Consider the following 89,712-nt stretch of genomic DNA (forward strand, 5'->3'; position numbering starts at 1 on the left):
CGCCGCCCTGGCTGTTGTCCAGCTGGCCGACGTCGAGCTTCAGGTCGCCCAGGCTGCTGATCACGCCCAGCGCGCTGTTGTTCAAGCTGGCCCTCATATGCCAACATGCCTTGATCACCGAAGTAACCTTTAGACAGTTCATGCATATGCAGAGCAGTCGTGTGGTAAGTCGGCAGAGTGATCAAGTGATGGAATACGCCAGCTTCACGTGATGCGTCAGCTTGGAATGTACGGATACGTTCGTCAGCTTCTTTTGCCAAGTCAGTGTTGTCGTAATCAACGCTCATCAACTTCGCACGGTCGTATGCAGATACGTCTTTACCAGCAGCAACCATCGCGTCGTATGCTTGTTGACGGAAGTTCAGAGTCCAGTTGAATGATGGGCTGTTGTTGTAAACCAGCTTAGCATTTGGAACAACTTCTTTAACGCGGTTAACCATTTCAGCGATTTCAGCGACGTTTGGTGTTGCAGTTTCGATCCAGAGCAGGTCAGCACCGTTTTGCAAGCTGGTGATACAGTCAAGTACAACACGATCGATTTGAGTGTTAGCACGGAACTGGAACAAGCCACTTGCCAAACGCTTTGGACGATGCAACTTGCCATCACGCTTGATCAATACTTCGTCGTCTTGCGCTTCAGAGATGTCGATCTCTACAGTGTCAAGATAGCTGATATATTGAGAAGCCAAATCACCTTTTACTTTAGAAACAGGGATTTTTTGTGTTAAGTCAGCACCTTCAGAGTCGGTACGTGCAACGATAACACCGTCGTCTACGCCGAGTTCTAAGAATGCATAACGTACTGCGTTGATTTTTGCCAAGAAGTCTTCATGTGGTACAGTGACTTTACCAGCTTGGTGACCACATTGCTTAGCATCAGAAACTTGGTTTTCGATTTGGATACATGCAGCACCCGCTTCGATCATTTTCTTGGTCAACAAGTAAGTCGCTTCTTCGTTACCAAAACCAGCATCGATATCGGCAATGATAGGAACGATATGCGTTTCAAAGTTTTCGATTTTGTCTTCGATTGCTTTGGTGTCTTGACCCGCTTCTTGAGCTTTTTTCAATTGACGGAACAAGTCGTTCAGTTCTTTAGCATCAGCTTGACGCAAGAAGGTATACAGTTCTTCGATCAATGCTGGGACAGAAGTTTTTTCGTGCATTGATTGGTCTGGCAATGGGCCGAACTCTGAACGCAGTGCAGCAACCATCCAACCTGACAGATACAAGTATTTTTTGCTTGTGGTGCCGAAGTATTTTTTGTTGGCGATCATTTTTTGTTGACCAACAAAACCGTGCCAGCAGCCCAATGACTGGGTGTATTTGCTGTTGTCGGCATCGTATTCAGCCATGTCTTTACGCATGATGGCAGCGGTATACTTAGCAATGTCTAAACCGGTTTTGAAACGGTTTTGAATTTGCATGCGTGCTGCATCTTCTGGGCTGATTGCGTTCCAAGTATCACCGAATTTCGCTTTAATTGCACGAACGGCATCAATAGCAGTACTGTACGTAGTCATGACATTTTCCTGTCTTGAATGAGGGAAAATTAAAGCAAGGCTTAATAAAAAATAGATATTAAGTGAGCTTTAACAATGCGCAGAGTCTACTTTTTATGGCATAATTTAGCTAATTTATCAATTTAATCTTCGGTATTTATTTCATGAATCTTGAGCGTGTTGACCTTAATCTTCTCATCTATCTTGATGTTTTATTGAGAGAAAAAAACGTCACACGTGCGGCCGAGCAGTTGGGGGTGACGCAACCCGCGATGAGTAATATTTTACGTCGCCTGAGAACACTGTTCAATGATCCTCTACTGATCCGCTCATCCGAAGGCATGACGCCGACTGAGCGTGCGCTAGAGTTGCAACCCCTGATTCGTGAAGCGCTCGCTGATTTGTCTCAGATTTTGGAGCCGCGGACAGAGTTTCGCCCTTACACCAGTGCGCGTGTATTCCGAATTATGACTAGTGATTATGCAGAAGCGACACTGGTGCCACGGTTGGTGAAGGCGATGCGCTCTGAGGCGCCGAATGTTGTACTCGACTTTTTAACGCCTTCGGATGTTTCTTATCGGGACATGGAGCAAGGTAAAGTCGATTTGGCGATTAACCGCTTTAACGAAATCCCACAAAGTTTTCATCAGGTTTTAGTCTGGCGTGACAGTTTTAGCTGTTTGCTCAATGATAAGAGTCCGAGTCTTGAGCAATTTAATCTCAAAAGTTATTTAGAGGCTCAGCATATTTGGGTCAGTAAGACGGGCATGGGAGTTGGATTTGGTGTGAATCCTGAAAAGTCAGGTGGGTTGGGCTGGATTGATCAAGCGCTTGAGCGGATAGGGCAAAAACGTAAAATTAGTATTTTTACGCGTCATTATCAAACCCCTGGTCTGCTCGCTGCTAACGCGGATTTAATAGCCACTTTGCCAACCCGAGTGGCACGATTGCAAGCAAATAACCCACGTGTGGTGATTAAAGACCCCCCGTTTTATATCCCCGAGTTTGAGTTGAAGATGGCATGGGGGCCACTCCTGCATCATCACCCAGCGCATCGCTGGCTACGTCAGTTAATACTCTTTGTCGCAAGACAGATGGTTGATGAGGAGCGTAAAGAAGGCAAGCCGATGGCGTCAGGTTTTCCTTTGTACTAGGTATTTGTTTAGACATGACAAACGGGATAAAGGATTGAGTCTTTTATCCCGTTTTCTTTTGTCTTACCGTACCGTTTCTTTATGCCTTCTCGGCGCACTTGTTCAATTTATTTACGCTAAATTAGATATTAATATAAATTTTATTGTTAAATATATCTAAATAATAATTGAATCCCTCCGAGAATTGTTTGCTTAAAAAATATGCGTTACGCTTTGATCTGCAACTGATCAGGCTTTATAAAAATTTCTCATTTCATTGAATTAGGTGACAATATGAAAAAAATGATGATCACTAAAATCGCCGTTAGCGCAATGATGGGTTTGTTTGCTTTCTCTAGCTATGCTAAACCTTCAAGCACAGATGCGCATGAGCTGGCTCAATACCAACAAGCTGAGCGTATCGGCAAAGAACATCTCGTCAAATTCGATACTCTAGATTTTGATGTGTATAGCAATCAGAAATGGGATCGTCTCAAAGAGAGTCATGCATTGAATATCATTGTGCACTATCCCGATGGTCACATCACCACAGGGATTCCAGATCATATCACTGAACTAAAAAAGCAATTTGCTTTTGCACCCGATACTAAGATCAAAGTTCATCCGGTCAAAATTGCATCAGGAGAATGGACCAGTGTGATTGGTGAGATGGCAGGAACTTTTAGCCAGCCTATGCCAATTGGTAATGGAAAAACACTGTCACCTACTGGCAAGACTTTTAAGCTCAAAATGGTGACAGTCGGTCATTGGAAAAATGGCACCATGGATGAGGAATATTTATTTTGGGACAACCTTTCTTTTATGAAGCAAATTGGTTTGTCTTAATTGAAGGATCCTGAAAAAGGTACCGTATAAAATGCTTCATGGGGACTAAGTTCTTCAATGAAGCATTTCATGAATATTGAATCTATATTATTAAGTGAGATTAATCATGACTGTAGACACGCATACTCCTTCTGCAAAAATGCCAGCAGTGTTCTTAGGTCATGGCAGCCCCATGAACGCGATTGAGCAAAATCGCTATACTGAGTCTTGGAGACAGCTTGGAGAAGATTTACCTCGCCCCAAAGCCATTTTGATGATTTCTGCGCATTGGTATACCCGTGGGACAGGCGTGACGGCAATGCAGCATCCGAAAACGATTCATGATTTCGGTGGTTTTCCGCAGGCGCTATTTGATTTTCGTTATCCAGCTCGGGGTGATGCGGAGCTAGCTGCACAGATTACTCAGCTGTTATCACCAATAAACGTGATACTAGATCATGGCTGGGGTTTGGACCATGGCACATGGTCCGTCTTAACACATGTCTATCCAGAAGCGGATATTCCCGTATTGCAGCTCAGTATTGATGCGACACTCAGTGCGGAACAACATGTTGCATTGATCCGTCAGCTTGCTGTTTTGCGTGAGCAGGATGTACTGATTATGGGCAGTGGCAATGTCGTCCATAATTTACGTGTAATGGATAGGAATATCGGTAGTCATTCATTTGATTGGGCTGAACAGTTTAATGGAAGCATTAAGCGGCATTTCTTAGATCGTAATATGGATGCGTTAACCGATTATATGAAATTAGAGGGGGCGAAACTTAGCGTGCCAACCGCTGAGCATTTTTTGCCTTTTCTCTATATCGCAGCACTGATGACTGATGATGATCCACTCAAGATTATTGTCGATGGTGGAGAGATGGGATCAATTACAATGCTATCGGTGCAAGTTGGGTAAGAGGATGTTAAAGCTGCATAATCTATTCATGCAGCTTTAAGAGATGCACTTAAGTTTTCTTAAATAGCCCTGCTCTAACGCTACCTGCTTTTGTTTCTTTGGTGATGATCCAGTGGGCAGGTAGACCTAGGCTATCTAAAGCCCGATCTGCTTCGACATAAATCAGTGCATGATCACTCAATTTGGGATCGTAGATAGATGCTAAATCTGCCCATAGATTTAAGCTATAAGGCGGATCAAGAAACATCAGATCATATTGCCCATCAATACGGTTTACGGCTGCTTGCGCGGTCAGATTGATAACCTGTGCACCTACTGCATTCAGTTCGCTGAGCGATTTAGAAAGTTGAAGCGCTTGTTTCTTATGGGGTTCAATTAAGGTACATTCCGCAGCACCGCGAGAAAGTGCTTCAAGACCGAGGGCGCCGCTTCCTGCGCAAAGGTCAAGCACACGTCGGCCTGCAACATCCCACATGAGCCAATTAAACAGTGTCTCGCGCACGCGATCTGGAGTCGGGCGTAGTCCATCTGTACTTTCAAATCGGATAATACGCCGTTTCCACTCTCCACCAATAATGCGTAGTTGATTCATTTTCGCTTACTCATCTCCGGCACTATCGACGATGGGCTGTGGCTTGGGAGTAGACGCGGGTGCGACAACTTGTTGCATGGGTTGACCTGCGGTCATGAGTCCGCTGTCTACAGGCGCGGGCTCAGGCTTCATCGGATCTTTATCCATATGCAGTACTGCGTAGTCAAACATTGCCCGAGCAATAGGGGCGGCGGCACTGGCGCCGTGTTTGCCGTTTTCAACAATGATTGCCACAGCGATACGAGGCGCATCCGCTGGGGCAAATGCTGTGAATAAGGCATGGTCATATTGGCGATGATTGAGCGCACTTTCATTGTATTTTTTGCCTTGAGCGATACTCACCACCTGTGCGGTTCCTGTTTTTCCGGCAATTTGGTACGACAGACCATAGCTGATTCGACGTGCAGTACCATGCATCACCACACCAACCATCGCATCACGCATGTGTAGCCAATCCTCAGCGACACCATTGAAATTAATTTTGCCGTCAGGCTTATTGTTAATCGGGTAATTGATCGGACCCTTGGTCGTTAGCAGCAAATGGGGTCTAATATGGTTACCTTGATTGGCCATGATTGATGTTGCCATGGCTAATTGCAGTGGGGACGCCAAGAAATAGCCTTGCCCAATACCCAAAGAGATTGTTTCACCGGGTAACCAATTGGATTTACGGCGCTCACGTTTCCATTCTTGTGACGGATAAAGGCCACTCTTTTCTCCGGGTAGATCAATACCTGTTTTACTGCCGAAGCCAAATTGAGTCATCCACTCATGCATGCGATCAATGCCCATGCGATAGGCTAAAACATAGAAGAATGTATCGCAGGATACGGCGATGGCTTTATTCAGATCGACAATCCCATGACCTCGTTTTGCATCATCACGAAAGAGATGAGAGTCCCCTGGTAAATGAAATGAACCACCATCAAAAATCCGGGAGCTCCAGTCGATCAGTCCAAAATGAATGCCGCCTAGCCCTTCAAACGGTTTAATCGTTGAGCCCGGCGGATATAGACCCTGCAGGGCCCGATTAAATAGCGGCTGATCTGGACTATCGCGGAGCTGGGCATAAAGGTCGGATTTGATTCCTGCAATAAACGGATTCGGATCAAAAGAGGGATTACTGACAAATGCGAGGACTTCGCCTGTGCGCGGATCCATAGCAACCACAGCACCCCGGCGCCCTGCCAATTGATCTTGGGCTATTTTTTGTAAGCCATAATCAATCGAGAGGTAAAGGTCATTGCCGCGTTTGGCATCGGTTTTACCCAATTGTCTCAGAACTTCCCCATGGGCGTTCGCTTCAATGTATTGATACCCGGGTGTCCCGTGTAAAAGGTCTTCATAGGACCTTTCTATGCCAATCTTCCCGATCAGATCGGTTCCTGCATAAGCAACCTTATCCAACGTTGCTTGTTCTTTATCATTGATGCGCCCCACGTAACCAATCACATGGGCAAATAAGTCGCCATGCGGGTAAAAGCGGGTCATCTTCGTTTGAATAGAGACTCCAGGGAATTCTTGCTTACGTTCACTAAATCGCGCAATTTGCGGTTCGGTGAGATCAATTTTTAGGGCGATTGGATTAAGTTTGCCACTGACGCGTGCACGACTCGTAAAACGATCCAGATCTTCTTGTGACAGGTCGAGTACGGGGGTGAGTGCTTTAAGCGTTACATTCAAATCGCTAATGTCATCCAGATTCACCATCGCTGTGAATATAGGATGGTTGTCTGCGAGTAGAATACCATTACGATCATAGATATAGCCGCGGGTAGGGGGCACAGCTTGGAGTTTAATCCGGTTTTTATCTGATTCGGTGGTAAAGTGGTCATACTGCTGTATTTGCAAGTGCGCATAACGGAACAAAAGCAGTAAGAAACAGGACACCACTAAAATCGCCGCTGTAAAGATACGCGCACGAAAAAGATTGCGTTCACCTGCAAGGTCTTTTAGAGGAACAGGATTTTTTGATCTGGAAAAACGCGTCATGTGTGGTCGCAAAAACTAAAAGGTGTGCAGGACGAATCTAAGGCTTGCGAGTGTAACGATCCATGCTGGTGCTGACAATCAACTTTCGTTGCAGTATACAGATGAGCATTCAACTTTGGCGACTAAACAGGGACTTAATCGGTACCAATTTGATGTCCCTACCGTGCTGAAGTGAAAACTGGTTCTCATAAGGTGTGTAATGATTCACATTTTACATTCGGGATGGCAGTTTTTGTGCTTCTATGCCGCACTTTTTCTGTTAAAGTTCACACCAAGATCATAATTGCTTTAAATGTGTGCAAAGTCTCACTTCACTGGTCAGTATGTGAATGCTGGCAAAGTGAATGCTTATTTGATGACATCACAACTTGTGGCGATCAACACAGCAACAACAATATAGATTCGTTAATATAGCGATGTGACGTAGAGAAGAGGAAACTCATGGAACGAATGATCGAGTCTCAGTCAGTGACTCTGGATAAACAAACAATGCAGCCCAAAAAAATTTCTTCTGTGCTGCAAGTATTATTAATCGCCAGTAGTTTTGCATATGTCGGTACGACGTACGCAGAAGAGTCTGCACTAGCAGCAACTTCGAATCAGCCGGGCATGGTTGGTTCTGCGATGGATTCGACATTAGACTGGTTCGGATTTAACCATACCAAAGTCGAGGGTTTGCATACATTGTATGTTGGAGTTGGTGACACGAATTCTTTACTACACTTCAATGTAGAAGCACCGACACGTTTTGGTCATGTATATGCCAAAGTAGGGCAATTCGCAGATGGCAAGAACATTGCGGGGCAGGTGGGGTTTAGAATGCCTTATTTGTATACCAATGAAAAAGATAATGATGGCGTTTATTTTGGGGCATATGTTGGGCATATTATGAATAGCGGCATTGGTGGCGAGCATAAAAACCGTTTAGGCGGTGCGTTAGAAATGTCTTATTTATTTATGAATCAGGCCAGTTTGACTGCGATTAGTGTTTCTGTCGGTGCTGCGCAACGCGACAAAGACGGTAATCCTGACCAGCAAAAAGTCACACCGACTGTGATGTTCGGTTTAAGTTGGGGATTTGGTGTATTCTAAGCCGCGTTTCAGAATGTGTGCTTCAGGATTTTTGTGATCGTTTTTTAATGATGAGTAGTGACATCGTCACTACTCATCTTTTTGATAATAAAGTAATATTGATTTAGCCAGTCGAATAGGATTCTGCATGTTATACAATTTTTGGCAAATTCTCGTTATGCGTTTGCATGATGTGCTTAATGGCGAACATTTCTGGGTGTATATCACCATTGCACCAGTTGCCGCCATTGTGACGTGGATGCATGTGTGGATGGCGCTAAATATGATGTTTTATCCCATTAAATTTTGGGGTATTCGTTTAGGGCCACTACCAATCGGCTGGCAGGGGATTGTGCCGCGTAAAGCTGGAAAGATATCTGGTATTATTGTTGATCAAACCTTATCTAAATTAGGATCATTGCAAGAGTTCTTTTATGCGATGGATCCCGCTGAAATGGCTCAGATGATTGGCGATGAAATCGGTGAAGAGCTGGAATACCTCATTGATGAAGTCATGCTGGACCGTAATGCGACACTTTGGGAAAACTTGCCTTATTCCATTAAGCGTCGCATCTATGAGCAAGCGCATAAACAAATGCCCTTGGTTATGCATGATGTGGTGACTGAGTTAACTTTTAATGTTGAAAGCTTGGTCGATATGCGCGAAATGGTTGTCAACAAAATGGAAGGCGATCGCGCGCTGATGGTGCAAATGTTTTTGAAAGTAGGTCAAAAAGAAATTAATTTTATCTGGCATATCAGTGCTTTGATTGGATTGATTTTTGGTATGATTCAGATGGTCATCTTCTTGATCGTGCCTTGGCACTGGACAATAGTGTTCTGGGCCGCTTTGTGGGGGTTCCTCACCAACTGGATCGCCATCATGATGGTGTTCAATCCTATTGAGCCGATCAACATCCGTTTCCCGCAAATTTTTAGATTTATACGCAAGTTTCCTTATGTGGTGCCGACCATTCCTAAGATTGGGACATTTCCATGGCAGGGCGCCTTTATGCGTCGTCAGCCTGAAGTTTCAGCCGTGTTTGCTGAGGTCGTGACGCAAGAGCTGATTACCGTTAAAAGTATCATGACTGAAATGATGTACGGTTCACGTGCCCAAAAGACTCGTCGTATCATCAAACGTCATATTAATTTAGTGATGGAAACGCCGTTGTTACGGACTGTCTTACAAGTTAGCCTGGGGCCTACAGAATACGCCAAGCTGAAAAATGATATGATCGATAAGTCGATTGAAGTCACGATGAAGCCTGTCTCTAATCCAGTGCTGAATCAAAGCCGTGGTCATAAGATTTATCAAATATTTTATGAACGTATCCTGAAATTGACGCCACCTGAGTTCCAAAACTTATTGCGTCCAGCTTTTCATGAAGATGAATGGATTTTGATTGTACTGGGCGGCGTAACGGGTGCTGTTGCAGGTTTCATTCAGTTGATCTTTGGTTTTCACTAAACTAAAGTTTTACAGACGACTTGTTGTTATTACATAATAAAAAGACCCGCACTCTGTAATTGCGGGTTTTTTTATGCAAATAATTTGCTTGAAGAACGAGTATGGGATTTGCTTGTTATTTGAGAGAAATTCAATTTTCTAGTGATGTTCGATATGCAGATTTTGGCATTGGAGCGGTGTGCAGATGTTAGGTGAGTTAGGTTTTTTTGCGCTGATAGCCGCTCTGATGATCGCGCTGTTACAAGCGGTCGTTTCCTTGCTTGGCATCATACTGCGTCAACCGCTCTGGCAGCAGCTTGCGCCCTCTATGGCGCTTGCTCACATGCTTTCGCTATTGGTCAGTTTCTTTTGTTTAATGGCTTCCTTTCTGACCAATGATTTTAGTCTGATCTATGTCGCAGACCACTCAAACAGCTTACTGCCTTGGTATTACCAAATGTCTGCAGTATGGGGTGGTCACGAGGGGTCTTTATTGTTGTGGGTGACGATTTTGGGGTTATGGGGTGGGGCAGTTGCGCTGTTTAGCCGCTCACTCCCACTGGATATGATTGCGCGTGTGTTGTCCATATTGGGCATGGTGTCGGTCGCCATGATCGCATTCATCGTCTTTACCTCAAATCCTTTTTTGCGCTCGCTACCGATGTTGCCTGTCGATGGTGCTGATTTAAATCCTTTGCTGCAAGATGTTGGTCTCATCATCCATCCCCCAATGTTGTACATGGGATATGTGGGATTGGCGGTTCCGTTTTCTTTTGCCATGGCAGGGCTTTGGGCCGGGCGTCTGGATTCCGCTTGGGCACGCTGGTCGAGACCATGGACGCTTGCAGCATGGTCTTTTTTGACGATTGGCATTGCACTAGGGTCGTGGTGGGCATATTACGAATTAGGTTGGGGTGGCTGGTGGTTCTGGGATCCGGTTGAAAATGCTTCTTTTATGCCGTGGCTTGCTGCAACTGCGTTGATTCACTCGCTGGCTGTGAGTGAGAAGCGCGGTGTATTTAAAGCCTGGACAGTTCTGCTTGCCATCTTGGCTTTTGCTTTAAGTCTGTTAGGTACTTTTTTAGTACGTTCGGGGGTCTTAACCTCTGTCCATGCTTTTGCTGCTGATCCTTCTCGAGGATTATTTGTCTTGGGGATTCTGATCGCCGTTGTGGGCGGCGGTTTGTTGCTATTCGCACTTCGCGGTTGGAAGCTGACGACTGAAAGTCGCTATCGTTTATGGTCGCGCGAGACCTTTTTGGTGGTCAATAATCTGATCTTGGTGGTTGCCACAACGGTTGTGCTACTGGGGACACTCTATCCCCTCATTGCTGATGCCTTTGAGCTGGGGCGTGTTTCGGTGGGTGCTCCATACTTCAATTCATTATTTGTCCCGCTTTCATGGCTATTATTGGTTTTTATGGCGATTGCACCAGTAACCGCATGGAAGCAGCAATCGGATCGTTTACGCCGTGAGTTGGTGGTGCCAGCAATCACGGTGGGATCCACTGCTTTATTAGCAGGAGGAGGGCTCTGGCTCATTGTGGCGGGTAAGCATGCAGCAATGACGGGTTTCACTGAGGCACTGTGTTTATGGGTCTGTGGTTTCTTGCTTTGGGATATCTGGACCAAGTCTAAAACTGCTCCAAATCTATGGCGTGGTTTAAGGCGTTTAACCTTGAGTTATTGGGGAATGGTGTTTGCACATATGGGTTTGCTGGTTGTAATTATGGGCATAACGTTAACTACCCATTTAAGCATTGAACGTGATGTTGCCCTAAAACAAGGGCAGTCTGTGGATTTAGCCGGATACCACTTTCATTTTGATTCGATTCAAGGTCTCAAAGGTCCAAATTACGATGCGACACTGGCAACCTTTAGTGTACGTAAAGAAGGAAAGGTTGTGGGCATGCTGTACCCAGAGAAACGACTCTATGTGGCCCAGAATCGCCCGATGACTGAGGCTGCGATTGATGGCACATTTATTCGTGATCTGTATGTGGCACTCGGTGAGCCTTTAGATCCGAATCATCCCGAGGGTGCATGGGCAGTACGGGTTTATTGCAAACCCTTTATCCGTTGGCTGTGGTTAGGGGCCTTAATGATGGGACTAGGTGGTGGACTTGCAATCATGGATCGACGTTATCGTTTGTCTAAGCGGAATAAAGCAGGTACTCCGGCTCCCCATTTGGAGATTACGCGATGAATCAGAACCGTCAGAAGTTTTTTTGGTTGATTCCGTTACTGATCTTCATTGGATTAGCGGTATTGCTGTGGACTCGCCTAGGTGTAGATCCCAAGATTGTTCCACAAGCAACGACAGGGAAACCTTTCCCCACATTCAGCTTGCCGAGTCTGGCGGATGGTCGTTTGCAAACGGTTGCTGACTTGCCACCCCAGCCTTTTGTGCTAAACGTCTGGGGCTCATGGTGCCCCACTTGCGCTGTTGAACATCCTTATCTGATGAAAATAGCGCGCCAAGGCGTGATCTTGGTCGGGGTCAATTACAAAGATCAGCCCAGTGCTGCATTGGCCTATCTTGAAAAACATGGTAATCCCTTCAGCATTAATCTACAGGATTCCAAAGGAGATTTAGGTCTGGATTTGGGTCTTACGGGGGCGCCAGAGACTTTTATCGTTGATCAGCATCAGCAGATTCGTTTGCATGTGATTGGTGAGGTTGATGATAGCGTTTGGCAAACACAACTAAAGCCGTGCTTAGATAGCCTCAAAGCGGGTGGAGGTGCAGGATGCCGATAACGCAATCTATGCTTTCTTTCCCTAGATTACTTTTGCTGACGTGTACTTTTACGGCAACGATGGTCATCGCCGCAGACGGCAATCTCACGTTTAAAAGTTCAGAGCAAGAAACGCAATATCATCGCTTGATTGAAGAGTTTCGTTGCCCAAAATGTCAAAACGCCAATCTTGCGGGTTCAGATGCCCCAATTGCACAAGACTTGAAGCAGAAAACCTACGAACTCGTCCAGAATGGTCGTAGCGATCAAGAGATTCGGGATTTTATGGTTACACGTTATGGTGAGTTTATAAGCTATAAGCCCCCAATCAAACCCTCGACATGGTTACTCTGGTTTACACCGCCCACCCTCTTGGCTTTGGGTCTCATCGGGTGGTTGCTGAGAGCGCGTCAACGCCAAGGCGTTTCTACGGCACCACTGAGTAGTGAGGAATCCTGGCGGTTGAAACAACTATTAGATGGGTCGAGTGCTCATACGCAAACATCACAGCCAAATGATCAGGAACAACCCCATGACCGCTAATTCGACATTGATCATGTTTTGGGGGGCGGCGTTGATCTTGTCACTACTGCTGGCATTGATTGTGATCTCGCCATGGCTACGGCGCACCAAAATAAGGCAGACATTGATTGATCTGAATATTTCTGTATTTCGTGAGCGACTGGCTGAGCTCGAGTCGGATTATCAACAGGCAAAACTGGGTACGCAAGAGTATCAAGGTCAGAAAGTAGATCTAGAGCGTCAACTTATTGCTGCTGCGGATCATGATGTAGCACGTGTTCAAAAAGATCAATTGGGGAGGCGCGTATCTGTTCAACACTCTGCAAGACTGCCTAAGATTATTATATTAATTGTGTTTCTTTGGGTGCCCGTTTTTACTTTAGGAGCTTATTTCCTATGGTCACTACATAAACGTGCAGAGCACACTGCTTTGGTGGGCTTTTGGAGCGCGCAAGATCAATATGGCAAGATCGCCGAGCAATTGATGACAGGGCAAATCAATACCCCACCTGCTGATGCTACGGAGCATGGCATTGCTTTATTACAGGCTTTACAGGCCAATATTTATCAGCATCCATTAGAAGCAAAGCGTTGGGTTGTTTTGTCTCAGACTTATATGGCCGCCGAAGCGATGGAGCCTGCACTTGCAACCCTGGCGCATGCGTATCGATTGAATCCAGAAGATGATGACATCGCAATGACGTATGCACAGATGCGTTTTTTCAGCGAACAAGGTAAAATAGACGATGTCGCGTTAAGTTTGGTTCAGCATATTTTAAGTAAAAACCCGAATCATGAAGGGGCGTTGATGCTGATGGCGATGGCAACTTATCGCGCGCATCTGTATGATGATGCTATTAATTGGTTACAGCGTTTGAAGGCGGTTCGGATTGCACGTGCAACCCCAGATCAGCCGATTAATCCTGCGATTTTGGCGCAATTAAACACAGCAATTGAAGATGCTAAACAGGCAAGGATGCAAGTTGCGAAAAGTCAAGCTGATAGCACACTCACAATTACTGTACAATTAGCAGATAGTCTAGTTTCAAAAATCACTGCACGTGATACTTTGTTTGTTTATATCCGTGCGGCTGAAGGGGTGCCTGCGCCTTATGCAGTCAAGAAATTGACTGGGCCAGTGCTGATGAATCAATTGAGTCATCATCAGCCCTTAGAATTAACACTATCTGATCAAGATAGCATGTTGACTGATCGAACGATTTCATCGGCGCATCGTCAAGGGACTCCACTGATTGTTGCGGCACGTGTGAGCAAAAGTAGTAACCCTACGGGGGAATCGGGGGATTTAGAGTCATTACCAGTACCGCTGGATGATCGTCTCCGCTATACGGTTGATGTGGATCAAGTTCGTCCTTGATTAGTATGATTCAAGGATTTGTTGTGACCGATTCAGGTACAGAAATGGCTTGAGTCCAAACTTGTAGAACGGTATGGTTACGCCAATAAAAGAATTTTTGAATTTAAGGTTTTATCGTTTTTATTTTTCGGTTATTTGAGGATTTGTTATGCGTATTATTTTGCTAGGACCACCTGGAGCTGGAAAGGGGACTCAGGCTCAGTTGATCAATCAACGTTATCAGATTCCTCAGATTTCAACAGGTGATATGCTGCGTGCAGCAATTCGTGAAGGTACTGAATTAGGTCTACAAGCAAAAAGTGTGATGGATGCTGGTGGTCTGGTTTCTGATGATTTGATTATTAATCTGGTCAAAGAGCGTATTAGCCAACCCGATTGTGCCAATGGTTGTATTTTTGACGGTTTCCCACGCACAATTCCTCAAGCAGAAGCGATGGAATCTGCGGGTGTGACCATTGATCACGTGATTGAGATCGATGTGCCTGACGAAGAGATTATCAAGCGCTTGTCAGGTCGCCGTTCACATCCAGCATCAGGTCGGATTTATCATGTTGTTTATAATCCACCTAAAGTTGAAAATGTGGATGACGTAACGGGTGAGCCTTTGGTTATCCGTCCAGATGACGAAGTTGAAACCATTAAAAAGCGTTTACTTTCTTATCATAAAGAAACCGCTCAACTGGTTGGTTTTTACCAGAAGCGTGCTGCATCTGGTGAGAATGCCCCGCGCTATACCAAGTTAAACGGTTTGGATAATATCGACAGCGTCAAAGCACAATTGATCGATGTACTTGGTCAGTGATGTAATGGTGTGATATTTAAAAAAGGAAAGCATGTGCTTTCCTTTTTTGTTTTTCAGAGACTACAAATCAAGGAGAAGAGGGATGGCGCAGTATGGCGTTGAGGTGATCTGGAGTCGGGATAATCAAGACTTTCTCGACAACCGCTATAGTCGTAAGCATATTCTTCGTTTTGATGGGGGGATTGATGTTGCAGGATCATCATCACCTCATGTTGTGCCATTACCGTATTCTGAGGCAGCGGCAGTAGATCCTGAAGAGAGTTTTATCGCTGCGCTTTCAAGCTGTCACATGCTGTGGTTTTTGGCGATTGCCGCCAAACGTGGATTTGTTGTCGATTATTATTATGATGCAGCAGTTGGGATCATGGCAAAAAATGCCGATGGTAAGCTTGCGATGACTGCGGTGACCTTAAAACCAGATGCCCTTTTTTCTAAAGAGAAAAGACCATCGCACCAAGAATTAGATCAGATGCATCATGAGGCGCATGAAGAGTGCTTTATTGCTAATTCGGTTAAAACCGATGTGCGCGTGGAGCCTGTGTATCACACTTTTTAAACGTACTAAAGCGGTTAGAGTTAATGCCTATGCGGCTGCTGATAGATATGCGGTCGATGTAATTCCATGTAGCGCTCAGGCTGCGCAAGAGGCACAAAGCCAGCAGGGCGATAGAGTTCATGGGCATCTGCGGTGACCAGTACAATTCTGCGTAAGCGCTTGAGTTCAGGCATCGCGAAAATATGCTGGATCAACTGTTTGCCATAGCCCTTTGATCGGTGTGTGGGCAGGATAAAGACATCACACAAATAACCGAATGTTGCATGATCCGTGATGAGTCTTGCAAAGCCGATTTGCAGCTCGTCTAAAAACACACCAAAGCATAAGGAGTGTTTAATAGCAGTTTCCACGGTATCTACAGAGATGCCAATTGCCCATGGGGCATGGTTATTGAGAAAACTGTGGATGAGTACAAGATCCAGCTCATTTTTGTCGGTGGAAATTCTGAAGCTCAATTCGTGACTGTCCTTATTTGGGCCTCATTCAAAAAATGCCTCTAGTGAATGGATCATTTGATTTTTGATTCGGGGGATGATTTATTTAAAAGCCCCCCTCTAAAATATTTTCTAGAGGGGGGGAACTGATCAAGGTTGGTGGCGCATTTTTTTCATTTTGCGATTAAACCAGATTCCAAGATCATCGATATAAGTATAGACCGCAGGAATCACCAATAGGCTAAGTACTGTGGAGGTCAACAGCCCTCCGATAACCGCGACAGCCATCGGTGCTCTAAAACTTTGATCTGATGAACCTAGACCTATGGCGACGGGGAGCATCCCAGCACCCATAGCAATGGTGGTCATGATGATCGGGCGAGCACGTTTATGGCAGGCTTCTCTTATTGCGTCCAAACGACTCAAATGGTGATCACGCATCGCAACAATTGCATATTCAACGAGAAGAATAGAGTTCTTTGTTGCAATACCCATAAGCATCACCAACCCAATAAACGAAGGAAGGGAGAGGCTCTTTTGAGCGATCAGGAGTCCGAGCACCGCACCTACAACGGCCAGTGGCAGCGCACATAAAATGGTGATGGGCTGTAAAAAGTTTTTAAATAGCAAAACCAATACTGCGTAGATACAAAGGATACCGGTTAGCATAGCCAGAACAAAACCGACAACAAGTTCACCTTGAGCCTCAGCATCACCGATTTGGATCAGCTTGACACTCGGCGGGAGTTGTTGCATCGCTGGCAGCTTCTTGACCGCATCCATAACATCCCCAAGCGGTAGGCCTGAAAGTTCAATATCTATCCGGACATTGCGTGCTCTATCATAACGTCGAATGAGAGAGGGTCCACTACTCATTTCAAGTTTAGCAACTTGCCCTAACATGACGGGTTGACCCTTCGTACTCGGAACACTGAGTCGCTGTAACAGATCAATGTCTTTACGAGCATGATCTTCTAGTTTCACGACAATGGGGATTTGTCGCTCTGCTAGATTGAGCTTGGGTAAGTTGGTATCGTAATCACCGAGGGTAGCAACACGTAGGGTTTGGCCGATCGCTGCGCTGGTCACACCCAATTCTGCTGCTCGAGCAAAGTCAGGATGTACGGCAATTTCTGGTCGGTTGAGGTTCGCGGTTGAGGAGATATTGCCAATCCCTGGAATGGTTCTAATTCCCTTTTCTAATGCAAGAGATGTAGCCTGCAATGCTTCTGCATCATCACTTGCTAGAACTAGGCTGTATTCTGCACCATTACCGCCTTGACCAACATTGATACGTGCACCGGGAAGCTGCTCAAGAGCTTTACGCATTTGGTCTTCAACGACTTGAAGCTTAGGGCGTTGTCCACGTGGTGTGAGTGAGACACTCAGTGAGACCATCCGCGGATCACCTTCGTCGCCAATTGCGGTATAGATGCTTTTGATTGATGGGATTTTGATCAATAAGCTACGTGCAAGAGTGGCGGCATCTTGGCTCTGAGCAAGTGTTGAACCCGGTGGAAGTTCTAATTTGGCTTGAGTTTCGGATGCATCGTTAGCTGGAATGAATTCCTTAGGAACCCATGGAGTGATTGCTAGGGCAAAAGACGCAAAGAAAAAGATTGTTGCAGCAATCATAGTACGTAGGCGATGCGTGATACACCAATCAACTAAACGTAAATATCGAGCCATCCAGAAAGGGTCTTTATGCACAGTCGTCGTTGGTTTAAGCATATATGCAGCCATCATTGGCGTTAGTAAGCGGGCAACGACGAGTGATGCAAAGACAGCTAATGCAGCAGTCCAACCGAATTGCTTAAAGAAACGACCAACAACCCCGCTCATAAACGCGGTCGGTAAAAAAACTGCGATCAAAGTGAATGTGGTGGCAATCACAGCTAAGCCAATTTCATTCGCAGCTTCCATGGCTGCTTGATAAGGTGTTTTACCCATGCGAAGGTGACGAACAATATTTTCCACTTCTACGATGGCATCATCGACCAAAATACCAATAACCAGCGATAGTGCTAATAAGCTAATGCCATTTAACGTAAAGTCAAAAAAATACATTCCGATAAACGTTGGCAGTATCGATAAGGGCAGGGCAATAGCGGAAACAAAAGTTGCTCGTGCATCACGAAGAAAGAGCCAAACAACGAGAATCGCAAGGAAGCCCCCTTCGTAGAGTAATGACATTGATTGTTTATAATCATCTTCTGTATATTTAACATTGTCATAGGCTTCTTGAATCTTGATTGCTGGATATTTATTTTTGAGCGCTTCGATTGCTTTTTTTACTTCAGCGCCAACGGAAACATCACTTTCACCTTTGCCCCGCGTGATCTCAAATGCAACTACAGGCTTACCATTGAAAAAAGCACTACTTCTGGGCTCAGCGACGGTATCTTTGATTGTTGCCACTTGATCCAGACGAATGTGTTGACCATTGGATAATGCAATGTCTAATAACCCAAGCTCTTGTGCAGATTTGACTGTCGCAAGGGTTCTGATCGGTTGCTCTCCACTGCCGAGATCGATTCTACCGCCCGCATTTTCATTTTGAACTTGTACGAGTTGCCGCGATATTTCGGCTGCACTTGCGCCCAATGACTGTAAGCGTATCGGATCAAGATCCACATGAACTTCACGAGTTACTCCGCCTACACGGTGAACCCGACTCACCCCAGGTAGGGTAAGGAGTTGGCGTGTAAGAGTATTATCTACAAACCAACTGAGCGCCTCAGTATCCATGGTATCAGATGCAATCGTGTAACCCAGTAGAGGCTGATCTGAATTATTAACGCGAGTGACGATTGGATCACGTACATCACTGGGAAGATCCGCTCTGACTTGAGAGACTGCCGTGCGGACATCATCAACCGCTTCTTGTAAGGGTTTTTCAAGCTGAAATTCTGCAGCAATGGTAACCAATCCATCTTCTACCGTTGAGCGGACATGTTTAATCCCTGCGATATTGGCGATAGAGTTTTCCAGTTTGCGTGAAACATCGGTCTCTAACTGAGATGGTGTTGCTCCAGGCAAAGATGCGGTGACGAGAACAACCGGAATTTCTACATCCGGCATGTTCTGTATTTTCATTGCTTTAAAAGAGAGTAAACCTGCAAAAGTCAAAAAAACAAAAAGCATTACTGCAGGAATAGGATTTTTGATTGACCATGATGAGACATTTATCATTGCAATAGATCCTATGGTGCAGTCTTGGCAAGTGAATGATTGATTGGATTTGTCGTTTTGGTATTTATGCTCGCCACTACACGCACCGTGTCACCATTATTCAGAAAGGTTCCACCATTCGCCACAACTTGGAGATTGTCTGGAAGTGGACTGAGAATCTCAAGTTGATCATCAACAAGATGTCCGGTTTTGACTTTGATTTGCTCTACTTTGTTGTCGGCTATTAATGCAAAAACATAGTTGAAACCATCACGCATAATCACTGCAGTTTGCGGTAAGGTTAGCGCAGGTGACTCATTCAGACGAATACTTCCGCGTGCATACATTCCTGCTTTAATCGGCGAATTTGTATTTTGCATAATCGGTAAGTCGATATAAACCAAAGCCATACGCGTTTGAGCATCGACAGTTGGCGCAATCATACGGACTTTACCCTTGATTTGGATATCATCAATACTGTCAATGGTTGCAATATCACCAATTTTTATTTTATGCACTTCATCGGAGGTGACTTCGGCACGCCATTCCAAACGACTCTTTAAAATCATGCGAAATAACTCTGTTCCTCCGATGACGACTGCACCAACAGACGCTGTGCGAGAAGAAATAATCCCGTCATCTGGAGCAATGACTTTAGTAAATTTAAGTTGAAGTTTCTGAGCGTTTAAAACTGCTTGGGCAGCTTCAATTTTTGCTTTTGCTGCTTTGGCATTGGTCATATATAGACTGATGTCTTGCTTACTCAAGGCACCTTCAGCATCGAGGCTTTTAGCGCGTTCGGCATTCGCAAAGTCTTGAGCAGCATTTGCTTGGGTTTGGAGTAGAGATGCTTCTGACTGTGCCACGTTGGCTTGAATTGTTTCGGGTGCAAAACGGGCAAGCTCCTGCCCAGCATGTACAACGTCACCAACATTGACGAAAACATTTGTTAGGCGTAGGCCATTCGCTTCGCTGCCGATACTTGCTTCTTGCCATGCGGTAATGTTTCCATTCGCTGAAATCGTCACAGGCACTTGCATGACGCGTGGTCTGGCAAGGGAAACAGATAATGCCGGTTTATCATTTTTGGTTGCTTCATCTTTTTTTTGTTTATTTTTATCATCGTGCTTGGAGAAAACAAAAAATCCCCCAACTAAGCCAATGATGAGGACAATAAGAGCAATGATAAGAGTTGGCTTAGATTTCAAACGCAGCATGTTTATTATTCCAGTAGTATTTTCAGTTTTTTAATGACGGTTTACAGCTTATTCATGTTGATATTTACCGCTACTTTTATACTTCATAATTCTAAATCTCATCAATCTGTGCTCAAGATCGGGGCGCACACTCATCTCACAATCAAAGGTTAATTTGTGATTGCGAAATGCGGATGAAGTTTTTCATCATTTAGAAAAAAGTATGGAAATAGTTGTAGCTGGACTTACAGACCAAATGAATTCCAATGATTTTTGAAAGTCTTTGGAATTACTCATCAAATCTGTAGAAAAAGAAGAGTTATCTCTAAAAACAAAAGTTAAATATTTTGTTTACGCACCCCACTTTACAGCACTACTATTTCGTTCAAGCAAAGCCTATGCCACATCATGTACTTCTTATGTATTGTTTTAGAAAACATAGGCTAGTACGGAACATTTGGAAAAGCGGCATGGATCGTTTGGAAAACGAGTGTACTGTGATGTCATTACAGATATCAAGCAGGATTACGCATAAACAGGTGGCATAACTGCGGTCATTAATTGTAATTTTCCAGTAATCACCCCGCGTAAAGTAATCAGCTCATCAGAGATAATCTCAAGCTGTTTTGCTGGACCTTGCACAAGTATGACTTCCATCACACGATTGTCCGTTAATTGCACATGCAAAGAGCTGATCACTTCTGCCAAGTGGTGATATTGCAGATCGGCCAATTGATGCTGCAAATTAGGAATGGATCGATCATAGAGCAGGGTAATCGTGCCAACCATTACATCATTGCCCAGATTGCGCTTATGTTCAGTGATATGTTGATGCAGCATATCGGCAACGGCTTGCGATCGACTGTCGAATCCTCGACTTTCGACCATGTCGTCAAGCTCAGTCAATAATTCTTGTGATAAAGATAAACTGATGCGACTTACGGATTGATTGGTCGGCTTCTCTGTTGTTTTGTTTGGTATGGTTTGTGGCGGCAGAGTAGTGTTCATAAATTTGATCCATTTTTATTTATTCGACATTGTCATCGACAGATGTCAGGCGTACAAAAGGCGATAGGGGTTCATCATCGGTGTCATCATGGATGTTGTTGCCATGAATCAATTGATCGAGACGTGCTCGGGTCGCGAGGAATTCAGGACTATTGATTTGACGTTCTGATCTTGGGCGCGGGACGGGCACTTCAATAATTTCTTGTACTTCACCGGGATGCGCTTTTAGAACCAGAATTCGGTCTGCAAGCAGTATGGCTTCATCCAGATCATGGGTGACGAACAAGATGGTGATGTCGATGTTGCGCCAGATTTCAAGTAGGTGCTTTTGCATTTTACAGCGCGTTTGTGCATCTAATGCACCGAAGGGCTCATCCATAAGCAAGATACGCGGTTCATTGACCAATGCTCTTGCGATAGCAACGCGTTGCTTCATTCCGCCAGACAATTGATGCGGATAGGCATCGGCAAAGTTAGACAAACCAATCAAGTCAAGCCATTGCAGTGCGGATTGCTCGGATTCATGCTTGCCTTTACCACTCATTTCTAGACCAAACATGACATTGTGTTTCACAGTCCGCCATGGAAATAAGGTATAACCTTGAAAGACCATACCGCGATCTCGGCTCGGGCCTTCTACGGCCTTGCCATCGAGCAAAACGGTGCCTCCATCATAGCTTTCTAATCCAGCAAGAATTCGACTCAAGGTTGACTTGCCGCAACCAGAGGGTCCGATCACGCAAACAAATTCACGGCGATAGATATCAAAGTTAATCTTATTTAACGCCAAGACTTTACCTTGCGGCGTTTCGAAATGCTTGACTAAGTCGCGAATCTCTAAAATGATTTTGCGCTGATATAGTTTTTCAAAGCGTGCTCTCACCTCTGGGGATTGCACGTGGTAGTCCGGTAAAAAGTCTGGCAAAGGCAATGTGGGAAGAGACTGATCACTTGCATTTGAACTGTTGGTAATGGATTCACTCATGTTCTACTCCTTAACGACTCTTATCCCATGGAAATAAACGACGACCTAGCCAAGCCAGCAGCAGATCAATGCCCAGCCCAATGAGTCCGATCATGATGATGGCTGCATACACATTGTCAAAATGTTGGTAGCGGGCTTGCTGGGTAATAAACCAGGTGATCCCTGAACTGGTGCCAATCAACTCCGCGACAATCAAATAGGTCCATGCCCAGCCAAGTAAGATACGCTGATCACGATACAAGTCGGGGAGAATGCCGGGAATAACGACACGGGTGAGCAGCCTGCGACGGCTTGCGCCTAAAGTCAGGGCAGCTTCCATCAAGCCCACATCCAGTTTACGTGTCGTATTAGCAATAATCAGGATCTGTTGAAACAGCGTTCCAATGACAATAATCGCAATTTTGGGGCCATCGTAAATACCCAAGATGGCAACCATGAGCGCACCAAAAGCGGGGGCCGGTAAGTAGCGAAAGAACTCGACAAAAGGTTCGGTTAGGCGCGAGATAACAGGTGATGTCCCACTTAAAATCCCTAGCGGTACGCCGATGATGGATGAAATAAAGAAGGCATAGAACACTAATTTCACACTATGCCAGAGGCTTTGATGTAGCCATGGATCATCAGCTTGGGCCGGTGGTGTAGTGAATGCAGTATAAAATGCCCTGACTACCTCATGAGGCGCTGGCAAATAAACGGGATTGGCAGCAATCCCTTGAGGTAAAGCAAGGTGCTGCGCAGTCATATTGCTTTTTTCAAGCTCGTAGGTCGCACGATCCGTTCGCATATCTGCTTCAAAATAACTCACGCCGCCCGGATCGGTGATTTTGATTTGTGGATGCCAGACAAAAGGCAAATAGCTGACCGCACACCACAGGAGTATCGGGATTAAAAATGATGCAGCACCCAATAACCAACGTAGTTTTTGCGGCAATCGGTAATGCGGATTAAATGCACGAGCCATGATATGAATATGTCCTAAGGCTTTAAATACGAAACTGTTTTATGAAAGTAATCCCTAAAGAGGGCGTGACTATTTCCCATGGACGAGCTTGGGATCGATATAACCATCTACGTTTTGAGCCGTACGATAGATCCCCTGATTCACATTAAATTTGTCTACAAAATAAGAGGATCCATAGAGTGATTTAAAACCTTTGGCTTTCACCATGACGGCTTGATTGTCAGCAATATTCAAGAGGTGGGTGCCATAGAGCAGTTTTTTATAGGATTCAGGAGTGATGCCCCCGCCAGAGCGTTGGGCCATAATCTTTAAAGCATCGGGCTGAGTTTTGGGATCGTTGATATAGGTCACAACCTTATCCCAAACCTGAGTCAGTTTGATCCAGTCGGCACGATTCCTATTCAGACTATTCGGACTGACGGTCAGTACATCGTAAATCAATCCCGGCTCATCTGCGGAGGTATAGAGGGGGTGAGCGCCCGCTGAGGCTTTGAGTGCTTGCCCTGCAACGGGTTGCCATACGCCAATGGCGGAGACACTGCCAGAAGCTAAGATTTGCGGCAGTTCATTGGTTTTTGCATTGACGAGCTTGATCGCGTTTTCAGCAATCCCTGCTTTTTTTAGCCCATTGATCAATAGCAGGTGATCGACCAGACCAGTTTCGACGGCGACCGATTGCCCCATGAGATCTTTTAGGGATTTGATACCGGCTTTGCCGATGATCATGTCATTCCCGCTAGAATAGTCAGTTGCCAGAATCATGGTCCCTCTACCACCAGCAGATCCTGTCACCAGTGTATCGCCATTGGTTGCGAGTACCGCATCTAGTTTTCCAGCCGCGAATGCCTCAAGCGAAGCTGAGTAATCAAACCACTGAAAGGATGCATCAATCCCTGCTTGTTTAATCCAGCCCTTATCAATCGCAATCTGCCATGCAACCCATCCAGGCCAGTCGCTATAGCCTATTTTAATTGGCGCGGCATCGGCAGTATCTATGGTCGAGCATAAAAGAGCACTGATCAAGATTGTGCGCCGTGTAAATTTTGAACTCAGCAAAGACATGATAGTGACTCCCCCGTAAAACAGCCAGTATTACCAAAATATAAAATAGTAATATTAATAAGCAAAGGCTATGCCAAAGCTGACTAGCGTTTAAACAGTCGATGTTTCTAGTAGAAAAGCCATAAATTGCAGTTGAGTCGGTCTGGATTGGGCAGCGGCGGTTTGTTTTGGTGCGCGTTTTGCAATGATTGAGTACATCGCTGTGCAAGCAAATAGTTGCGGCGTTCAATTGACGACTTCAATCAAGCAGAGGTATCCCATGCTTATCGCACAACTCTCAGATATTCATGTTCGACCGAAAGGGGTGTTGTATCAGGGTGTGGTTGACTCTAACAAAATGTTTAGCGATGCGATCAAACATTTAGAGCACCTTGATCATCGTCCTGATTTTGTTTTACTGACCGGAGACTTGGTGGATCAAGGTGATCCCTTGGAATACTCACATTTGCTTGAATTGCTGAGTGAGCTAAGCATTCCTTATGCAGTGGCTATGGGGAATCATGATGACCGAGAGAATTTTCGTGCAGCATTTTCGGCATATCCGTATTTACCACAGTCGGGCCCACTGCATTACTGTATTGATGATTATCCGGTGAGAATAGTCGTCTTGGATTCCTGTGTGACAGGGGAGGATTATGGTCATATTGATGCTGAAGGCTTAAGCTGGATTTCTGCAGTTCTGAATGAGGATGCCTATAAGCCGGCGATTATTGCACTACATCATCCTCCCATTGTTTCTGGTATTCCTTATATGGATGTCTATCGCTATCTAGACGCCGAGCCTTTAGCTAAGATTCTGCGTCGTTCTTCCAATGTTGAGGCCGTGCTGTGTGGACATGTCCATCGGTCTATGGCCAAACGCTGGGCTGGGACGATGGTTTTGACCTGTCCCAGCACCACGACAGAGATAGCTCTGCAGTTAAAACCTGATGCCGAGCCACAATCTTATAGCGGGTCACCAGCCTGTATGCTGCATCTTTGGCATCCTGAATCAGGGCTAGTGAGCCATACAAGCTATATAGGTGTATATCCCGGACCTTATCCTTTTGCGTGACTTATGATGAATAGGACCCACACCACATAGCAATCAGATCAGTCAATCATCCCAATGATTGAATATAGTTTCGCCAGCCACCAACATCACTGATGTCCTTTGCCCCATCCAACGCAAAGGGTTCGCAGACAAAGCCAGATACGAATGAGCCATCCGCCAGTTCTACTTTGCCAATACCAAGAGGGGATGGGATATTATTCACAAAATCCCCAAAACCCGCTGCGGGCAGTGACCAGACCTCGACGGGGATCGCAACACCATCCGTGGCTACACGTACCATACCGGGACGAAATGGTGGGCCACCTGCGAGTGCATAGAAGCGATACTTAGCCGCGGATTCAGTAGCCTTAACCAGCACACCTCCGCGCTCGGTGAGTTGTGGGTTTAAGACCATCCCAGAGAGATGTGCTCCGCAGACAACGATTTGAATGTTTAGGTCTGTCATAAATGATTCCACATTATGGGTGAGTTGTATGCAATGCGTATGGAAGACTAAGCTTGCCAGCGTTTAGCTAGATCCAATAAGTCCCAATCCAGTCCCGCCTGAGCGAAGAACGTAATACCGAAAGGCAAGTTATCTTCACGTCGACCAGCAGGAATGGCGAGTGCAGAGTAGTTGAGCAGGTTCATGAAGTTGGTGTAATAGCCCAGATTACTATTGAGCACCAAGGGGTTTGCGAGCATTTGATCAATGGTGTATATCGTTCCTGTCGTTGGCGTCATAATGGCATCGACGCTATTTAAGATGTCATCACACTGCCGTTTAAAACTGGCCAGTTTATAAAATGCATCGAAAGTCTGCACTGCGTTGATGGATTGTGCGGGTTCAACAATCTGGCGGATGACGGGAAGTACTTCTTCCGGTTTTTGGGTCAGCAAGTTTGCAATCGCATGATAGCGCTCAGCAACCCATGGGCCGGAATAGAGCAGATTGGCTGCCGTGATGAATGGTGAAAAATCAATATCAACCACTTCAAAACCTTTGGTCATACCGTCGATTTTGGCTTGTTCAAAAAGTAGCGCATAGCCATCATCACCAAAAAAATTCAACTGATCTGCACGAGGCACTCCAATTCTTTTGATGGCTGAATGGGGTGTGTGGGCAAATGATTTACTGTAGCTATCTGCTGGATCAAAACCAGCGCTGATGTTGAGGACGATTTCGGCATCTTCAATCGTTAGCGTAAAGATCGATATACTATCCAGTGTACGACAGGCTGGCACAAGCCCTGAGCTGGAGAGTAAACCACAGCTAGGCTTGACACCGATCAGTTCGTTGAAGGCAGCCGGAACGCGCCCTGAGCCTGCGGTATCGGTTCCCAGCGCGAAACTGACCAATCCCAGTGCAACGGCCAGTGCCGAACCTGAACTTGATCCACCTGAAATATAGCGGGCATCGATGCTATTTTTCGCGATACCATAGGGTGAGCGAGTGCCATTGAGTCCTGTTGCGAACTGATCAAGATTGGCTTTACCCAGTGGAATGGCGCCAGCATCAATCAGTTTCTGTACGACAAATGCATTTTTCTCTGGCAAGTAGGCAAATGCAGGGCAGGCGGCTGTGGTAGCAAGTCCTGCAACATCAATATTGTCTTTAATCGCAAATGGGATACCGTAGAGCGGTAAGCTTGCAGGGTCTTTGCCATCCAAAACCTTCGCGACTTCTATCAATGTGTGATCATCAAAACGACTGATCCAGACATTATGACTACTGCTATCAGTGACAGAGCAGTCATCTAGTGCAAGTAATGGCAACAGTGCCTGAATGAGTTCAGAGGGTTTAAGTCCTTTGGCATAAGCTGCTTGAAGCGTGGTAACGCTCAGATCGGGAACGATATCGAGCGTTAGGCGATTTTGTTGACGAGTCATTAGACGGCCTCCAGAAGAACCAGTAAGTTTTGTCCCCCACCGACTTGGACACCGGGCTGTGCTAAGACCTGACCGATGATGCCATCACGCGCGGCGACAATCGGAAATTCCATTTTCATGGATTCTATGATCAGTAGCGTATCCCCTGCGCGGACGGCATCCCCTGATTTGACTTGAACCTGCCAGATATTGCCGGGCACATGTGCTGCAATGGCATCAGCCCCATCCGGAATCTTGAGAGCATCACTATCAGGTGTGGGGGCGTCTGCTTCGCTGATATATTCCGCTTGACCACTTTCACGCCAGCGTTCACGCTCGGCATCGAATGAATCTTGTTGCACGGTTTTAAATGCGGTAATGCTGTCTGCATTTTGCGTCAAGAATTCATTGTATTGGCGGAGGCTAAGCTCACCTTCTTCAATTTTTACCCGCATGCGACCTGCTGCAAACTCACGGCGCATGTCGAGTAGTTCTTCTTCACTGACTTCATAAAAGCGAATTTGATCGAAGAAACGCAGTAACCATGGTTTACCTGCTTCAAATTCTGGGGTTTCGCGATAACGATTCCACATTTGAATGGTTCGACCGACAAATTGATAGCCGCCGGGACCTTCCATACCATAGACACACATATATGCACCACCAATGCCAACGGCATTTTCTGGGGTCCATGTCCGGGCAGGGTTATATTTGGTGGTGACCAAGCGGTGACGTGGATCAAGTGGTGTAGCCACTGGCGCACCCAAATACACATCGCCCAGCCCCATCACTAAGTAACTGGCATCGAAGACAATTTTTTTGACATCATCAATGGAGTCCAGACCATTAATGCGGCGGATAAATTCGATGTTACTGGGGCACCACGGAGCATCAGGTCGAACCGATTGCATGTATTTTTCAATCGCAAGACGGGTTTGGGAGTCGTCCCAGGCCAGTGGTAGCCAAACCGTACGCGATGGCACGACCATTTCATCAATAGCGGGGAGTTCATGCTCTGCGTGTTTGAGTCGGGTCAGCAGTTCACTTTGCGGAAGTAAAACGGCGTCATAGTGAATTTGCAGCGAGCGGATACCCGGTGTCAGATCAATAATGCCGTGGATCAGATCGGCATCTTTTTGCTGATAGAGCCATTGCATCAAGGCATGAACGCGGAAACGTAAGTTCAGATCTAAAACCAGCGCACCGTACTCAACCAGTAGATAGTTATCTCCAGCCGGACGATAGACCACATCCGGTGCACCATCACGACCGCCATAAGTACTGAGAATCGCCGACTGAAGCGTTTCAAGTTCAGCAGTGAGCGTGGCATGGAGTGGTTCTTGGAGACTGCTCAGTGCTTGGAGCTGTTGACTTTCCAGTGCATCGGTTTGCGCTTGGCTGATGGGGATAAAGCGTACTGTATCACCGGGACGTAGTTGTCCTAACTTCCAGAGCTCAGCTTTGACCACCACTGCAGGACAGACAAAACCACCTAAGCTTGGGCCATCCGGTCCCAGAATAACGGGCATATCACCCGTAAAATCAATGGCGCCGATAGCATAAGCGTTATCGTGGATGTTAGACGGATGCAGCCCAGCTTCACCCCCATCACGGCGCGCCCATTGAGGTTTAGGACCATTTAAGCGAACGCCAGTCCGGCTGGAGTTGTAGTGAATTTCCCAGTCCGTACTAAAGAACATCTCGATGTCTGCAGGAGTAAAGAAATCGGGTGCGCCATGCGGTCCATAAAGCACGCCAATTTCCCAGTGATGATTATACGTAGGTTGCAAACTTAAGGGTAGAGCGGTCGATTTTGTTGTTTGAGCAATAGGTAGTGTTTTGATTGGTAGCATGTCACCCAAGCGGAGGTTACGCCCTGCATGGCCGCCAAATTGACCCAGCGTAAAGGTCGATTTACTCCCCAAATAATCAGGCACATCAATGCCACCCTGGACTGCAATATAACTGCGGCATCCGGTGATCATTCGACCGAGTTTAAGGACGCTGCCTGCTTTGATCGTGATAGCCGTCCACATGGGTATGGCAACATCATCAAGAAATACGGGCAGCGGTGCGCCTGTAATGCACACGCTACTATCTGTATAAAACTTGAGCGTTGGTCCACTCATTGTGCACTCTAAACCCGCTGTACCCTCAGTATTCCCCAAAAGTAAATTGGCAGCGCGCAGCGCAAGAGAATCCATCGGTCCTGATGGCGGAACACCGACATCCCAATACCCCAGTCGTGCAGGATAATCTTGTACTGAGGTTTGTACACCCGCTTCCAAGACTTCAATCCGTTTTGCCTGATAGCTAAAGTCGTTTAAATAACGCGTTGTTTGCAATCCTTTTTGAAAGACATCTCCCGCGATAATTTCACTGACGTAATCCAGATTAGTTTCGATACCTGACAAATGGGTTTCAGTAAGGGCATGCTGGAGTTTGGCAATCGCAGCTTCGCGGTCTTTAGCATAGACAATGATTTTGGCAACCATGGGATCATAAAAAGGCGGTACATTCGATCCACGCATGACCGCAGCTTCAACCCGTGCAGCGGATGGATGTGGGAAGATTACTTCAGTCAGCACACCCGATGAGGGCTGAAAATTACGTGCTGGATCCTCGGCATAGACGCGGACCTGAATTGATGCACCTTTAGGCTGTGGTGCAATAGCTGGTAATTGTAGGTCGCCACTGGCCAAAAGTACCATCCACGCGACCAAATCAACGCCCGTCACTTCTTCTGTGACGCCGTGTTCGACCTGCAAGCGCGTATTAACTTCGAGAAAGTAAAATTCTTGACTCAGTGCGTCCATCACGAATTCAACCGTACCCGCAGAACGATAGCCGATGGATTCCATAAGACGCACTGCCGTCGCCTGAAGACTCTTGCGCTGTGCATCAGACAGATGTGGAGCAGGGGTTTCTTCAATGACTTTTTGATTACGGCGCTGCACAGAGCAATCACGTTCTCCCAATGCCAGAACCTTGCCTTGACCATCGCCAAAAATTTGCACTTCGATATGACGCGCAGCTTGGACGTATTTTTCCAGGTATAGACCAGCATCTTTGAAGTTGGCTTTAGCCAGACGGGAAACTGATGCATAGGCTTCATCAAGTTCACTATCTGCCCAAATCAAGCGCATACCAATACCACCACCGCCTGCAGTGCTTTTAAGCATCACGGGATAGCCAATCCGTGTCGCTTCGGTACGGGCTTCATCGAGATCAGCTAAGAGCTGGCTGCCCGGAAGCAATGGCACGTTGCTTTGTAGTGCGAGCTCGCGAGCCGTGTGTTTAAGGCCAAAAGCCCGCATTTGATCACCAGTGGGACCGATGAACGCTATACCATTGGCTTCGCACTCATCGGCGAAGGCGGCATTTTCAGACAAAAAGCCATAGCCGGGATGGATAGCTTGTGCGCCCGTTTGTTTTGCAACCGCTAAGATTTTGCCTGCTTGCAGATAGCTTTCGCTAGCGGGTGCAGGTCCAATACAAACGGCTTCATCGGCCAGACTCACGTGCAGCGCATCATGGTCGGCTTCAGAGTAGACTGCGACGGACTGAATGCCCAACAGTTTGAGGGTGCGAATAATGCGACAGGCGATAGCACCGCGATTGGCGATCAGAACTTTGGTAAATTTACTTTTCGGCGAGTTAGGCATGGTTTGTCGCCTCCCAAGTCAAAAGCTTGATTGGTGTCGGGTTATAACCATTACAAGGATTGTTGAGCTGTGGGCAGTTGGAAATGAGCACAATTAAGTCCATTTCAGCGATAATCTCAACATATTTCCCGGCACCAGAGATGCCATCGGCAAAGTAGAGTTCACCATCTGGCAGTACGGGGACATTCATAAAGAAATTAATGTTTGCACCAATATCGCGCACATCCAAACCAATTTCTTCTGCAAGTGGGAAGGTGGTTAGCGCTGTCATAAAGTTATCACGGCACGAGTGCATGGGACGTTTTTCCATGGCGTAGCGCACGGTGTTACTTTCGCTGGCACATGCACCGCCTAGGGTGTCATGACGGCCACAAGTATCCGCACTGATTGTCGCCATCACTTGCGCATTGCTCGAATACAGCTTGGAGCCTAAGCCTAAATAGAGCTGCCCTGATTTTTGTACGGTATGTGCCGGGCTGTAGCGTTCTTCCAGATTGTTGGCATTAAAGAATAGGGTATCGACCGCTTGATTGCCTTCCAAGTCCACAATTCTAAAAGTTTGTCCTTTCACAACCCGTCCCATCCACGGTTCACCGGCTGCACAGATCTCACTATTGATGGCTGTTGCTTCGGTTAGCGGACTCTCTTTCAAAGGCGCAGAAAGCTTGAATGATGCAGGGCTGGTGATTGATTTAATTTCCATTTTCTTATGCTCCTGCTTGGTTTGAGGAATGAAGTACACTTGACGGCATTGCGGCAAAATAGCGTTCCGTATTTTGAAAACCGCGTCCATTTTGTTCGCATGAGGTGCGGCAGACATCATCTGCTGCGACAGGTGCAGCCGTAAAGGCAGACAAAAGAATGGCGGCAGGATCATAAGTCGTCGCGGGGTCTAGCGGGTGGGGCGCAGCAGAGAGAATCACCAGCGTATCCATCTCAAAGCGCAATTCGACGATATCGCCTGCTTGAGTGTGTTCAGCATTCCAAACCAGTTTGCCAGCATCATCCGCTGAGACTTTACTGAAAAAATTGACATTGGTGACAAGGTCACGTTTGCCGAGTCCCCATTTCCCCATTTCAATCAGTAAACCTTCGCGCCCACTACGATACATGCCATTACGCGCTGCACCAAAATCGCGCAAACCGTATTGAGTTTTGATCTGTTCTGCATCACTGACGCCACAGAAAGCGTCATTCCAGCCTGCAGTGTCTGTGACAACCGAACATAGAATGCGTCCCATGTCGGAATAACAGACATGACCACGGGTTAAAAATGCAGTGTGCTGGGCTTTAAGGGTATCTGGAGCATTGTAGCGTTCGAGTTTTTCTTCGGCATTGAAGAAAAGTGCAGCTAGATTTGCACTTGTAGCCTGAGCCGTGAGGCGGAGAACTGTGCCACGGCGGATACGTGCGGACCAATGAAAACCGCCAGGAAGTAGGTCTTCCCATAAAGGGTTTTGATCAGCAGGAATAATGGATAGAGCAGCTTTTTCAGCAGTTGTAAGAGATGAACGTGATGACATGGCGAGACTCCAAAGCGTTAGCATGAGAGAGGACGTGCCATTCAGACATTTGATATGTAAAAAATCGCATACGATTTACATAACAAACATTCAATGAATGACGTTAATCTCCCGGGCTTTTGTCCCGCCGTGTAATGTGCGATAAACAGTGCTAAACAAATGGGTTGCTGAGCAGTGCTTCATTCACATCGGTTGCTCTCGGACCAGTCATTTTGCATGATTGCTTTTCTGCTTAAGCAGATTGAAGGCATCATATAAAATCGGAACCCTAGCGACCTTTTTTGAAGCAGAAGACCACAAATGTGTCCTCTCATATCTATTATAAAGCAAATTCCAAGCCAGTCTAGAGACTGACGTGGTGCAAACTGATTCAATCAACACGAGATCAGGTTATGCTTGTGTATGAACGCCGGGTCCAACAGGTGGGTATTTTTTGAAGACGGGCAGTTGTTCGGCATTAGCCGAGAGTGCTGATAAGGCAGGGTAATCTCCCACAATCAAAATGTCTGGCAGCATGCTATAAATAAATTGCCATGTAACCGCTGATGTGAGCAGTGATAGGTTTCTTTCTGTCTGTTCAACAGGATCGTTAAGCCCTGCAATCAAGTGTTCCAACTGAGTCATTGCAGCAATCAGTTGGCCCTGCACACGATCTAGCCATAGCTGAAATTGCTTTTCGGTCGGACGTAAGCTTTTCTCATAGACAAATTGTGCCGTTTTCTCGCAAGCGGCCAAAGCCAGTCCAATGATTTGTAGTTCTTTTTGCAGCGGGAGAAGGTGAGTGGATTTTAATGATCGACCCGATGCGGCTTCAGCATGTTCGATGATCAGCGACGAATCCATCAGCACAGTCCCATCATCACAGATGAGCGAAGGGGCTTTAACGACGGGATTGATTTGTTGAAATTTCTCAAAGGTGCTAAATACCGAGATGGCGTGATGCTCAAAAGAAATACCAAGTAAATCAAGCGTAATTGCTGTACGTCTGACATAAGGGGAGTCCAGCATTCCAATGAGTTGCATCACAATATCTCCTTTATGTATTAATTATCATTGCTCGTCTTTAATCTGTTTACGATAACGAATTGAATCATCACTTACCATTGCCATACGAGCTTGAGTGCAAATGCGATCAGCACCATGCCCATGATGCGTTCAAACCAGTGGCCTTGTTTTAAGAAAGCTTGGCGAATTTTATCTTGCGAGAACAAAATGCTAACTAATATAAACCACAGCGCGGTTACGACACACATCCAGACGCCATAAAAAATCTGCACCGACATCGGAGTAGTGGCGCTGATCAGTGTGGTGAAAATGGCGAGAAAGAATAATGTCGCTTTTGGGTTTAAAGCGTTGGTAAAAAAACCTGTTAAATATGCGCCACGCTTTGCCTGATTAGCTAACGCGAGGTTATCTACGTCACTTTCAGAATTGGTATTGGCTTGGCTGCGGATCAATTTCCAACCTAAATAAAGCAGATAAATTGCCCCAAGAATTTTGACGCCGTGCAAGATTTGCGGTGAGGTATGCATCAGAGCGCCTACACCGAGTAGGGTATAAAGCACATGGATTGAGATTGCAGAGCCGATACCAAGTGCTGTGAGTTGACCGACCCGCCGCCCATAGCGGACAGTTTGACTGATCGTGACAGCAAAGTCTGGACCGGGGGCAATGAGTGCTAGGAAATGAACCAAAGCAATGGTAAGAAATTCAGAGAGGTAGGTTGAGATCATTCAGGCAACAGCTTATCGGATAGAGAGTAAAGAAATGATGGGGCGTTATTGCGAGCGCAGTGATTTTTTCATAAAGAAACGGGAAAAACCCATCGGGTAATCTTCCAGTTGCCCAAAACAGCTGTAGCCTAGGCGCTCATAGAATGCGCGTGCCTGAAACTCAAAGGTATCTAGCCATGCTCCATGACAGCCACGTTCTATTGCTTCTTGCTCTGCAAGATGAAGGAGCTTGGTGCCAAGCCCTTGACCACGCAGCGATTCAGGGATGACAAACAGTTGGGTGAATAACCAGCCACCGCCTGTTTTTCCCCATAGGCCGCCAATAATTTGTTCATCAGCATCTTTGATTAGAATCGCTAAAGCGCGGGCACCACTGAGTCCTGCTTGACTCATATTGTATTGGGTCAGTGGCGTCGCAATGGCTTTTTCCATTTCGGCAGTGACGGCATCAGTCAGGGTGATGGTGTAGTCCACTACATGATTTGCTGCGCTCAAAGTTTTGTCCAATCAGTTCAAATTTATCAGTCCTTAACTTTAGCATCATCTCGCAAAAAGTGCTCGATTTCATCGACACGTAATCCTGCATCGTGATACCCCAATTGAATCAGCTCGCGGGTAAATGAGGAGTCAAAGAGTAGGAAGCTGGTTAAATCTGCACTCTGTGCGTCGGGGCGTCCCAAGCCATCCATCAAATAACGGATGCTTTTTGGCATACGATGTTCTAGGGTTTTGGCAATAATTGCGATATCCGCAGAAGGGGAAATGACCAAAGGGTTGACGATCCGCATCGGCTCTGAAAGCGGTGATGCGATCCGATGCCCTTCAGGGATTTGTTTCTCAAGCTCCTGATAGGCTCTGACAAAGTCATTCATGCGTTTTAAATGATCTAGATCAGCATCAAGATGATCCAGAAAGATTGCATTCATGAGCGTTCCGCAGATTTGTGACAACGGTGGACGCTGTAATTGGGTCACATAATCATCATCGGTTGAAAGTTCAGAGCGGAGCAAGCTGTCAGCGGATTCTTGGCAACGTACACCGATGGCGAATAACCGCTTAGCACCCAATCGGATGGCGGGGCTCAGTGGTGTAGTTAAGCGCATCGCACCATCGCCAAAGTAGGCAACAGAGTCACCTGTTTTAAGGGGGATGGGCTGGAACACCAGTGGAATTGCCGCAGATGCGAGAATGTGATCGACGGACAAGTGTGTGGGCAAGGCTACACGGCGGCTTTTATTCCATAAAGGATGACCCAGTTGACCTTGAATAAAAGTAAAGGCTTTACCTGAATGATAGCCTGTCGCTGTCACACCAAACGCGTATAAGTCGCCACGTTGTATGGCCTGATCAATCCCCGCAAATTCTAGGCTGTTTTCTAGAAAAGTGCGTAATGGCGATGCGTCGACAAAGGATTTAAGTCTTCCTGCACCCAGTAAACCACCGAGGGTAAAGTCCAATACCGCTTGCGCGCCTGTACGGGCAAGAGAAGCAGGATCGTAGCGAAATACTTGAGATGAATTTAAATTAGACCACAGTTTGACCAGCAGTTTTGCACCTGCGGTAATGTTTGAGTTATTAGCCGCCATGGCTGCACCATTCAATGCACCAGCAGATGCGCCAGTGATAATCTTGAAAGGCGAGGGCTTACCTGCAAATGCCGGAATCTCGCTGACTCGCTTCAATACCCCTGCATGGTAGGCACCACGTGCCCCACCAGCGGTCAATACAAGAGCGGTCATGTTATCGGGTGCGTGCTTGGGAATGGGTTTTGACATGGGCTTCTTCCTAAAGTCTTTGAATAGGTTGTGCATTCATTCATCAAGATCGTCTAATGTCATGCAGCAAGTCTTATGCCAGTTGAAAGGTTTCATCCGGCTAGAATACAAACTGTTCTCGCTTTCAAGGTCTTTAATGATAGGTGATCCATTTCAAAGAGCAGCATTAATTTTTGATGACATGAAGTGGGTAGCTCGCTATTTATTATTAAAGAAAGCTCTATTTACTGGATGTTATACCCTGAGGGGGTTATTTTTATTCTACGTAATCGGTGCTTGAGGATCAGGCAATTTTTAAAATCATCTCAAGTACAAACTTACTGCCAATGAATCCCACAAGTAACAAACTAAAACCCCATAAGGTGAACGTCACAGCCCGCTGTCCGCGCCAGCCCATGCGCCAGCGACCCACTAACAAAATGCCAAACGTTAACCAGGATAAAATGCTCAGTACAGTCTTATGGACAAGATGCTGTGCCATGAGGTTTTCAACTGAAACAGCCCCCAACAGTAAGGCTGCTGTCAGTAAAACAAAACCGAGTAGCAACATATCAAAAAGGAGTGATTCCATCGTTTGCAAAGGGGGGAGGATCGACACCCAAATTCGCCGTTCAGTTTTATGCTTGAGTTCACGGTTCTGGACATGGAGCAAAATTGCCTGAATCGCAGCCATCAGCAGCACGCAATAAGCGGCAAGCGACAAAATAATATGACCCTCCAACCCGTGCCCGATGGTTGCTAGGGGCTGATAGGGGGCTTGCCATAAAGCCCCAGCTAAGAGGCCAGCAACAGCAACAGGAATTCCAAGCAAATTCAAACCAAGTACTGGACGATAGGTGCTGAAGGCAAGGGTTAGCGTCAGCATTAACCAACTGGTGAGTGACAAAATGTTAAAAAGATTAAAGTTCACGCCTTGTGGTGTGATTAACACTGGCAACAGAATAAAAGCGTGAAGGAGCAGGCCAATCAAGAGTAGTGCCAAACTGGCCATGCGTTTCGGAATTTTTTTATTGAGTAAATGAGACAACAAATGCCAGAAAGTACCCGCGTACGCAAGGAGTGCAACCACAAGTGCAACAATCTGCACGGTTGTCATATCTGGGTGATACCCCTGTGTATTCAGCGTTTCAGTGAGGGCACTCATGCCATGGATTCATCGTTTAAACTAAAATAGGATTCAAGCAACATAGTAATACGGCATTCCCTTTTTACGATATGTATTTTACCAAATATACTCAGAAAATTAGCTCAGTAAGCGAATAGTATGGGTAGTATAAAGAGTCAAATGATTTTGTGAACAAGCGATTAAGCCATATTCTAATATTTTCATCGAGGTGATCTTTAATGAGTCTAGAACCAAATCACTCACTAGGAGCACATTTGCATCCAAGCGCTCTAGAGCGTTCCCGTCATGTTGAGCATGTTTTGGGTCAAATGCGTGAGGGACTTGGTGATGTTACGCAATATAGCAGTCAAGAACTCTATGACATCATCTCTTTTTTAAAAGAATTTTGCATCTCTTTAGAAGATCAGGCGATGAGCAAATCTCAAGGTGAAAGTGAGTCAATTCATGATGAGTTGTCCTAACTGAGATGAAAATTTAAAAAATAAGGTCATTCTTTAAGATGACATTGTCGATTGCGTTGCTATTTAATCGTCGATGAATACGTTAAAATAGCCCTTTAAAAGTTATTTTGATCCTCAATAAACAATAAGCGCGGCGCGATCATTTCTGGTTTCGCTTCTGGAGCTTGTTCCAATCACGGTGTAGATAGCACTTTTACCATTATTCGTTACTCGATTCGTTATAGGCTCGTAGCACATTATGTTTGATACATTAACCGACCGCTTAACCCAAAGTCTGCGCAATATTTCAGGCTCTGGCCAACTGACTGAAGATAATATTAAAGACACGCTGCGTGAAGTGCGCATGGCACTCCTAGAAGCCGATGTGGCATTGGCTGTCACACGTGAATTTATTGAAAAAGTCAAAGTCGAGGCACTGGGGCAGGAAGTTCTCAAGCAACTCTCACCGGGTCAGGCATTCGTCAAGATTGTGTTTGATCAACTGACCTTGATGATGGGTTCAGCGAATGAAAGTCTCGATTTAAGGGCGAAGCCGCCCGTCGTTATTTTACTTGCGGGTCTACAAGGGGCTGGTAAGACCACCACCGCTGGTAAACTTGCACGGTTCTTGAAAGAGCGCCAAAAAAAGAAAGTCATGACTGTTTCTGCTGACGTTTATCGTCCGGCTGCGATTGAACAGTTACGCAGTGTATCTGCTGATGTGGGTGCACTCTTTGTTCCTTCCTCAAGCGATGAGAAACCGCTTGTGATTGTGCAGCGCGCCATTGAACAAGCCAAAATTCAGTTTGCGGATGTATTGATTGTCGATACCGCTGGTCGTCTGCATGTTGATGAATCGATGATGGACGAAATCAAAGCGCTACATGCTGCGATTAACCCTACTGAAACGCTGTTTGTTGTTGACTCGATGACGGGTCAAGATGCGGCCAATACCGCAAAAGCGTTTAACGATGCTCTGCCACTGACTGGTGTGATCCTGACCAAAACCGATGGCGATGCGCGCGGTGGTGCCGCATTGTCGGTGCGAGCGATTACGGGCAAGCCGATTAAATTTCTGGGTATGGGCGAGAAGCTTGATGCGCTCGAACCGTTCCATCCAGAGCGTGTCGCCCAGCGTATTCTCGGCATGGGTGACGTCTTGTCGCTGGTTGAGGAAGTTGAACGTAATATAGATAAAGAAAAAGCCGAAAAGATGGCGAAGAAGCTGCAAAAAGGCGGCAAATTCAATCTTGAAGACATGATGTTGCAGTTTGAACAAATGCGTTCCATGGGTGGCATGGCTGGCTTTCTAGATAAGCTCCCCGGCATGGGCGGTTCAGGCATGCAACAAGCCTTGGATCAGGCGAAGCCTGAAGTTGCTATGAAAGGTATGGAAGCTATTATCCAATCCATGACCATCAAAGAGCGTCGTAATCCTGAGCTGATTAATGCGAGTCGTAAGCGTCGTATTGCGGCAGGTTGTGGTAAAGAGATTCAAGATGTAAACCGCTTGCTTAAGCAACATGAGCAAATGGCAAAAATGATGAAGAAACTGGCTAACCCTGCTGGCATGATGAAAATGATGAAAGCCATGAAGAATATGGGCGGCGGTGGCTTTGGCGGGATGGGAGGCATGGGCGGTGCTGGTGGCTCGGGCGGCGGTGCTGGACCGTTGTTTGGTGGGAAATAGTCTTTCTATTGTTCGGCTGTTTATTGGCGAGTGATTTGTCAATTTTTAAATGTGATTTAAATTGGCTCCAATAGTATATTTTTTGTAATTGATGAACTATGCTCAGAAGACGAACCAATTGGTTCGTTTTTCTTTGTTTATTATAATTACGCAGAGTATATCTTGATGAATTTAAAATTAGCAGTCGTAAGCTTATCTGTACTAAGTTTAGTTGCTTGCGGTGGCGGTGGCGACAGTTCACCACCGCCCGTTGTCACGCCACCCGTTACACCACCTACTAGTTATACGCCTGTTCCTGTTAAATCGGGTGATACGTATACATTCAGTGGAGTCGGTACAGCAAGTGATGGAACGACGGGAAGTAGTACTTCAACTGAACAAGTTGCAAGTATTAATCCTGCTAATGGAAATTATGTTAAGAACTTATTTGATAACAACAAAGAATTGAGCTCGATTCGAGTTTATGATGCTGGAAATGGGCAACTAACTGACAATGCTTGTACAATTTCTCCATCAATCAAAGAAGTTGTTTTTCCTGCACATGTGGGGCAAACATTTAATCAAACGGCAGTAAATACTTGTCCACTCCAAAATTCAACCGCCAACCAAATTATAAATTTTAATGCTTCTGGGCAAGTGCTGTCCTATGAAAGCATTACTGTTCCTGCTGGAACATTTAATACCCTTAAAGTTCAAAACAAGGTTGTGATTACCAATGGGGTGGGGACAGGGCTAGCAATTGATCCTCATACTCAGGACCGGACGTGTTGGGTGGATATTGTTACGGGTGTCAATGTTAAATGTGATCTGGTTAATACCTATACACCAGCTATTTCATCAACGTATCTTGCAAAATCATCAATTCAATTAGCATCAGTGAGTCAAGCATCTGCCGCAGCCTTTACATTAACGGGCAGCACTACAGGAAATCCTTCTCCTTATTTATACGCTATCCCAGGTTACACGACCTTGCTTGCAACAAATGTCGGGAAAAACTTTGAGCTTGATACCACACAACCTGTGGCTTGGTCGATGATCACCGGCACTAACACGGTTAATCTTTCTGGCGGCAATACGACGACCAGTTATAACGGTGTTTCTTTCTCGATTACGACAACAGGTACATCATTGATCGTATCGACATCATATCCTGCTAAGCTGCCAAATACGGTTAATTTGACATTCAAAGCTGCTTTGGCGTCTGATAAGACTAAGATTGTGACTGTGAATATCTTCCTTAATCCATAATGAGTTAGGTCATCGTTCTCAATAAAAAAAGCCGCTTGATGAAGCGGCTTTTTTTATGGTCATAAGATGGCGATATTAAACCAGTAATGCACTTACGCGTTTGACATAAGCCGCTGGATCCTCAGGTAATCCACCTTCGGCCAATAATGCCTGATCAAATATGATATGGGCAAGATCATCAAAGTGAGTGGTTGAACCTTCCAGTTTTTTAACCAGCGCATGCTCGGGGTTGATTTCCAGAATGGGTTTGACGTCTGGGGCTTGTTGTCCCATTTGTTTTAGCATACGTGCTAATTGACTGGACATATCACCATCGGCACCAACCAAACAGGCAGGGCTATCAACAAGACGTGTCGTGACACGCACTTCTTGAGCTTTGTCTTTCAGTGATGCTGACAGTTTTTCAAGTAAAGGTTTGAAAGTTTCCGCAGCTTCTTCCGCAGCTTTCTTCTCATCTTCATCTTGCAGTTTGCCAAGATCAACCGCACCTTTTGCGACACTTTGCAGTGGGGTACCATCGAACTCATTGAGGAAGTTCAGTGCCCACTCATCGACACGGTCTGCCATGAGCAAAACTTCAATGCCCTTTTTCTTGAACAGTTCAAGTTGCGGACTATTTTTTGCAGCAGCAAGCGTTTCGGCAGTGATGTAGTAGATGGCATCTTGGCCCTCTTTCATACGTGCTTTGTAGTCAGCGAATGAAACGCTGGCTTCATCATGCGTGGTCGAGGCGAAGCGCAGTAATTTCGCGATTTTATCCTTATTGCTAAAGTCTTCACCTAAACCTTCTTTCAGTACCGAACCAAATTCTGCATAGAATTTACCGTATTTTTCTTGGTCAGCAGCGTCTGTGCTTGAGGACAGTGCATCGAGCATGGACAAAACGCGACGGGTATTACCTTCGCGAATGGCTTTGACATCACGGCTTTCTTGCAAGAGTTCACGACTGACGTTCAGTGGTAAGTCGGCGCTATCGATGACGCCTTTAATAAAGCGTAAGTACATTGGCATTAAGCTTTCGGCTTCATCCATGATGAACACGCGTTTGACATACAGTTTGATGCCAGTTTTGACATCGCGGCTGAATAAGTCATGTGGCGCTTTAGCTGGGATATAGAGTAACTGCGTATATTCAGTGCTGCCTTCGACGCGATTATGACTCCAACTCAGCGGCGCTTCTTGATCACGGCTGAGTTGTTTATAGAACTCAATGTATTGTTCTTCGGTGATGTCTTTTTTGTTGCGAGTCCATAGGGCGCTTGCGGAGTTGATGGTTTCCCATTCATCCGTTTTGACCATATGACCGGGTTCACCTTCGACTTCACTTTCTTGCCAGACTTCTTTTTGCATCAGGATTGGAAGGCTGATGTGGTCAGAGTATTTATTGATAATACTTTTTAGTTTCCAGCCATTTAAATATTCCAGTGCGTCTTCGCGTAGATGCAGCGTAATGCTGGTGCCGCGTGCAGCACGGTCAATAGTTTCAACATCAAAATCACCCGTTCCACCACTGACCCAGCGCACCCCTTCGGCATGACTTAAACCCGCACGACGTGACTCGACAGTGATTTTGTCCGCTACGATAAATCCGGAGTAGAAACCAACGCCAAACTGACCAATCAACTGTGCATCCGATTTTTGATCACCGCTGAGTTTGCTGACGAAGTCACGTGTGCCGCTTTTAGCGATAGTTCCTAAATTGTCGATCGCTTCTTGCTGGCTTAAACCAATGCCATTGTCGGTAATGGTGATGGTTTTGGCTTCAGTATCAAATGACACGCGTACAGAAAGGTTCGGTGCATCTTCAAACAGTGCAGCATTATTAATGCCTTCAAAACGCAGTTTGTCGCAGGCGTCAGACGCGTTTGAAACCAGCTCGCGCAGGAAAATTTCTGGGTTGGAGTAGAGAGAATGGGTTACTAAATGCAGTAATTGAGCGACTTCAGCCTGAAAACTGTAGCTCTTACTTTTATTGGAAGGAGTAGTTTCGTTTGACGTATCCATTGAACGACCTCTTTTAAGTAGTGTTGACATCAATCTGGGGTGCCTGAGCACCCGCTTTAAATTTGAGTTGTTATAAGGGTGGGGCTGGTTGTGATGTTTTCAAGCTTTAGCAGAGTAAACTGTTTATTTTCTCTATAAAAACGATAGGGCTAAAGAGATCGTTGTATAAAGCATGCGAGACAATCAACAGAAATGCTGAGGACTAGTTATCGCCTTCGCTTCGAGTTCAGGCTACACTTGCCAGACTTGAAATTTGATAGATAAAGATCCGACTTTCCATGACCAATACAGCAAGCAAAACCCGTGTCCTTACGGGTATTACCACCACGGGTACTCCTCATCTCGGTAATTATGTCGGCGCTATCCGCCCGGCAATTCAAGCCAGTCTTGATCCCAATGTTCAGTCTTACTATTTCATGGCAGATTTGCATGCCTTAATCAAAAGCCAAGACCCCGCACGTGTACAGCAGTCACGCCTAGAGATTGCTGCAACTTGGTTGGCATTAGGTTTAAATACCGATAATGCCATTTTTTATCGTCAATCTGATGTGATTGAGACGACAGAGCTGATGTGGTTACTGTCGTGTGTCTGTGATAAAGGTCGTATGAACCGCGCGCATGCTTATAAAGCGGCTGTTGCAGACAATCAGGCCGAAGGGCAGGATGACGATAAGGGCGTCACCATGGGTCTATTTGGCTATCCAGTGCTAATGGCAGCCGATATCCTGCTGTTTAACGCGCATAAAGTTCCTGTTGGCCGTGATCAGATTCAACACATCGAAATGGCACGTGATATTGCTACGCGTTTTAATTACTTATTTAAAGAGGAGTTTTTTACGCTCCCTGAAGCCGTTGTCGATGAAACGACCGATGTTCTCGTGGGACTTGATGGCCGTAAAATGTCTAAAAGCTATAACAATACCATTCCACTGTTTTCGACCGAAAAAGAATTGTTGAAGCTTGTGCGTAAGATTACAACCAACTCCCTTGAACCGGGTGAGCCAAAAGATCCCGATACCTGTTCTCTATTCGAGATTTATTCTGCATTTGCAACAGCGGAAGAAACTGCAGCAATGCGTGTGAAATATTTCGAAGGGATAGGCTGGGGTGCAGCCAAAAACGAATTGTTTGAATATCTCAATGGTGTCTTGACTGAGCCGCGTGCTCGCTATACCGAGCTGATGCAAAATCCTGCTTATATTGAGCAAGTCCTTACTCGCGGTGCAGAGCGCGCTCGTGATGAAGCTACGCCGTTTATGGCTCGTCTACGTAAGGCTGTGGGGTTAGGTCGCTTTGCATAAACATCGAGCGTAAAATTTCGCTTAATGTTGTTACTTACAATAATGATTAAGGCTTGATATTACATAACATTAAGCCTTCTCCATATTTTCTGCTGATTGTGTTGTCATGATTGGCAGATGATATATCTTGTTTGAAGTTTTGTGTGCTCTGCATGGAGCGCGTTCTTTCTCCCGTACTTCATGAGTACAAGAGACCTCTTTTTTTCTTAAGTGCTTATTGTCATATTGAATTGATAAAATAGTGTAAAACGAGTTTATATTCAGGATTGCACTATTTTTAAAGAATTTTTATTGTGGCCTGCTTCTTTTTTTTGCCATATTTCTTTCGATTTGATTGCTAAGCATAAGAACTGTTTTATTCTAAATTTTTGACCCAACCGATTTTAATTGGACTTATTATGTCTACTGAACCACAGCCAAATTCTCCATCGAATCTCCCTCCAAAAGCCTCACAGCCTGCTTGGAAAAGATGGGCTAAATGGGCATTGTTTGTCCTGATCGTAGTGCTGATTATTGGCTTCACTTGGCGCCATTTTCATCCTGCGGGAGCCGCAAATAAAGCCGCAGGTGGTCAAGGCAAACGGGGTGGGCCAGGCATGAATCAACCGATGCCGGTACAAACAAAGGTTTTGGCCGCTGGTGATTTGAATGTGTATATCGAAGCATTGGGCAGTGTGGTTCCTAGGAGCTCTGTGACGGTACATCCTCGCGTGGATGGTGAGTTGGTTTCGGTTAATTTTAACGAAGGTCAGATCGTCAAAAAAGGGGATTTACTGCTGCAAATTGATCCGCGTCCTTATCAGGTTGCTTTGACCCAAGCCGAAGGTCAACTCGCTCGTGATCAAGCGCAATTGGTCAGTGCGCGTCAGGATTTGGTACGTTATCAGTCATTGGTTAAACAGGGCTCTGTATCACAACAGCAAGTTGATCAACAACAAGCCTTAGTCAAACAATATGAGGGTACGGTTAAATCGGATCAGGGCCAAGTGGATAGTGCTCGTTTGAATTTGACTTATTCCCGTGTTACAGCACCAGTTAGTGGTCGTCTAGGTTTACGCCAAGTGGATGTGGGTAATATCGTTCATGCCTCAGATGCGAATGGTGTGGTGGTGATCAATCAATTTCAGCCCATCAACGTGACCTATTCGATCCCCGAAGACAATGTACAGAGCGTCTTAAAACAAGTTCATAGTGGAAAAACACTGAGCGTTGATGCCTTGGATCGTGCTCAGAAAAATAAGTTAGATAGTGGCATCCTTAAAAGTTTAGACAATGGCATCGATGCCACGACAGGCACATTAAAACTCAAAGCTGAGTTTGCCAATACCTCAGAAAATCTATATCCCAATCAATTTGTGAATGTTCGCATGCTGGTTGAGACACAGCATGATGTGACGCTACTGCCTTCTGCCGCGATTCAGCGCGGGGCCAAAGGGACTTTTGTTTTTGTAGTGAATGCGGACAGTACTGTAGAAGCCCGTCCTGTAACCCTCGGCTCAGTGGATGGTGACAATACCGGCGTGATTAGCGGCGTGAAAGCTGGTGAACAGGTGGTGTTTGACGGTGCGGACAAGCTGAAGGATGGTGGCAAGGTTAAAGTTATCCAGCCCCAGGCTGAAGGGGCGGCTCAAAGCGCAGCGGGTAGTGGCGCGCATCACGGTCATCGCCATCAGACAGCCTCGTAGTCGGAGGCTGATATGAATCCATCACGCATATTTATCTTACGTCCCGTAGCGACGTCCCTGTTGATGCTTGCGATTTTACTCGCAGGCTTCATGGCCTATCGTTTATTGCCGATTTCTGCGTTACCGGAAGTCGATTATCCGACGATTCAAGTGGTGACCTTATATCCAGGTGCAAGCCCGGACGTCACAACGTCCTCAATTACAGCACCGCTTGAGCGCCAATTTGGACAAATGCCCGGCTTAAAACAGATGTCATCGACCAGTTCAGGCGGTGCATCGGTGATTACCTTGCAGTTCGATTTGTCTTTGAGTCTTGATATTGCTGAGCAGGAAGTACAGGCAGCGATTAATGCGGGTAACAATTTACTGCCTACTGATCTGCCCATGCCGCCGATTTACAGTAAAGTTAATCCAGCCGATACGCCGATTCTCACCATTGCGATTTCATCAAAAACGCTAACCTTGCCGCAAGTTGAGGACATGGTCGATACGCGTTTGGCCCAGAAGATCTCACAGATTCCAGGTGTGGGCTTGGTGAGTATATCGGGTGGGCAGCGTCCTGCTGTTCGTATTCAAGCCAATCCGACCGCACTGGCTTCTTATGGTTTGAATATCGATGATGTGCGTACTGCGATTGGAAATGCCAATACCAATCAGGCCAAAGGGAGCTTTGATGGGCCAATGCGGGCCTCTACAATTGACGCCAATGATCAACTCAAATCAGCGGAAGAGTATAAAAATCTCGTCCTTGCATATCGTAATGGCGCACCGGTGCGTTTATCTGATGTCGCGGATACGATAGATGGTGCTGAAAATACGCATCTCGCTGCATGGGCCAATAAGACGCCAGCCATGATCTTAAACATTCAACGTCAGCCCGGTGCTAATGTGATTGATGTGGTTGATCGGATCAATCAATTACTGCCTCAGCTCAAGCAAGGCCTGCCACAGTCACTGGATGTTGAAGTCCTAACCGATCGAACCACGACTATTCGCGCCTCAGTCACGGATACGTTGTTTGAGTTGATGTTGGCTGTTGTGCTCGTGGTCATGGTGATTTTTGTTTTTTTAAGAAGCGTTTCAGCGACTATTATTCCCAGTATTGCAGTGCCTTTGTCCTTGATCGGCACCTTTGGTGTCATGTATCTGGCAGGTTTTTCCATTAATAACCTGACCTTAATGGCGCTAACGATTGCAACAGGGTTTGTGGTCGATGATGCTATTGTGATGATCGAAAATATTTCGCGTTATATTGAAGAGGGCGATACGCCGCTTGAAGCCGCGCTCAAAGGTTCCAAGCAAATTGGTTTTACGATTATTTCTCTGACCATTTCCCTGATAGCGGTTTTGATTCCATTGCTTTTTATGGGTGATGTGGTCGGACGTTTATTCCGTGAGTTTGCGATTACCCTTGCGGTAGCGATTTTAATTTCAGCGGTTGTCTCACTGACACTGACACCCATGATGTGTGCCAAGCTGCTCCGTCATGTGCCGGAAGCGGAGCAGGGGCGTTTCTATCATGCCAGTGGGCGTTTCTTTGATCGGATAATTGCTCGTTACGGCAAGATGTTGACTTGGGTGCTGGACCGCCAAGGGCTCACGCTGATTGTCGCAACGGTCACCGTGTTGATTACTGTATTGCTGTATGTGGTAGTGCCCAAAGGATTCTTCCCGCTACAGGATACAGGCGTCATCCAAGGTATTTCTGATGCGACGCAGTCTATTTCTTTTGAAGGAATGGCAGAACGGCAGCAGGCTCTGGCGGATGTAGTCCTCAAAGACCCAGCGGTAGACAGCCTGACTTCATTTATTGGTGTCGATGGTACCAATACCTCTCTCAACAGTGGTCGGATGCTGATTAATCTGAAACCGCACGGTACGCGTGATTCTGCATCGGATGTGATCCGTCGCCTGCAACCTAAAATTGCTGAGGTTTCGGGCATTACCTTATTTATGCAGCCCGTACAGGATTTGACCATCGAAGATCGGGTGAGTCGGACACAGTATCAGTTCACGTTGCAGGATGCGGATCCGGCAGAGCTTGCGACGTGGGTGCCTAAGCTGGTTGATCGTTTAAGCCAGATCCCAGAACTGGCTGACGTGGCAAGCGATCAGCAAAACAAAGGCTTACAAGCGTATATCGATATTGATCGTGATGCGGCAGGGCGTTTGGGGATTACCCCGGCAACCATTGATAGTGCGCTGTATAGTGCTTATGGGCAGCGTCTAGTCTCGACGATTTTTACTCAGTCGAATCAGTATCGTGTCGTGCTTGAAGTTAAGCCTGAATTCCGAAACGGTCCCATTTCACTCAATGATCTGTATGTGACTGCGAATACCACGACCACATCAAATCTATCCGCCTCATCGGGAAGTACAGGGACCACCAGTACGACAACCAGTGTATCGAGTCGTCAAGTGCCTTTGTCTACGGTTGCCCACGTGGTGGAGCAGCCTAGTTCTTTGGTTATTAACCATTTGGGTCAGTTCCCAGCGAATACAATCTCATTCAATTTAGCCAAGGGCGCATCCCTTGGGGACGCCGTCAAAGCAATTGAAGCCGCTGAGAAAGAGATTGCTATGCCAAGTAGCATTCAAACTGAATTTCAAGGCGCAGCGCTGGCTTTTCAGGCCGCACTCTCCAATCAATTGTGGCTGATTCTTGCTGCTATTGTGGTGATGTATATCGTGCTTGGCGTATTGTATGAAAGCTACATCCATCCTGTGACTATTCTTTCGACATTGCCTTCAGCGGGGATTGGTGCGCTGTTAGCATTATTATTATCGGGGACAGACTTAAGCGTCATTGCCATTATTGGCGTGATTCTGTTGATCGGTATTGTCAAAAAGAACGCAATTATGATGATCGACTTTGCCGTCGAGGCTGAGCGTGTCGAGGGGAAATCCCCGCGAGAGGCGATCTATCAAGCGTGTTTATTACGTTTCCGTCCTATCCTGATGACGACTTTAGCTGCATTGCTTGGTGCATTGCCACTGATGATTGGTAGTGGTGTGGGGTCCGAATTACGTCATCCACTTGGGATTACCATGGTTGGTGGTCTGCTGGTGAGTCAAGTGTTGACCTTGTTTACGACCCCGGTGATCTATCTGACCTTTGAGCGCGCTCGCTTACGTGTTGTCGCATGGCGTGAGAAACGATCAAATGCTCAGGCACGTTCATCAGGCGGCAGTGCGTTATGAGTTTTTCAGCGATTTTTATCAAGCGGGCAGTGGCAACCACACTGCTGAGCTTCGGCATCGCATTGTCGGGGATCGTGGCATTTAATTTGCTACCTGTCTCACCGCTGCCACAGGTCGATTATCCGACCATTTCTGTGCAGGCGTCCTTGCCCGGTGCATCGCCTGAAACCATGGCTTCAACGGTTGCGACCCCGCTAGAGCGATCACTTGGGCGGATTGCGGGTATCACGGAAATGACATCGAGCAGTTCACTGGGTTCAACCCGTGTGACACTGCAATTTGATCTCAATCGTGATATCGATGGTGCCGCACGTGATGTGCAAGCGGCGATTAATGCTGCACGTAGCTTACTGCCTTCTGGGATGCCGAGTAACCCAAGCTATCGGAAGGTAAATCCGGCCGATGCGCCGGTCATGATTTTGGCGCTGACCTCAAAAACCATGAGCCAAGGTCAGATGTATGATGCGGCATCCACGATCCTTGCGCAAAAGATCGCTCAAGTTCAGGGGGTGGGGCAGGTGAGTGTGGGCGGGAGTTCACTGCCGGCCGTGCGGGTAGAGCTTAATCCAACGGCGCTGAATAAATATGGTATTGCGCTTGAAACTGTTCGTACGACACTCGCAGGTGCCAATGCCAATCGCCCCAAGGGTTCACTGGAAAAGGGAGATCAGCATTGGCAGATCTATGCCAGTGATCAAGCCAAGACTGCCCAAGAATATATTCCCCTGATCATCAGCTATAACAATGGCAATGCGGTTCGGCTATCAGACGTTGCTTCCGTTACGGACTCTGTTGAAAATATCCGCAATGCGGGGATGTCTGCAGGTGAACCCTCAGTGTTGGTGATTATTAATCGCCAACCGGGTGCAAACATTCTAGAGACGGTACAACGTATCCGGGATTTGTTGCCACAAATGCAGGCGTCGATGCCTGCCGCAATTGACGTCAAAGTTGCCAATGACCGCACACCGACCATTCGTGCTTCGCTAGAGAGTGTTGAGGAGACGCTGATTATCTCGATTGGTCTGGTGATCATGGTGGTCTTCATATTCCTGCGTAATGGTCGTGCAACTTTAATTCCCAGCATGGCTGTGCCCATTTCATTGCTGGGAACCTTTAGCATTATGTATATGGCAGGGTTTAGTCTGAATAACCTGTCACTCATGGCGTTGACGGTTGCCACTGGTTTTGTGGTGGATGATGCGATTGTGGTTCTGGAAAACATTACCCGTCATATCGAAGAGGGGATGGAACCGATGGCGGCTGCCTTACAAGGCGCCCGTGAAGTCAGCTTCACCGTGGTTTCGATGAGCATTTCCTTGATTGCCGTATTTATTCCTATTCTGATGATGGGCGGCATCATTGGTCGGCTTTTTCATGAGTTTGCTGTGACGTTATCGGCTGCGATCTTGGTCTCACTCGTCGTGTCGCTCACACTGACACCGATGATGTGCTCAAGGCTGTTACGTCCAATTAAGGAAAAGAAGCCAAATGGTAAGCTTTTTCAGGCCAGTGAAAATTTCTTTAACTATCTGCTAGATGGCTATCGCAGGTCTTTGGCATGGGCGCTTGTGCACCGTGGCATTATGCTGTTGATCTTACTCATTACTGTCGGTTTGAATGTCTATCTCTACGTGATTGTGCCTAAAGGCTTCTTTCCTCAGCAAGACACAGGACGATTGATGGGGCAGATTCAAGGGGATCAGAGTATCTCGTTTCAGGCCATGCGTCAGAAACTACAAGACTTCATGTTGATCGTCAAAAAAGATCCGGATGTAGATACGGTGGTCGGTTTTACCGGTGGTGGTCAGGTGAATGGCGGCAATATGTTTATTGCCTTAAAGCCGCTGTCCGAGCGCACCGATAATGCGGATGCTGTAATCGCACGCTTGCGCAAGAAACTTGCTCATGAGCCGGGTGCGACATTATTTTTGCAAGCGGTGCAAGATATTCGAGTGGGTGGACGAGCAAGTCAAGCGCAGTATCAATACACCTTACAAGCGGATGATATTGCGACCTTGAATGAGTGGGCGCCGAAGATCCAAGCCGAATTGGCAAAGTCTCCAGTGCTTGCCGATGTCAACACGGATCAGCAAGGAAAGGGTTCACAAACGACGCTGGTGATGAATCGTGATGAACTTGCACGGCTTAATTTGACCGTTTCACAGGTTGATTCCACACTCAATGATGCATTTGGTCAACGACAGGTATCGACCATTTATATGCCATTGAATCAGTATCATGTAGTCATGGAGGTTGCGCCGGAGTATTGGCAAAGCCCTGAGGCCTTGAAAAGCATTTACATGATTACGTCATCAGGCAAGCAGGTTCCTCTGTCTGCTGTGGCCCATTATGAACCGACATTTACTTCGCTTACCGTAAATCACCAAGGCCAGTTTGTTGCCACAACCATTTCGTTCAACTTACCTCAAGGCAAATCGTTATCGGATGCAACAGCAGTGATTAACGATACGATGGCGCGTTTAGGTGTTCCCACATCGGTTCATGGCAGTTTTCAGGGCAATGCCAAAGCATTTCAGGATTCTCTCAATTCTCAGCCGATGTTGATCTTGGCGGCATTACTCACGATGTATATCGTGCTTGGCGTATTGTATGAGAGCTATATTCATCCGATTACAATTTTGTCGACGCTCCCCTCAGCGGGCGTTGGGGCATTATTAGCACTCATGCTCTTCAACACTGAATTTAGCATTATTGCCTTAATCGCAATTCTGCTTTTGATCGGGATTGTGAAGAAAAATGCCATCATGATGATCGATTTTGCATTGCAGGCACAGCGCCAGCAAGGCTTAAGTGCGCGGGATGCGATTTATGAGGCCTGTCAGTTACGCTTTAGGCCGATCATGATGACAACCATGGCCGCGATGCTCGGGGCGGTCCCTCTTGCGCTTGGTCATGGTGATGGTGCAGAGATGCGTCAGCCACTGGGTATTGCGATTGTCGGTGGTTTAATTTTGAGTCAGCTTTTGACCCTGTATACCACGCCCATTGTATTTATTGGCATGGATAGTATTCGTCAGCGTGTGCTACGTTGGCGTGGGCAGTCCGATGTGCCTCCAAAATTGGCAAATCCGCACTAGTTTAATGGGCTAAGTCATTCAAATTGTCAGTTTTTGCGACTGCTGTTGAGTTATTGTTATGTCATGATGTCTTATTATTGGGCACGCCATTCAGCGTGCTTTTTTATGGTAATTTATAACCAATTGATAACGACTCGTCGACAAGGGATATTTAACAATGACAGCCGTCAGCAGCACAGCCAATACTGAAAGCCATGCCTCCGTACTTCATGAAAACCGCGTATTTCCACCTAGCGCGGCATATCTTGCCCAAACAACGCTTGATGCCGATACCTTTGCCCAACTCAAGCGTGAAGCTGATCTTGATCTGGATGCATTTTGGAGTCATCGCGCACGTGAGTTACTGACTTGGGAGAAGCCTTTTACCCAAGGTTTGGATGAAACGCAGGCCCCTTTTTATCAGTGGTTTGCCGACGGCACACTTAATGTCTCTTTCAATTGCCTGGATCGTCATCTGGGGACACAAGCGGATAAAGTCGCTTTAATCGCGGAAGCGGATGATGGTTCTGCCGAATATATTACTTATCAAACACTCTATGAGCGTGTTTGCCTATTTGCCAATGGTCTTAAGTCTTTGGGCGTGGTTGCTGGCGATCGGGTCATTATCTATATGCCCATGGTGGCCAATGCTGTGGTTGCCATGCAAGCCTGCGCGCGACTAGGGGCCATCCATTCTGTGGTCTTTGGGGGATTTTCCTCCAAAAGTCTTGCAGAGCGCATTATTGATGCGGAAGCCAAAGTAGTCATTACGGCCAATGTTGGCTATCGAGGCGGTAAACCCATCGAGCTGAAGAAGACCGTCGATGAGGCTGTCGCACAGTCCAATCATTTGGTTGAGCATGTGGTTGTCTGGGCGCGTGATCAAACCGAGACAGTCATGCAGGCACGCGATATCTGGTGGCATGATTTAACCGCACAACAAACGACAGATTGTCCGCCGGTGTGGGTCTCTGCTGAGCATCCCTTATTTATTTTATACACATCAGGTTCAACGGGTAAGCCTAAAGGCGTACAGCACTCTAGTGCCGGTTATTTGCTTGGCGCATTGCAAAGCTTTAAATGGACTTTTGATCAGCAGCCCAATGACGTATTTTGGTGTACGGCAGATGTGGGCTGGATTACTGGCCATAGCTATGTTGCCTATGGGCCATTGGCAGCGGGTGCCACTCAGGTGGTTTTTGAAGGGGTTCCGACTTTTCCGGATGCTTCAAGATTTTGGCAGATGATTGAGAAGCACAAAGTTTCGATCTTCTACACCGCACCGACAGCAATTCGCTCACTGATTAAATTAGGTGCAGATTTACCTACGAAGCACGATCTATCTTCGCTGCGTTTGCTGGGAAGTGTGGGGGAACCGATTAACCCCGAAGCATGGATCTGGTACTACAACGTGGTTGGTGGTGCTCGTTGTCCCATTGTGGACACTTGGTGGCAGACTGAAACCGGAAGTCAAATGTTGACGCCATTACCGGGAGCTGTTGCGACCAAACCCGGTTCTTGCGCGTTCCCATTGCCAGGGTTGTCGATCAATATTCTGGATGAAGTCTTACAGCCAACGGCACCCCGTGAAGCTGGTACGTTGGTCATTGAACGCCCATTTCCTTCGATGGTGCGGACATTGTGGCGTGATCCTGAGCGTTTTAAAACGGCCTATTTCCCTGAGGAATTTGGCGGACGCTATGTCGCAGGCGATAGCGCTATGCGCGATGAGGACGGTTATTTCTGGATTCTAGGTCGTACCGATGACGTATTGAATGTTTCTGGTCATCGCTTAGGAACAATGGAAATAGAGTCGGCTCTCGTGGCCAATCCTCTTGTGGCTGAAGCGGCTGTTGTGGGGCGTCCTGATGAGGTGACAGGCGAGGCGGTTGTTGCCTTTGTGACGCTGAAAGGCGAGCGCCCTACGGGTGATGCTGCCCTTGAAATGATCAAGACCCTGAAAGCCTTTGTCGGTCAGGAGATTGGTGCGATTGCTCGTCCTGCGGATATACGTTTCAGTGATGCCTTACCCAAGACGCGCAGTGGCAAAATCATGCGCCGTTTATTGCGTTCTATTGCACGCGGTGATGCGATTACGCAGGATATTTCTACACTGGAAAATCCAGCGATTATCAAGCAACTGCAAGAAGGCTAATCCATTATAAGTAAGGCCTGTAGTCAATTATTTTGACTACAGGCCTTATTGTTTCTACTTAATGACTTGGTTCTATGATTTCTTTATTGACCAAAAAGTTCCTGCTACAGGGGGGCTTGATTGTCAGGTGTTACATGTTACAGAGGGTGAATAAGGTTTATGATTCAATAGGATTAGAAACCCCATAATCAAATCGTTCTTTCCAGTCACACAAATCACTGACTATACATTCGCCACAGAGCGGGGATCGAGCTTTACAGGTATAGCGACCGTGTAGAATGAGCCAATGATGTGCATCCATGATGTAGTGCTTGGGAATGACTTTGATGAGCTTATCTTCAACCACCTCGACGGTTTTGCCTGGAGCAAGCGTAGTGCGGTTACTAACTCGAAAGATATGTGTATCGACAGCCATTGTCGGTTGTCCAAAGTAGGTGTTGAGGACTACGTTGGCGGTTTTACGTCCGACACCCGGAAGTTCTTCAAGCCCCTCGCGTGTATTGGGAACTTCGCCTTGATACTTATCGACCAAGATTTGACAGGTTTTGATGATATTGACGGCTTTGGTATTAAACAGTCCAATTGTTTTTATATAGGTTTTGAGTGTGTCCAACCCCATGTCCAAAATAGCTTGAGGGGTATTAGCGACAGGGTAGAGGATTGCTGTCGCTTTATTGACCCCGACATCCGTGGCTTGGGCAGACAGCAAAACGGCAATCAATAATTCAAAGGCAGTGGTGTATTCAAGCTCGGTGCGTGGTTCGGGACGTTGAGCTTTGAGTCGTGCAAAAAATTCTTCAATATTGGCTTTTTTCATGATGTGGTACTCATGTCGATTCTTGAGTAAGCTGACTGAGCTTGGTTTGTAGTTGGATTAAATCGGATTTTTTCTTCTCATCATTGGGCATGATGCTGAGTTGCTTCTCCAGTTTTTTGATCTGGCTACGCAGGGTTGCGAGCTGAATTTGAGTGATTGGATCAGGTGCAATGGATGACGTGTTGCTGTCAGTCGATAACGTTTCAGTAGATACAATGTGCTCTTTTACAGCAGACACTTCGGCATTTGAAACAATACTCGGTAAGATTGCATTTTGATTGGCGAATCTTGAGGCGGATAATTTGATGGATTGCTTTGCAGTTTCACGGAGCTGTTTGGCCGTAAAGCGCTGACGTAAATCAACTTGCTCTTGTTTGAATTCTTGATCACGCAACTCTATTAACGCACTGCCTTGGTATGCACTGAGATCAACAGGAATAATATCGATGCAATCGACAGGACACGGCGGTAGACAAAGCTCGCAGCCTGTACATAAGTCAGTGAGCACCGTATGCATCATTTTTCCTGAACCCAGAATGGCATCGACCGGACAAGCATCAATACATTTGGTGCAGCCGATGCATTCATCTGCACGAATGACAGCGCGTACTGCTTGCGGGCGACCATCTTCAAGCAGGGGGTAACTGCCTAAAGCCACGGGTTCAATGGGGCGATTGGTCAATGCCGCTAGGGTCTTGACCATGGGATCACCACCGGGCACGCAGAGATTAATCGCTTCGCCTTTTACGACCGCTTCAGCATAAGGCAGGCATCCGGGCGTGCCACATTGCGCACATTGCCATTGTGGTAGTGCGGCATCAATAAGGGCAATGAGCTGAAGTTGGTCGGCGTGCATGAGGGTTCGTTGAGCCTATGGTTAAGCGGTGCATGTTATTTAAGGTGGAGTATTTTAACGAGTTCAGCTTTGAACGGGGGATTATTTTACAAGTGGACATTTTGGTGAGTTGCTTTTTTTGCATCACTATCGGATTTAATCAAAGCGATAAATATCCATGCCCAGTGACCCCATAGAGAAACTGGAGTGCACTACATTAAAACGCTCGCCCGCACCCATGGTGAAAAATAAAGGTAAAAGGTGTTCATCCGTAGGATGGTTTTGCTTGGCATAGGGCGCTTCATTTCTCCAGTTTAAGACCTCATCATAGCTGTGAGAGCCGAGTTTTTGAATCATCCAGTTTTTAAAATTTTTAGCCCAATCTTCAGGCATTGCATGAGGATCACGGAAAGACAAAGCCCGTAGGTTATGCGTGATGCTACCTGAGCCAATCAATAAAATTTGCTGCCCACGTAGACTGATTAAGGCTCTGCCTAGATCACGCAGTTGTGCCGGACTGTAGTGGGTTGGAATAGAAATCTGTACGACGGGGATATTAGCATCAGGGTATAAATGCCGTAGTGGTGCCCAGACGCCGTGATCGCGAGGACGTAGCGCATTACCGTGAGCAGTAATCCCTGCTAAATCCAAAATATGAATAATCCGCTCAGCAAGCGCTGGGCTTCCTGCCGCAGGGTAGCGAATTTGATAGAGCTCCGGTGGAAAACCGCTAAAGTCGTGCCAGGTTTCAGGACGCATGGCCGTCGAGATTTCCAGAGTATCGCTAAGCCAATGAGCAGATACGACCACTATGGCATTGGGCTGTGGTAAATTATTGGACAGTCGAAACATGGCATCACTGGCCTGCCCAGCATCGACCGCCATCATGGGCGAACCGTGTGAGATAAAAAGGGCGGGAAGTGTTGCGTAAGTCATAATGGGGGTGATCTCAGCAGTTAAGCGCGATGATAAGGATGACCATTATTGATACTCATGGCGCGATAGAGTTGTTCGATCATGATCACGCGAACCAGAGGGTGAGGGAGGGTGAGTGGTGATAATGACCAATGCCATTCAGCTTTTTGTCGCACTTCGTCAGATAGTCCATCGGGACCACCAACAGCTAGGGCAATATCTAAACCATCGAGCATCCAGCTTTGCATTGTCGTCGCAAGTTTCTCCGTGGTCAGATTGCGTCCACCCACTTCAAGCGCAATCAGACGCTCTCTAGGCTGCAAACTGCTCAGAATCGCTTGACCCTCAATTTGGCAATACTTGTGTATCTCTGCGGCTGAGTCGGATTTTCCACGTTTTGCCATGGGCAATTCGACCAATTGCACGGTGATGAGTGGCTGCACGCGCTTAAAATAATCATCAAAACCCGTTTGGACCCAGTCTGGCATCTTTTGACCAATAGTGAGTAAGCGAATTTTCATGGATATTCTCTTGTAAGGAATCTTTTGAATTGAAGAGGCAATATAAAACAATACGAGCCGCGTGTGCGGCTCGTATGACAATCAATGTTTGATATCAGCGATTAAGATTACGCTTTGATTAGGCTTTAGGTTTCCAAAGACTCTCGAGGTCGTAGAATGTGCGTGCAGTAGGCAGCATCACATGAACGACAACTAGGCCGAAGTCGACTAGAATCCACTCAGCATCACGCTCACCTTCCATGCCGATTGGTCGGAAGCCTGCTTTTTTGCATTCTTCAGAGACATTGTTGGCCAATGCTTTCACATGACGAGTCGATGTGCCGCTGGCAATAACCAATACATCAGACACATTGCTGATGCCTTGGACATCCAATTCAACGACATTCTGTGCTTTGACATCTGCCAGAGCGAGACGAACAACCTCAAGGCAAGCCGCTACTTCTTGTGCGCTTGTCATTGAAGAATTTTGGTTTGCAGTATTTGTTGCAGGTGCTGCAGACTCATTTAAGGTGCGATCTTTTAAAGAGTTTTGTTTCAAGTTGCCCGCGTTTAAATTGCTTTGCGAGGCAGGGGATGAATGACCTGTAGTAGGTTCAAGATTCATACGGGGAGGTAAATCCATATAGTTTGGTGCTCTTATTATACCCCATAACACGTGCTGGAAGCGATTTTTTAAGCAATTTTACCTGCTCAGATGTTGCAAGATGTTGACGAATCAGCGTGCTACTGATTTCTGGGGGCATTTTTTCATCAGTAAAAATAAGTCCTTGTGGTTTTTTTAATAATTGTTCCGTTGTTAAAGCTTTTTTTCCCATGAGTGCGTCAGGTAGAGTCAAGATTGCTTGCTCTTGCTGTTCTATACGAGGAAAGACCCATAGATGTGTCAGTTTGAGCAGTTCATAGCCGCCTTTCCATCGTGGCAGACTGTCAAAACTATCTTGACCGAGTACAAAAATGAGCGGGCGATCAGGACCAATACGTTGACGAATCAGGGAGAGTGTATCAAGCGTGTAAGTCGGAGGCTGTAAATAAACTTCAGTACGATCAATTGAAAAAGGGGTATCACGCAGTGCCTGCTTCAGCATGGCAAGACGATGTTTAGTACTCGTTGCGGTATTTTTAAAAGGAGAGCCTGCTGTGGGAAGAAACTTGATTTCGGCTTGTATCCCATGTGCTGCAATCTCTTGATTAACCTCATGTGCCATCCACAAATGTCCGTTATGAATCGGATCGAATGAACCGCCAAGAAGAACAAGAGGATGAGATCGCATCATGTTGAGAGGTTAGTTAATCAAGATGGGGCACAGACTAGCATAAAAGGTCGGATATCAGCATGCGCTGAATTAGATATTCAAATCGGCTTCACTGACCATCTGATACAACAAACATTCATAATTTGCCTAAGCTATACAATCAAGTCGGCTAGTCTTTAGTCAATTGCAGTATACTTTCAATTGATTCGACAGAATTTCTTACATTTATAGATCCCGTAAACCCGCTTTATTCTTTAAACCACCCACAGTGGTGTGTACTCTGCTTGAGTGACATTTTCCAGATATACACGGCTTGCACCAAGCATAGTGTTCATATTGACCAACCAAGGTCTTTAAGTTTTTATTATTAGCAATAAAAGTATTTTTCTTGTGACTTGTTGATTCAATAAAGAGGTGTAGCGATGTTCTCTCTCATCATGAAGTGGATGCAGTCTAATAAAATCTTACCCAAAATTTCCGATACAGAACGTCAGGCGCTTGAAGCGGGGCACGTTTGGATCGATGGCGGATTCTTTGCTGGGAAACCCGATTTTGACGAGATTTTGCGTCAGCCTTATTCTTTACTTAATGCCGAAGAGCAGGCTTTTCTAGATGGTCCGTGTGAAGAACTAATCGCCATGGTCGATCAGTATGAAGTCTTGCGAACCAAAAAAGTTCCTGACGACGTATTAGCCTTTATCAAAGCACAAGGCTTTATGAGCTTTTTGATTCCGAAACAATATGGTGGGAAAGAATTCTCTCCATTGGCCATTTCAACCATTATGGCGAAGATCAATGTTCATTCATTCACGGTAGGGACTTATGTTGTTATCCCCAATTCGTTGGGTGCCGCAGAGCTGATTAAGCATTATGGGACTGAAGACCAGAAAAATAACTATCTACCGAAATTGGCTAGTGGCGAATACATTCCATGTTTTGGCTTAACTGAGCCAACAGCAGGATCAGATGCCGCAAGTATCAAGGCCGAAGGTGAAGTCTTTCGCGATGATAACGGTGATATCAAGATTCGACTTAACTTTCGTAAACGCTATATTACCTTGGCGCCTGTATCTAATCTGGTGACACTGGCGTGTAAGCTGACGGACCCGAATAACTTGTTGGGTAAAGGCGAGGATATCGGAATCACCACGGTGCTGATTCATAAAGGCGTTGAAGGGTTTAGCTCCGGTGATCATCATGATCCTATGGGGGAGTCCTTTGATAATGGTCCTCTCATTGGTAAAGATGTCGTTGTCTCTGTTCACGATATTATCGGTGGTCCGGCCAATGCCGGTAATGGCTGGCGGATGCTGATGGAGCAACTGGCAGGAGGTCGTGCAGTCAGTTTACCTGCTGGTGCGATTGGTGCATCAAAGGCCGTAGTTGCAACAACAGGCGCATATTCGATGGTGCGTCAGCAGTTTGGGATTCAGATTGGTTTGATGGAAGGGGTAGAGGAGAAGGTCGGTAAGATTGCTGCACTGAGCTACCTGCTCGAAGCTTCTCGCGTGTTTAGCTGTTCTGCGCTCAATGCTGGCATTCATCCTCCTGTTGTTTCCGCAGTGCTTAAGTCTTATACCACCGAGATTTCTCAAGCCTTGGGCAAGGACGGTATGGATGTCTGTGCAGGCGCAGGCGTGATGCAAGGACCTAACAATATCCTTGCCAAGACTTATTGCTCAGCACCTGTCGGGGTTACAGTGGAAGGCGCAAACATTTTGACTCGAACATTGATCATCTTTGGCCAAGGGGCGACACGCTGTCATCCTTATGCGCTCAAAGTTGTGGATGCGGTCGAGAAAGATGATGTGAAGCAGTTTAGAAATAGTTTGGTCGCGTGGATGGTTCAGTTTGTGGTCGGTGTCTTCCGCGTTCTTTTCCATGGTGTGACTCGCGGTATTTTTGCGAGTGTGCCCGACGTCGCGCCAGAAACGAAAACGTACTATCGCCGTTTGATATGGGCAGGTGCGCGCTTTGGGTTTCTCACCAATATGGCGATGTTTGCGATAGGGGGTAAACTTAAAGCGCGTGGAAAGTTGACGGGGCGTTATGCTGATGCGCTTGCTTGGATGTTGCTGGGTACAGCAACACTGCGTCGCTTTGAAGCTGAAGGACGCAAGGCAGAAGATTTGCCTTTAGTGGATTATGCGTTGACCCATGCGCTGTCTGAGACACAAAAGGCTTTTGAAGGGATCTATGCAAACTTTGATGGCGCCATAGGCAGCATTTTACGTTTCTTTATGACGCTACCACTGCGTATTAATCCGCTTGCGAATCCACCGAGTGATGCAATGAGTCACGAAGCCGCCCAAACCATCCAGCGCTATAATGAGCAGTATCTGCGTTTAATTGATGGCATCCATTTGCCTAATAACCAGAGCCCTGGCTTGGGACGTTTGCTGAAGTCATTTCGTTTGTTGAGCGAAGTCGAACCTATTTTGGCTCGAATCCACGAGGCTCAGAAACTGCACAAGCTGCGCAGAGGGTCTGCCGAAGAATTAGCAGATGAAGCGAAGAAACTTGGAATCATTAGCGAAACCGAAGCAGGTTTGGTTGCTATGGCGTTGGCAGCACGATTGGAGGCGATTGAGGTCGATGTCTTTATCCCTGAACAGTATTATCGGAAGGATCAGGGATTGAAGGGGATTTATTCTGGTGCTCCGACGGATGAGTTGGTTAACCCTGTGATTGATCTTAAAGAAAAAGAGCTTGTGGAATAGATATCGATAGTGAATAAAAAAGACTGCCTTGGCAGTCTTTTTTATTCGATAACTACTTAATCATCACTATTACCAATAAAACGATAAACACCCGCACCCAGAAGCGCGCCGATAATTGGAGCAACCCAGAATAACCATAATTGTTTAATCGCCAGTGCATTACCTGCAACAACAGCTACTGCTGTACTACGTGCTGGATTGACAGATGTATTTGTCACGGGAATACTGATTAAATGGATGAGTGTCAGCGCCAGACCAATCGCAATTGGCGCAAAACCAGCAGGTGCGCGTTTACTTGTTGCCCCTAAGATCACAATCAGGAAGAACGCAGTCAGAACAATTTCAGCAACCAATGCCGATGTCAGTGAATATCCACCTGGCGAGCCTGCATCATAACCATTTAAGGCAAAACCTTGTGTGGAATCAAAGCCGACTTTACCACTGGCAATAACCCACAGCACTGCCGCCGCAGCGATACCACCAAGTACTTGAGAAATGATGTAAGGAAGGAGTTGACCTGCAGGGAAGCGACCACCAGCCCAAAGACCGATAGAAACCGCAGGATTGAAGTGACCACCTGAGATATGACCGACTGCAAAGGCCATTGTGAGGACCGTCAGACCAAATGCCAGTGCGACGCCAGCAAATCCAATTCCAAGTTCAGGGAAACCCGCTGCGAGGACTGCGCTACCGCAGCCGCCAAATACCAGCCAAAATGTTCCGAAGAATTCTGCACCATATTTTTTCATTTTAAATGTCCTTTAATGAGTCGATAGAGGATCGATAGTCTCTTTTAAAGTATGTAAGTGACAGATGATCATTCCTTTACATACATTCACGCTTGTTGCCTGATTCTATGGAGAAAATGAAATTAGGTATATAGTTTTTGTATACTAGTTCACATAAATACAACGAGGGCATGTGATGTATTAGAGTCAAGAATAGGAGTAACCTTTCTTATTGACAGCACAAAATCAAATCACGCGCATACCCGCAATGCCCATATAACATACTATTTATGTCAGAAAATACAGTTTGTGCAAATTTATGATCTATTTTATTCAGAATAAATAAGAAACATAATAGAAATGTGATGCAAGTCACCGACTCAGTTTTAATCAAATGGGCTGTAAAAAATGACCAAGTGGCAAATGTTGAAAAAGGATGAAAAAGGATGTTTTTTAAACATTTAATTGATAAGTTTGTGATGTGATCTCTGGTAAATCTATAGAATTAGGTGCATATTATATTGACAGCTTAAGTGAATAAGCTGTGATCGGGGATGTTCAGTATTTTTCTTGAGACTAAGCCTAGCTTTATCTATATAGCTGCTTTTCTTAAAGGAATTTGGAAGTTGGTGTACTCATGTTCTTGCTGTATGGTTATGGTATTGATAATCAACACAATCAGAGCAAAAAACCAATATAAGTAGCGTCAAGGGAGTATGATCATGTGGTTAATCATTGTTGTATTCGGGGTGCTTGCCGTTTTAGGGGTTATGGTTTTCTTAGGCATAAAGCCAACGGTGTCTGAGCATCAAATGCTTGCGCATCAACACAGCGAGTCTGAGCTATCGAATGATCCATTTGCCAAAGGGCATTAAGCTTTCGCTTGGCATTTGAGGACAAGTTTCTTTTCTTGAATGCCAAGCATGAGCTTGCTAGAACAGCATTCTGCGATGTTTTTTATTTCATGATGCATCATTGAAAATGATTCTGCGTTTATTGATCTATGATGATTTCTCTTTAAAATCCTATTTGATAAACGCACTCAAACCATACATTTTAAGTTTACGTTTCTCTCAGATTGGCTCACAATAAACCCATCATTTTTTATTGAACTTAGCGTACAGTTTTGCTGAGTTGTGCGTTTTTATTTTTTGTACGTTGTTTGCTGCTTTTTCATTGAATTCATCGAAAAAAATCAAGCAGGAAAGCAGTTAGATTATCTTAAGTTTAGGAATCGCTTTATGAGTAGCCCAATCATTAATCCACCTAGCCAACTCATTATTTTTGATACCACGTTACGCGATGGCGAACAAAGCCCCGGCGCATCGATGACTAAAGAAGAAAAAATCCGTATTGCACGCCAGTTAGAAAAACTCGGGGTCGATGTGATTGAGGCGGGATTTGCTGCTGCAAGTGAAGGTGATTTTGATTCTATCTCGACAATCTCAAGCATTATCCAAAACTCAACCATTTGTTCCCTTGCGCGCGCCAATGATAAAGATATACGCCGTGCTGGAGAAGCGATTCGCCATGCGAAACGGGGTCGGGTGCATACCTTTATCGCAACCAGTCCGATTCATATGCAATACAAACTGCGAATGAATGAAGATCAAGTTGTGGAAGCCGCTGTGCGTGCGGTTAAAACCGCGCTGGAATTCACCGATGATGTCGAATTTTCGGCAGAAGATGCCGTTCGCTCTGAAATTGATTTCTTGGTCCGTATCTTCGATGAGGTTATTCGTGCTGGTGCAAAAACCATCAATGTACCAGACACCGTGGGTTATTCGAACCCTGCATTATATGCACAGCGATTTGAGCAATTAATTGCACGTGTCCCTAATGCCAATAGCGTTATTTGGTCGACGCATTGCCATAACGATTTGGGGATGGCTGTTGCGAACTCTTTGGCCGCGGTGCAAGCGGGTGCACGTCAGGTTGAATGCACGATCAATGGACTAGGTGAGCGAGCTGGGAACGCTGCTCTCGAAGAAATCGTGATGGCGACCCGTGTACGGAAAGATTTATACAATGTGACGACCAATATCCGTACCGAAGAAATTGTACCTTCATCTCGTCTGGTTTCTGCAATTACGGGTTATGTGGTACAGCCGAATAAAGCAATCGTGGGTGCCAATGCGTTTGCACATGAGTCAGGGATTCATCAAGATGGGATTCTGAAGCATCGCGAAACATATGAAATTATGCGCGCTGAAGATGTCGGTTGGAATGCGAATAAGCTGACTTTAGGCAAGTTGTCTGGCCGTGCTGCATTCCGTTCACGCTTAGAAGCCTTAGGAATCACACCAGATTCTGATGATGCCCTTAACGCATTATTTGTTCGCTTCAAAGAGCTAGCGGATCGCAAGAGTGAAATTTTTGATGAGGATCTACATGCACTGGTCAGCGGCCATCAGGGTGATGATGTCGTCAATCGATATGTGTTAGAAGAGCTGGAAGTGACCAGCAAGACTGGTCAAGTGCCTCGCGCGCATCTGGTTCTTAATGTTGATGGCAAGGTCCATCCTGTTAGTGCCAGCGGTTCAGGTCCTGTGGATGCCACTTTTAAAGCGATCGAAGTGGTTGCCAAATCTGGTGCCTTACTCGAGCTTTATTCAGTCAATGCCATTACCAGTGGTACGGACAGCCAAGGTGAAGTAGCCGTACGCTTGAACCAGCAAGGACGTATCGTTACTGGTCAGGGTGCTGACACCGATATCGTGATTGCCAGTGCCAAAGCCTATCTTGATGCGCTGAATTGGCTCGCGACCCAAGGCAAAGCCAATCCGCAAACAGATGAGGTGATGTAGTTGTCCGTGTCGTCGACGCATCGCCAAGCACATACCCGGGCAATCCTTGCTGCATTGGGTATCCCTGTATGGGCTGAACGTACTGAATCGATTCAGAGCATCGCTGCCATATCGCTTTGGGGGAAACCGGGTGATGACGCGATTGAAGTATTCAATGCACAAAATCATATCGAAGCTGTTCAGCCTGTTGTCGTAGCTAAGACGCAAAGTATAACCACAGCACCCCAGCCTATATCTTCCAGTAACGAAGCAAAGCCACCGATGCCGTCGATACAAACGACGGCATCAGCACATATTGCTCGTACAGAGTCATTGCTTCAGGCGTCAGACCCACCACTAATTAAAGAAGTGACGGCCCCAGAAAAACCGACGCGTCAACCTTTTGCACAACCCATCGCAGCCAGTGAAGCCGTTCATGTAGAGCAGGTGCTGCGTTTTAGTTTAGAGGCGCGTGTGATTGGGGAGTGGGTTGTGCTTGTTTCAGTCCAAGCGTTGAATCATCCTGATCGTCGTACGTTATGGCAAAACATCAATCAAGCATTTCAGCGTGCCGATAGTTCAAGTAGCTCGGAAGCTTTCCGTTTAGATTGGCCTTTGGCTGAAGGCGCGCGCTGGCAGCATAATGTCGGTGCCCAAGCTGCCTTGATGGGGTTCCTGACACGATTTGGTACAGAGCGGCGCGTAGGTCTAATGGGAGAGTTACCGGATAGCATCATTCCAGAACATCTGGAACGTTTGCCATCTCTTGACGAGTTATTGCAAGCGCCGTTAAAGAAGCGTAGCTTGTGGCGTTTGCTATCAGGTCAGGTTCGTTAATTTTATCTTTACTAATGATGATCGACGAGAACCCTTCCTTGGTATGGGAGAGTTCTCATGCCGTATATTACTTTTGAACAGGGCTACTGATATACGGCATTGTGTCACCGCAAGCGCCCATAAAAAAACCGATCACTTCATAGAAAGAGATCGGTTTTTTTATAACAAGTCTAAACGAGCATTGGCTAAAAGACTTTAATTAGCGAGTCTGAGTATTAACGCTCAAGCAGTGCCAATTTATTCGGTTTGCCATCCCATTCAGCAGCGTCCGCAGGGCGTTCACCGATTTGCGTGATGTTTGGCCAGATTGCAGATAGTTCAGTATTCAGTTCTAGGAACTTTTCTTGACCTTTAGGCAGCTCATCTTCAGAGAAAATGGCATTGGCAGGGCATTCTGGTTCACAAAGTGCGCAGTCAATACATTCATCGGGATTAATGACCAGAAAGTTTGGACCTTCATAGAAGCAATCTACTGGACAGACTTCAACACAGTCTTGGTATTTACATTTAATACAGTTTTCGGTGACAACAAAGGTCATGGCGGCTGGCTACCTAAAGTCAAAAAATGGGTCTTAAAACCGTTGCACACGCCAAACTTGTAACGTGAATCAAAACGGTGGGTTCATCGGATGTGCAATAGTTTAATCTTTTTTAGCAGTCGATACCAATTCCTTTAGCTGATATAAGATATCAAGCGCCTGTTTAGGAGTGAGATTATCTACATTCAAGGCATCAATTTCATTCAAAACCAGTGTGTTCTCAGGTGAAGTATCATTTTGTTGATTTATATCTTCATTTTTCTCATAAGCCATGAAAGGTTCTTCAATTTGATCAAATAAATCGTTTTGACCCAAATGCAAAGCTTGCTGACGCTCAAGTGCACGGAGACGCCCACGTGCTTCCTTGATTACTGAAGCAGGAATTCCTGCCAGTTTAGCGACTTGTAAACCATGGCTCTTACTGGCGGCGCCATCTTGGACTTGGTGTAAGAGAATCAGTTCACCATTAATTTCTCGTGCCGCCACATGGCGATTTTCAATACCAGCCTGCTCACCGAGTTCAGTGAGTTCAAAGTAGTGCGTTGCGAAGAGACATAAACAGTTGATTCGTTTTGCCAAGTCTAAAACACATGCCCAGGCAAGAGATAAGCCGTCATAGGTACTGGTACCCCGTCCAACTTCATCCATGAGCACCAGCGACTGACTGGTGGCATGATGCAGAATTTGCGCGGTTTCGGTCATTTCAACCATAAAGGTGGATTTACCGCTGGATAAATCATCGGCAGAACCAATACGGGTAAAGATGCGATCAATAGGTCCTAATATGGCCTTGCTGGCAGGCACATAACTGCCAGAGTAGGCAAGCAGGGCAATCAGTGCGGTTTGACGCATGTAGGTCGACTTACCGCCCATGTTAGGGCCAGTAATGAGGATTAAACGATTTTGTTGGCTTAAGAACACATCATTCGGTGTGAATGGTGCGCGACTAAGCGCTTCAACGACAGGATGTCGTCCGCCTTCAATATCAATGACAGATTCTGCGGTAAAGCTTGGTCGTGCCCAGCTTCGCAAGCGCGCTTGGCTTGCCCAGTTACTGAGTACGTCGAAGTCGGCAATGGCTGAGCTCATCATTTGCAAGGGGGCAAGTTGTTGTTTTAAATAATCCAGAATTTGTTCAAACAAGACTTTTTCACGAATCAGTGCGCGTGAATCACTGGAGAGTACTTTATCTTCAAAGGTTTTAAGCTCAGGGGTAATATAACGTTCCGCATTTTTTAACGTTTGTCTGCGAATAAAATGGGCTGGTGCAGATTCGGCTTGTGCACGTGTGAGTTCAATGAAGTAACCACTGACCCGGTTATAGCCGATTTTTAGAGTGTTGATCCCCGTTGCGGCACGTTCACGTGTTTCCATATCGAGCAGATATTGGCTGGCATGATCTCGAATCTGACGCAATTCATCAAGCTCGGCATCAAAACCATCTGCAATCACCCCACCTTCACGCAAGAGCACAGGCGGTTGGTCGTGGATGGCTCTGGTCAGTAAGTCATAGACTTCGCTGAACTGTCCAAGTTGATTGGCGAGGTCATCAAGAAGGCTTTTGTCATCCAGTTGCTCCCAGCCTTTACCTTGCAGTGTTGGCTTTAAGGCATGGTGGAGCAGGGGAAGCTGACCACAGGTTTGACGGAGTTGCACCAAGTCTCGTGGACGGGCTGTGCCAAGGGCAATACGTCCAAGGATACGTTCCACATCACCGATATTTTTGAGTACGATCCGAATCGGTTCATCGTGAAAGCCATTTTTTAAACGTGCGATTGCGTCTAGCCGCGAATCGAGTATTTTGGTATCCCGCAGTGGCTGCATGAGTGTGCGGGCAAGTAAGCGACTGCCCATAGCCGTCTGACAGTCATCGACCAGTGCAAGCAGCGATGTGCCATTCTCGAATAAGGGGTCTACAATTTCCAGATTACGCCGTGTGACCGGATCCAGTGCGATAAAGGAGTCCATGGACTCTAAACGTAGACTGCGGATATGTGGCAGATTACTTTGCTGGGTTTCGCGGGCGTAGTGGAGTAGTGCAGCAGCGGCTGCCTGTGCAAGGGGTAAGTGATCTACCCCAAATCCAGATAAGGTGCTGACACCAAATTGTCGACAGAGCGTTTCATTGGCATTTTTAAGATCAAAATCAACGTTGGGTCGACGGGTTATGGCTGCGGTATTTGTGGATGAGTTAGCTAGAGACTTCAGTTCATCGAAGCTGATTTTATCTTTTAAGCCATGACTCTCAGAAACAGTATTTTCGTCAATCAAAAGTTCTGCGGGTGCAATGCGAGCCAATTCAATGGCGAGGCGCGTTTGATCGAATCCAAGTTCTTGTACCGTAAGCGTGCCAGCAGCCAGTTCAAGTACGGCAATGCCGATACGATTTTTTTGTAGGCAAAGCGCAGCCATACGCACTGCGCGATGGCTGGGCATTAAGGCCTCATCCGTTAATGTTCCGGCGGTGAGTACACGAACGACTTTTCGTTCAACGGGGCCTTTACCCGTGACTTCCCCCACTTGCTCGCAAATGGCAACAGTTTCGCCTGCTTTTACCAAACGTGCTAAGTAGCCCTCAGCCGCATGATAAGGAACGCCTGCCATTGGAATTGGCTCACCACCGGATTTGCCACGATGGGTGAGGGTAATGCCGAGCAGCTTGGCGGCACGATGCGCATCCGAAAAGAATAATTCATAAAAATCACCCATGCGATAAAACAAGAGTGCATGGGCATGTTCGCGTTTCATTTTCAGATATTGCTGCATCATCGGGGTGTGGGATGCAAAGTCACTACTGGGTTCAATGATTGGGTCTTGTTGCAGGCTTTCTTGTTCGGGCATGAGGATGATCAGTTTTACGATAAAGGGCTCGTGCCATGATACCGAAAAAAAAGAGTCTGTTGGTGTTGGTTTTAATGGGAGTTTTTATATAAAAGATCATGCCAATGGATTGGGTTTTAAAACTGATTCATTTAATCTTCATCAAATCAGCGGCATAATCTATAGGATTTATGGCGACAATGGTTTAGCGATAACTATAAAGATGACTGGGAGGCATTAAGTCTCCCTTTGATTGTGGAAGGCTGGGTGATCTGAACAATAGCGCTCTTGCTTTTTCCTGAGTATAAAAAATGATGAAACCGGTTTGGCTAATAATGTTGTCCTGCGTGTCCAGTGCGGCGTGGGCAGGGCGTCCTTTTTTTACCGACGATGCATCACTGACGGATCCACACAGTTGTCAGCTCGAGACTTGGTATCAAGGGACCAAAGAGTCTGACATGCTGTCTGTCATGCCTGCCTGTAATCCGACGGGTAATTTTGAGATTACTGCGGGTTATACGCAGTTGAGCCATCAAGGAGGGAATGGTGAGGAACACGGTTATGTCCTGCAAGGCAAGACAGTACTGCGCTCAATGGAGATCGATCATCAGTATGGGATTGCGCTTGCTTTTGGGGTGGCACGTTCTGATCATCGGCAGAATGGTGGAGAGTATGCGTATGTGCCGATTAGCTATGCTTCGCCACGTCAGGCATGGAATTCAAACGTGGACATCGGTTTCATTCGCGAGGAAGCCAGTGGTAAAAATCGGCTAACTTGGGGCGCGGGAACGTCATACAACATTAATTCGAGACTGATGGTATTTGGCGAGCTATTTGGGCATTTGGCCATTAATCCAAAACTGCATACAGGCATCAGTATTAGTGTGATCCCTGATCTGGTGCAAATGGACCTCACCTATGGCAAAGATCTAGAGCTCAATAAAGATGCCAATTCATATACGGTCGGCTTTAGTTTTCAGCTTCCCAAACCATCCAAATAAAGATAACGTTTGATCTTTATTTGAACTCAATACTCAATGGGCATGATGGTGGTTGTGATGATCGTCTTTTTCACAATTTGCATCTGCCTGATGGTTGGTCACAATACGATCCGCTACGGCAGTCACTTCGATTTCAATCTTATACTCTGGGTCAATGAGTTTTGCACCTAAAGTTGAGCGTGCAGGTGTATGACCTTGGGGGACCCAGTCATCCCAGACTGAATTCATCGCTGCATAATCTCCAACAGAAGCAAGATAAATACGCACAGCAGTGATATGGGTCTTATCCGCACCGACATGTGCCAGTAAGCGATCAATAAATCTTAAAATTTCTCGGGTTTGCCCTGTAACATCTAGTGATGTATTTTCTGCGACTTGCCCTGAAATAAAGATGAGATTGGCCGTGCCGACATGAGCAACAGTCATCTCACTAAAGCGTGGCCCCATTTCGTGTCGTGTAATTTCCATTTAAAACACCTCCTTTATGCATCAATTATTTTCATTTTTGGACATGATTTGCAAGTGAGTCTGTACGGTTCCACCAGCCACCCCCTAACGCTTGAAATAATGCAGCAGTATCTTGGAGTTGGTTGGCTCTAGCTTGAGCCATATTCAACTGGGCTTGTTGTTCATTCTGCTCAATAACGAGTAAGGCCAAAGTGCTGATATCGCCAAATTTAAATTGCTGTCTGGCTATCCCCGCGCTACGGGTGGCCGCGGTCACCGATTTTTCGGCAGCCTGTAGACCGGTTGTATCTGCCTGAATGGCTTGGAGGACATCTGCCACATTTTGAAATGCACCAAGAACCGTTTGACGATATTGTGCCTTGGCGAGGTCGTAGGATGCCTCTGCTGCGCCCTGTTTGTGTTTGAGTGCTCCCGCGTCAAAGAGGGGCTGGGTGACACCCCCTGCAAGTGTCCAGAAGTCGGTTGCTGATTTGAACAAATCAGATAAACGACTGGCTGATGTCCCGTAGGAGCTCACGCCTAATGTGATATTGGGCAATCGGTTTGCAATCGCAACACCGATATCCGCACTGGCGGCATGCAGCCCCGCTTCTGCTGCACGAATGTCTGGGCGATGGTCAACTAAGGTTGAAGGTAGGGTCAGCGGTAGTTGCTGCGGCAATTCGAGCTGATTTAAAGTGAATTCTGCGTCAAGCGTTTCACTTGGAAACTGACCCGCCAAGGTTTCTAGCAAGTCGCGTTGAATGGCCAGTTGTTTTTGCAGTGGCGGTAGTGTTGCTTGAGCCGATGCCAATGAGGCTTCCTGTGTTACAACATCCGCCGTTGAGATTTGTCCCAGATCAAATTGGCGATGGGCCATGTCTAATAGCTTTTGTTGAGTGCCGATGATTTCATCGGTAACTCGAATTTGCTCACGCAGCATGGCCTCTAAGATCGCAGCATTAACGACGTTGCTCGTGAGGGTCAGATAGGTTGCTTCAAGTTGGAATTGCTCAGATTCCGCTTGGGCCTTCAAGGACTCAACTTGACGACGATTGACACCGAACAAGTCTAAGCTATAGGACACATTGACTTGAGCGGTATGCAAATTGTAGATATAGCTATTGGATGCCAGCGGGCTTGCGAGTACCGCTGCTGTTTTCTGACGTGTTCCCGAATAGGCTGCTCCGACAGTGGGGAAGTAAGCACTTTGTTGTGCTTCCACATTTTCTTGTGATTCGCGCAAAGCGGCCTGTGCGGCCTCAATGCTGGGATTATGCTGTAGGCTTGCTGTGACCAGATGATTCAAAGCGGGTGAGTGAAATACTTCCCACCATTGGGCGGGGATATCGCGTCCGATCAGCTGCTGCGATCCATCGCTTTGGGCGGCGTTGATTTGTTTTTCGGTATAGGAACTGGGTAGTGCTGTCGAAGGACGAACAAAATCAGGCCCTACGGCGCAGCCACTGAGCAGTTGAGAAGACAATGCTGCCGCAAGCAATGTGATGGAGTAGCCGAGGCGAGGTGAATTGTACATAACCATTAACGATTCCTCCGTAGTCTTGGCAGACTCCATTTTCTTTTCTCAAACAAATGCTCCATCGCATAATAAAATACAGGGAGAATAAAGAGAGTCAGCAATGTCGAGACGATGAGTCCTCCGACCACAACGGTAGCAAGATTGCGCTGTACATCTGTACCTACCCCCGTAGCAAGCGCTGCGGGCAGCATGCCGATAGAGGCCACTGTGGCTGTCATCAAGACAGGGCGTAGGCGTTCGGTGGCAGCAACAATAACGGACTCGTTCAAAGGCAAGCCTTCACCTTTAATCCGTCTAAAGTTAGCGACCATGATGATGCCGTTTTGCACCGAGACACCAAACAGCGCAATAAATCCAACAGCACTCGCCACGTTTAAAGTGTTACCTGTAACGTGAAGGGCAATCAAGCCACCAAGCGTTGCAAGTGGAACAATACCCAAGATGAGCAAGGCCTGACGAATCTTGCCAAATTGGAAAAAGAGCAGGGCACCCATCAAGATCAATACCAGAGCCAAAATAAATGCGAGGCGTTTTTCAGCGCGGCGCTGGCTTTCGAATTGTCCTGCCCATTCAAAGCGATAGAGAGCGGTATCGAGTTTTACTTCTTTATTAATACGCGCTTGTGCCTCTGCTAGGTATGAGGTCAGGTCACGGCCCCGGTTGTCGATACGAACCGTGATTTGTCGTTCGCCATGCTCATGAGAGATGGTGCTCTCACCAGTCTGGAGTTTGATTGTGGTGACTTGCGAGAGGGGGATCTTTGCACCTGTGGAACTATTTAACAGTAAACTACCCAGCGAAGCAGGACTGCTTTTGTTGTTTTTGGGGAAGCCAACCGTGACGTTATAGATTTTATCATCGACATACACAGGCATGATTGGCGCACTGCCTACACCTGTTTGAATGATGGCAATGATATCAGCGACATTAACACCGAATCTTGCTGAAGCAGCACGATCCACCTTGATGACGACTTGAGGGATGGGCGGTTCTTGAAATAATGAAGCAGAAGCAGTACCGCGAATCGTGTCTAAAATATCAACGACTTGGTTGCCAATTCGGCGACTTTCTTTGAGGTCTGGGCCGTAAATACGCAGCACGAGTGGGCTATGCGCACCGCCAACAGCATCGTTGACGCCATCGATGATTGGCTGACTTATACCAATATCAAATCCAGGTAGTTTTTTGAGATCAGTATTCAGTTGATTGATAAATGCTGCTTTTGTTTCTCCATTTGGCCATTCACTATAGGGTTTTAATCCGATGGGGGCTTCGATATGGGAGGGTGTCCAAGGGTCTGTGCCGTCATCATTACGCCCTAACTGAGTCACCACATAAGAGACTTCGGGATATTTGAGTAGGGTGCGGCGAAGATCCGTTGCCATCTCACTGGATTTATCGAGAGAAATACCAGAAGGAAGCTGCACTTGTAACCATAGCGCCCCTTCATCGATGTCGGGGAGAAATTCTTTTCCCGTGGTCGCGCCAAGTGCGACGACTGCAATGAGTGAAATGCCTGCAATCACATAGGTGATTGACGGGCGGGCCAGCAGAATGACCAAGATGCGTTGATAATGGCGTGTGAGCCAGATTAATGGACGATTAACAAAGACTTTACGCGGTTTGCGCAGTGCGGTAAATGCAAGTCCCGGAATCAGGGTAATGACACAGATCAATGCCCCGAGTAATGCGTAGCCGACTGTATACGCCATCGGTGTAAAAAGCTTGCCTTCTGCGCGTTCGAAAGCAAAGAGGGGGAGGTACGCGGTAATAATAATTAATGTGGCAAAAAAGATTGGTCGTCCCACATAACTGAGCGTCTCTAAAATATCTTGCTCGGTTAATTCATCATTGGGTTGCTCTTCACGCCGCTTGAGGACTGCCTCCATGACCACAATCGCGCCATCGACGATAATCCCGAAGTCGATTGCCCCAAGTGAAAAAAGATTGGCGGGCATATCGGACAGATTCATCATAATGAATACAGCAACCAACGCGGCCGGAATGGCAACCGCAGCAACAATGGCGCTGCGTGGGCTACCTAAAAAGAGAATCAGAACGATGAGCACAAGCCCCACACCTTCAATCACGGTATGAGCGACTTTATGTACTGTCAACTCCACTAAATCATCGCGATCAATATATGGGACAATTTTCACGCCCATTGGCGCAAGTTGCTTTTGCATTTCTGCGACTTTCGCGTGGACACCTTCGAGAACACGTGATGGATTTTCGGATTTCAACATCAGCACGATGCCTTCCAGTGTATCTGGATTGCGATCTTTACCTAAGATGCCTTCACGTTCTTGATGACCAAAGCTGAGTTTACCCAGATCTTTAATGAGTATTGGTGTGCCATTACTTTGTTTGACGGCGACAGTACCAAGATCATCCAGCGAGTGGATCTGACCGATGCCGCGGACCACATAGCTTTGTTCCCCGCGGGCAATGCGACCACCTCCCGCATTGGCGCTATTGCTGTTGATTGCACTGACCACATCATTCAGAACAACGCCATATTGTTGGAGCTTGATCGGGTCGAGTTCGAGTCTGAACTCCTTGGTAAATCCACCAAAGTTATTGACGTCGGCAATGCCAGAAACTTGTTTGAAGCCAGGAATCACAATCCAGCGCTGGATTTCAGATAGCTCCATCAGATTTTTTGAATCGGACTCTAAGGTGTAGCGATAAATTTCGCCTGATGGACTGGATACAGGATTCAATCCCGGCTGTACACCAGCAGGAAGTGTTACGCCAGCAATGCGTTCTAGCACACGCTGACGTACAAAGTAATTATCCGATCCGTTAAAAACCATCGTGATCAACGACAGCGCGAAGGTACTGCTTGAGCGTATAGTCACCACACCTGGTGTATTACTCAAGGCACGTTCTAGTGGGGTTGTGATCTGCTGCTCCACCTCTTCAGCGGCAAGTCCAGGGACTTGGGTCGTCACTTGAACGGTGAGATCACTGATATCAGGATAAGCCTCAACCGCCATCATTTTCCATGAATAGTAGCCGTAACATGTAACGAGAATAGCAATGACCCAAGCAAGATGACGCCTGCGAAAAAAAAGTGTAATCAGTTGGTTAATCATTCAGCAAGACTCCACCGCGAATCACAATTCGGTCACTTGCTGTGAGTCCAGACAGAATCTGCACACTATTGGCATCTTCCACACCCAGTTCTACAACACGGCGTGTATAAACACCCGGCTGTACTTCGACAAAAACGGTTGTGTCATCATTGTTCATCAACAGTGCTGATGGAGGAACGCTCAATTGTTTTTGTGCAGCGATGGCAATTTTGACCGATGCAAACATATTGGGTTTTAGTTTTCCATCGACATTTGCAAAGGAGATGCGCGCTTTCGAGCGCCGGGTATCTGCATCAAGTACGGCGCTGACAGAGTCAATCGTGCCGTGGAAAGTCTGATCAGGGTATGCCGGTAAAGTCACGTCTGCACTCAGACCTTGGCGGATATTTGCGCTAAGGTCTTCAGGAATATTTGCACTGACCCAGACGCGATCTAGATTGGAGATGGTCATCAGTGCTGCCGTACTATCATTCAAATATGCACCACTACCCACATTCAATGCAGTTATGGCACCTGAAGTGGGTGCCGTAATGGTGAGTAAAGCGGATTGACTGCCTTTGTCATGAGTGTTTGAGCCAAGTGTAGTCAAACGTGCTTGAGCTCGCTCGTATTCGGCAAGTGCTTGTACACGACCACTTTCTGCTGCTTCAATGTCCTTAGTGGCATTGGCTCCAATACTGTTGACACTCTTTGTGCGACCGAGTGCGCGATTAGCAAGATCCAGCGCATCTTTGGCTTTGATAGCGTCTGTTTGCGCCTGTGCCAGATCTGGAGAGCTGATCACGGCAAGCACTTGCCCTTTTTTAACGACATCGCCAAGTTTGACATTGAGTGCAACTAAACGTCCCGTTAGCGGAGATAATATATTCACTGTCGATGCAGGATTTGCTTCAACAACTCCTGGCACAGTAATGACATTCGAAGATGCAGCATCTGAAACCGAAGCAACCATCAGCCTAGATTGAAGCGGGGAGTCTTTGGCAACAATGATTTGATTGCCTTTATGGATGAACATGGGCTCATCGGCAGTCGCTTTGGCAGGGCTGGATGCTTTTGCATTTGGATTGACAATCCAAACAACGATCAGGATGGCGACGACAACTGAACTCAACATCAATGCTATTCTTTTAGTCATCAGTGAGTTGTAGATGCTGTGAATGAATGCTCGAATATTCATTAAGATCTCCACTACTGCTTTTACAGTAGATCAATGATTTCGATATTTTTTTGACATTCGATTAATCACGGTCAATAAATTATCAGGGTTTGGATTGCAGGCGATTTTAATCGTTCAAGATGGAGGTTCTATGGAGGGCTTGTGGTGATCATCTTTACTTGTAGATCAGATATTTAGAGCTATTTTTTTGAAAAATCTGGCTAAGAGTAGCGTTTAAATATGACAAAATTATTTCAATTAGAAAAATAAAGTAAGTATCAAAATTGCTTGGATAGCATATTTTTAAAAATGGGCTTCTTATTTGGATTCATCATGTGGGGCGTTATGGGTAGAAAGAATAAGCGGGGCCAATCAGATTGACTTGATCTTTTGTTATAAAGCTCATAAAAAAATCCTCACCAAGACATGCTTGACGAGGATTTTTGGTGGCAGTAGGTTTATGAAGGCTTCGACTATTAGCCTTGCTGAATACCAGCCACTAACCACTTGCGATCAGTGCTACCAATCGTTTGTACGAAGTGCCATGTTTCGCTGAATGGCGTAGGCGCAGAGTTGACGTCTTCACTCACTGTTCCGCTATACAAGACACTGACAACGTACTGACCATTTTCTTGAGCGCTGTCCACAATTTGAGCATTTAACTGTGGAAATTCCGCAGTGTCATGGTTGCTCGCAATGTCAGATTGCACTGCATTAAACATTTCAGGGGTGAAATAACGGCGTAGTTCTTCCAAGTTGCTAGAACTGTTCATGGTTTGCATGTGCAAGAACGTTGCTCGAGCCTGACGTAAGAACACTGCATTTTCAGTACCATCAGGCAGGGTTTGTCCGTTACTGGTGAACGGTGCAGGTGAGCCAAAACTAGCATTATTTGCGCCACCACCTACGGTTTGACCAAAAATATTGGTATTGCTACCGCTTGATGGAAACGGTTGCGGTGTTGCATTACTATTGCCAAAACCAAATGGGCTTGCTGAAGCTGGAGCGTTACTCGCCAGTGCGGGCTTTTTTGCTGCAAAACGACGATAAACAAAATAACCAACACCTGCCAAGATGATCAGCAGAAACCAAGGAAATCCGCCTTTCTTTTCAGCAGGCTGAGCTTGGTTCCAAGCACCAGAACCATTTTCGGTTTGTGCTGGTTGAGATGCCGTGGTTGCGTTGGCATTGTTGGAGTGCCCAATCATGGAACCGAGCAATGCACCACCAGCAACACCAGCGGCTACGCCACCCCAACCTGGACCTGAGCGCTGTGGAGCGGCTTGTTGTTGTGCAGGCTGCTGGTATGGTCGTACAGTGCTGCCACTGTTATTTGAGCTGCCATATGAACTTGATGAGTGGCTTGAAGAAGAACGACTCATCCCATAACTACTACCGCCACCGATACGTTTCGCCTCAGCCAATGGTGACAACGCAAGGGTCGCCATCATGAGCATTGATCCAACGGTGCGAGTATTTAATTTCATGTTAATCATTTCCTAAAAATGATGTGATATTTATTGAATACAATCTATGACTACATTGTGTAGTGCGCATGGGGGACTTGGCTTTTGCAAGCATCCCTCATACCGTTCATAAACTAACATATAATTTAAAAAATATCGTAGTGATGAAGTTGCAATTGGTATGAATTTGAAGCAGACCATTGAAAAATACATGCATATAACCCAGAGAGCCTATGCAACCCACTCTATGGGATATGTCTAATCAAATGCTGCGCTTAGCGCCTCATGTAAACGCCCCACACTGATGATTTCCATTCCATCTATCGCTTGCCTCGGTGCATTGCCTCTTGGAACGATGGCTTTTTTAAAGCCATGTTTGACAGCTTCACGTAAGCGTTCTTGACCGTTCGGCACAGGTCTGATTTCGCCGGAAAGCCCGACTTCACCGAAGACCACGAGTTCTTGTGGTAGCGCCCGACCTTTGAGGCTTGATGCGATCGCAAGGAGTACTGCCAAATCCGAGCCTGTCTCTAGAACCTTGATTCCGCCGACAACATTGACAAAGACGTCTTGTCCATTGGTATGAATACCGCCATGACGATGCATGACCGCAAGCAGCATGGCCAAGCGATTTTGATCCAACCCCAACGCCACGCGACGCGGTTGGCCCTGCGTGTCATCCACTAACGCTTGCACTTCAACGAGGAGTGGACGAGTTCCTTCGCGACTAATCATCACGATACTGCCAGGAATTGCTTCATCGTAGCGACTCAAGAATATGGCGGAAGGGTTAGCGACTTCACGTAGACCGCGATCGGTCATGGCAAAGACGCCCAGTTCATTGACCGCGCCAAAACGATTTTTGATTGCACGAATCATCCGAAAACGCGAATCCGATTCGCCTTCGAAATAAAGAACGCAATCAACCATATGTTCAAGCACTCGGGGCCCGGCTAATGCACCTTCTTTAGTCACGTGACCGACGAGGAATAGGGCTGTGCCTGTTTGCTTAGCATAGCGAGTAAGAATGGCCGCAGACTCACGAATCTGGGCCACACCGCCCGGTGCGGATTGCAGGGTTTCGGTAAAAAGAGTTTGGATGGAGTCCAACACTGCAACGGCTGGTTTTTCTGCGGTTAAGGTCGCACAGATCGTTTCAACGGATGTTTCTGCCATCACTTTGAGTTGATCAGTTGGAAGCTCTAACCGTTTGGCACGCATGGCGACTTGAGATAAAGACTCTTCACCTGTGACATAGAGCGCTTTTTCACCTTGCGCCATATGTGTGGCTGTCTGGAGAAGGATGGTTGATTTCCCAATTCCGGGATCACCGCCGATGAGCACCACTGAGCCATTCACAACACCGCCACCCAGCACACGATCAAACTCGCTGATGCCTGTCGTCAATCGTGATTCACGACTTACGGTAATTTGATCTAGACGTGTCACCGTTGCTGCCTGTCCAGCATAGCCCCCATTATTCATGCTTTTCGCACGGTGGGTTGTGGTGGGTTCAGGTCGGGCCTCAACTAAACAATTCCACTCTCCGCAATCACTGCATTGCCCAGACCATTTGGGATGGCTGGTTCCACAGTGTTGGCAGATGTAGATGGTTTTTACTTTGCTCATGTTGAACTCATTGGGAGTGATCGAAAATACAGCAGCATGGCTTTCATTTAAAAATATTAAAAAGAGCTGTTCTTTATGATGGTGGTTTTAGGCCATAAAAAAAAGCCTATCAGCTAAACTGATAGGCTTTTTTTCTGATTTTAAATCGTGCATTGATACTGCCGATTTAAACATCACTCGAATTTGGCGTCCCCACGGGGATTCGAACCCCGGTACTCACCGTGAAAGGGTGATGTCCTAGGCCTCTAGACGATGGGGACTAAAGGCAATGCATGCAACAGGCGCGTATTTTAGAGAAATACAGGGGGAAGTCAAGAGAATGCTGATCAGGATATGAACGTTTAATGAAATTAACTTAAAATAATTGAATTTTGCTTAATTTAAAAGCAGTTATACTCAAATTTTGATGCTCTAAGTTTAAGCAAGGAAATGACGAATGGCTCGGCGCAATGTCAATACACAGATACTGAAGCAGATTATTAGAATGCCTGATAGTCATAAAGGCAGTCACGGCAGTGTCGCGGTGGTAGGTGGGAACATCGGTATGCTGGGCGCTGCGCTACTCAGTGGACGCGCTGCATTTGCCGCAGGCGCAGGGAAGGTTTGGTTAAATGTGGTCGATCAGCGACTTGCTGTTGATCCTTTTGCACCAGAGTTGATGATTCGATCCCATAATGGAGATTTAGCACAAGCGACTGCTTTAGCTGTAGGTCCAGGATTAGGTGCAGATACTGTTGCTCATACTGCACTTGAGCGCTGCTTTGTGCAAAGTCATATTCCGACCGTGTTTGATGCCGATGCTCTAAATATGATGTCACGGACTGATAGCTATCGTAATCAGCTACACAATCGGACATCTATGGCTATTTTAACGCCTCACCCAGCAGAAGCAGGGCGGCTGCTAGGGTGTGATGTGGCAGATATTCAAGACAATCGTTTGCAAGCCGCTGAAAGAATTTCCCAGCATTATCACAGTATTGTTGTGTTGAAAGGTGATCAGAGCGTCGTTTTTCATCCCAGCGGTGAGTATGTTGTCAATTCCAGTGGCGGGCCAGCATTGGCTGTTGCAGGGCAGGGTGATGTCTTGACCGGCGTGATTGCAGCACTATTGGGTCAAGGTATTGATAGTTTTGAAGCGGCAAGCTTAGGCGCCTATATTCACGGACTCGCGGGTGATTTATATGCCGAGCAAGCGCAAGGGGATATCGGACTAACTGCGAGCGCAATGCCGAAGTTGGTTAGTCAGGTAATGAATCGTCTTTTGCGGGCGTTGGTTTCTTCGCCTGTTCTTTGATCTTGTCCAGCATGGTTTCCGCAGGGAGCTTGTGAATTACCGCGCGTAAGTGCTGGTAAAAGTCTTTGGATTCCTGATCTACCATGATGTCTGCTTCGGTCAAGGGTCTGGCGAGTGAGAGACCCTCAAGTGTGCGGCAGCGACTTAAGGCAACGTAAGTTTGCCCTGTTTCAAAGGCACCAGCACCGAGATTCAAGTGCACTTTTTCAAGCGTACGCCCTTGGCTTTTATGCACGGTCATGGCCCAAGCCAAGACCAATGGAAACTGGATATAGCTTCCAGTTTCATAGCGTTCAATTTCCTCGTCGATCATACCCCAGCGGTATTGATATTCTTGCCATTCATCGCGTTCGACTTCTACGGTTTGCTTGGAAACAGACATGACGACTGTAATTTTATCTGCGGTCATCTTTTTAACCGTGCCGACAGAACCATTGATCCAGCGTCGATTCAGGTCGTTCTTGGTGAACATGACTTGCGCACCGATCTTTAAAACCAGCTCCATCGGCGAGGGCAGTCGATCCGCTTTAAACTGACCCGTGAGTTGGCCCGTATAACTTTGCACGGAGGCATCCAATTTACTCAGTTCGCGATGATTACGCGTATCGACTTCGGCGTTACGTGGAGAAAGCCAAACAGCATCTATAGGCGGAGTATCGGTAATGGTACATCCTGCATTCAGCAGTGAGAGAGACTGTTTAAGGTCAACTCCCTCACGAATTTTGGTGAGAATATTGACGAATGCCTGATCCGATTGGCGAAATGTTTTTTTGAGTTCAACGGCGTAATATGGTGTATTGCGTAGACAGCGGGCTTTAAAGAATTTGGCTGAGCCATAAATGCGATCAAATAATGGTTTTGAAGACTCGCTAACGACAGGTGGGAGTTGGAAGAGATCACCGACCATGATCACGGTCATTCCTCCAAATGCACTATTGCCATCACGATTTTGCCTTAAAAAAGCACTGACGCCGTCTAGTAGGTTTGCCGTGACCATCGAGATCTCATCGATAATCAGTAGCTTGGCTTCTTTGATGTCGGTACGGTGAGGTGTGCTTTTGATGTCCTTCTTGACGATCCAAGCCGGAGGCAGTTGGCAAAGTGAATGCAGTGTTTTGCCATCAATATTAATGGCCGCCATCGCTGTTGGAGCACTGAGCAGAGCAGAACCGCGAAATTGCTTCATCAGCCATTTAATAAAGGTACTTTTGCCTGTACCCGCACCGCCAGTAACAAAGATCAGCGGAAAGTTTCGATCTATTAGCTGCTTGATCAGCAGGTATTCAGGCAGCACATCAATCTTTGATAGATCCGAGGATTGAAGATGCTCTTTGATCGGCATTGCAATATCTTTGCTGTAGCGAAATTCATCAAGATTGAGGTCGTCTATACCGTCATGCGAGTCGTGAAGATCTAATAGCTGGTTAAAAACAAAACCAGCTTCAGCAGTCAGCGCCATCAGAGATTCAGGTTTCATACGCGGCTAAAATAGTCCACTATGAATACGTGCTGGATATGGATTATTCCGATTCATCATTCGCATTTTCTTCAGTGCCTTCTGCGGCACCCATCACTTGCATGACTGGCCAAGCATTGACAATTTTACAAAATAGCTCAGCGGTCTTTTGGGTGTCGTACAGAGCCGCATGGGCTTCGCCATTGCTAAATGGAATGCCAGCAGCCTGACAGGCACGTGCCAAAACGGTTTGACCATAGGCTGCTGCTGCAAGAGTTACGGTATCAAAGACCGAGAAACTATGAAAAGGTGTTTGATTCTTGGTATGGGTACGCGCCACCGCAGCTTGTAAAAATCCAAGGTCAAAATGGGCATTATGCCCCACCAAAACGCAATGATTACAACCTTGCTCACGGCGTGTCTTTTCTAGGGACTTGAAAATTCGCAATAAAGCCGGCTTTTCTTCTTCGGCCATGCGAAAAGGGTTGAAGGGGTCAATGCCGATGAAATCGAGTGAGCGCTGATCAAGCTTGGAACCTTCAAACGGTTTAATGTGCGCATGAACGGCTTCACCGGGAACGAGCTGGTGATTTTCATCAAAGAGAATTGGGATACATGCGATTTCAAGCAGTGCATTGGTTTTAGAGTCCATGCCCGCCGTCTCAACATCGACCACAACAGGTAGGAATCCTCTAAAACGCTGTCCAATGATCGGACGTGTTTTGCTTGGAGCCGTATCATTATTTGATTGTATTAAATCACTCATGAGCTGAATCCATGCGTTGCGTCTTGTTGGATCGACCATGTGAGTGTTTCACCGGCGAGGAGTGGAACCAGTTTTTGATCCCCGAAGTATGCAAAGGATTCAGGAACAATTTGTTCATTTTTTACCAAGGTGATTGTGCGTGTATTGCGTGGTAAGCCATAAAAGTCTGCGCCAAAAAAGCTGGCAAATCCTTCTAATTTATCCAGTTTTCCAGCCTGTTCAAATGCTTCCGCATACAGTTCAATGGCAAAAGGTGCTGTGTAACAACCAGCACAGCCACAAGCATTTTCTTTTTTGTCCTGAGCGTGTGGTGCACTATCTGTGCCTAAGAAAAACTTAGGGTTACCACTTGTCGCCACTTCGATCAAAGCCGCTTGGTGACTTTGACGTTTTAGGATTGGCAAGCAATAAAAATGCGGACGAATGCCGCCAACCAGCATGTGGTTACGATTAAACAGTAGATGTTGAGGGGTGATCGTTGCCCCAACATTGGCGCCTTGTGCTTGTACAAAAGCAGCGGCATCGCCCGTTGTAATATGTTCAAGGACGAGTCTTAAGCGTGGGAAGCGCTGAAGAAGTGGCTCAAGCACTTCATCGAGAAAGCGCTTTTCACGATCAAAAATATCAACATGATTATGGGTCACTTCACCATGCAGAAGGAACGGCACGCCATGTTCTTCCATTTGAGCAATCACGTCATACACTTTGGATAGGTCGCTGACACCAGAGTGCGAGTTAGTCGTTGCACCTGCCGGGTAGAGTTTGACCGCTTGTACATGGCTTGAGTTTTTGAGTTTTAGAATTTCAGCAGGATCAGTATGATCTGTCAGATAGAGCACCATGCGAGGATCAAATGCAGCCTCTGCACCATGGGCTGTAGGCACAGGCACATGCTCCATGATACGCGCGCGATACGCCTCAGCTTCTTCGACTGTTTTGACAGGAGGGACGAGATTCGGCATACAGATCACACGATTAAACGTTTTTGCAATATCGGGCACAGTGCGTTCGAGTGCCAATCCATCCCGTAAATGAATATGCCAGTCGTCTGGTTGAGTAATCGTTAGCGTTGTTTGATTGGCAGTGCGGGGTGTTGTCACGGGTGAAAATACTCATAAAACTTTTGTGTCATGATAGTCGAAATAGCGCTGTAAAACACGGCAAAATCGATGCGTTAACTTTAAGATATTCATTTGCTACTAAAAAAAACAAGTAATTTGATGGCGCAAGGCCATCAAATATTCTATCGGTAGGGCGTTTTTTTTGTTAATGTGTGAACAAGGAAATATGAAAAATTGATTTATAAGGATTCAGTTCTTTAGATGAGACGGACTTGAAAAATAAACCACCCGCCACGCCAATACCTAAAGAAGATGTACTGATACGCGAATTGCTATCAGGTCAACGTTTTCTCATGCGTTCATTTCAGCCTGAAATGGAGTCTGCATTCTGGCGTACACTTGCCGAACGTTCGACAAGTATGATCAATGGCTTTATTTTTCCCGGTGCAATTGTTTATCTCATTTTAGGGGTGCTCAACCTTCCAATCGTTTACTACTTCAGTTGGAGTTATTTTAGGACGCAGGATTTATACAACCTCGCCTATATGTATGCGATTGGCATCTTGTGTTTAGGGACACTCCCTGCGCTTTTGAAGCGATCTTTTTTTCATCAGTATTTTTACGCCATCATGGGCACCATTTCTTTCTTTGGTGTGCTCTCAACGTCATATTTTTCTTTACAGTTTAAAACGCCGTGGGTTTCTCAAGCCGCGACCTATGATGTGGTTCTTGTTTATATTTTGGTCTATTTCATCATTGGGATGAAACCGCGCTTTATCTTTGCCGTGGGGCTATCTGCTGGGCTGTTGGCGTTGGCGATTGCTTATTTCCGAACTGCAAATTTTGACTTTATCTGGTATTCCAACGAAGAGTTGGTACGTTATGTCTACTATGTCGGGTTGATTAATTTAGTCGGATTAGTTGTCAGTACTGTAAATATTGCTAAAGAGCGTGTCAGCTTTCTTCAGTCGCGCTTGCTCGAGTTAGATAAACTGCAAGCAGAGGATATGAGTGATAAGTTGACGCGTTTATCACGCGAAGACCCCGTCACAGGACTTGCAAATCGCCGATATTTTAATGAAAGGATGGATGAGGAGTGGGAGCGGGCACAGCGCTCTGGAGAGCCACTGTCTGTATTGTTCATTGATATTGATCATTTCAAGACCTATAACGACACCTATGGTCATCTACAGGGTGACGAAGCGTTGCATCAAGTTGCACAGACGTTGAAGTTATTTTTGCATCGCAGTACAGACTTAGCGGCGCGTTATGGCGGCGAAGAATTTTTAGTGCTGTTACCCAATACGCCTGTCGCAGGTGCAAAAACTGTTGCTGATAAAGTGCTTGCAGCGGTTGATGCACTCAACATTGAACATAAAAAATCTAAAACTGCAAAATTTGTGACCGTCAGTATCGGTGTATCGACCTGTACCTTTGTGGATTCAGACGTGACTATTGCTGAATTAATCAATCAAGCCGATGAGGCGGTTTATAAAGCCAAAGCCGACGGTCGTCACAGGGTTCGTGAATATCATCGAATGTAACGCTTCGCTTTATACAATATTCTTCTCCATCATGTGATTTAAGCGCTTTGGATGTGCTGCGCGGCATGTTGGTTTCATGTAGAATGCGTCGATTCTGAATTTGATACTAGAGTAGGGCTTTCTTATACATTGGGATAGTCTGCTCATCGTGCTGTTTAAATTTTCTAATGCATACTGGAACATTATTCATGGCGGAAAAACGCAAAGTCGTACTGGCCTATTCGGGCGGTTTGGATACTTCAGTCATTCTGACATGGCTGCAAGAGAAATATGATGCGGAAGTGATTACGTTTACCGCAGATATCGGGCAGGGTGAAGAAGTTGAACCTGCTCGTGCAAAAGCGCAGCAAATGGGTGTGAAATCGATTCACATTGAAGATTTGCGTGAAGAATTTGCACGCGATTATGTGTTTCCCATGTTCCGTGCCAACGCCATTTATGAAGGTGAATACCTACTGGGCACATCGATTGCGCGTCCTTTGATTGCCAAGCGTCTGGTTGAGATTGCAAAAGAACATGGTGCTGAATACATCAGCCATGGCGCAACTGGGAAAGGTAATGATCAAGTGCGCTTTGAATTAGGCGCTTTTGCCCTTGCGCCAAATCTCAAGACCATCGCGCCTTGGCGCGAATGGGATCTGACGTCTCGTGAAACGCTGATGGCCTATGCAAAAGAGCGCAACATTCCGATTGATTTTGCAAAATCAGGCAAAAAATCACCTTATTCTATGGATGCTAATCTTCTGCATATTTCCTATGAAGGCGGCGGCTTAGAAGATCCATACTGGGAACCAGAAGAAGATATCTGGCGCTGGACGGTGAGCCCTGAGAAGGCACCTGATGCACCGCAATATGTTGAACTCAGTTATCAAGCGGGTGATATCGTTGCGATTGATGGTGTTGCTATGACGCCTGCAGAAGTGATGATTAAGTTGAATGAACTTGGCGGTAAGCATGGTATTGGTCGACTGGATCTGGTTGAAAACCGCTATGTGGGTATGAAGTCACGCGGTTGCTATGAGACCCCAGCGGGCACCATCATGCTGCGAGCGCATCGTGCGATTGAGTCCATTACACTGGATCGAGAAGTTGCTCACCTAAAAGATGAATTGATGCCACGTTATGCAAGCCTAGTTTATAACGGCTATTGGTGGAGCCCAGAGCGTAAAATGCTACAGGTGATGATTGATGAGTCACAAGCACCGGTTAATGGTGTGGTACGTGTAAAACTGTACAAAGGCAACGTCATTGTTGCTGGCCGTAAGTCTGATAATTCATTATTTGATGCCAATATTGCGACATTTGAAGATGATCGCGGCGCTTATAACCAAAAAGATGCTGAAGGATTTATCCGTTTAAATGGTTTACGTCTACGTATCGCAGCAAGCAAAGGTCGAAAAATGGATTAATCCATTTGGCGTCTGACAAAAAAAGCGAACCTCTGGGTTCGCTTTTTTGCTTTTAAACTTGGTGCATTTGAGAGTCACACGTTTGAATGTGATCTTAAGTCTTTGTTAGGCTCGCTTGATCAATCGCAGTATGAAGATCAAAATGATCGCTCCTATCGTTGCGACGATGATGCTACCAATTGTACCGCCACCAGCGGAAACACCCAGTTTGGTGAATATAAAGCCACCGATGAATGCGCCGAGCACACCAACGATCATATCGCCGATAATACCAAAACCGCCGCCTTTAACCAGTAAGCCTGCTAGCCAACCCGCGACTAGACCAATCAATAAGAACCAGAGAAAGCTCATAAGATATTCCTTTTATAAAGTGGATCGTGTCGTTTCGAATCGAAATGCACTGTTTCCAATCATTCTTTGCTCAGTCAGCATTCATATTTCTTCTAGCTGAGCATCTTTGATGATGTGTATTTGGCTGTTCAAATCATATAAAAATAAATATTTTTAATGTTTTACCAGCCTCCTGTATTAATCATGAGGTTGGTGTTGATGAAAAAACACCCGAGTTTGCGGAGAGTTCCGTAACAATTCGTGAGTTTTGGGGCGGGAGTGTAAAAAAACCTCCAAATATGGAGGCTTGTTTTTGTTAAATTTTTGCTATTAGACTGTTTTAATGAAGAGTGCAATCAGTTTGCGTGTCAATTCGGTGTAGGGCGGGAAGAACATTTTTGCCAGCATCAGCCAGTTACGCACAATCGCACGCTCATGAGAGAAGGCAAGGAAACCATGATAACCATGCGCACTGCCGATTCCGGAGTTATTTACGCCCCCAAATGGCAGGTTGCCATGTAGGAATTGAACCACGCTATGATTGACGCAGGCACCGCCAGACGATGTTTGCTGCAAAACTTTACGAATATTGTCGTTATTCTTGCTCCAGACATAAAGCGCTAGAGGTTTGGGGTCTGCGTTGATCTTGGCAATGACGTTGTCGAGTTGATCAAAACCAATAATAGGGAGCAGAGGGCCAAAAATCTCTTCGCGCATAATATCAGCCTCTTGTGGGATACTATCCAATATGGTTGGTGAGATATAACGCTGTGTTTCATCGATTTGACCACCTGTGACCACTTTAGCACCGCGTGTGACGGCATCATCGAGTAGATGTTTGACACGGCTCACATGACGATCATTGACGATGCGGGCAAGATCGGGACTTTGAATCTGGAGTGTGTTTTTGCCATAAGTCTTTTCTAAGGTGGCGACACAATGCTCTAAAAATTTATCTTTGACCTTGTTGTGGACGTAGATATGATCTGGCGCAATACAGGTTTGACCATTGTTAGTGTATTTTGCCCATAAGGTATTTTGAGCAGCTACAGCTAAATCTGCACTTTCATCAATGATCGTTGGTGATTTGCCGCCTAGTTCGAGTGTGACGCTGGTAAGGTTTTTTGCAGCAGCAGCCATGACAATTTTGCCAACGGTTGGTGAGCCTGTGAAAAAAATATGATCAAAGGGGAGCTCAAGCAACGCTTGTGCAACGCTGGCATCGCCTTCAAAGACCACGATTTCACTGGGATCAAATGTTTGCTTGATAATCTGAGTAATCACACTCGACAAGTGTGGAGTCATTTCGGATGTTTTAATGATCGCGGTATTACCCGCTGCAATCGCAGAAACTAGAGGACCCAGAGTCAGGTTCACAGGATAGTTCCATGGCGATATGATGAGGACACGTCCTTTAGGCTCATATTGGGTATAACCGGTAGTACCGACCATCATCCGTGACGGCCAAACCTTTTTGGGTTTCATCCAGCGACCTAATTTACGAATGGCATCATTGGCTTCGGCGACGACAGGCAGTATCTCAGTCAGTTCAACTTCGGTAGCAGGCTTACCAAAGTCTGCAAAACCAGCAGCAATGATTTCTTGCTGATGAGTTAGCAGCGCGGCTTTTAATGCTTTGATCTTCTCAATGCGCTCAGCCTTAGTTGATTGGCGTAAGCGAATCGCTGTTGCTGCTTGAGCTGCAAAAGCGTGTTGGACAGTTGTTGTATCGACCTGTAGCGGCTCTTGTGAAAATGGGCTGTTCATGGCTATCCTTGTGCCTCTTCATATTTAATATACCTATCAGTATAGCTGTTCACGATCAGTATGATGAAGACATTTGTTGAGAATATTTAATTCTTAAAAGTATGTATCTCATAGGGGGGGATCCTGTCACATTAATGAAAAGAAGTAAGGTGTATCCCTATTTTTAATCCAGTTACTCATTGAGTCCTAAAGAGCGTTCTATGCATCACATTGAGATTGATATCACTCGGCAAACATTGACTTTTTTTGGAGATGAGCAAGCACTGGTTTATTCCGTTTCCACAGCATTAAATGGTGTGGGGGAAATTGAAGGCAGTGAAAGAACACCCAGAGGCGCGCATGTGATTAGTGAAAAAATCGGGGGGGATTTGCCAGTAAATGCTGTACTGCGGGGTCGGCAATTTACAGGTGAGATTTATGATTCGTTACTTGCAGAAGCTTACCCTAATCGGGATTGGATATTAACGAGAATTCTTTGGTTGACAGGACGTGAGCCGGGGTTTAATCACGGCGTGAATGATGAAGGAGTTAATGTGGACTCTCATCAGCGCTATATCTATATTCATGGTACTCCTGACAGTGAACCTATGGGTGTCGCTAAGTCACATGGTTGTATTCGGATGCATAATCATGACCTCATCGATTTATTTGCGCGAGTCGAAGAGGGGGTCACCGTCAATATTGTGGAGTCGCGTTAAGTGGTGAAGAAATGCACCAGTTTGATAGTGTAAGTGACATCATCAGAAGGTTATAAAAGTCTGTGTATACCGAGTGGTCAATATTTAACCTTAAAATGGTCATATTTTTTTAAAAACCAAAGTTTAAATAAAATGCATATAAAACAGACGATTGTATGTTTAATCATTCATTTGAATGCGGAGTTGTACGGCTTTTGAACAGTCAGGCGTCTTTTTAGGAAAAAGCTTTTAAAACCGTTGACACAGTCTAAGAACTCTCTATAATGCACCCCACGTTGAACGAACACAGAAACACAAACAACGTAAGCAATATTGGGCGTTTAGCTCAGTTGGTAGAGCAGCGCCCTTACAAGGCGCGGGTCGGCGGTTCGAGCCCGTCAACGCCCACCAATATTGCCCTAGTTTGTGATATCAGTAACGTTTAGCTAGACCTAGCAGCGGTAGTTCAGTT

Annotated in this window: 70 protein-coding genes, 2 tRNA genes and 1 riboswitch; of the genes, 30 read left to right on the forward strand and 42 right to left on the reverse strand. The window is 46.2% G+C overall.

Annotation, left to right across the window (positions count from 1 at the left end; all coding sequences use genetic code 11):
- A partial coding sequence (locus tag ACLHG7_RS14070; RefSeq protein WP_410211633.1) for an isocitrate lyase occupies positions 1–1,523 on the reverse strand: 1,523 nt, incomplete at its 3' end.
- Positions 1,524–1,666: 143 nt separating this feature from the next.
- On the opposite strand from ACLHG7_RS14070, the gene ACLHG7_RS14075 reads away from it, so the two are divergent.
- The 3 genes from ACLHG7_RS14075 (at position 1,667) to ygiD (ending at position 4,382) form a co-directional block, all read left to right on the forward strand.
- Positions 1,667–2,656 (forward strand): LysR family transcriptional regulator, encoded by a 990-nt coding sequence (locus tag ACLHG7_RS14075; RefSeq protein ID WP_410211634.1) that lies wholly within the window; start codon positions 1,667–1,669, stop codon positions 2,654–2,656.
- Positions 2,657–2,929: 273 nt separating this feature from the next.
- Complete coding sequence (locus ACLHG7_RS14080; protein WP_410211635.1) at positions 2,930–3,481, forward strand: ester cyclase; 552 nt, start codon at positions 2,930–2,932, stop codon at positions 3,479–3,481.
- 106 nt (positions 3,482–3,587) lie between these two features.
- Positions 3,588–4,382: a 4,5-DOPA dioxygenase extradiol gene (gene ygiD, locus ACLHG7_RS14085; RefSeq protein WP_410211636.1), complete on the forward strand. Its 795-nt coding sequence runs from the start codon at positions 3,588–3,590 to the stop codon at positions 4,380–4,382.
- Between the two features lie 49 nt (positions 4,383–4,431).
- Here ygiD and rsmD read toward each other — a convergent pair whose 3' ends face one another.
- Together rsmD and mrdA are read right to left on the reverse strand one after the other, a co-directional pair.
- Positions 4,432–4,974, reverse strand: coding sequence for a 16S rRNA (guanine(966)-N(2))-methyltransferase RsmD (gene rsmD / locus ACLHG7_RS14090; protein ID WP_410211637.1), 543 nt, complete (start codon positions 4,972–4,974; stop codon positions 4,432–4,434).
- Between the two features lie 6 nt (positions 4,975–4,980).
- Positions 4,981–6,966: a penicillin-binding protein 2 gene (gene mrdA, locus ACLHG7_RS14095; protein WP_410211638.1), complete on the reverse strand. Its 1,986-nt coding sequence runs from the start codon at positions 6,964–6,966 to the stop codon at positions 4,981–4,983.
- Positions 6,967–7,407: 441 nt separating this feature from the next.
- Here mrdA and ACLHG7_RS14100 point away from each other — a divergent pair, with 441 nt between their 5' ends.
- From ACLHG7_RS14100 to ACLHG7_RS14135, 8 genes are all read left to right on the forward strand, one after another.
- Positions 7,408–8,058 (forward strand): hypothetical protein, encoded by a 651-nt coding sequence (locus ACLHG7_RS14100; protein WP_410211639.1) that lies wholly within the window; start codon positions 7,408–7,410, stop codon positions 8,056–8,058.
- Positions 8,059–8,215: 157 nt separating this feature from the next.
- Positions 8,216–9,508, forward strand: coding sequence for a hypothetical protein (locus ACLHG7_RS14105; RefSeq protein ID WP_114900713.1), 1,293 nt, complete (start codon positions 8,216–8,218; stop codon positions 9,506–9,508).
- 184 nt (positions 9,509–9,692) lie between these two features.
- A complete protein-coding gene (locus ACLHG7_RS14110; RefSeq protein ID WP_410211640.1) occupies positions 9,693–11,693 on the forward strand; it encodes a heme lyase CcmF/NrfE family subunit in 2,001 nt (666 codons plus the stop codon).
- On the forward strand, positions 11,690–12,247 hold the full coding sequence (locus ACLHG7_RS14115) for a DsbE family thiol:disulfide interchange protein (protein WP_410211641.1): 558 nt from the start codon (positions 11,690–11,692) through the stop codon (positions 12,245–12,247). The genes ACLHG7_RS14110 and ACLHG7_RS14115 overlap by 4 nt, the downstream gene beginning before the upstream one ends.
- On the forward strand, positions 12,238–12,768 hold the full coding sequence (locus ACLHG7_RS14120; RefSeq protein WP_410211642.1) for a cytochrome c-type biogenesis protein CcmH: 531 nt from the start codon (positions 12,238–12,240) through the stop codon (positions 12,766–12,768). The genes ACLHG7_RS14115 and ACLHG7_RS14120 overlap by 10 nt, the downstream gene beginning before the upstream one ends.
- A complete protein-coding gene (gene ccmI, locus ACLHG7_RS14125) occupies positions 12,758–14,125 on the forward strand; it encodes a c-type cytochrome biogenesis protein CcmI (protein WP_410211643.1) in 1,368 nt (455 codons plus the stop codon). The genes ACLHG7_RS14120 and ccmI overlap by 11 nt, the downstream gene beginning before the upstream one ends.
- 148 nt (positions 14,126–14,273) lie before the next feature.
- Entirely contained in the window at positions 14,274–14,927 is a 654-nt protein-coding gene (adk, locus tag ACLHG7_RS14130; protein ID WP_410211644.1) for an adenylate kinase, read from the forward strand.
- An 82-nt stretch (positions 14,928–15,009) separates the two neighbouring features.
- Entirely contained in the window at positions 15,010–15,483 is a 474-nt protein-coding gene (locus ACLHG7_RS14135; protein WP_410211645.1) for an OsmC family protein, read from the forward strand.
- Between the two features lie 20 nt (positions 15,484–15,503).
- On the opposite strand, the gene ACLHG7_RS14140 is transcribed toward ACLHG7_RS14135, so the two are convergent.
- From ACLHG7_RS14140 to ACLHG7_RS14170, 7 genes are all read right to left on the reverse strand, one after another.
- The gene (locus ACLHG7_RS14140; RefSeq protein WP_410211646.1) at positions 15,504–15,938 is read right to left on the reverse strand and encodes a GNAT family N-acetyltransferase; all 435 of its coding nucleotides are present in this window, start codon (positions 15,936–15,938) and stop codon (positions 15,504–15,506) included.
- A 129-nt stretch (positions 15,939–16,067) separates the two neighbouring features.
- Positions 16,068–19,106: an efflux RND transporter permease subunit gene (locus ACLHG7_RS14145; protein ID WP_410211694.1), complete on the reverse strand. Its 3,039-nt coding sequence runs from the start codon at positions 19,104–19,106 to the stop codon at positions 16,068–16,070.
- 14 nt (positions 19,107–19,120) lie between these two features.
- The gene (locus tag ACLHG7_RS14150) at positions 19,121–20,305 is read right to left on the reverse strand and encodes an efflux RND transporter periplasmic adaptor subunit (protein WP_410211647.1); all 1,185 of its coding nucleotides are present in this window, start codon (positions 20,303–20,305) and stop codon (positions 19,121–19,123) included.
- A gap of 504 nt (positions 20,306–20,809) precedes the next feature.
- Positions 20,810–21,292 carry a nickel-responsive transcriptional regulator NikR gene (gene nikR, locus ACLHG7_RS14155; RefSeq protein WP_410211648.1) on the reverse strand — a complete coding sequence of 161 codons (483 nt, stop codon included), beginning with the start codon at positions 21,290–21,292 and terminating at the stop codon, positions 20,810–20,812.
- 19 nt (positions 21,293–21,311) lie between these two features.
- Entirely contained in the window at positions 21,312–22,277 is a 966-nt protein-coding gene (locus ACLHG7_RS14160; protein ID WP_410211649.1) for an ABC transporter ATP-binding protein, read from the reverse strand.
- Positions 22,278–22,287: 10 nt separating this feature from the next.
- Entirely contained in the window at positions 22,288–23,238 is a 951-nt protein-coding gene (locus tag ACLHG7_RS14165) for an ABC transporter permease (protein ID WP_410211650.1), read from the reverse strand.
- 69 nt (positions 23,239–23,307) lie between these two features.
- Positions 23,308–24,300 carry an ABC transporter substrate-binding protein gene (locus ACLHG7_RS14170; protein ID WP_410211651.1) on the reverse strand — a complete coding sequence of 331 codons (993 nt, stop codon included), beginning with the start codon at positions 24,298–24,300 and terminating at the stop codon, positions 23,308–23,310.
- 259 nt (positions 24,301–24,559) lie between these two features.
- Between ACLHG7_RS14170 and ACLHG7_RS14175 the strand changes: the two genes are divergently transcribed.
- Positions 24,560–25,354 carry a phosphodiesterase gene (locus ACLHG7_RS14175; RefSeq protein ID WP_410211652.1) on the forward strand — a complete coding sequence of 265 codons (795 nt, stop codon included), beginning with the start codon at positions 24,560–24,562 and terminating at the stop codon, positions 25,352–25,354.
- Positions 25,355–25,400: 46 nt separating this feature from the next.
- Here the strand turns inward: ACLHG7_RS14175 and ACLHG7_RS14180 are convergent, their stop codons facing one another.
- The 10 genes from ACLHG7_RS14180 to ACLHG7_RS14225 all read right to left on the reverse strand — a co-directional run bounded on the left by ACLHG7_RS14180 (position 25,401) and on the right by ACLHG7_RS14225 (position 36,994).
- Positions 25,401–25,799, reverse strand: coding sequence for a hypothetical protein (locus ACLHG7_RS14180; protein ID WP_410211653.1), 399 nt, complete (start codon positions 25,797–25,799; stop codon positions 25,401–25,403).
- A gap of 47 nt (positions 25,800–25,846) precedes the next feature.
- The gene (gene atzF / locus ACLHG7_RS14185) at positions 25,847–27,223 is read right to left on the reverse strand and encodes an allophanate hydrolase (RefSeq protein WP_410211654.1); all 1,377 of its coding nucleotides are present in this window, start codon (positions 27,221–27,223) and stop codon (positions 25,847–25,849) included.
- Positions 27,223–30,867: an urea carboxylase gene (uca, locus tag ACLHG7_RS14190; protein WP_410211655.1), complete on the reverse strand. Its 3,645-nt coding sequence runs from the start codon at positions 30,865–30,867 to the stop codon at positions 27,223–27,225. The genes atzF and uca overlap by 1 nt, the downstream gene beginning before the upstream one ends.
- A complete protein-coding gene (locus ACLHG7_RS14195) occupies positions 30,860–31,570 on the reverse strand; it encodes an urea amidolyase associated protein UAAP2 (protein ID WP_410211656.1) in 711 nt (236 codons plus the stop codon). Before ACLHG7_RS14195 ends, uca begins: the two co-directional genes overlap by 8 nt.
- Positions 31,571–31,574: 4 nt before the next feature.
- A complete protein-coding gene (locus ACLHG7_RS14200) occupies positions 31,575–32,390 on the reverse strand; it encodes an urea amidolyase associated protein UAAP1 (protein ID WP_410211657.1) in 816 nt (271 codons plus the stop codon).
- A gap of 106 nt (positions 32,391–32,496) precedes the next feature.
- Positions 32,497–32,673, reverse strand: a riboswitch (guanidine-I (ykkC/yxkD leader).
- Between the two features lie 107 nt (positions 32,674–32,780).
- The gene (locus tag ACLHG7_RS14205; protein ID WP_410211658.1) at positions 32,781–33,413 is read right to left on the reverse strand and encodes a glutathione S-transferase; all 633 of its coding nucleotides are present in this window, start codon (positions 33,411–33,413) and stop codon (positions 32,781–32,783) included.
- Between the two features lie 74 nt (positions 33,414–33,487).
- Positions 33,488–34,123, reverse strand: coding sequence for a LysE family translocator (locus ACLHG7_RS14210; protein WP_410211659.1), 636 nt, complete (start codon positions 34,121–34,123; stop codon positions 33,488–33,490).
- Between the two features lie 45 nt (positions 34,124–34,168).
- Positions 34,169–34,618: a GNAT family N-acetyltransferase gene (locus ACLHG7_RS14215; RefSeq protein ID WP_410211660.1), complete on the reverse strand. Its 450-nt coding sequence runs from the start codon at positions 34,616–34,618 to the stop codon at positions 34,169–34,171.
- Positions 34,619–34,644: 26 nt separating this feature from the next.
- Positions 34,645–35,898 (reverse strand): patatin-like phospholipase family protein, encoded by a 1,254-nt coding sequence (locus ACLHG7_RS14220; RefSeq protein ID WP_410211661.1) that lies wholly within the window; start codon positions 35,896–35,898, stop codon positions 34,645–34,647.
- 283 nt (positions 35,899–36,181) lie between these two features.
- Complete coding sequence (locus tag ACLHG7_RS14225; RefSeq protein ID WP_410211695.1) at positions 36,182–36,994, reverse strand: inner membrane protein YpjD; 813 nt, start codon at positions 36,992–36,994, stop codon at positions 36,182–36,184.
- 248 nt (positions 36,995–37,242) lie between these two features.
- Between ACLHG7_RS14225 and ACLHG7_RS14230 the strand changes: the two genes are divergently transcribed.
- The 3 genes from ACLHG7_RS14230 to ACLHG7_RS14240 all read left to right on the forward strand — a co-directional run bounded on the left by ACLHG7_RS14230 (position 37,243) and on the right by ACLHG7_RS14240 (position 40,402).
- Positions 37,243–37,485, forward strand: a complete 243-nt coding sequence (locus ACLHG7_RS14230) for a hypothetical protein (RefSeq protein ID WP_410211662.1) — start codon at positions 37,243–37,245, stop codon at positions 37,483–37,485.
- A gap of 238 nt (positions 37,486–37,723) precedes the next feature.
- Complete coding sequence (gene ffh, locus ACLHG7_RS14235; protein WP_410211663.1) at positions 37,724–39,154, forward strand: signal recognition particle protein; 1,431 nt, start codon at positions 37,724–37,726, stop codon at positions 39,152–39,154.
- Positions 39,155–39,319: 165 nt separating this feature from the next.
- Entirely contained in the window at positions 39,320–40,402 is a 1,083-nt protein-coding gene (locus ACLHG7_RS14240) for a hypothetical protein (protein WP_410211664.1), read from the forward strand.
- 75 nt (positions 40,403–40,477) lie between these two features.
- On the opposite strand, the gene htpG is transcribed toward ACLHG7_RS14240, so the two are convergent.
- The gene (gene htpG, locus ACLHG7_RS14245; RefSeq protein ID WP_410211665.1) at positions 40,478–42,406 is read right to left on the reverse strand and encodes a molecular chaperone HtpG; all 1,929 of its coding nucleotides are present in this window, start codon (positions 42,404–42,406) and stop codon (positions 40,478–40,480) included.
- Between the two features lie 278 nt (positions 42,407–42,684).
- On the opposite strand from htpG, the gene trpS reads away from it, so the two are divergent.
- From trpS to acs, 5 genes are all read left to right on the forward strand, one after another.
- Positions 42,685–43,707 carry a tryptophan--tRNA ligase gene (gene trpS / locus ACLHG7_RS14250; protein WP_410211666.1) on the forward strand — a complete coding sequence of 341 codons (1,023 nt, stop codon included), beginning with the start codon at positions 42,685–42,687 and terminating at the stop codon, positions 43,705–43,707.
- A gap of 398 nt (positions 43,708–44,105) precedes the next feature.
- Positions 44,106–45,392 (forward strand): MdtA/MuxA family multidrug efflux RND transporter periplasmic adaptor subunit, encoded by a 1,287-nt coding sequence (locus tag ACLHG7_RS14255; RefSeq protein ID WP_410211667.1) that lies wholly within the window; start codon positions 44,106–44,108, stop codon positions 45,390–45,392.
- A gap of 12 nt (positions 45,393–45,404) precedes the next feature.
- The gene (locus ACLHG7_RS14260; protein WP_410211668.1) at positions 45,405–48,593 is read left to right on the forward strand and encodes an MdtB/MuxB family multidrug efflux RND transporter permease subunit; all 3,189 of its coding nucleotides are present in this window, start codon (positions 45,405–45,407) and stop codon (positions 48,591–48,593) included.
- On the forward strand, positions 48,590–51,694 hold the full coding sequence (locus tag ACLHG7_RS14265) for a multidrug efflux RND transporter permease subunit (RefSeq protein WP_410211669.1): 3,105 nt from the start codon (positions 48,590–48,592) through the stop codon (positions 51,692–51,694). Before ACLHG7_RS14260 ends, ACLHG7_RS14265 begins: the two co-directional genes overlap by 4 nt.
- 157 nt (positions 51,695–51,851) lie before the next feature.
- Positions 51,852–53,828: an acetate--CoA ligase gene (acs, locus tag ACLHG7_RS14270; protein WP_410211670.1), complete on the forward strand. Its 1,977-nt coding sequence runs from the start codon at positions 51,852–51,854 to the stop codon at positions 53,826–53,828.
- 157 nt (positions 53,829–53,985) lie between these two features.
- Here acs and nth read toward each other — a convergent pair whose 3' ends face one another.
- The 6 genes from nth to nadD form a co-directional block, all read right to left on the reverse strand.
- The gene (gene nth / locus ACLHG7_RS14275; protein WP_410211671.1) at positions 53,986–54,645 is read right to left on the reverse strand and encodes an endonuclease III; all 660 of its coding nucleotides are present in this window, start codon (positions 54,643–54,645) and stop codon (positions 53,986–53,988) included.
- Between the two features lie 10 nt (positions 54,646–54,655).
- Positions 54,656–55,501, reverse strand: a complete 846-nt coding sequence (locus ACLHG7_RS14280; RefSeq protein ID WP_410211672.1) for an RnfABCDGE type electron transport complex subunit B — start codon at positions 55,499–55,501, stop codon at positions 54,656–54,658.
- A 135-nt stretch (positions 55,502–55,636) separates the two neighbouring features.
- The gene (locus tag ACLHG7_RS14285; RefSeq protein ID WP_410211673.1) at positions 55,637–56,416 is read right to left on the reverse strand and encodes a DODA-type extradiol aromatic ring-opening family dioxygenase; all 780 of its coding nucleotides are present in this window, start codon (positions 56,414–56,416) and stop codon (positions 55,637–55,639) included.
- Positions 56,417–56,436: 20 nt separating this feature from the next.
- Positions 56,437–56,916: a 23S rRNA (pseudouridine(1915)-N(3))-methyltransferase RlmH gene (gene rlmH / locus ACLHG7_RS14290; RefSeq protein WP_410211674.1), complete on the reverse strand. Its 480-nt coding sequence runs from the start codon at positions 56,914–56,916 to the stop codon at positions 56,437–56,439.
- A gap of 118 nt (positions 56,917–57,034) precedes the next feature.
- Positions 57,035–57,373 carry a ribosome silencing factor gene (rsfS, locus tag ACLHG7_RS14295; RefSeq protein ID WP_114900707.1) on the reverse strand — a complete coding sequence of 113 codons (339 nt, stop codon included), beginning with the start codon at positions 57,371–57,373 and terminating at the stop codon, positions 57,035–57,037.
- Between the two features lie 136 nt (positions 57,374–57,509).
- On the reverse strand, positions 57,510–58,190 hold the full coding sequence (nadD, locus tag ACLHG7_RS14300) for a nicotinate (nicotinamide) nucleotide adenylyltransferase (RefSeq protein WP_410211675.1): 681 nt from the start codon (positions 58,188–58,190) through the stop codon (positions 57,510–57,512).
- Between the two features lie 401 nt (positions 58,191–58,591).
- Here nadD and ACLHG7_RS14305 point away from each other — a divergent pair, with 401 nt between their 5' ends.
- Positions 58,592–60,889: an acyl-CoA dehydrogenase gene (locus ACLHG7_RS14305; protein WP_410211676.1), complete on the forward strand. Its 2,298-nt coding sequence runs from the start codon at positions 58,592–58,594 to the stop codon at positions 60,887–60,889.
- A gap of 56 nt (positions 60,890–60,945) precedes the next feature.
- Here the strand turns inward: ACLHG7_RS14305 and aqpZ are convergent, their stop codons facing one another.
- Complete coding sequence (gene aqpZ / locus ACLHG7_RS14310; protein ID WP_114899246.1) at positions 60,946–61,638, reverse strand: aquaporin Z; 693 nt, start codon at positions 61,636–61,638, stop codon at positions 60,946–60,948.
- A gap of 701 nt (positions 61,639–62,339) precedes the next feature.
- Between aqpZ and ACLHG7_RS14315 the strand changes: the two genes are divergently transcribed.
- From ACLHG7_RS14315 to ACLHG7_RS14325, 3 genes are all read left to right on the forward strand, one after another.
- A complete protein-coding gene (locus ACLHG7_RS14315) occupies positions 62,340–62,492 on the forward strand; it encodes a hypothetical protein (protein ID WP_410211677.1) in 153 nt (50 codons plus the stop codon).
- 366 nt (positions 62,493–62,858) lie between these two features.
- Positions 62,859–64,424, forward strand: coding sequence for a 2-isopropylmalate synthase (locus tag ACLHG7_RS14320; RefSeq protein WP_410211678.1), 1,566 nt, complete (start codon positions 62,859–62,861; stop codon positions 64,422–64,424).
- A complete protein-coding gene (locus tag ACLHG7_RS14325) occupies positions 64,425–65,240 on the forward strand; it encodes a hypothetical protein (RefSeq protein WP_410211679.1) in 816 nt (271 codons plus the stop codon).
- Positions 65,241–65,455: 215 nt separating this feature from the next.
- Here ACLHG7_RS14325 and fdxA read toward each other — a convergent pair whose 3' ends face one another.
- Positions 65,456–65,779: a ferredoxin FdxA gene (fdxA, locus tag ACLHG7_RS14330; protein ID WP_114899242.1), complete on the reverse strand. Its 324-nt coding sequence runs from the start codon at positions 65,777–65,779 to the stop codon at positions 65,456–65,458.
- A gap of 102 nt (positions 65,780–65,881) precedes the next feature.
- Positions 65,882–68,620 (reverse strand): DNA mismatch repair protein MutS, encoded by a 2,739-nt coding sequence (gene mutS, locus ACLHG7_RS14335; protein WP_410211680.1) that lies wholly within the window; start codon positions 68,618–68,620, stop codon positions 65,882–65,884.
- Between the two features lie 290 nt (positions 68,621–68,910).
- On the opposite strand from mutS, the gene ACLHG7_RS14340 reads away from it, so the two are divergent.
- The gene (locus ACLHG7_RS14340) at positions 68,911–69,600 is read left to right on the forward strand and encodes a hypothetical protein (protein ID WP_410211681.1); all 690 of its coding nucleotides are present in this window, start codon (positions 68,911–68,913) and stop codon (positions 69,598–69,600) included.
- Between the two features lie 33 nt (positions 69,601–69,633).
- Here the strand turns inward: ACLHG7_RS14340 and ACLHG7_RS14345 are convergent, their stop codons facing one another.
- From ACLHG7_RS14345 to ACLHG7_RS14375, 7 genes are all read right to left on the reverse strand, one after another.
- Entirely contained in the window at positions 69,634–70,068 is a 435-nt protein-coding gene (locus ACLHG7_RS14345; protein ID WP_114899238.1) for a RidA family protein, read from the reverse strand.
- Positions 70,069–70,099: 31 nt separating this feature from the next.
- On the reverse strand, positions 70,100–71,590 hold the full coding sequence (locus ACLHG7_RS14350) for an efflux transporter outer membrane subunit (RefSeq protein WP_410211682.1): 1,491 nt from the start codon (positions 71,588–71,590) through the stop codon (positions 70,100–70,102).
- Positions 71,590–74,685, reverse strand: coding sequence for an efflux RND transporter permease subunit (locus ACLHG7_RS14355; protein WP_410211683.1), 3,096 nt, complete (start codon positions 74,683–74,685; stop codon positions 71,590–71,592). Before ACLHG7_RS14355 ends, ACLHG7_RS14350 begins: the two co-directional genes overlap by 1 nt.
- A complete protein-coding gene (locus tag ACLHG7_RS14360) occupies positions 74,678–75,862 on the reverse strand; it encodes an efflux RND transporter periplasmic adaptor subunit (protein WP_410211684.1) in 1,185 nt (394 codons plus the stop codon). Before ACLHG7_RS14360 ends, ACLHG7_RS14355 begins: the two co-directional genes overlap by 8 nt.
- A gap of 455 nt (positions 75,863–76,317) precedes the next feature.
- Positions 76,318–77,328: a Tim44 domain-containing protein gene (locus tag ACLHG7_RS14365; protein ID WP_410211685.1), complete on the reverse strand. Its 1,011-nt coding sequence runs from the start codon at positions 77,326–77,328 to the stop codon at positions 76,318–76,320.
- 237 nt (positions 77,329–77,565) lie between these two features.
- On the reverse strand, positions 77,566–78,936 hold the full coding sequence (gene radA, locus ACLHG7_RS14370; RefSeq protein WP_114899233.1) for a DNA repair protein RadA: 1,371 nt from the start codon (positions 78,934–78,936) through the stop codon (positions 77,566–77,568).
- A 184-nt stretch (positions 78,937–79,120) separates the two neighbouring features.
- A tRNA-Glu gene (locus tag ACLHG7_RS14375) sits at positions 79,121–79,196 on the reverse strand.
- 176 nt (positions 79,197–79,372) lie between these two features.
- Between ACLHG7_RS14375 and ACLHG7_RS14380 the strand changes: the two genes are divergently transcribed.
- On the forward strand, positions 79,373–80,230 hold the full coding sequence (locus ACLHG7_RS14380) for an NAD(P)H-hydrate dehydratase (protein ID WP_410211686.1): 858 nt from the start codon (positions 79,373–79,375) through the stop codon (positions 80,228–80,230).
- Here the strand turns inward: ACLHG7_RS14380 and ACLHG7_RS14385 are convergent.
- From ACLHG7_RS14385 to pyrC, 3 genes are read right to left on the reverse strand one after another with little or no spacing between them, the layout of a single operon-like run.
- Positions 80,175–81,707, reverse strand: coding sequence for an ATP-dependent RecD-like DNA helicase (locus tag ACLHG7_RS14385; protein ID WP_410211687.1), 1,533 nt, complete (start codon positions 81,705–81,707; stop codon positions 80,175–80,177). The two genes, ACLHG7_RS14380 and ACLHG7_RS14385, sit on opposite strands and share 56 nt — an antisense overlap.
- Before the next feature lie 43 nt (positions 81,708–81,750).
- Positions 81,751–82,452, reverse strand: a complete 702-nt coding sequence (rnt, locus tag ACLHG7_RS14390) for a ribonuclease T (RefSeq protein ID WP_410211688.1) — start codon at positions 82,450–82,452, stop codon at positions 81,751–81,753.
- The gene (gene pyrC, locus ACLHG7_RS14395; RefSeq protein ID WP_410211689.1) at positions 82,449–83,552 is read right to left on the reverse strand and encodes a dihydroorotase; all 1,104 of its coding nucleotides are present in this window, start codon (positions 83,550–83,552) and stop codon (positions 82,449–82,451) included. The genes rnt and pyrC overlap by 4 nt, the downstream gene beginning before the upstream one ends.
- A 233-nt stretch (positions 83,553–83,785) precedes the next feature.
- Between pyrC and ACLHG7_RS14400 the strand changes: the two genes are divergently transcribed.
- A complete protein-coding gene (locus ACLHG7_RS14400; protein ID WP_410211690.1) occupies positions 83,786–85,057 on the forward strand; it encodes a GGDEF domain-containing protein in 1,272 nt (423 codons plus the stop codon).
- 188 nt (positions 85,058–85,245) lie between these two features.
- A complete protein-coding gene (locus ACLHG7_RS14405; RefSeq protein ID WP_410211691.1) occupies positions 85,246–86,466 on the forward strand; it encodes an argininosuccinate synthase in 1,221 nt (406 codons plus the stop codon).
- A gap of 105 nt (positions 86,467–86,571) precedes the next feature.
- Here ACLHG7_RS14405 and ACLHG7_RS14410 read toward each other — a convergent pair whose 3' ends face one another.
- Together ACLHG7_RS14410 and ACLHG7_RS14415 are read right to left on the reverse strand one after the other, a co-directional pair.
- Positions 86,572–86,817, reverse strand: coding sequence for a GlsB/YeaQ/YmgE family stress response membrane protein (locus tag ACLHG7_RS14410; protein WP_114899226.1), 246 nt, complete (start codon positions 86,815–86,817; stop codon positions 86,572–86,574).
- Between the two features lie 309 nt (positions 86,818–87,126).
- Positions 87,127–88,563 (reverse strand): aldehyde dehydrogenase family protein, encoded by a 1,437-nt coding sequence (locus ACLHG7_RS14415; protein WP_410211692.1) that lies wholly within the window; start codon positions 88,561–88,563, stop codon positions 87,127–87,129.
- Between the two features lie 200 nt (positions 88,564–88,763).
- Between ACLHG7_RS14415 and ACLHG7_RS14420 the strand changes: the two genes are divergently transcribed.
- On the forward strand, positions 88,764–89,261 hold the full coding sequence (locus tag ACLHG7_RS14420) for a L,D-transpeptidase family protein (protein ID WP_410211693.1): 498 nt from the start codon (positions 88,764–88,766) through the stop codon (positions 89,259–89,261).
- A 314-nt stretch (positions 89,262–89,575) separates the two neighbouring features.
- Positions 89,576–89,651: transfer RNA gene (locus ACLHG7_RS14425), tRNA-Val, on the forward strand.
- Positions 89,652–89,712: the final 61 nt, after the last annotated feature.

Source organism: Aquirhabdus sp. (assembly GCF_046462495.1).
Lineage (GTDB): Bacteria > Pseudomonadota > Gammaproteobacteria > Pseudomonadales > Moraxellaceae > Aquirhabdus.

What these genes read in the sequence shown, in the direction of transcription:
- ACLHG7_RS14075 (WP_410211634.1), top strand. Translation starts at nt 1,667, where the DNA reads ATGAATCTTGAGCGTGTTGACCTTAATCTTCTCATCTATCTTGATGTT.
- ACLHG7_RS14080 (WP_410211635.1), top strand. Translation starts at nt 2,930, where the DNA reads ATGAAAAAAATGATGATCACTAAAATCGCCGTTAGCGCAATGATGGGT.
- ygiD (WP_410211636.1), top strand. Translation starts at nt 3,588, where the DNA reads ATGACTGTAGACACGCATACTCCTTCTGCAAAAATGCCAGCAGTGTTC.
- rsmD (WP_410211637.1), bottom strand. Translation starts at nt 4,974, where the DNA reads ATGAATCAACTACGCATTATTGGTGGAGAGTGGAAACGGCGTATTATC.
- mrdA (WP_410211638.1), bottom strand. Translation starts at nt 6,966, where the DNA reads ATGACGCGTTTTTCCAGATCAAAAAATCCTGTTCCTCTAAAAGACCTT.
- ACLHG7_RS14100 (WP_410211639.1), top strand. Translation starts at nt 7,408, where the DNA reads ATGGAACGAATGATCGAGTCTCAGTCAGTGACTCTGGATAAACAAACA.
- ACLHG7_RS14105 (WP_114900713.1), top strand. Translation starts at nt 8,216, where the DNA reads ATGCGTTTGCATGATGTGCTTAATGGCGAACATTTCTGGGTGTATATC.
- ACLHG7_RS14110 (WP_410211640.1), top strand. Translation starts at nt 9,693, where the DNA reads ATGTTAGGTGAGTTAGGTTTTTTTGCGCTGATAGCCGCTCTGATGATC.
- ACLHG7_RS14115 (WP_410211641.1), top strand. Translation starts at nt 11,690, where the DNA reads ATGAATCAGAACCGTCAGAAGTTTTTTTGGTTGATTCCGTTACTGATC.
- ACLHG7_RS14120 (WP_410211642.1), top strand. Translation starts at nt 12,238, where the DNA reads ATGCCGATAACGCAATCTATGCTTTCTTTCCCTAGATTACTTTTGCTG.
- ccmI (WP_410211643.1), top strand. Translation starts at nt 12,758, where the DNA reads ATGACCGCTAATTCGACATTGATCATGTTTTGGGGGGCGGCGTTGATC.
- adk (WP_410211644.1), top strand. Translation starts at nt 14,274, where the DNA reads ATGCGTATTATTTTGCTAGGACCACCTGGAGCTGGAAAGGGGACTCAG.
- ACLHG7_RS14135 (WP_410211645.1), top strand. Translation starts at nt 15,010, where the DNA reads ATGGCGCAGTATGGCGTTGAGGTGATCTGGAGTCGGGATAATCAAGAC.
- ACLHG7_RS14150 (WP_410211647.1), bottom strand. Translation starts at nt 20,305, where the DNA reads ATGCTGCGTTTGAAATCTAAGCCAACTCTTATCATTGCTCTTATTGTC.
- nikR (WP_410211648.1), bottom strand. Translation starts at nt 21,292, where the DNA reads ATGAACACTACTCTGCCGCCACAAACCATACCAAACAAAACAACAGAG.
- ACLHG7_RS14160 (WP_410211649.1), bottom strand. Translation starts at nt 22,277, where the DNA reads ATGAGTGAATCCATTACCAACAGTTCAAATGCAAGTGATCAGTCTCTT.
- ACLHG7_RS14165 (WP_410211650.1), bottom strand. Translation starts at nt 23,238, where the DNA reads ATGGCTCGTGCATTTAATCCGCATTACCGATTGCCGCAAAAACTACGT.
- ACLHG7_RS14170 (WP_410211651.1), bottom strand. Translation starts at nt 24,300, where the DNA reads ATGTCTTTGCTGAGTTCAAAATTTACACGGCGCACAATCTTGATCAGT.
- ACLHG7_RS14175 (WP_410211652.1), top strand. Translation starts at nt 24,560, where the DNA reads ATGCTTATCGCACAACTCTCAGATATTCATGTTCGACCGAAAGGGGTG.
- ACLHG7_RS14180 (WP_410211653.1), bottom strand. Translation starts at nt 25,799, where the DNA reads ATGACAGACCTAAACATTCAAATCGTTGTCTGCGGAGCACATCTCTCT.
- atzF (WP_410211654.1), bottom strand. Translation starts at nt 27,223, where the DNA reads ATGACTCGTCAACAAAATCGCCTAACGCTCGATATCGTTCCCGATCTG.
- uca (WP_410211655.1), bottom strand. Translation starts at nt 30,867, where the DNA reads ATGCCTAACTCGCCGAAAAGTAAATTTACCAAAGTTCTGATCGCCAAT.
- ACLHG7_RS14195 (WP_410211656.1), bottom strand. Translation starts at nt 31,570, where the DNA reads ATGGAAATTAAATCAATCACCAGCCCTGCATCATTCAAGCTTTCTGCG.
- ACLHG7_RS14200 (WP_410211657.1), bottom strand. Translation starts at nt 32,390, where the DNA reads ATGTCATCACGTTCATCTCTTACAACTGCTGAAAAAGCTGCTCTATCC.
- ACLHG7_RS14205 (WP_410211658.1), bottom strand. Translation starts at nt 33,413, where the DNA reads ATGCAACTCATTGGAATGCTGGACTCCCCTTATGTCAGACGTACAGCA.
- ACLHG7_RS14210 (WP_410211659.1), bottom strand. Translation starts at nt 34,123, where the DNA reads ATGATCTCAACCTACCTCTCTGAATTTCTTACCATTGCTTTGGTTCAT.
- ACLHG7_RS14220 (WP_410211661.1), bottom strand. Translation starts at nt 35,898, where the DNA reads ATGTCAAAACCCATTCCCAAGCACGCACCCGATAACATGACCGCTCTT.
- ACLHG7_RS14225 (WP_410211695.1), bottom strand. Translation starts at nt 36,994, where the DNA reads ATGACAACCGTGCAGATTGTTGCACTTGTGGTTGCACTCCTTGCGTAC.
- ACLHG7_RS14230 (WP_410211662.1), top strand. Translation starts at nt 37,243, where the DNA reads ATGAGTCTAGAACCAAATCACTCACTAGGAGCACATTTGCATCCAAGC.
- ffh (WP_410211663.1), top strand. Translation starts at nt 37,724, where the DNA reads ATGTTTGATACATTAACCGACCGCTTAACCCAAAGTCTGCGCAATATT.
- ACLHG7_RS14240 (WP_410211664.1), top strand. Translation starts at nt 39,320, where the DNA reads ATGAATTTAAAATTAGCAGTCGTAAGCTTATCTGTACTAAGTTTAGTT.
- htpG (WP_410211665.1), bottom strand. Translation starts at nt 42,406, where the DNA reads ATGGATACGTCAAACGAAACTACTCCTTCCAATAAAAGTAAGAGCTAC.
- trpS (WP_410211666.1), top strand. Translation starts at nt 42,685, where the DNA reads ATGACCAATACAGCAAGCAAAACCCGTGTCCTTACGGGTATTACCACC.
- ACLHG7_RS14255 (WP_410211667.1), top strand. Translation starts at nt 44,106, where the DNA reads ATGTCTACTGAACCACAGCCAAATTCTCCATCGAATCTCCCTCCAAAA.
- ACLHG7_RS14260 (WP_410211668.1), top strand. Translation starts at nt 45,405, where the DNA reads ATGAATCCATCACGCATATTTATCTTACGTCCCGTAGCGACGTCCCTG.
- ACLHG7_RS14265 (WP_410211669.1), top strand. Translation starts at nt 48,590, where the DNA reads ATGAGTTTTTCAGCGATTTTTATCAAGCGGGCAGTGGCAACCACACTG.
- acs (WP_410211670.1), top strand. Translation starts at nt 51,852, where the DNA reads ATGACAGCCGTCAGCAGCACAGCCAATACTGAAAGCCATGCCTCCGTA.
- nth (WP_410211671.1), bottom strand. Translation starts at nt 54,645, where the DNA reads ATGAAAAAAGCCAATATTGAAGAATTTTTTGCACGACTCAAAGCTCAA.
- ACLHG7_RS14280 (WP_410211672.1), bottom strand. Translation starts at nt 55,501, where the DNA reads ATGCACGCCGACCAACTTCAGCTCATTGCCCTTATTGATGCCGCACTA.
- ACLHG7_RS14285 (WP_410211673.1), bottom strand. Translation starts at nt 56,416, where the DNA reads ATGACTTACGCAACACTTCCCGCCCTTTTTATCTCACACGGTTCGCCC.
- rlmH (WP_410211674.1), bottom strand. Translation starts at nt 56,916, where the DNA reads ATGAAAATTCGCTTACTCACTATTGGTCAAAAGATGCCAGACTGGGTC.
- rsfS (WP_114900707.1), bottom strand. Translation starts at nt 57,373, where the DNA reads ATGACAAGCGCACAAGAAGTAGCGGCTTGCCTTGAGGTTGTTCGTCTC.
- nadD (WP_410211675.1), bottom strand. Translation starts at nt 58,190, where the DNA reads ATGATGCGATCTCATCCTCTTGTTCTTCTTGGCGGTTCATTCGATCCG.
- ACLHG7_RS14305 (WP_410211676.1), top strand. Translation starts at nt 58,592, where the DNA reads ATGTTCTCTCTCATCATGAAGTGGATGCAGTCTAATAAAATCTTACCC.
- aqpZ (WP_114899246.1), bottom strand. Translation starts at nt 61,638, where the DNA reads ATGAAAAAATATGGTGCAGAATTCTTCGGAACATTTTGGCTGGTATTT.
- ACLHG7_RS14315 (WP_410211677.1), top strand. Translation starts at nt 62,340, where the DNA reads ATGTGGTTAATCATTGTTGTATTCGGGGTGCTTGCCGTTTTAGGGGTT.
- ACLHG7_RS14320 (WP_410211678.1), top strand. Translation starts at nt 62,859, where the DNA reads ATGAGTAGCCCAATCATTAATCCACCTAGCCAACTCATTATTTTTGAT.
- fdxA (WP_114899242.1), bottom strand. Translation starts at nt 65,779, where the DNA reads ATGACCTTTGTTGTCACCGAAAACTGTATTAAATGTAAATACCAAGAC.
- mutS (WP_410211680.1), bottom strand. Translation starts at nt 68,620, where the DNA reads ATGCCCGAACAAGAAAGCCTGCAACAAGACCCAATCATTGAACCCAGT.
- ACLHG7_RS14340 (WP_410211681.1), top strand. Translation starts at nt 68,911, where the DNA reads ATGATGAAACCGGTTTGGCTAATAATGTTGTCCTGCGTGTCCAGTGCG.
- ACLHG7_RS14345 (WP_114899238.1), bottom strand. Translation starts at nt 70,068, where the DNA reads ATGGAAATTACACGACACGAAATGGGGCCACGCTTTAGTGAGATGACT.
- ACLHG7_RS14350 (WP_410211682.1), bottom strand. Translation starts at nt 71,590, where the DNA reads ATGGTTATGTACAATTCACCTCGCCTCGGCTACTCCATCACATTGCTT.
- ACLHG7_RS14355 (WP_410211683.1), bottom strand. Translation starts at nt 74,685, where the DNA reads ATGATTAACCAACTGATTACACTTTTTTTTCGCAGGCGTCATCTTGCT.
- ACLHG7_RS14360 (WP_410211684.1), bottom strand. Translation starts at nt 75,862, where the DNA reads ATGAATATTCGAGCATTCATTCACAGCATCTACAACTCACTGATGACT.
- ACLHG7_RS14365 (WP_410211685.1), bottom strand. Translation starts at nt 77,328, where the DNA reads ATGAAATTAAATACTCGCACCGTTGGATCAATGCTCATGATGGCGACC.
- radA (WP_114899233.1), bottom strand. Translation starts at nt 78,936, where the DNA reads ATGAGCAAAGTAAAAACCATCTACATCTGCCAACACTGTGGAACCAGC.
- ACLHG7_RS14380 (WP_410211686.1), top strand. Translation starts at nt 79,373, where the DNA reads ATGGCTCGGCGCAATGTCAATACACAGATACTGAAGCAGATTATTAGA.
- ACLHG7_RS14385 (WP_410211687.1), bottom strand. Translation starts at nt 81,707, where the DNA reads ATGAAACCTGAATCTCTGATGGCGCTGACTGCTGAAGCTGGTTTTGTT.
- rnt (WP_410211688.1), bottom strand. Translation starts at nt 82,452, where the DNA reads ATGAGTGATTTAATACAATCAAATAATGATACGGCTCCAAGCAAAACA.
- ACLHG7_RS14405 (WP_410211691.1), top strand. Translation starts at nt 85,246, where the DNA reads ATGGCGGAAAAACGCAAAGTCGTACTGGCCTATTCGGGCGGTTTGGAT.
- ACLHG7_RS14410 (WP_114899226.1), bottom strand. Translation starts at nt 86,817, where the DNA reads ATGAGCTTTCTCTGGTTCTTATTGATTGGTCTAGTCGCGGGTTGGCTA.
- ACLHG7_RS14415 (WP_410211692.1), bottom strand. Translation starts at nt 88,563, where the DNA reads ATGAACAGCCCATTTTCACAAGAGCCGCTACAGGTCGATACAACAACT.
- ACLHG7_RS14420 (WP_410211693.1), top strand. Translation starts at nt 88,764, where the DNA reads ATGCATCACATTGAGATTGATATCACTCGGCAAACATTGACTTTTTTT.